The following is a 112,402-nucleotide window of genomic DNA, read 5'->3' on the forward strand; positions in this document are numbered from 1 at the left end:
GACGGGTGATCCGGGTGGCCTCGCCGACCAGCTCGCGCAGGGACCACTCGGCCAGCGCGAAGCGCACGAACATCTCGGCGCAGTTGACGGCACTGGGCAGCGCCACGAGCCGCAGGTCGTCGACCTGGGTGGTCTGGCCGATCACGGGTCTCCTCCGTTTCGCCTGGCGCGAGCCTGGTCAGTGTCCGTATCGCGCGATGGTGGCGTACCACGCGTGCACTGGCTGTTAAGGGAGTGTGCGGGACAGCGTAAGGGCAGTGGTCCGAACCGCGGGAGCCACCCGCTCCGCACGCACCCGGTTGCTCCAGCCGGAGATCGAAACCGCTGCTCGCGCGCGTCCCGACCCGTCGAGCACCGGGCTGGCGACGCAGATGACGCCGGCACCCGACTCCTCTCGCTCGTACGCCATGCCCTCCTCACACACCTTGGTCAGCTGCCTGCGCAGCAGGCCCGGCGCGGTGAGTGTCCGCGGCCCGACCCGCGGCAGGCCCGCCGAGATTACCGTCTCCAGCACCGGACCGGGAGAGTGCGCGAGTATCGCTTTTCCGACCGCCGTGGCGTGGGCGGGGAATCTCCCACCGATCCGCGAGGGCAGTGCCGGCGCGTCGGGCCCGCGCACGATGTCGAGGTAGACCACCTCGGTGCCCTCCAGAACGGCCAGGTGCACGGTGTTGCGCGTGGCTTCCCGCAGGTCGGCGAGGTAGGGGCGGGCGGCGTCGACGAGGCCGCGGCGCGCGGCGGCGAGCTGCCCGATCTCGAACAGCCGGATGCCGAGCCGCACTCCGGTGCGGTCGCGCTCCAGCAGGCCCTCGTGCACCAGGTGGCCGGTCAACCGGTGCGCGGAGGACTTGGGCATGCCGGTGCGCCGGGCCAGCTCCGACACACCGAGGAACTCTTCGCCGGGGCCGAAGGCGCCCAGCAGCGCGGCCACCCGCGCGGCCGTCATCCCCGCGGCGTCCCGCTCAGCGGCACACATAGGTTGAGTGTGCCCCATCCGGCGGCGGACGGTAAGGGGCATGAGGAAAGCCATCGCGGCGATCGTCGGGCCGGGCAACATCGGCACCGACCTGCTCGCCAAACTGCGCCGCAGCCAGTTCGTGGACGTGCGCTACATGGTCGGGGTCGACCCGGCCTCCGACGGGCTGGCGCGCGCGGCGCAGCTGGGCCTGGAGACCTCCGCCGAGGGGGTGGACTGGCTGCTGGCCAGGGCGGAGCCGCCCGAGCTGGTCTTCGAGGCGACCTCGGCGAAGGCACACCTGGCGAACGCACCGCGCTACGCCGAGGCCGGCATCCAGGCGATCGACCTGACACCGGCCGCGATCGGCCCGCTCACCTGCCCCGCGGTCACCCTGCCTGAGCAGCTCGACGCCGCGAACCTGAACATGATCACCTGCGGCGGCCAGGCGACCATCCCGATCGTGCATGCCGTCTCGCGGGTGACGCCGGTGCCCTACGCCGAGATCGTCGCGTCGGTGTCCTCCCGCTCCGCCGGGCCGGGCACCAGGGCGAACATCGACGAGTTCACCGAGACCACCGCGCACGCGATCGAGGTGGTCGGCGGTGCCGCCCGGGGCAAGGCGATCATCATCATCAACCCGGTCGAGCCGCCGATGATCATGCGGGACACCGTGTTCTGCGCGATCGACCCCGGCGCCGACCGGGACGCGATCACCGCGTCCATCGAGCGGATGGTCGCGACGGTGCAGGAGTACGTGCCCGGCTACACGCTCAAAGCGCCGCCGCAGTACGACGAGCCGCGCCCCGGCTGGAACGGGCAGGCGCGCGTCGCGGTGTTCCTCGAGGTCGCCGGCAACGGCGACTACCTGCCCGCCTACGCCGGGAACCTCGACATCATGACCGCCGCCGCGGCCCGCGTCGGCGAGCTGCTGGCACAGCGGAAGGTGGTGGCGGCATGAGCTGGGACGACGTGACGCGCGAGGTCCGGATCGTCGACACGAGCCTGCGCGACGGCAGCCATGCGATGGCCCACCAGTTCACCGAGGAGAACGTGCGCGACACGGTGCGGGCGCTGGACACGGCCGGGGTGTCGCTGATCGAGGTCACGCACGGCGACGGCCTCGGCGGGTCGACGTTCAACTACGGGTTCTCGCTGGTGGACGAGCGCAAGCTGATCGCGGCGGCGGTCGACGAGGCGAAGCGCGCGAAGATCGCCGTGCTGCTGCTGCCCGGCCTCGGCACGGTCACCGACCTCAAGGCGGCGGCCGGGCTGGGCGCGGGGGCGGTCCGCATCGCGACGCACTGCACAGAGGCCGACGTGTCGGTCCAGCACTTCACCGAGGCGCGCGAACTGGGGCTGGAGACCGTCGGGTTCCTGATGCTCTCGCACATGTCCACTCCGGACGCGCTGGCGAAGCAGGGCCGGATCATGGTCGACGCCGGCTGCCAGTGCGTGTACATTGTGGACTCCGCGGGCGCGCTGATCCTCGAGGACGCCGCCGAGCGGGTCGAGGCGCTGGCCGCCGAGTTCGGCGGCGAGGCCCAGGTCGGCTACCACGGGCACCAGAACCTCAGCTTCGGCGTCGCCAACTCGGTGCTCGCCTACCGGGCCGGCGCGCGGCAGATCGACGGTTCGCTGGTCGCGCTCGGTGCGGGCGCGGGGAACTCGCCGACCGAGGTGCTGGCGGCGGTGTTCGAGCGGCTCGGCGTGCGGACCGGGGTCGACAAGGACTTGCTGATGGACGCCGCCGAGAACGTGGTGAAGCCCTACATCACCCGGCTGCCGGTGATGGACCGCTCGTCGATCGTGCAGGGCTTCGCCGGGGTGTACTCGAGCTTCCTGCTGCACGCCGAGCGCGCCGCGGAGCGCTACGGCGTGCCGGCGCACGAAATCCTGTACCGGGTCGGGGCGAACCGCTACGTCGGCGGCCAGGAGGACATGATCATCGACATCGCCCTGCAGCTGGTGGCCGAGCGGGACGCCCGCTAGGAAGCGGCGTGGGCGAGCAGGTGCACGCAGTGGGCGATCAGGCGGTCGCGGGTGACCCGCAGGGTGCCGCCGAGGTAGCCGGTGAACAGGTTCGCCAGCGCGCCGACGAGGCCGAGCGCGGTCATCTCGCGCTCGTCGGCCGCCATCCGCTCCGGCAGCTGTTCGCGCACGAGGGCGGCGAAGGCGGGCAGCAGTGCCACGCCACGCGCGGACAGCGCCGGGTCGGTCACCGGGGCCAGCAGCAGCACCCGGCCCTTGCGCGGGTCGTCGACCATCAGCTCGACGAACGCCGTCACCGCGGCTTCGGCGCGGGCCGCGGGCTGCGCGCGCGTGTCGGGCACCGCGGCGATCAGCGCCCGGCGCAGCTGCTCGGCGACGTCCTCGTACACCGCGACGACAAGCTGCTCGCGGTCGGCGAAGTTCTCGTAGAAGTACCGTTCGGTGAGCTTCGCGTGCCGGCACACCGCCCGGACGCTGACCGCGGAGCTGCCCCCGGTGCCCAGTAGGCCGAGCCCGGCGGCGAGCAGCTGCGCACGCCGGGCGGCCTTGCGGTCGTCGAGCGTGGTGCCGGCCCAGGTGCGGGTCATCGCGTCCCCTCAATTGACTACGGGTGTTGTCAATCGTAGCGTGCTCGGCATGGCACCGCAGCCGCTCGGACCCTGTTCGCTCACCTGGAAGTACTTCGGCGACTGGCGCACTCTGCTGATGGCCCTGTGGGCCGGGTCGATGCAGAACATGCACCCGGCGCTCGGCGCGGGCGTCGAGCAGCATTCGCGGTTCTTCGAGGAGCGGTGGCAGCGGCTGTTCCGCTCGCTGTACCCGATCGGCGGCGTGGTCTACGACGGGCCGCGCGCCGAGCGGACCGCGCGCGAGGTGCGCGGCTACCACGACCTGATCAAGGGCGTCGACGCGCGCGGCAGGCGCTACCACGCGCTCGACCCGGACACGTTCTACTGGGCGCACTCGACGTTCTTCATGCTCACCCTGATCACCGCGGAGCGGATGTGCGGCGGGCTCTCGGCGGCGCAGCGGCGGCAGTTGTTCGACGAGCACGTGCAGTGGTACCGGCTCTACGGCGTGAGCACCCGCCCGGTGCCCGCGTCCTGGGAGGCGTTCCAGGAGTACTGGGACCACATGTGCGCCGAGGTCCTGGAGGACAACAAGGCCACGCGCGACGTGCTGGACCTGCGTGCGCTCGCGAAGCCGCCGAGCCTCGGGTGGTTGCCGGAGCTCCTATGGCCGCCGTTGCGGTTCGTCGTCGCGCGGAGCTTCGTCTGGTGGACCGTCGGGTTGTACCCGGCGGTGGTCCGCGAGCGCCTCGGCTACCGCTGGTCGCCCGGCAACGAGCGGCTGCACCGGCTGGTGGGACGGGCGCTCGGCCTCGCCTTCCGGTTCCTGCCGCACGACCGCCGCTACCACCCGCGGGCCAGGGCCGGCTGGCGCCGCGCCCGCGGCGAGCACGTTCCGCCGGTGGAGACCCCGGCCCGCAACCTCCCGCCGCGGCACGAGCGGGACAATCCGATGCACTACTCACCCCGGGAGGCGACGTGAAGCTGGGCTACCACATCGGATACTGGCAGTCCGGTCCGCCGGCGGGCGCGCTCGAGGCGATCACCACCGCCGAGGAGCTGGGCTTCGACTCGGTGTGGACCGCCGAGGCCTACGGCTCCGACGCGCTCACCCCGCTGGCCTGGTGGGGCGCCTCGACGAGCCGGATCAGGCTCGGAACCAACATCGTGCAGATGTCCGCCCGCACGCCCGCAGCCGTCGGGATGAGCGCGCTGACGCTGGACCACCTCTCCGGCGGGCGGTTCGTGCTGGGGCTGGGAGTGTCGGGCCCGCAGGTGGTCGAGGGCTGGTACGGGCAGCCGTACCCGAAGCCGCTGGCGCGCACCCGGGAGTACGTCGACATCGTGCGGCAGGTGATCGCGCGCGAGAAGCCCGTCACCTCGGGCGGTCCGTTCTACCCGCTGCCGCTCGACGGCGGGACCGGGCTGGGCAAGCCGCTGAAGTCCACGGTGCACCCGCTGCGCGCGGAGATCCCGATCTACCTGGCCGCGGAGGGGCCGAAGAACGTCTCGCTGGCCGCCGAGATCTGCGACGGCTGGCTGCCGTTGTTCTTCTCGCCCAAGAGCGACGCGTTCTACCGCGCCGCGCTGGAGGAGGGCTTCGCCCGGCCCGGCGCCCGGCGCACCATGGCGGACTTCGAGGTCGCGGCGTCGGTCCCGGTGATCGTGCACGACGACGTCGAGACGGCGGCCGGCTTCATGAAGCCGTCGCTGGCGCTCTACATCGGCGGGATGGGCGCCAAGGAGGTGAACTTCCACCACGACGTGTTCGCGCGGATGGGCTACGAGGACGTCGCGGACAAGGTGCAGGAGCTCTACCTCGCGGGCCGCAAGGAGGAGGCGGCGGCGGCGGTCCCGACCGCGCTCGTCGAGGACACCGCGCTGATCGGGCCACCCGCGAAGATCCGGGAGGAGCTGGCGAAGTGGGAGGACACCGTCGTCACGAGCCTGCTGCTCCGCGGTGACGCCGCGACCTTGCGGGCCGTCGCGCCGATCCTGTCCTGACGTGCGCCGCGAAGGTGGCCCCGGTCACGGCGCGGCCGGGCCGCGATGACAACATTCGCCCAGATGATCGCGGGCGAAGGAGGGTCATGGCCGCGCTTCCGGCTTCGACGAGGTTCGGTTACTCCCTCGGGTCCTTCACCACGGGCGCGTTCGGCACGGTGCCCGGGCTGCTCCTGCTGCCCTACCTGACCGACACGATGGCGGTGCCCGGCGCGGTGGCCGGGGTGATCGTGCTGGTGCCCAAGGCGTGGGACGTCGTGTTCAACCCCTTCGCCGGGCGGCTGTCCGACGCGAGCCTCGCCGCACACGGCAGCAGGCGCCGCTTCCTGCTGTTCGGCGGCATCGGGGTCGCCATCCTGTTCGCGGCGATCTTCGCCCATCCCGGGTTCGGCGCCACCGCGGCCGACGCGACTTACGTCGTCGTCGCGTTCCTGTTGTGTGCCACCGCGTTCGGCATCTTCCAGGTGCCCTACAACGCGCTGCCGGCCGAGATCACCGACAACTACCACGAGCGCACGAAGCTCACCAGCTGGCGCATCGGCATCCTCGCGGTCGCGATCCTCATCTCCGGCGGCGGCGCGCCCGCGATCACCGACGGCATCGGCGGCGTCGCCGGCTACCGGGTGATGGGCGTGGTGATCGGGCTGGTCATCCTCGTCGGCACGATCGGCGTGTTCCTCGGCACCCGGGGCGCGCCCGTCGGCTCGCGGCGGCCCACCACGGCGGGCTGGCGCGACCTGCTGGCCACGATGCGCGAATGGCGTTCCTTCCGGTGGTTGCTGGGCGTCTACTTCGTCCAGTCGCTGGGCCTGGGCACCCTGCTCGCCGGCGTGAACTACGCCGCCCGGCAGGTGTTCGGCGACGCGGGCCTGCAGACGCTGCTGTTCGTCGGCTTCGTCGGCCCGGCGCTGCTGATGATGCCGGTGTGGCCGCGGATCGGCACCCGCTGGGGGAAGCTCTGGGGCTTCCGGTTCGCCTGCATCGCGTTCGGCGTCGGCACGCTCGGGCTGTGTGCCGCGCTCGTGCTGCCGCTGGACGTGTCGTTCGTGTTCGTGGCGCTCGCGGGCGTCGGCTACGCGGGCATCCAGGTGTTCCCGCTGGCGATCCTGCCCGACCTGATCAGCATGGAGGAGGAGCGCACCGGCGCCACCCGCGCCGGCGTCGCCGCCGGGGTGTGGACGGCCTCGGAGACGCTCGGTCTCGCGCTGGGGCCGGGCCTGTTCGGGCTCCTGCTGTCCCTCGGCGGCTATGTGTCCACTGTGGACTCCTCGGCCGCGCAGCCGTCCAGCGCGGTGACCGCGATCCTGCTCGGCTTCTCGCTCCTGCCAGGAGTGCTGGTGGCGCTGGGCATCCCGCTGCTGCGCCGCTCGGTGCTGGAGGGCGTGTCGTGAGCGACGTCCTTGCGCAGCTGCGGGCGCTGCGCGCAGACGACCTGCCCACCCACGGCGGCCGCACGCTCGCCTACGTCTATGACAGCGGGCTCGAGGGCATCGACGAGCTCGCCGCCGCGGCGCACGCGCTGGCCTCCTCGGCGAACGGCCTCGACCCCACGGCCTTCCCCAGCCTGCTGCGCATGGAGAACGACCTGGTCGCGGCCGCCGGCCGGCTCCTCGGCGGCGGAGTCGGCTCGGTCACCTCCGGTGGCACCGAGTCCTGCCTGCTCGCGGTGCTCGCCGCGCGGGAGGGGCGGCCGGACATCGCGCAGCCGAACATCGTGCTGCCCTCCACGGCGCACGCGGCGTTCCACAAGGCCGCGCACCTGTTCCGGGTGCGCGCCGTCTCCGTGCCGGTGGACCCGGAGACCTTCCGCGCGGACCCGGGCGCGATGGCCGCCGCGATCGACGAGGAGACCGTGCTGGTCGTCGCGAGCGCCCCGTCCTACGGGCACGGCGTGCTCGACCCGGTCGAGCCCATCGCCGCCGCGGCCGCCGCGCACGGGGTGCGGATGCACGTCGACGCCTGCATCGGCGGCTGGGTGCTGCCCTACTTCCGGCGCCTCGGCCGCGACGTGCCCGCGTTCGGGTTCGACGTCGAAGGCGTCACGAGCATCTCGGTCGACCTGCACAAGTACGCCTACTGTCCCAAGGGCGTGTCCGTGCTCCTGCACCGGGACGCGGAGCTGCGGCGCGGGCACTACTTCGCGAGCGCCCGCTGGCCCGGCTACACGATGCTCAACACCACGATCCAGTCCACCCGCTCCGGCGGCCCGCTCGCCGCGGCCTGGGCGGTGCTGCGGACCATCGGTGACGAGGGCTACCTGGGGCTCGCCGAGCGCACCCTCGCCGCCGTCACGGAGATCCGCGAAGGCGTCGAGGCGATCGACGGGGTGCGGGTGCTCGGCGAACCGGACTCGACGCTGATCGCGCTCACCGCCACCACCGGCGAGTTCGACCTGTTCACCGTCGCCGACGAGATGCGCGAACGCGGCTGGTACGTGCAGCCGCAGTTCGCACACGAGTCCTCGCCGGTGAACCTGCACCTGACCGTCACGGCGGCGAACCGGGGGAGCGAGGCCGCGTTCCTGGGCGATCTCTCGGCATCCGTCGCCGCCGCGCGGGCCGCCGGGCCGGTGATCGTCGAGGGGAACGTGGCGGCGTTCGTCGCGGCGCTGGACCCGCAGACCCTGACCGGCGAGCAGTTCGCCGGGCTGCTCGCCGCCGCGGGACTGACCGGTGGCGGGGCGCTGCCCACCCGGATGGCCGGGATCAACGCCCTGCTCGCCGAAGCCCCGCCCGCGCTGCGCGAGCGGCTGCTGCTGGAGTTCCTCGGCGGGCTCTACCTGCCCTCCTGACGTGGAAGTGCCGAGCAGCTCGCGTGACGGTGGTGGAACTTCTCGGGAAGGTCCGCACGGTCCTGTGCGTTGAACGAAAACGAAAGCCAATACCGACCAGGACGCGGCCCGTCGCCGCGGGGCTGAAGACCGAGGAAGTGCAGCTGTAATGGCGAAGAACGACGTCCGTCCGGTGGTCAAGCTGCGGTCGACCGCGGGCACCGGCTACACCTACGTCACCCGCAAGAACCGCCGGAACGACCCGGACCGCCTGGTGATGCGCAAGTACGACCCCATGGCGCGCGTGCACGTCGAGTTCCGGGAGGAGCGCTGATCGCTCTGTCCGAAGTGGACCGGAAGGACGTGGACCCACTGCCCGGCCGCACGCGATAACGTGGTGGGCATGAGCGCGGAGGAGCCGAGCCCGGAGATGCTGGACCTGGGGGCCCGGGTGTTCGGGATGGCCAGGTCGGGGCAGGCCGAGACGCTGGGCGCGTACGTGGACGCCGGCATCCCGGTCGACCTGACCAACGACAAGGGCGACACCTTGCTGATGCTCGCCGCCTACCACGGCCACCCGGCCACGGTCCGCGCCTTGCTCGAGCGCGGGGCCGACCCGAACCGGCTCAACGACCGCGGCCAGAGCCCGCTGGCCGGCGCGGTGTTCAAGAACGAGCCCGAGGTGGTGAAGGCCCTGGTCGCGGGTGGTGCCGACCCGGCAGGGGGCACGCCGTCGGCCGTGGACACGGCGAAGATGTTCGGCAATACGGAGTTGCTCACACTCCTGCGGCCCTGACGAGGTGAACACCGGGCCCAGCCGTCATGATGGGGCCATGTCCGAAGACCACTACCTCGTCGGCCTCGACCTCACCGGCCGTCGTGTCGTCCTGGTCGGCGGGGGCAGCGTGGCGCAGCGCCGCCTGCCCCGGCTGCTCGGGGCGGGAGCCGCCGTCGAGCTGATCTCGCCGCACACGACGCCCGCCGTGAGCGCGATGGCCGACGCCGGCGAGCTGGTCTGGCATCGCCGCCGGTACGCCGGGGGCGACCTCGATGGCGCCTGGTACGCCCTGGCCTGCACGGACGATCCGCAGGTCAACGCCGAGATCTGCGCGGAGGCCGAGCGTCGCCGCGTGTTCTGCGTCCGCGCCGACGCCGGGTCGGCGGGCACCGCGGTCACCGCCGCGTCCGGGCGGCACGAGGGCCTGGTCGTCGGCGTCCTGTCCGGTGGCGAGCCGCTGCGTTCGGCGGCCGTGCGCGACAACATCGTCGAGGCCCTGCACACCGGGGTCGTCCCCGACGCCGCCAAGGCCGGGATCGGCGAGCTGCCCGGGGTGGCGCTGGTCGGCGGCGGGCCGGGCGACCCGGAGCTGATCACGGTCAAGGGCCGCCGCCTGCTGGCCCGCGCCGACGTCGTGGTGGCCGACCGGCTCGGCCCGCGGGAGCTGCTCGGCGAGCTGCGCCCCGACGTCGAGATCGTCGACGCGGCGAAGATCCCCTACGGGCGCGCCGCGAGCCAGGAGTTCATCAACGCCACCCTGATCGAGCACGCCAAGGCGGGCAGGTTCGTGGTGCGCCTCAAGGGCGGCGACCCGTACCTGTTCGGCCGCGGCTTCGAAGAGCTGATCGCGTGCGCGGAGGCGGGCGTGCCCGTGACGGTGGTGCCCGGCATCACCAGCGCGTTCGCGGTCCCCGCCGTGGCCGGCGTGCCGGTCACCCACCGCGGCGTCGCGCACGAGGTCGTCGTCGTGTCCGGGCACGTGCCGCCGGGCCACGAGACCTCGCTCGTGGACTGGGACGCGCTCGGCAGGCTGCGCGGCACCATCGTGCTCATGATGGGCGTCGAGCGGCTCGACCGGTTCGCCGCCGCCCTGCTCGCGGCCGGGCGTCCCGGCGACACTCCCGTCGCGATCGTGCAGGACGGCACCATGCCCGCCCAGCGGATCACCCGGTCCACTTTGGACTCCGTCGCCGCGGACGCGAAGGCCGCCGGGGTGCGCCCGCCCGCGGTGACGGTCATCGGCCCCGTCGCGGGGCTCGCGCCCGGTCAGTCCTCGTAGCGGCGCCGCACGAAGTCGGCGATCGCGTCGGTCAGCCGCTGCGGGTCCAGCCGCAGCTCCACCGGGCTGCGCGCCTGCACGAACTCCGCGTCCGGCAGGTCCGCGGCGAGGGTGTCCGCGTCGCCGAACGGGTGGATCGGGTCGCGCTGGTGCCCGATCACCAGTGTCGGCACGCCGATCTGCCTGCGCACGGCCTTCGGCGGCGCGATCCGTCCGAACAGGACCCCGTGCAGCAGCGCGGCCATCGACGCCGGCCGCTGCTCGAGGGTGTCGGTGATCACATCTACCCACTGGCTCCCGTGCGGCACCAGGTTGGCCGCCGTCGCCACCCCGGCAACGCTGAAGGGCAGGAACCGCGCGGCGAACAGCAGCGGCGCGAACGTCAGCAGCCCGGCGACGATGGCGTTGTCCAGCACCGGCATCTCGACGATCATCCCGCGCATCCGGTCGGGCGCGGTCACGGCCACCTCCAGCGACACGTTCGCCCCCAGCGAGGTGCCGCCGATCACCGCCCGGTCGATGTCGAGGTGGTCCAGCAGCGCCACGACCTGCATGCCGAAGGCGGGCATCGAGTACCGCCACGACTCGGTGGGCCGGTCGGACTCGCCGTGCCCGAGCAGGTCGAGGGTGACGACGCGACAGCCGTCGGCGGCCAGCCGCCGGGCCAGCGGGGCGTGCATCCGCCGGGTGAACATGATCCCGTGCGTCAACACGACCACCTGGTCGCCGGCGCCGTACTCGGTGTAGGCCAGCCGGTGCCCCTCGAAGGTGAACGAACCGGCGAGCTCGAGAAGGTGCGGGGTCATGTAGCCAGGAAACCATGCCCATGCGTCAAGATGGCAGTCATGACTGACATCGCCGACCTCGTCTCGCTCAAAGTCGACCGGTCCGGACCCGTGGCCGAGGTGACGTTGCTGGGACCGTCCAAAGGTAACGCCATGGGCCCGGACTTCTGGCGTGAGCTGCCACTGGTCTTCACCGCCCTCGACGCCGACCCGGCGGTCCGCGCGATCGTGCTGACCGGCAGCGGGGCGAACTTCTCCTACGGGCTCGACCTGCCGGCGATGATGGGCGGCTGGGCGCCGATGCTCGCCGGGGACGCGCTGGCCGGCCCGCGCACGGCGTTCCTCAAGGAGGTCCGCAAGTTGCAGGACAGCGTCACCGCGGTGGCCGACTGCCGCACCCCGGTGGTCGCCGCCGTCTCGGGCTGGTGCATCGGCGGCGGGGTCGACGTCATCGCCGCCGCCGACGTGCGGCTCGCGAGCGCGGACGCCAAGTTCAGCGTCCGGGAGGCCAAGGTCGCCATCGTCGCGGACCTGGGCAGCCTGCAGCGGCTCGCCGGCGTCATCGGCGAGGGGCATCTGCGGGAGCTGGCGCTGACCGGCAAGGACATCGACGCGGCGCGCGCGGAGAAGATCGGCCTGATCAACGACGTGTACCCCGACCAGGACGCGGTGCTGGCCGCCGCGCGGGAGCTGGCCGGGGAGATCGCCGCCAACCCGCCGCTGGTCGTGCAGGGGGTCAAGGACGTCCTGGCACTCAACAGCGAGCGGCGGGTCGCCGACGGGTTACGGTACGTCTCGACGTGGAACGCCGCGTTCCTGCCGAGCAAGGACCTCGGCGAGGCGGTGCAGGCGTTCATCGAGCGGCGGCAGCCGGAGTTCAAGGGAGAATAGGGTGAGCAGCGACGCTTTCCGCCAGGCCAGGGACTACCTGCTGGCACATCGCGAGGACTACGACACCGCGTACCGCGACTTCACCTGGCCCGAGCTCGGCGAGTTCAACTGGGCGCTCGACTGGTTCGACGTCATCGCCCGCGACCCCGCCAACGCGCAGCGGTACGCACTGTGGATCGTCGAGGAGGACGGCTCGGAGGGCCGCTGGACGTTCCCGGAGCTGAGCGAGCGCTCGGACCGGGTGGCGAACTGGTTGCGGGGTCACGGGGTCCGCCGCGGCGACCGGCTGATCCTCATGCTGGGCAACCAGGTCGAGCTGTGGGAGACGATCCTGGCCGCCATCAAGCTGGGCGCGGTGATCATCCCCGCGTCGACGCTGCTGGGGCCCGAGGACCTGCGCGACCGCGTCGACCGCGGCGCCGCGAAGCACGTCGTGGTGCGCTCGGCCGACGTGCCGAAGTTCGCGGGCGTCGAAGGGGACTACACGCGCATCGCGGTGGGGGAGCGGGCCGAGGGCTGGCTTTCCTTCACCGACGCCTACGCCGCGGACGCGGGCTTCGAGCCCGACGGCGTGACCGCGGCGACCGACCCGCTGCTGCTGTACTTCACCTCGGGCACCACGGCGAAGCCGAAACTGGTGCAGCACACGCAGGTCTCCTACCCGGTCGGGCATCTGTCCACAATGTACTGGGTCGGCCTCGAGCCGGGTGACGTGCACCTCAACATCTCCTCGCCCGGCTGGGCGAAACACGCGTGGAGCAACGTCTTCGCGCCGTGGAACGCCGAGGCGACCGTCTTCTTGTACAACTACAACAGGTTCGACGCGGTCGCGCTGATGTCGCAGATGGACCGCTGCGGCGTCACGAGCTTCTGCGCGCCGCCGACGGTGTGGCGGATGCTGATCCAGGCCGACCTGAGCGCGCTGAAGACCCCGCCGCGCAAGGTGGTCGGCGCGGGTGAGCCGCTCAACCCCGAGGTGATCGAGCGGGTGTCGAAGGCCTGGGGTGTCACGATCCGCGACGGGTTCGGGCAGACCGAGAGCAGCGTGCAGATCGCGAACACGCCGGGCCAGCCGGTCAAGTCCGGGTCGATGGGCCGACCGCTGCCCGGGTTCACCGTCGCGCTGGTCGACCCGGTGACCGGTGAGCGCGCGAGCGAGGGCGAGATCTGCCTGGACCTCGCCCACCGGCCGGTCGGGCTGATGGTCGGCTACACCGACGACGACGAGCGCACGGCGAAGGCGTTCGAGAACGGCTTCTACCACACCGGTGACGTCGGCTCGGTCGACGAGGACGGCTACATCACCTACGTCGGGCGCACCGACGACGTGTTCAAGGCGTCGGACTACCGGATCTCGCCCTTCGAGCTGGAGAGCGTGCTCCTGGAGCACGACGCGGTCGCCGAGGCGGCGGTCGTGCCGGCGCCCGACCCGATCCGCCTGGCGGTGCCGAAGGCCTACGTCGTGCTCGCCGCCGGGCACGAGCCGGTCGCGGCGACGGCGGAGAGCATCCTCGCGTTCTGCCGTGAGCACCTGGCGCCGTACAAGCGCATCCGGCGGCTGGAGTTCACCGAGCTGCCGAAGACCATTTCGGGCAAGATCCGCCGCGTCGAGCTGCGCGGCAAGGAGCAGGCCGCGGACGGCCGCCCGGCGGGCGAGTTTCGCGAGGAGGACTTCCCCGGCCTGAAGTCCTGAGCGCCCCGCGGTGGGCTCCGCCGGGAGCCCACCGCCGGGTCAGCGGGCCGGCTCGGAGCCGACCTGGCGGCCGTCTTCGGTGGAGCAGGTCGCGGTCAGCACCGAGCCAGGGTCGCTGCCGCAGGTCCACGGGTCGAGCGCGACCGGCCCGGCGCCGTCCGGGCTCGCGGCCGCCGCGGGAGTGACGCGTGCGAAGTACTGGGTCAGCAGCGTGACCGCCTCGGCGCACTCGACCGCGCCCTGCCGGATGATCACCTTCGCCTGCTGCCCGTCGTTCGCGGGAACCGTGCCGCACTGGATGTTCTGGGCCGGCGGGTCGGCCAGTACGGCCTGCGCCTGACCCGCGTCCACGGGTGCCGGCGGCGGGACGCCCTGGCCGCCACAGGCACTGAGCGTGAGCACGCACGCGGCGACGGGACCGATCGAGCGAAGCGGAATCTGTCGGGACACTTCGGTTTTTCCTTGCGGGGAGAGGGGTCACTCGGCCGCCACACCGGCGAACACGGTCTTGTCCTGGAGGCTGCAGGTGGTGCCGCCCTGCGACGACGGCGGCCCGGAGACGCACAGCCAGCCGTCCACGGTGGCGCTCGCGGGCTTGCCCGACCCGGCGGGCTGCCTGCCCGCCAGCTGTGCCTGGAACCGGCTGACCAGGTCCTTCGCGTCGGCGCACGGCACGCCCGGGCTCTCCAGGACCTGCAACGTCAGCCCGCTCGCGGCGGTCACCGTGCCGCAGCTGCCCTCGGCGGGCGCGCTCGTCGGTGCCGGGGAGCCGGCAGGGGCGCTGCCGGTCGTCGCAGGCGGGGAGGTCGCGGTCGTGGCGGGCGGCGGGGCCGGCGGGGTGGCGACCTGCACGACGGGATCGTCGGTGCCCGCGCACCCGGCGCTCAGCAGGACGAACGCGCCCGCGACGCCCCAGCGCGCGCGGCGTGCGACTGCGCCCATCCCCGCTCCCCTCCACGTTCGGCAGCGGAAGGTTACCCGGCCCCGGGCGGTTCCGCCCACCGGACCGATGCAGGTCCATAGTGGACGGTCACGTATCGTGTGTCCTCCCCACCGGAGCGAGTGAATCCGCGGTGGGCGGTTAACACCGCGGCCGCCGCGAGCGACGTTCCAGGTGTGCCCGTCCGCGGGCGCACCCGCCCGACCCGTCCCCGAGCGCTGAGAGCGATGAGCACCGAAACCGAGCACGCAACCCCGCCCACCACCCCTTGCACCGTCGTGTGGAGCGAGGGCCGTCCCTACGTCCTCGAGTCCGGCCGGTGGATCGGCACCGACCGGCGCGGCCGGCCGCAGTCCCTCACCGGTGCGGACCTGCGCCGGCGTGGCTGGAGCTACCGCCGGGCCAGCTAGCGCTGACCTGCGCCGGGCTAGGGTGAGCGGGTGAGCGAGCCCAGCCCGGAGACAGTGTCCACCGACAGCGCCGCACCGCCGGTCGCGTCGCAGCCGGGCCTGCTGCGCCAGGCGCTGAACGTCCCGAACATCCTGTCCCTGCTGCGGCTCGCGGGCGTCCCGGTCTTCCTGTGGCTGCTGCTGGGCCCGCGCGAGGACGGCTGGGCCCTGGCCCTGCTGGTGTTCAGCGCGCTCACCGACTGGCTCGACGGCAAGCTCGCCCGCTGGCTCGACCAGATGAGCAGGCTCGGCCAGCTGCTCGACCCGGCCGCCGACCGGCTCTACATCGCCGCGACGCTGGTGGCGTTCCTGGTCCGCGGCATCATCCCGTGGTGGGTGGTGGCGCCGCTGGTGCTGCGCGAGCTGATCGTCGGCGTGTGCATCCTCCTGCTGCGCCGCAACGGGTTCGCGCCACCGGAGGTCACCTACGCCGGCAAGGCCGCGACGTTCGTGCTGATGTACGCCTTCCCCTTCCTGCTGCTCACCCAGGGGGGCTCGGCCGTGGCCGGGGTGGCCCGCCCGATCGCGTACGCGTTCACGGCCTGGGGGTGCGTGCTCTACCTGTGGTCGGGGGCGCTGTACGTGATCCAGACGGTCTCGGCCATCCGGGGTGCCGAGCGGTCCGGTGGGATGTAAGACTTCCCGCGAGCATTCGCGCAGACCCGCGAGCCAGGCACGAAAGGGGACAGCCGTTGTCCGCTCCAGAAGAGTTGCGCTACACCGAGGAGCACGAGTGGGTCGCCACCCGCTCCGGTGACTCGGTCCGGGTGGGGATCACCGAGTACGCGCAGGACCAGCTCGGCGACGTGGTGTTCGTCGAGCTGCCCGAGGTGGGCAGGCAGCTCGGCGCGGGCGACACGTTGGGCGAGGTCGAGTCCACCAAGAGCGTCTCGGAGCTGTTCGCGCCGGTGGACGGCGAGGTCACGGCGGTCAACGGCGCGGTCGTCGACTCGCCGGAGCTGATCAACAGCGACCCCTACGGCGAGGGCTGGCTCGTCGAGATCAAGGTGAGCGACCCGGCCGCGGTCGAGGGCCTGCTCGATTCCGACGCCTACCAGGCGCTCACCGCCGGATAGCGGGCCCGCTGTCAAGGGGAGCCCCAGCGGCTGCGACCGATCAGGCACGGTACGTTGACAGCACACAATCTCGGGTAGGCGAACACTTCAGTGGTGAGGAGAGCTCAGGTGAGCACGAACGACGGACCCGGTGTTCCCCCGGAGCAGTCTCCGGAGCGGACTTCGGTCTTCCGGGCCGACTTCCTGGCGGACGCGGAGGGCCACGAGCCGCCGGCGCCCGAGCCCTCGGTCGCCGGTGTCGACGCGCTGCCGTCCGGCTCGGCACTGTTGGTCGTCAAGCGGGGCCCCAACGCGGGCTCGCGGTTCCTGCTGGACCGCGACACCACCAGCGCGGGGCGGCACCCGGACAGTGACATCTTCCTTGACGACGTCACGGTCTCCCGTCGGCACGCGGAGTTCCGGCGTGAGGGCGGCGAGTTCGTGGTGATCGACGTGGGCAGCCTGAACGGCACCTATGTCAACCGCGAGCCGGTGGACCAGGCCGTCCTCGCCGGCGGCGACGAGGTGCAGATCGGCAAGTTCCGCCTGGTCTTCCTGACCGGCCCGGGGCACGGGGGCCAGGGGGCACAGTGACGGCTGCCGGGCGGCCACAGCGCGATGGGTTGAGCATCGGGGCCGTTCTGGCGCAGCTGCGCGCAGACTTCCCCGACGTCACCATCTCCAAGATCAGGTTCCTCGAGTCGGAGGGGCTGGTACAGCCAGGGCGCACGCCGTCGGGCTACCGCCAGTTCGCCCCGGCGGACGTCGAGCGCCTGCGGTTCGTGCTGTCCGCCCAGCGGGACCACTACCTGCCGCTGAAGGTGATCAAGGAGCAGCTCGACGCCGCGGACGGCGGCGCGGGCGGGCCCGAGGTGACCGGCACCCGGCTTCCCCGCAAGCTCGTCTCGCTCTCCTCGCGCACCGGTGACGGGCTGCCCGCGGCCGAGGACTTCGCGCCCGGTCGCGAGGTCCGGCTCACCCAGGAGGAGCTGCTGGCCGAAACCGGCATCGACGCCCCGACGCTGGCCGAGCTCGAGCAGTACGGGCTCCTCCGGCCGGGCGCGGCGGGGTTCTACGACCCGGATGCGGTGCTGGTCGCGCGCACGGTCAAGGCGATGACGGAGTTCGGCATCGAACCGCGGCACCTGCGCGCGTTCCGCGCCTCCGCCGACCGCGAGGTCGGGCTGCTGGAGCAGATCGTGACGCCGGTGTACCGGCACCGGGACGCCGACGCGAAGGCCCGCGCGGACGAGATGGTGCGGGAGCTGGCGGCGTTGTCGGTCACCCTGCACACGCTGCTGGTCAAGGCCGGCATCCGGGGTGTGACCGGCGGTTGAGGCGGCCCCCTCCCAGGCTCCGGTCGGTAATGACACAGTTTCATGACTCTGCCTATCGCCCGGGATGCCGTACGGTTGGTTATGGGTTGCCCGACATCGAACGTGCGCCAGTCAACATGGGAAACAAGCGAGCACAGCGTCCAGCGGACGGGTAGCGTCGGAAACGTCGACGCGGGATCGTCGGATCGGCGCTGCAGCCCGCGCACAGGAGAGGGAGGCGAAGTCCGATGAGCGAGATGCGCGTCGTCGGCGTGCGGGTCGAGCTGCCCGCGAATCAGCCGATCTTGCTGCTGCGGGAGACGGAGGGCGAGCGGTACCTCCCGATCTGGATCGGATCCGTGGAGGCCACCGCCATCGCGCTGGAGCAACAGGGTGTCCGGCCCGCCCGGCCGCTGACTCACGACCTGCTCAAAGAGGTCATCGCGGCGCTCGGGCGCGAGCTGGAGCAGGTCGTGATCACCGACCTGCGCGAGGGCACGTTCTTCGCGGAACTGGTCTTCGACGGCAATGTGCGGGTCTCCGCCCGGCCGAGCGACTCGGTGGCGCTGGCGCTGCGTGTCGGGGTGCCGATCCACGCGGTCGACTCCGTGCTCGAGGAAGCCGGGCTGATCATCCCCGACGAGCAGGAGGACGAGGTCGAGAAGTTCCGCGAGTTCCTCGACTCCGTCTCGCCCGAAGACTTCCGCGGCGCCGACACGTAAGCGAGCTTTCCCGGTCAGGCCGCCCGGCGCCGGGAAGATCCCGGCGGCCCGGGTACGGGCCGTCCTGGGCGCACTGCCGCAGCCCGACCCGATCCTCTCCGTTATCCGGATGAGTAATAACTCCCATGTTTAGGTAAACCTGGTCGGTCCGGAAGAAGGCCGAAGAACTGCTCCCGGCCGCCGCGCGTCGCGTTGACCAGCGGGGCCACCACGCTTACCGTCGAAGGCGGTAAATCGCCAAGGTGTGATTCTCCCCGTCCGGGGCACACGCGCGGTTCCACCGGCAGGGGTTCCGTTCCCGGAGCCCCGGTGCTTGTTTCGACCGGCCGCCCCGGCCGGGCGAGGGGAGGCTTGCGTGGTCGACGAGAGGCCGATCAAGGCGGTCGACGGAGAGCAGGGCGAACTGTTCCCTGACTCGTCACTGCCTGATGAGCTGGTCGGTTACCGGGGGCCCGCGGCCTGCCAGATCGCCGGCATCACCTACCGGCAGCTCGACTACTGGGCTCGCACGAAGCTCGTCGCCCCGAGCATCCGCACCGCGCACGGCTCGGGTTCCCAGCGCCTGTACTCCTTCAAGGACATCCTCGCGCTGAAGATCGTGAAGCGTTTACTGGACACGGGCGTCTCGCTGCAGAACATCAGAGTGGCCGTCGACCACCTGCGCGCCCGCGGCGTCGCGGACCTGGCGAAGGTGACCCTGGTGTCGGACGGCACGACGGTCTACGAATGCACCTCGCCCGAGGAGATCGTGGATCTGCTGCAGGGCGGCCAGGGCGTGTTCGGCATCGCCGTGAAGGTCCCGATGCAGGAGATCAGCGGCACCATCCACGAGTTCCCGGCCGAGCGCGCCGACGGCGGCGAGGTCGAGGCGGTCGTGCCGGACGAGCTGAGCCAGCGACGCAACGCCCGCCGCACGGGCTGAGGTGACGCGAGTGGGCCGGCCGTGTTCGCCGAACGCGCGAACGCGACTCGCTCCGCGTACCTTCTGGGGTCGAACCCCAGACCCCGCCGGGCGCAAGCCCCCGGACCCCCGGCCGTGGTTACCGTCGCGTAGGATGATCACCGCAGTCGCCGAAGCCGCGCGGGAGAGTCCGAACCCCAACCCGGGTCCGGCGCCGAAGGAGCAAGTCCTCCCCGGAACCTCTCAGGCCCCCGGACCGCGCGGACGAGACGCCTCTGGAAAGTGGGTCCAGGCCACAACCCGGTGACCCCGCCGACGGTGCAAGCCCGATTCAACGTCCGGGTGAACCTCTCAGGCGCCCGCACGGGCATGGACAGAGTGGGGAGGACCCGGACACCGCGGCGTGTCCGGGTCCCGTTCGGGCTCAGCCGGGCATCTTGTCCAGAAAACCCAGTACCTGCTTGATTTTCCCGTCCTCGACGCGGACCACGTCGAACCCGATCGCGAGCGGTTCGGGCGCGCCCTCGGGTCCGAGGTACCAGCTGAACCGCGCGATGTCGTGGTGGCCGTCGACGCTGCCGCCCAGGTCGAACCGCAGGCCCGCGAACTGCTGCTGGGCTCCGCCGATGAACCCGTCGAGCCCCTCGTGCCCGGCGACCGCGCCGAGCGGGTCGGTGTAGGTGGCGTCCCCGGCGAACACCTCCTCGATCAGGCCGCGGCGCTTCGCCGGGTCGGTCTCGTTCCACGTGTCGAGGTAGCGGTGCGCGACGGCGGTGAACTCGGTCATCGTGTTTCTCCTTGTGCTCGAACGGAAGCTGACGAGGGCAACTCTGGCCCGGCGAGCTGCGGCGTGTCGATTACGCCGGAGGTAATGGCGTGGCCGCGGTGGTGCTCGTAGCGTCGTGCCCGTGACGACCATCCAGCGCCCTGTGGGCGAGCTGATCCGGCAGTGGCGCGAGCGCCGCCGGATCAGCCAGCTCGACCTGTCGATCTCGGCGGAGATCTCCACCCGGCACCTGAGCTTCGTGGAGACCGGACGCGCCAACCCCAGCAGGGACATGGTATTGCGCCTCGGCGAGCACCTCGACGTGCCGCTGCGGGAACGCAACCAGCTGTTGCTCGCGGCCGGTTTTGCCCCGGCGTACCGGGAAAGCAGGCTCGACGACCCCGGCCTCGCCGTCGCCCGTGCGGCGGTGCGGCGGGTGCTGGCGGGGCACGAGCCGTACCCCGCGGTCGTCGTCGACCGGTACTGGAACCTGGTGGACAGCAACGAAAGCATCGCGGTGCTGACCGAGGGCGTGGCCCCGGAGCTGCTGGCCGCCCCGGCGAACGTGCTGCGGATCGCGCTGCATCCCGAGGGCATGGCGCCACGCGTCCTGAACCTGGGGGAGTGGCGCGCGGACCTGCTGGGCCGGTTGCGGCGCCAGGTCGAGACGACGGCCGACCCCGGGCTCGCGGAGCTGCTGGCGGAGATCCGCGCGTATCCGTGCGACCAGCCGGAGACCGGGAATCCCGAGCGTGGGGAGATCTTCGTGCCGCTGCGCGTGCGGCACGGCGAGGCGGAGCTGTCGTTCTTCTCCACCATCGCGACGTTCGGCCATCCGGTGGAGATCACCTTGTCGGAGCTGGCGATCGAGTCGTTCTACCCGGCGGACGACACGACGGGGGAGTACCTGCGGCAGCTGGCCGCGTCGCGCGGGGCGGCCGAGGGCTAGCCCCCGGTCAGCCCCGCCGCAGTGAAGTCGGCCTGCTGGGCGGGTTCCCGGAGGTAGTCGCGGAAGACCTGGGCCGCGCGGGCCTGCACGTCGTCGACGGTGTTGCCGGCGAGGCCGAGGAACGGGTAGTCCGCGGAGCGCGCCGAGGCGACGGACTCCGCGGGAGAGCCGACCATGCCCGGCTTCGTCGTCGTCAGCTGGTCGACCCAGTAGGAGTTCTCGGGGAGCCACGCCACGGGGAGGCCGCCGATCGTGCTCAAATCGGCCTTGCCGGTGAGCGCGTCGAGCACCTGCTGCGACGGGATGGCACGGACGTCGATGTGCACGCAGTGGGCGTGCACGACGGTGTTGGCCTGGTTCCAGCGCGCCGCGGCGGCACTGACCGGCTGCTGCGCGGTCGGGGTGACGACGACGGTCATCGTCGAGTTGCCGTCGGTGCAGGCGTTGGCCTGGGCCTCGGCGCGGCTGTTGAGCACGTTGTTGGCCCAGCCCCAGGCGAGCAGCCCGACCACCAGCAGCACGACGAACGCCCCGGCCACGATGGGCCACTTGGCGATCCGCCGGCGGCCGGCGATCTTGCCCATGGCGCGGTGGGTGCCGGTGGCGGTCGACCGGCCGTCGGTGACGGCGTGGTGACTGCCGGTCGAGGTGGCACGGCCCTCGTCCGCCGCGCGGAAGCCGCCGGTGGACGTGGACTTGCCGACCGGGCGGTGGCTGCCGGTGGAAGTCGCGCGGCTCTCGCTGGTGCGGAAGCCGCCGCTCGAGGTCGAGCGGCCTTCGCCGACGGGCTGGTGACTGCCGGTGGCCGTCGCGCGGCTCTCCTTGATCCGGAAGCCGCCGGTGGAGGTGGCGCGGCTTTCGCCGACGGGGGTGTGGGTGCCGGTGGAGGTGGCGCGGAAGCTGCCGGTGGAGGTGGCGCGGCGGTCGTCGACCGGGGGGTGGGTGCCGGTGGAGGTGGCGCGGAAGCTGCCGCTCGACGTGGCGCGGTTTTCGCCGAGGGAGGCGTGGGTGCCGGTGGCCGTGGCGCGGAAGCCGCCGCTGGAGGTGGCGCGGCCTTCGCCGACCGGGCGGTGGCCGCCGGTGCCGGTGAAGTCGTCGCAGACGGGGCGGAAGCCGCCGGTGGAGGTGGCGCGGCCCGCGCCGATGGTGCCATGTCCACCCGGGGGTGTGCTGGGGTCCTCGTCGTCCTCGACGCCGTCGGTGAAGGTGCTGAAGCCACCGCTCGCGGTGATTCCTTCGTCGCCGACCACGGGGTAGGCGCCGGCGGCCGTGGAGCGGCCTTCAACGGCCGGGCGCTCGTCGCTCACCGCGCGGTAGCCGCCGGTGCCCGTCACCGGGTCGGGGCGGCGCAGCCCGGCGGTGATGCGGTGCGCGTTCGCCGGGTCGTCCTCGGGCTGGAAGCCGTTGGGCGGGCGGCGCAGGCCCGTCGTGGTGCGGTTGTCGGGGGAGCCGGCCGCCGGCAGGACCCTGGTGTGATCGTCCGCGCCGGCGGGCATCGACGTGGCGAAAGGCTGTGCGGGCAGCACCGCCGCCTGGGACCGGGGACCGTAGCGCAGCGGGGTCGGAGGCCCCAGCCGGTTCTGCGGGCGCCGGGGGTCCTGCGGTCGCTCAGGGAGGCGAGGAGCGGGATCGTCGTCCCTGCTGTGACGCCCCATCGGGTAGTCCCTTCAACTCTACGTGCATAGCCGGCAAACGCGTTCACCCTAACAGGGGTACAGCGTTAGGAAAACGTGATGGTGACACGAAACTGAAAAACGCACTGTCACCGTCAAACGATCAAGAACTATTTGTGAAGCGAAAGCAAATAGTCGCACTGCGAAAGCAGGCGGTCGCGCAGGGGCGCCGCCCGGCGCGCGAACTCCCCCTGCTTCCGGGCGTATTCCGCGCGCCCGGCGGGCGACTCGATACGCACCGGCCGGTATCCCAGCGCCGACAGATCGTACGGGCTGGCACACATATCCAGTTCGCGGATATCCGCCGCGAGCTCGAAGCAGTCGGCGAGCAGTTCCGACGGGACGAACGGGTCGAGTTTGTAACAAGCCTTGTAGAGGTCCATGTTCGCGTGCAGGCAGCCCGGTTGTTCCAGCTCCGCCTGGCTCGCCCGGCTCGGCTGCAGTGTATTGCGCGGGCGTGCGGGGGCGGTGAAGAAGCGGAACGCGTCGTAGTGCCCGCACCGGATCTCGAGCGACTCGACGACCGCGTCGGTCCCCGCGGTGCCCAGCCGCAACGGCAACTGGTTGTGCCGGACCCGGGCGGCGTCCTGCCGGTACACCATCGCCCACTCGTGCAGCCCGAAGCAGCCCAGCCGCGGCGCACGACTCGCCGTCTTCGCCAGCAGTGTCCGGAAATACCGGGCCGTCTCGGCCTTCTTCTCCGTGAACGCCGCCGGATTCAGCGTGACGCCGTCCTCGGTCTCGAGGTAGCCAGGGCGGTCGAGGAACCGGCGTGCCTCGTCGCCGCCCAGCACCACGCCGAGACCGGGTTGCCAGCGCTCGAGGTGCGCCGGGCGGAACGAGTAGTACTGGAACAGGAAGTCCAGCACCGGATGCTTCTCGCCACGGGAGCGCCGCTCCTGGTACGGCCGCGTCCAGCGCCGCACGCGTTGCGCGTGCGCGCTCTCCCGCGCGATCCACTCCTGCGGCCCCAGCACGACGTCCATGACGGCTCAGGCTGCCACGTGCGTGCCGTCGCGGACCGTGCCCACGTACTCCTCGACCAGGTCCTCCAGCGCCACGACGCCGACCGGCCGCCCGTCGGTGTCGAGCGCGCGGGCCAGGTGGGTGCCCTCGTTGCGCATGGCGGACAGCGCCTCGTCGAGCCGGGCGCCCACCGCGAGGTCGGTGAGCGCGCGGAACTTGCTCGCCGGGATGATCGTCTCCGGCTCGTCGCCGATCTGGTCCAGCACGTCCTTCACGTGCAGGTAGCCGATCAGCTCGCCGGCGGCCGAGCACAGCGGGTACCGCGAGAACCCGGTCGCCGAAACGGCTTCCTCGATCTCGCCGACCGTGGGCGCGGGGGACAGCGTGGTGAGCTGGTCCAGCGGCACCAGCACGTCCGCCACGGTCTTCGCGACCGACGACAACGTCTGGCTGAGCCGTTCGTGCTCGGACTGCTCCAGCAGCCCTTCGCGGCGGGACTCGCTGAGCAGCTCGGCCAGCTCCGCCGAGGTGTAGGCCGTCTCCAGCTCGTCCTTCGGCTCGACCTTCACCAGGCGCAGCAACGAGTTCGAGGAGAAGTTCAGCAGCCAGATGAACGGCCGGGCGAGCTTGACCCAGCCGACGTGCACCGGCACCAGCCACAGCGCGAGCCGTTCCGGGTCGGCGATCGCGAGGTTCTTCGGCACCATCTCGCCGATCAGCACGTGCAGGATCGTGATGAACGCCAGCGCGATCGCGAACGAGATGGGGTGCACCAGCACGTCCGGGATGTGCAGCAGGTCGAAGAACGCGCCGAGCCGGTGCGCCACCGCCGGCTCGCCGAGGCGGCCCAGCAGCAGCGAGCAGATGGTGATGCCCAGCTGCGCGCCGGCGAGCATGAGCGACACGTGCTTGCTGGCGTTGATGACGATGCGCGCCCGGGTCTTGCCCTGTTCGAGCAGGGCCTCCAGCCGGTCGCGGCGGGAGGAGATCAGGGTGAACTCCGCGCCCACGAAGAACGCGTTGGTCAGCAGCAGGACCACGACGAGGAAAATGGCGAGCCAGTCGTTCACCGGGCCGCCTCCTCTCCGGCCGGGGCGGGCTCTTCGAGCCGGTGCACGCTCAGCTCGGCGATGCGGTGGCGGTCCATGGTGACCACGGTCAGCCGCCAGCCCTCGACGTCGATGCCGTCGCCGGGCACCGGGATCTTGCCCAGCCGCTCCAGCACGAGCCCGGCGATCGTCTCGTAGTCGCCCTCGGGCATGCGGAACCCGGTGAGGTCGCGGACCTCGTCGGCGCGCAGCTGCCCGGACACCAGCCAGGTGTCGGTGTCCAGCCGCTGCGACGCGGGCGCCTCGCCCTGGTCGTGCTCGTCGCGGACGTCGCCGATGATCTCCTCGACCACGTCCTCCAGTGTCACCAGGCCCGCGGTGCCGCCGTACTCGTCGACGACCATCGCGACCTGGAACCGGGAGTCGCGCAGCCGGGACAGCAACGCGTCGCCGGGCAGCGACTCCGGGACCGTGGGCACCGGCCGCATCACCGAGCCGATCTTGACCGTCTCCCGTTCGCCGGCGGCGACCACGAAGGCCTGCTTGACGTGCACGGCGCCCTGGACGTCGTCGAGGTCCTCGCGGTAGACGGGGAAGCGGGAGAACCCGGTGCGGCGGGCGAGCGCGATGAGGTCGTTGATGGTCTCGTCGACGGTGAGCGACTCGATCTGCACGCGCGGGGTCATCAGCTCGTCGGCGGTGCGGCCGCCGAAGCGCAGTGACTTGTCGAGCAGTTCCGCGGTCGAGGTGTCGAGCGTGCCGCTTTCGGCGCTGGTGCGCACGATCGAGCCGAGCTCCTGGGGCGAACGCGCCGAACGCAGCTCCTCCTGCGGCTCGACGCCGAACTTGCGCACGACCCAGTTCGCGCTGTTGTTCATGAGGGTGATGAGCCAGCGGAAGAGGGCGGAGAAGCGCGAGTGGTAGCCCATCACGGCGCGGGCGGTCCGCAGCGGGCGCGCGACGGCGAGGTTCTTGGGCACCATCTCGCCGAGGATCATCGACAGCGAGGTCGCCAGCAGCAGCGCGATGATCAGGGAGGCGCCGTCGGCGACGGAGTCCGAGAGCCCGATGGCGGTGAGCACCGGGCGGACCAGCCGGCCGATCAGGGGTTCGGCGAGGTAACCGGTGACCAGGGTGGTCAGGGTGATCGCGACCTGGGCGCCGGAGAGCTGGTAGGACAGGTGCGCGTGCGCGTTGCGGACGGTCTTGGAGCGGCGGTCACCGACCTTGCGGACGTCGGCCTCGACGGTGCTGCGCTCGAGTGCGGTGAGCGAGAACTCCGCGGCGACGGCGAGGCCGGTGCCGATCGTCAGCAGGAGGAAGAACAGGACGCCGAGCACGGCGAACAGGACGTCCATCACCGCGCCCCCGCCGGTCGGTCGGCGGGATGATGGTCGGGGGAGCCGGGTGCGCCACCCGGCTCAGTACTGTCACCAGGTGACTGCGCGTCGCGCACGGGAAAGGGTCACTCCTTGCAAGGGTGGCTGCGGTGGCGTCCATGATAGCGGCCGGAGCGCCGGGTCGCGGACGTCGTTCCCGCTCACGGCGGTTAGGTGGCGGGTTGTGGTGCGTTGTTGTGGTGAGGCGTGGGGGTGCGGGGAGGCGTGGGCGGGGGAGCCGTGGGCGGGGTGGTGTGGGGAGGCGGTTGGCGCATTGGGGTGTGGCGGACGGGCGGTGTGGCGGGACGGGCGGCCGCGTGACGTGGCGGTTGGGGCCTGGGCGTGGGTAGCTTCGCGGCGACGATGGCGCTTCGGGACGTCTGCCAGGGGCAGCTGCGGAGGTGAGCGCTTTGTCGCCAGCGAGTTCCCGCTCCTTGCTACCGCTGCTAGCGCAGTTTCTGCTCGGTTGGCTAGCGCCGTTAGCGGACCGTCTGCCTCGCTGGTAACCCTAAGGCACGTTCTGCCTGCTTCGCTTGCGCCGCCAATGCGCCTTGTCGCTGCTTGGCCTAGCGTCGTTAGCCCGCTCTCTGTCTGCCTAGGTTAGCGTCGCTAGCATGCCTGATGCCTGCGTGACTAGCGTCGCTAAGGCGCCTTCTGTCAGCTTGGGCTGCCGCCGCGGGAACGCCTCTCGCTCGCTCTGTCGTCAGATGTGCATCCGCTGCCTCGTCTACCCGCCCGTGGCGTCTGTGGTGTGGTGTTGCCGACGAGGGGTGCGATCCGTTGGCTAGCGTCGCTAGAACGCGGTCCGCTGCTCCACTAGCGGTGCTAACCCGATTGTCTTGACACCTCGCGCCCCGGCCGTCGCCGTATGGCTCGGTGGCTCGCGCCCGCCCGTCGCCGTATGGCTTGCCGTCTCGCGCCCCGCCGTCGTCCTGCGCTCGGCGGCCCACTTGGCGAACTCGCGCTCGGTTACCTAGCGCTGCTAGTCTCGGTTCGTGTCGGTACAGGAGCGCCGGGAGCGGGAACGCGCCGAGCGGCAGGAGTTGATCATTCGCGTCGCGCGTGAGCTCGCGGAAAGTGAAGGCTGGGAAGCGGTCACCACCCGGCGTCTCGCCGAGCGGATCGAGTACAGCCAGCCTGTCCTCTACAGCCACTTCAAGGGCAAGGACGAAATCGTCGAAGCCGTGGCGCTGCAAGGGTTCGTCGAGCTGGCGACTGCCATGCACGACGCGCGCGCCGGCGCGACGAACGAGCGAGATGCCCTTTCGGTCGTGCTGCACGCGTACGTGCGCTTCGCCGAAGAGAACCCCGTGCTCTACGACGCGATGTTCGCGCGGGCCACGAACCTGCCCTTCGGCCGTGCCCAGGCGCCTGCCCCGCTGCGGGTCGCGTTCCGCGAACTCGTCGCCGTGTTCGAGCCGCTCGCTGGCGAGCGGGATGTCGAGACCTTCACCGAGGTCGGCTGGAGCGCCGTGCATGGCCTGATCGCCCTCGACCGCGACCGCCGCCTGCGGCCGCGCCGTCAGGGTGAGCGGCTGGAGCTGCTTGTCGGGCAGCTGCTGGGCTGACCGTGCGGCAGGGCGAGTGGGCTGGGGCTGCTTGTCGGGCAGCTGCTGGGCTGACCTCGCAGGTCTCGGCCACCAGCGCGGGCTGCTGAAGCTTGTCGGTCGGCTGCTGGGCTGACCGTTCCGATCGCGGGCCGCCAGCCCAGGCTGCTGGCCCTGCTCGTCGATCAGCTGCTGACCTGACCACACCAGCCCCAGCCCACCAGCCCGGGCTGCTCGCTCAGCCCCAGCCCACCAGCCCCGGGCTCGTCGCTCAGCTCCGGGCGCGGCCGCCCGGATCCCGGCCCACCAGGGCGAGCAGCCGGTCGGGCGCGGAAGCGCTTTCCGGCACCGGCACCGGCGGTGCGAACAGCCCGATGCCCTGCCACGCCTGGACCTGCGGGCCCATCGTCGTCAACAGCGCCTCGGCCACGTCGTCGGCCATCGGCTGCTCCGCGCCGATCCCGGTCGCCAGGTCCCAGGCGTGCACCGCGAAGTCGAGCGTCATCTGCCAGCCGTAGTCGGCGGCGTCCGCCTCGCCGTAGGACAGGTGCACCTGCCTGTCCGTCGCGCCCGGCGCCGTCCACGACTCCCTGGCCGCGGCGGACGCCTTCTCCCACACGCCGACCGGGTCGTCGCCCAGCACGTCGCCGTCGTAGCGGTCGCCGACCTCCTCGATCGTCTCGCCCGCGAGCAGGTGCGGCACCCACAGCTGCTCGGACACGAGGTGGTTGACCAGATCTCGCACGGACCACTCCGTGCACGGCGTCGGCGCGTCCCACTGCTCGCCGCCGACCCGGTGCACCGTCCGGTCGAACTCGCGCAGCGCTTCGCCATGTGCGTCGAGCAGGTTCATGACTCCAATGAAGCACGAACGCGATGCCGCCGCACGCTTTCTTCGACGAGATCGAGCACCGGCCCCAGATCATCGGCCGGCAGCCCCATCGCCAGGTGCGACACGAGCCCCTCGAGCACCAGCTCCAGATACGACGTGAGCACGTCCACGTCCACGTCGTCACGCAGGTTGCCGACCTCCCGCTGACGCAGCAGCCGCTGCCGGGTCGCCAGCGTCAGCTGCTGCGAGCGTTCCGCCCACCGGCCACGGAACTCCGGGTCGGTGCGGAGCCTGCGCGAGACCTCGAGCCGCGTGCCGAGCCAGTCCGCCGGATGCTCGCCGCCGCCCGCGAGCAGGTCGCGCATCACCTGCACGAGACCCTGGGCGGCGACGACGTCCGCCATCCGCGCGGCGTCCTCCTCCGCGAGGGCGAGGAACAAGGACTCCTTGTCCCGGAAATGATGGAAGATCGCGCCACGCGACAGCCCGGTCGCTTCCTCCAGCCGCCGGACCGTGGCACCCTCGTACCCGTACCGGGCGAAGCAGACGCGTGAGCCGTCGAGGATCTGGCGCCGTCGCGCGTCGAGGTGATCCTGACTGACCCGTGGCATCCCCTGATCCTGTCACCCGGGGTAGTTCTTACGCAATCCGTACGTACGTACTGTGGCTGGGTTCCGGGACCTGAAATTGTCGTACCTCCCGTGTAGCGTCCAAAAACAGGTGCTCCTCCTGATGGGAGAGGTGTGACATGACAGCGGTTCGCCACGTCGCCGGGCAAGCCGGAAACGCGCGGGGAGTGGCCAGGAAGGTCATTTCCGACCGCGCGGCCGGCGAAGCCTACGTAGCGTCGGTGTGCTTCAAGCACGGGCCACCCCGCCTCCTTGGCGTGGAGGTGGAGTACACCGTGCACTACGCCGACGACCCCCGAAGACCTCTGAAAGCCGAAGATCTGGCCCGTGCGCTCGGCCCGCACGCCCCGCGCACCCTCGTTCCCGCAAGCCCCGCAACACCACTGCCCGCCGGCTCCCCGCTGACCCTCGAGCCGGGCGGCCAGGTGGAGATCTCCGCGCTGCCGCAGGAATCCCTGCGTGAGCTCGAGCGCGTGGTCTCCGCCGATCTGGCCTATCTGACCGATCTCCTCGCCCGCGCCGGGTTCGCCCTCGGCGAAACGGGCATCGATCCCCACCGCCCGCCCGCCCGGCTGCTGACCACGCAGCGTTACGCCACCATGGAACGCCGGTTCGCGCCGATGGGGCCCGGCGGGATCACGATGATGTGCAGTACGGCGGGGCTGCAGGTCTGCGTGGACAGCGGGGAACGGGAGGGGCTTGCGCAGCGGTGGGCGGCCGTGCACGCCCTCGGCCCGCCGTTGCTCGCCACGTTCGCCAACTCGCGGCGGCATGCCGGCCGGGACACCGGGCTCGCCTCGGCCCGCTGGCGCGCGGTGCTCGACACCGAGCACGCGCGCACCTTCGCCGGCACGGCGTGCGCCGACCCGCCCGCGGAGTGGGCGAGCCGGATCATGGACACGCCGTTGATGCTGCTCCGCCGGGAGGACGGCCCGTGGGACGCGCCGGCCGGGCTGACCTTCGCGGACTGGGTGGCCCGCCGCGGCGAGGCCGGGCTGCTCGGCCCGCCGACCGAGGCGGACCTGGCCTACCACCTCACCACGATGTTCACGCCGGTGCGGCCGCACGGCTACCTCGAGGTGCGCTACCTCGATGCCCAGCCGGTGAGCCGCTGGCTGCACCCCGTGGCGCTGCTCAATGCGCTGCTGGCAAGTCCGTCCACAGTGGACGAAGTACTGGCCGTGTGCGAGCCCCTCCTCGGCGCGTGGGAGCGTGCCGCGGACGCCGGGCTCGAGGACCAGGACATCGCCGCGGTGGCCGGAAAAGTGGCGGACCTGGGCTGTGCCGCACTGCCGGCCACGGGCCTGCCGGGCAACAAGATCGACGAGATCAGCGAAGGCGTGCAGCGTCTGGTGCACGCCGGGAGGGGATGATCGACGTGACGGATTTCCTGACCGAGGCGCCGAGCGCCTTCCGCGAGAAGACCGGCGAGCAGCTGCGCGAGCACGCGGCGCAGGCGCTGACGAGGGCGCGGCGGCGCAGCACCACGCTCACGGATGCGGTGGCCGACGAGGACCTGGTGCGCCAGCACTCCAAGCTCATGTCGCCGCTGGTGTGGGACCTCGCCCACATCGGCAGCCAGGAGGAGCTGTGGCTGGTGCGGGACGTGGGCGGCCGCGAGCCGCTGCGCCCGGACATCGACGACCTGTACGACGCGTTCCGGCACCCGCGCGCCGACCGGCCGTCGCTGCCGTTGCTCGGCCCGGCCGAGGCCCGCAGGTACGTGGGCGAGGTGCGGGCCAAGGCGTTCGAGGTACTGGAGCGGGCGCCGCTGGAGGGCAGCCGGCTCACCGAGGCCGCCTTCGCGTTCGGCATGATCACCCAGCACGAGCAGCAGCACGACGAGACGATGCTGGCCACTCACCAGCTGCGCAAGGGCGAGCCCGCGCTGCACGCCCCCGCACCGCCGGGCGCCCGCAGCGGCCCGCTGCCCGCGGAGGTCCTGGTGCCGGCCGGGTCGTTCCTGATGGGCACGAGCGTCGAGCCGTGGGCGCTGGACAACGAGCGCCCGGCGCACGAGGTCGGCGTCGGCGCGTTCTTCATCGACACCACGCCGGTCACCAACGGCGCGTACACCGAGTTCCTGGAGTCCGGCGGCTACGACCAGCGGCGGTGGTGGAGCGACGCGGGCTGGGAGTACCGCACGGCGCACGACATCGGCGCGCCCCGGTTCTGGCGCCGCGAGGCGGACGGCTGGTGGCGCACGCGGTTCGGCGTCGACGAGCGGGTGCCCGCGGAGCAGCCCGTCGTGCACGTGTCGTTCCACGAGGCCGAGGCGTACGCGGCGTGGGCGGGCAAGCGGCTGCCCACCGAGCGGGAATGGGAGAAGGCCGCCCGGTTCGACCCGGCCACCGGCCGGTCCCGCCGGTACCCGTGGGGCGACGAGGAGCCGACCGCCGAGCACGCGAACCTCGGGCAGGCGCACCTGAGTCCGGCCGCGGCCGGGGCGTACCCGGCGGGCGCGTCGGCGCTGGGCGTGCACCAGCTGATCGGCGACGTGTGGGAGTGGACCAGCAGCGACTTCCACGGCTACCCGGGCTTCGTCGCGTTCCCGTACAGGGAGTACTCCGAGGTGTTCTTCGGCCCCGAGTACAAGGTCCTGCGCGGCGGTTCGTTCGGCACCGACGCGGCGGCGGTCCGCGGCACGTTCCGCAACTGGGACTACCCGATCCGGCGGCAGATCTTCGCCGGCTTCCGCTGCGCCAGGGACGCCTCCGGTGTGTAGGCACCTGGCCTACCTGGGCCCGCCGGCCGCCCCGGCCGAGCTGGTGTTCGGCGCGCCGCATTCGCTGCTGCACCAGTCCTACGCGCCGGCGGACATGCGGGGCGGCGGCACCGTGAACGCCGACGGCTTCGGGCTCGCCTGGTACACCGACGGCGCCCCGGTCCGCTACCGCCGCGCGAGTCCGGTGTGGACGGACCACGACGCGCCCGTGCTGGCCGGGTCCGTGCGGTCCGGGGCGTTCGTCGCGGCGGTGCGCAACGGCACCGTCGGCATGCCGGTGACCGAGACCGCGGTCGCGCCGTTCGTCGACGGGCCGTGGTCGTTCAGCCACAACGGGATGGTGACCGGCTGGCCCGGCTCGCTGGCCACGCTCGCCGGGAAGCTGCCGGTCACCGACCTGCTCACGCTCGAGGCGCCCACCGACTCGGCCGTGCTGTGGGCGTTGCTGCTGGAGCGGCTGCGGGCGGGGGAGGACCCACTCGGCGCGGTGGCCGGGCTGATCGCGGAGGTCGAGTCCGCCGCCCCCGGCTCGCGGCTGAACTTCCTGCTCACCGACGGCCAAACCCTGGTGGCCACCGCCTGGACGCACGCGCTGTCGGTCCGCCAGGGCGAGGGGGCCGTCGTGGTCGCCTCCGAGCCCACCGACCCGGCACCGGGCTGGGTCCCGGTGCCGGAAGGACACGCCGTCCTCGCGCGGCACGGCGGTGCCGAACTCGTTCCCCTCGATGCTGATCGGAGTGCCCTCTCATGACCGAGCCCGAGCTCGACGTGCACAGCGAACCGGGAGCCCTGGCCGAAGCGCTGCGCACGGACGTCCGGTCCGGCTTCTCGGCAACGCAGAAGTGGTTGCCCGCGAAGTGGTTCTACGACGCCCGCGGCAGCGAGTTGTTCGAGGAGATCACGGCGCTGCCCGAGTACTACCCGACCCGCGCCGAACGGGAGACCCTCGCCCGCGAGGCGGCCGAGATCGCCCGCGTGACCGGGGCGCGGACCCTGGTCGAGCTGGGCTCGGGGTCGAGCGAGAAGACGCGCCTGTTGCTCGACGGGCTGCGCGCGCACGGCACGCTGCAGACCTTCGTGCCGCTGGACGTGTCCGCCTCCGCGCTCGCGGACGCGGTCGCGGCGATCCGCGCGGACTACCCGGGGCTGGAGGTGCGCGGGGTCGTCGGCGACTTCACCGAGCACCTCGGCCTGCTGCCCGGCGAGCCGCCGCGGATCGTGGCCTTCCTCGGCGGCACGATCGGCAACCTCCTGCCCGCCGACCGGCTCAAGTTCCTGCGCTCGGTGCGCGACGTGCTCACCGAGGGGGAGTGGCTGCTGCTGGGCACCGACCTGGTGAAGGACCCCGAGACGCTGGTGCGCGCCTACGACGATGCGGCCGGGGTCACCGCGCAGTTCGACCTGAACATGCTGCGCGTGGTCAACGAGCTGCTCGGTGCCGACTTCGACCTGGACCGGTTCACACACGAGTCGTACTGGGACGCCGCGAACGAGTGGATCGAGATGCGGCTGCGGGCCCGCGAGGACGTGACCGTGCGGATCCCCGGCGCCGGCATGACGGTGCACTTCGCCGAGGGCGAGTACATCCGCACGGAGATCTCGGCGAAGTTCCGGGCGGCCGGGGTGGCGGCCGAGCTCGCCGAGAGCGGGTTCGCGGTGCAGCGGTGGTGGACCGACGCCCAGAACCGCTTCGGGGTGTCCCTCGCCGAGGCAGTGCGGGACGAAATGATCGAATAGGACTGTGCAACCGCTGACTCGCCTCGGCCGCTGGCTGGCCTCCCAACGATGGTTCATGCGCACGGCGAAGGCCGTGCCCTGGATCGACAAGCGGCTCCACCGGGTCTCGGGCGGGCGGTTGTCGCTGCTGGGCATGGCCGGGCTGCCCTCGATGCGGCTGACGACCGTCGGGCGCAAGAGCGGGCAGCCGCGCACGGTGAACCTGCTGTACTTCCCCCACGGCGACGAGTTCGTGCTGATCGGCTCGAACTGGGGCCGCCCGCGCGACCCGGACTGGGCGCGCAACCTGCGTGCCCAGCCCAAGGCGGTGGTCGACGTGCGACGGCAGGAGGTGCCGGTGCTGGCGGCCGAGGTGACGGGGGAGCGGTACCCGGCGCTGTGGCAGGAGGTGCTGGACTTCTGGCCCGGCTACGGAATGGAACAGGCCGCGGCCGGGCGGGAGCTCCCGCTGTTCGTCCTCACCCGGCGCTGACCGTGGCGGGCGGCCGGGGCCCGCTGGAAGGCCCCGGCAGCCGCGGCGCGTCCCCTAAATCCGATTTGAGCCGTATGCGAGTAACTGTGCGTGAACACTCGCTGAACCTCTCCGTCAGGCCCTTCGGCGCGGCCTGAAGTTCACCTCCGCCGCTTACGCTCCGCTCGCAATCTTCATCCGTTCGAGCGATAGGAGCACGGTGTCGCGCTGGATTCCGGGCCTGGTGCTCGCCGTGGTACTAGTCGGCGCCGGCGCGGGCATCGTGGTCTGGCGCAGCACCTCCGCGGCCGCCGGCGGGGAGCCGGTCATCACGGTGTCCCGGTCGTCCTGCGGCGAGGGCTGGACCGACCCGCGACCGGGTGCGCAGACCTTCCAGCTGCACAACACCGACGCGATCACGGCCGAGGTCGACCTGATCGACCCGGCCACCGGCACGGTCTTCGGCGAGGTCGAGGGCATCGGGTCCGGCACGACCCGGACCATGCAGGTCGAGCTCGGCAACGGCAGCTACGCCTTCCGGTGCGCCCTCGAGGAGACCGACCCGATCACCGGCCCCAGCGCGACCGTCACCGGCGGCACCGAGCGGTCCGGCCCGGCCGTCGTGCCGGTGACCCGCAACGACCTCCTCGGCCCGCTGCGCGACTACAAGACCTACGTCGGCACGGGCCTCGACAGCCTCATCGCCGACACCGACGCCCTCCAGAACACCGTGCACGCGCAGGACCGCGCCGGCGCCGAACGGGCCTGGCTCACCGCGCACCTGGCCTACGAACGCCTAGGCGCCGCCTATGACGCCTTCGGTGACTCGGACGGCGCGATCAACGGCACGGCGGACGGTCTGCCCGGCGGCACCACCGACCCCGGCTTCACCGGCTTCCACCGGCTCGAGAACGGCTTGTGGCACAACGAGGACATGCCCGCGCTCGCCGCGGTCGCCGACCGGCTCGACGCCGACGTGCACACGCTGCGCGACGGGTTCGACGACCTGCAGGTCGACCCGAACGACCTGGGCCTGCGCGCCCACGAGATCATGGAGAACACCCTGCAGTTCGAACTCACCGGGCGGGCCGACTACGGCAGCGGCACCGGCCTCGCCACCGCGCTGGCCAACCTCGACGGCACCAGGGCCGTGCTGAACGTGCTGCGCCCGTTGCTCACCCCGCGGCTACCGCAGCTGTCCGATGTGGACAACTGGATCGACCGCACCGACAGGGCGCTGCGCGCGGCACAGCGGCCGGACGGCAGCTGGACGCCGGTCATGCTGCTGACCCGCGAGCAGCACGAGAAGATCGACGGCGACGTCAGCGGGCTGGTCGAGCGCCTGGCCCCGGTCGCCGCGATCACGGAGCCGAGGCGGGTCTCGTGACGCCGAACGTGGGCCGTCGCTCGTTCCTGCGCGGGGCGGTGCTCGGCGCGGGTGTCACCGCGGCCGCCGCCGGAACGGGCCTGGCCGTGGGAGCCGGATCTAAGGACGCGTCCGCCGCGGAGAACCTGCCGTTCCACGGCACGCACCAGGCCGGCATCCTGCGCAAGCCGCCTGCGCAGTCCATTGTGGCCTCTTTCGACGTCATCGCCGAGAACCGGGCCGAGCTGACGGATCTGTTGCGCGGCATCACCGACCGGTCCCGCATCCTCACCGCCGGCGGCACCCCGGGCGCGGTCGGGATCACCGCACCGCCCCCCGACTCCGGCGTGCTCGGGCCCACCGTGCCCGCCGACGCGCTCACCGTCACCCTCGGGGTCGGTGCGTCGCTGTTCGACGACCGGTACGCACTCGCCGACCGCAAACCCGCGAGGCTCACCGAGATGCGCACATTTCCCAACGACGCGCTCGACCCCACCCAGTGCCACGGCGACCTGAGCCTGACGCTGGCCGCCGCGAACACCGACACCGTCGTGCACGCCCTGCGCGACATCGCCCGCGCCACCCGCGGCGGCATGCAACTTCGCTGGCGCATCAACGGGTTCAGCTCTCCGCCGCGGCCCGAGGGCACCCCGCGCAACCTGATGGGGTTCAAGGACGGCATCGCCAACCCGGCCGACGACGAGCTCGACCGGCTCGTCTGGGTCTCCGGCGGCGGCGAGCCCGGCTGGACCGCCGGCGGCAGCTACCAGGTGATCCGGCTGATCCGGATGCTCGTCGAGTTCTGGGACCGGGTGTCGCTCTCGGAGCAGGAGAACATGTTCGGCCGCCGCCGCGACAGCGGGGCACCGCTGGACGGGGCGCACGAGACCGACATCCCGCAGTACGCGCAGGACCCGGTCGGCACCGTCATCCCGCTCACCAGCCACATCCGCCGCGCCAACCCGCGCACCGCGGAGACCGACGCCAGCCGGATCCTGCGCCGGGCCTGCAACTACGACCGCGGCGTGGACAGCAACGGCAACCTCGACATGGGCCTGGTCTTCACCTGCTACCAGCAGGACATCGCGCGGCAGTTCGAAGCCGTGCAGACCCGGCTGGCCGACGAGCCGCTCGTGGACTACATCTCGCCGTTCGGCGGCGGGTACTTCTTCGCACTGCCCGGCGTCGCCGGGCCGACCGACTTCTTCGGCCGGGCCTTGCTGGCCTGACCGGAGGGAACCGTTCCCCACCACAAGCAGGAGGACACTGTGGACAGAGCTTCCGGCAGATGGCGCCGTAAGCGAACGCTCTTCGGCGGCGGCGCGCTGGTCGTCGCGGCCGGGGTGGCCGTCGCGGTCACCACGGCCGTCGGCGGCGCCGACGCGCAGCCGCTGCAGCCGTTGCACGCCGAGGGGTTGCACACCTCGACGCCCATCAAGCACGTCGTGGTGATCTTCGGCGAGAACGTCTCCTACGACCACTACTTCGGCACCTATCCCAACGCGGCCAACACCGACGGGACCAAGTTCGTCGCCGCCAACGGCACCCCGAAGGCGGACGGGCTCACCCCGCAGCTGCTCAAGGACAACCCCAACGCCTACGACCCCAAGCGGCTGTCCCCGAGCCAGGCGCTGACCTGCGACCAGAACCACTCCTACGGTGCTGAGCAGAAGGCGTTCGACGGCGGCAGGATGGACAAGTTCGTCGAGAACACCGAGACGGACAAGTGCACCGGCCAGCCGATCCTGTTCGGCGAGCCCGGCCTGGTGATGGACTACTACGACGGCAACACCGTCACCGGCCTGTGGAACTACGCGCAGAACTACGCGATGAGCGACAACTCCTACAACACGGTGTTCGGCCCGTCCACCCCCGGTGCCATCAACCTGATCTCGGGCCAGACCGGCGGCGGCGTCCCGGTCGACCCGGTCACCCACGACGAGGTCAAGGACAGCTCGGTCGTGGTGTCGCCGGACGCCCGCGGCGTGGGCACGGTGATCGGCGACCCGGACCCGGCGTTCGACGACTGCTCGGACAAGAACCACACGGCCAGCACGAACCTGCTGGCCATGCACGGCCAGAACGTCGGTGACCTGCTCAACCAGCAGGGCGTCACCTGGGGCTGGTTCCAGGGCGGCTTCCGGCCGACCGGCTCCGCCAACGGTTACGCGGTGTGCGGCCAGACGCACAACAACGTCGGCGGCATCCCGGTCACCGACTACAGCCCGCACCACCAGCCGTTCCAGTACTACCAGTCGACGGCGAACGAGAAGCACCTGCCGCCGACCTCGGTGGCCGCGATCGGGCAGACCGACCAGGCCAACCACCAGTACGACATCACCGACTTCGACGCGGCGCTGCAGGCCGGGAACATGCCCGCGGTGAGCTTCCTCAAGGCCCCGGCCTACCAGGACGCGCACGCGGCGAACTCCGACCCGCTGGACGAGCAGCAGTTCGTGGTGAGCGAGATCGACAAGATCCAGCACTCCAAGGACTGGGACTCCACGGCGATCGTACTGGCCTACGACGACTCCGACGGCTGGTACGACCACGCCGACTCGAAGATCGTCAACGGCTCGCAGGACGCCACGCAGGACTCGGCGGTCTGCACGGGCGAGAAGACCCAGCTGGGCGCCACGGCCGACCGCTGTGGCTACGGCCCGCGCCTGCCGCTGCTGGTGATCTCGCCCTTCAGCAAGACGAACTTCGTCGACCACACCCGCACCGACCAGACCTCGGTCCTGCAGTTCATCGAGGACAACTGGTCGGCAGGGCGGATCGGCGGCTCGTCGTTCGACAGCCGCGCGGGTGGGCTGTGGAACATGCTGGACTTCCACGGGCGTCCCGCGCCCGCGGTACAGCTGGACCCGAAGACCGGCGCCGTCGTGAACGACGGGCACGGCCACCACTGACCGGGCTCGCGCACGGAAGCGCCCTCTCACCGTTCCCGGTGGGAGGGCGCTTTTCCTTGTGCCGCAAGAAGAAAGGCGCCGCGGGTTGCCCCGCGGCGCCTTCGGCGGTACCTGAATGATCAGGCGCGGGTCATCTTGCGCAGCACGTACTGCAGGATGCCGCCGTTGCGGTAGTAGTCCGCCTCACCGGGGGTGTCGATGCGCACGACCGCGTCGAACTCGGCCTTCGAGCCGTCCTCCTTCGTCGCGGTGACGTGCACCGTCCGCGGGGTCTCACCGTTGTTCAGCTTGGTGATGCCCGCGATGTCGAAGGTCTCCGTGCCGTCCAGGCCCAGCGACGAGGCCGACTCGCCCTCGGGGAACTGCAGCGGGATGACGCCCATGCCGATCAGGTTCGACCGGTGGATGCGCTCGAACGATTCGGCGATGACCGCGCGCACGCCCAGCAGGCTCGTGCCCTTGGCGGCCCAGTCGCGGGACGAGCCCGAGCCGTACTCCTTGCCGCCCAGCACGATCAGCGGGATGCGGGCCTGCGCGTAGTTCTGCGCCGCGTCGTAGATGAACGCCTGCGGGGCGCCGTCCTGGGTGAAGTCGCGGGTGTAGCCGCCCTGCACGTCGTCCAGCAGCTGGTTGCGCAGCCGGATGTTGGCGAAGGTGCCCCGGATCATCACCTCGTGGTTGCCGCGGCGGGAACCGTAGGAGTTGAAGTCCTTCCGCTCGATACCGTGTTCCTTCAGGTACCGGCCGGCGGGGGAGTCCTCCTTGATGGCGCCCGCGGGGGAGATGTGGTCGGTGGTGACCGAGTCGCCCAGCTTCGCCAGCACCCGCGCGTCGGCGATGTCCTCGACCGGCGCCGGCTCGGCCTCCATGCCCTCGAAGTACGGGGGCTTGCGCACGTAGGTGGACTCCGCGTCCCACGCGAAGGTCTTGCCCTCCGGCGTCGGCAGCGACTTCCACCGCTCGCCGCCGTCGAACACGTCCGCGTAGTCCTTCGCGAACATCTCCTGCGTGATGGCCGAGTCGATGGTCTGCTGGATCTCCTGCGGCGAGGGCCAGATGTCGCGCAGGAAGACGTCGTTGCCGTCCGAGTCCTGCCCGAGCGGCTGCTCCTCGAAGTCGAAGTCCATCGTGCCGGCCAGCGCGTAGGCGATCACCAGCGGCGGCGAGGCCAGGTAGTTCATCTTGACGTCGGGGTTGATCCGGCCCTCGAAGTTCCGGTTGCCCGACAGGACCGACACGACGGTCAGGTCGTTCTCCTGCACCGCCGCGGAGATCTCCTCCGGCAGCGGGCCGGAGTTGCCGATGCAGGTGGTGCAGCCGTAGCCGACCAGGTGGTAGCCCAGCTTCTCCAGGTAGGGCCAGAGGCCGGCCTTCTCGTAGTAGTCGGTGACGACCTGCGAGCCCGGCGCCATGGAGGTCTTGACCCACGGCTTGACGGCCAGGCCCTTCTCCACCGCGTTGCGGGCCAGCAGCGCCGCGCCCAGCATGACCGACGGGTTCGAGGTGTTGGTGCACGAGGTGATCGACGCGATCACGACGGCGCCGTGGTCGAGCACGAACTCACCGCGTTCCTCGGACTTCACCGTGACCGGCTTCGACGGGCGGCCGGACGCGCCGTTCGCGGCGGACTGCACCGGGACGGCGTCCTCGTCGGCGAACGAGAGGGTGGCGGGGTCACTCGCCGGGAAGGTCTCCTCGACGGCCTCGTCCACGTTGGTGTGCGGGGTGCGCTGGTCGTTCTCGGCGTAGTCGTGCACCGACTTGCGGAACGAGGACTTCGCGTCGGTCAGCTCGATGCGGTCCTGCGGGCGCTTCGGGCCGGCGATCGACGGGACGACCGTCGACAGGTCCAGCTCGAGGTACTCGGAGTAGGTCGCCTCGCGCGACGGGTCGTGCCAGAGGCCCTGCTCCTTGGCGTAGGCCTCGACCAGCGCCAGCTGCTCGGCCGAGCGGCCGGTCAGCTTCAGGTAGCGCAGGGTCTCCTCGTCGATCGGGAAGATCGCGGCGGTGGAGCCGAACTCGGGGCTCATGTTGCCGATGGTGGCCCGGTTGGCCAGCGGCACGGCCGCGACGCTCTCGCCGTAGAACTCGACGAACTTGCCGACCACGCCGTGCTGACGCAGCATCTGCGTGATCGTGAGCACCACGTCGGTCGCGGTCACGCCGGCCGGGATCTCGCCGGTGAGCCTGAAGCCCACCACCCGCGGGATGAGCATCGACACCGGCTGGCCCAGCATCGCGGCCTCGGCCTCGATGCCGCCGACGCCCCAGCCCAGCACGCCGAGGCCGTTGACCATGGTGGTGTGCGAGTCGGTGCCGACGACGGTGTCCGGGTACGCCTGGCCGTTGCGGGCCATGACCGTGCGGGCCAGGTACTCGAGGTTCACCTGGTGCACGATGCCGGTGCCGGGCGGGACGACCTTGAACTCGTCGAAGGCGCCCTGGCCCCAGCGCAGGAACTGGTAGCGCTCGCGGTTGCGCTCGTACTCGATCTCGACGTTGCGCTCGAACGCGTCCGCCCGGCCGAACACGTCGATGATCACCGAGTGGTCGATGACCAGCTCGGCCGGGGCGAGCGGGTTGACCTTGTCCGGGTCGCCGCCGAGGTCGGTGACGGCTTCGCGCATGGTCGCGAGGTCCACCACGCACGGCACGCCCGTGAAGTCCTGCATCACGACGCGGGCCGGGGTGAACTGGATCTCGATCGACGGGTCGGCGGTGGCGTCCCACCCGGCCAGCGCGCGGACGTGCTCGGCGGTGATGTTCGCGCCGTCCTCGGTGCGCAGCAGGTTCTCGAGCAGGATCTTCAGGCTGTAGGGCAGCCGCTCGGCGCCCTCGACCTTGTTCAGCCGGAACACCTCGTACGAGGCGTCACCGACCTTCAGGGTGTCGCGGGCGCCGAAGCTGTCCTTGCTGGCAGGTGCGGTCACGTCTGTCTCCAGGGCTCGGACGCCGCCGCGCGGTGTGGTGCCTGTGGCGACGTCCCGGTCGTCAGTCGGGTCTTTGAAGCGAGTCTGGCGCACGCGCGCGGCGTCCGCAGACGCGGGGACGGCGCAGGCTCCCAACACGTCAAACAGTACGCTTGTCCTTTTTTGCAGGCAAGCAGGACACGCCCGCGACGCGGGATGAGCTACCTGGCGAACTTGAGCAGCGCGGTGATGTCGCCGGGCTGCAGGCTGCGCAGCACCGTCATGCCCTGCTCGGTGAGGGTGCGGATGGGGCTGACGTAGTACTTCCCGTTCACCTGCGTGGTGACCACTCCGACGCCCTGCTTCAGGATCCCGCCGGTCAGGTGCTGCAGCACCGAGCGCACCTGCGACGGCACGGACCCTGTCTCGTCCTCGATCCGGTTGGCCACGTCGTCGGCGCACATCCGCTCGCTGTGGCCTTCGCCGCTGAGCTGGTAGCAGTCGCCGTCCTTGGCGAACGTGTAGACCTCGCCCGAGGGATCCTGCAGCCGCAGCGAGGTCAGCGTCGCGCGGGTGCCGCCGGTGACCGGGGAGGTCTGCGTCCGCAGGTCGAGGACCTTCGCCCCGGTGGGTTCGGTCTGGCCTTCGGCCGCCTTGAGGATCGCGGGGCCCGCGTCGTGCAGCGCGCCCATCTCGTCCGGTGGCAGCAGCTCGATCACGCGCCGGATGTCGGCGTCCAGGCCCGCCTGCAGGATGTCCTTCACCGCGTCGTTCGCCGAGGCGGCACCGGCGGCGGGGACGGAGGTCGAGGGCCACGGCTCGCCGGCGTCCTTCAGCGCGTAGTCGGCGACGGTGTAGAGCAGGCTCGGGTACCACTCGCCGTCGACCTTCACCGTCGCGATCCGCACCGGCTCGCCGGACTTGCGGACCTCCTCGGCGATGTCGATCGTCTTGGTCTCCTGGCCCTGCGCCGAGCGCGCACCGCCGGGCACCGCTTCGTCGAGGAACTGCTTGGCCAGCGGCAGCTTGCCGAAGTCGCTGGTGACGGTGAGCGTGCCGCCGGTGAGCTTGGTGATCGTGACGTGGTCGTTGACCTGCTGGGCACCGGCCTCGTCGAACGTCAGGTTCTGCGTCTTGACCCCGACGCCGCTCAGCGCTTTCGGGTCCGCACTGCCGTCGAGCACCTGCAGCCGCTTGAGCTCGCCCGTCGCGTCCTGCACCGGATCGGTGAACAGCGCGGCCTCGGCGGGGGCGAGGCTGTTCAGCACGCCGACGAGGTCGCCGTTGCCGAGCGAGCTGGTCAGCTTCAGCGCGGCTTCGGTGGGCGTCGCCGCCCCCGAGCCGCCCTGCGCCAGCAGGTACCAGGTGGTGCCGCCGCCGACCACGGCGACCAGCGCGATCACCAGGCCGATGATCAGCCCGCGGCGGCGCCGGCGTGGCGGCTGCGGCTGGGCGGGCCCGTAGCCGGGCTGCTGCGGCGGCGGGTACCCGTAGCCGTACCCGGGCTGCTGCTGCGGGTAGCCCTGCTGGGCGTAGTAGGGCTGCGTGGGCGGCTGCCAGCCGGGCTGCTGCTGTTCCCAGCCTGGCTGCTCGGGTGTGGTCACGGGTGGTCCCCAGTTCTCGCGGTCGTAGGTGGATGGTTGCGCCCGGCCCGGACGGCGAACGTGCCGAGCGCACCGGCCAGCGCGACGCCCGCTCCGGCCAGGGTCGTGACAGGACCGGCCGGGGAGATCCCGAGCAGCCCGCCTTCGTCACCACTTCGGACGGTGGCGAGCAGCGCGACGGTTCCGACGGATATCGCCAGCAGGGCCGTGATCGTTGCGCCCGCCCGCGCGAAGCCGAGCGCGAGCAGCCCCAGGCACACCGTGCTCACGAGCGGCACCGCGACCCAGATGTGCAAAGCCGCGCGGACGAACGCGTTGTCGAAAAACGCGAGGCGGCCCGCGGAATCGGCGGCCTGATAGCTGTGCCGTTCAATGCTGCCGGAGCGGAACCACGGCAGAAACGTGCCGAGGACGAGGATGACCAGGCCCGATGCGGCGACCCACGGCGGCACGCGGCGGAAGCCGGTCATCGGCAGCTCCTTTTTTCCGGGATCCCGGTCGTGGGACGCCGAATCGGCTGAAAAGGGTCCCCCGGACGGGGAATTGTTGCAGACGAGAGTGAAGTTTCTGGTGGTGCGTCTGATACATCTGTGACGCGAGTGTGGGGAGTTGTGTCTTGAGCCGGAGGTGGCGTGCGTTGCGAAGGACGAGACGTGAGCGCGTGTCCCGCTGGGCGACCGTCGGCGCCCTGACGCTGGCCGCCGTGTTCGGCGTCGCCGGCACCGCCGCCGCCGTGCCGCCCCCGCCGCCCAACCCCAGCGACTCCGAGATCAGCTCGGGCCAGGCGCAGGCCAACGCCAAGGCGGGCGAGGTCGGCCAGCTGACCAACCAGCTCGCCGAGGCCGAGACCCGGCTCGCGGACCTGCAGGACCAGGTCGAGCTGAAGATGGAGGAGGCCAACAAGGCACTCGTCGACCAGCAGACCGCCGAGGACGCGGCGAGCCAGGCCCAGGCCGACGCGGACGCCGCGCGCCGGGAGTCCGACGCCGCGGCCGAGCAGATCGAGGCCGCCCGGCAACAGCTCGACGGGTTCATCGCGGGCAGCTACCAGCAGGGCAGCACGATGGGCTCGATCTCGGCCTACCTCGGCTCGACCAGCCCGCAGGACCTGCTCGCCCGCGCGCAGCTGCTGTCCTCGGTCAGCGGCAGCCAGCTCAACGGGCTGCAGCTGATGGAGCAGGCGCAGACCGAGAAGTCCAACAAGGACGCGGCCGCGCGCGCCGCACTTGAGGTCGCGCAGCAGAAGCAGGCCGCCGCCGAGCGGGCGAGGCGCACCGCCGACGCGGCGCAGTCCGCCGCGGTGCAGGCGCAGCAGGGGCAGGCGGCGCAGACCGCGACCCTGGAGGCGAGCAAGAACAGCGTCGAGCAGCAGCTCTACACCGCGCAGCAACGGGTCGCGGGCCTGCAGGGCCAGCGCCAGCGCTACCAGGACTGGCTGGCGCAGAAGCAGCGTGAGGACGACGAGCGGGCCCGGCAGGCGGCGCTCGCCGCGGGCAAGGGTGGTTCCGGCGGCGGTGGCGGTGGGGCGGTCCGGCCCGTCACGGGCTCGGCGTCGGCGGTCGTCGAGCGGGCCGTGGCACGCGCGATGTCCCAGCTCGGCATGCCCTACGCGTGGGGCGGCGGCAACGCCGGCGGGCCCACCCGCGGCATCCACGACGGTGGGGTGGCGGACGCCTACGGCGACTACCGCAAGATCGGGTTCGACTGCTCGGGCCTGATGATCTACGCCTACGGCGGCGCCGTGTCGCTGCCGCACTACAGCGGCTACCAGTACGACGCCGGGCGCAAGGTGCCGCTGTCGCAGATGCGCCGCGGGGACCTGCTGTTCTGGGGCCGCAGCGGCATCCACCACGTGGCGATGTACCTCGGCGCCGGGATGATGATCGAAGCGCCGGAGTCCGGCATGGTGGTGCGGGTGACGCCTGTGCGCTACGGCGACATCCTGCCCTACGCGACCCGGCTGGTGGGTTAGCACTCGGGCCGTAGGTCGGTCAGGCCGGGCGCCGCGCAGCGAGCAGCACCTGCGGGCGCAGCGACGGCGGCTGCGCGGGCAGCCGCAGCTCGGCGACCACCTCGAGACCGGCGTCGACCAGCATCCCGGTCAGCTCCGAGGGCCGGTACAGGTGGGTCGTCCAGGACACCGGCAGGCCGCCGTACCCCTCGGTCCGCAGCACGTCGCCGTCGCCGACGTGCGCGCCGACCAGCGCCTGACCGCCGGGGACGAGCGCCTCGGCGAAGGTCCGCAGCACGCCGGGCAGCGCCTCCCGCGGGAGGTTGAACAGCGACCACCAGCCGAGCACGCCGCCGAGCGAGGCCGGCGCGAGGTCGAGCTCGGTCGCCGAGGCGACGGAGAACCGCAGGCCGGGGTATTGCCGGTGGGCGTGCTCGACCATGCGCGGCGACAGGTCGACGCCCGAGGCGTCCAGACCGAGCTCGGTGAGGTGGGCGGTGACGGTGCCGGGGCCGCAGCCGACGTCCAGGACCGGGCCGAGCCCGCGGACGGACTCGGCGAACGCGGCGAGCACGGCCCGTAGCCACGGCTCCGCCTCCAACCGGCCCATGGCGAGCTCCACGTAGGCATCGGCGACCCGGTCGTAGGACTCGCGGACCGTCTCGAGGTCGGAGGGCTGTTGCACGCGGGCATCCTACGCACGGTGCGGGAGGCACGGCCGAGCCCGCCGCCGCCCTCGACGGACGCGCCAGCGCGGCACCCCTAGTCTCGGGGGCGTGTGTGACTTCGCCGGGATCGTGCTCGCCGGCGGCGCCGCGCGCCGGCTGTCCGGGGTGGACAAGCCGATGCTCGAGGTCGGCGGGAAGCCCCTGTTGCGACGTGCCGTCGACGCGCTCGCTGGGGCCGGCCCGGTGGTCGTGGTCGGGCCCGAACGGGCCGGGATCCCCGGCGTCCGCTGGACCCGCGAGGAGCCGCCCGGCGGGGGACCGGTGGCCGCGCTCGCGGCCGGGCTCGCGGTGCTCGGGGAACCGGAGCTGGTGGCTGTGCTCGCCGGTGACCTCGCCGCCGTGCGAGCGTCCACAGTGGACCGACTGCGCGCGGCTCTCGGGGACGCCGACGGCGCCGTCCTGGTCGACGCCCAGGGCCGGCGGCAATGGCTCGTCGGTGTGTGGCGCACCGCGAAGCTGCGCGCCGTGCTGCCCGCCGAACCCGCGAACTTCCCGCTGCGCAAGGTGTTCGGCGCCCTCGGCCCGGTGCCGGTGCCGGAACTGGACGGCGAGGCCGCGGACATCGACACGCCGGAAGATCGACTACGGCATTCGTGAAGCTCACAGCCCTCACACCGCAGCTGGGATTGACTAACGATACGGTCGCACGGGAGAGGCGAACGTGATCGAGGAGGGAATCGTGACCGAGCCCGGCTATGCCGACGGCACGAACGGGCAGCAGGGCACGACCCCGGCCCGCGACGGCCAGTTGCTCGAACGCACCGTGTTCGAGGTCAAGCGGGTGATCGTCGGGCAGGACAGGCTGGTCGAGCGGCTGTTGGTGGGCCTGCTGGCGAAGGGGCACCTGCTGCTGGAAGGCGTCCCCGGCGTCGCCAAGACCCTCGCGGTGGAGACGATCGCGCGCGTGGTCGGCGGCACCTTCTCGCGCGTGCAGTTCACCCCCGACCTGGTCCCGGCCGACATCCTCGGCACCCGCATCTACCGGCAGGGCAGCGAGCGGTTCGACGTCGAGCTCGGCCCGGTCGTGGCCAACTTCGTCCTCGCCGACGAGATCAACCGCGCCCCGGCCAAGGTGCAGTCGGCGATGCTCGAGGTGATGGCCGAGCGGCACGTGTCGATCGGCGGCAAGACCTTCCCGATGCCCGACCCGTTCCTGGTGCTCGCCACCCAGAACCCGATCGAGAACGAGGGCGTGTACCCGCTGCCGGAAGCGCAGCGCGACCGGTTCCTGTTCAAGATCGTCGTCGACTACCCCTCCGCGGAGGAGGAGCGCGAGATCGTCTACCGGATGGGCGTCGCCCCGCCCGAGCCGCAGGAGGTGCTCAGCCCCGCCGAGCTGGTGCGGCTGCAGGGCGTGGCGTCGAAGGTGTTCGTGCACCACGCGCTCGTCGACTACGTCGTGCGGCTGGTGCTGACCACCCGCACCCCGGCCGAGCACGGCCTGACCGACGTCGCGGGCTGGGTGTCCTACGGCGCCTCGCCACGCGCGAGCCTCGGCATCATCGCCGGCGCGCGGGCGCTCGCGCTGGTGCGCGGCCGGGACTACGTGCTGCCGCAGGACGTCGTGGACGTGGTGCCGGATGTGCTGCGCCACCGGCTCGTGCTGTCCTACGACGCGCTGGCCGACGCCGTGCCGCTGGACCACATCATCAACCGCGTCCTGCAGACCGTGCCGCTGCCGCAGGTCTCCGCCCGCCCGCAGGCCGGTCCCGGCCAGCCGGCGCACATGGGGGCCGCGGGTTACTAGTGGCTGGCGAGGACAAGGACAACCGGCCCGCGTGGGCGCCGCCGGTGCTGCGCGGCGACCGGCTGGACGCGGGACTGCGCACGCTGGAGCTGGACGTGCGGCGCCGGCTGGACGGGCTGTTGCAGGGCAACCACCTCGGCCTGGTGCCGGGCCCCGGCTCCGAGCCGGGGGAGGCGCGACCGTACCAGCCCGGTGACGACGTCCGCCGGATGGACTGGGCGGTCACCGCGCGCACCACGGTGCCGCACATCCGCGAGACGGTCGCCGACCGCGAGCTGGAGACGTGGGTGGCCGCGGACCTGTCGGCGAGCCTCGACTTCGGCACCGCGCTGTGCGAGAAGCGGGACCTGGCGTTGTGCGCCGTCGCGGCGATCGCCCACCTGACCGGTGGCGGCGGGAACCGCCTCGGCGCGGTGCTGTCGAACGGCGCCGAGACCGTGCGGGTGCCCGCCCGCGGCGGCCGCGCGCACGTCCGCGGTGTGCTGCGCAAGTTCGCCGAGCTGCCCCGTGCCACCGAGGGCACCCGCGGTGACCTCGCGGCCCTCATCGAACAGCTCCGCCGGCCGCCGCGGCGGCGCGGGCTGGCCGTCGTGGTGTCGGACTTCCTCGGCGGGCTGGACTGGCAGCGGCCGCTGCGCGGGCTGTCGGCACGGCACGAGCTGATCGCCGTCGAGGTGATCGACCCGCGCGACGTCGACCTGCCCGAGGTGGGCACGATCATGCTCGCCGACCCGGAGACCGGCAGGCAGCGCGAGGTGCACGCGTCGGCGTTGCTGCGCCGGGAGTTCGCCGCCGCGGCGCAGGCGCACCGGGACCAGGTTGCCCGCGCGCTGCGCCAGGCCGGGGCCGCGCACCTGGTGCTGCGCACCGACTCCGACTGGATCGCCGACACCGTGCGGTTCGTCGTCGCCCGCAAGCGCCGCTGGTCGGGGGGCGCCGCGTGAGTCTCGGCGGATTCAGCGCCCCGTGGTGGTTCCTGCTGCTGATCGTGGTCGCCGCGGTGGCGGTCGGCTACGTGCTCGCGCAGCGGGCCCGCCGCAGGCGCACGATGCGGTTCTCGAACCTGGCGCTGCTGGAGAAGGTGGCCCCGCGCTCGCAGGGCTGGCCCCGGCACGTGCCCGCGGTGCTGCTCATCGTGTCGCTCCTCCTGCTCACGGTCGCGCTCGCCGGCCCGACCGCCGAGCAGAAGGTGCCGCGCAACCGGGCCACGGTGATCCTGGTGATCGACGTGTCGCTGTCGATGGAGGCCACCGACGTCAAGCCGACGCGGATCAAGGCGGCGCAGGACGCGGCCACCTCGTTCGCGCAGCAGCTGACCCCGGGCATCAATCTGGGGCTGGTGTCCTTCGCCGGCACCGCGACGGTCCTCGTCGCGCCGACCACCGAGCGCCAGAGCGTCGTCAGCGCGATCGACAACCTCAAGCTCGCGCAGTCCACGGCGACCGGTGAGGGCATCTACGCGGCGCTGCAGGCGGTCCAGGGTTTCTCGGCGGTCGTCGGCGGCGCGGACGGCCCGCCCCCGGCGCGCATCGTGCTGATGAGCGACGGCAAGCAGACCGTGCCCGAAGACCTCTACGCCCCGCGCGGTGCGTTCACCGCGGCGGAGGAGGCGAAGAAGGAACAGGTCCCGATCTCGACGATCTCCTTCGGTACCAACCACGGCACGGTCACGATCGACGGCCGCGAGGTACCTGTGGACGTCGACGACGGCTCGCTGCAGGAGGTCGCGCGCCTCTCGGGCGGCGACTTCTACTCGGCGGGCTCGGCCGAACAGCTCAAGCAGGTCTACGACGACCTGGGCGAGCAGATCGGCTACGAGATCAAGGAGGCCGACGCGAGCCGGCCGTGGGTGGTGCTGGGCACGCTCGCGCTCATCGCCGCGGCCGGGAGCGCCCTGTTCCTCGGGCAGCGCCTGCCCTAGGACCTGTCCTCACTCCCCGAACCGGAAGTCGTGCTGGCGCCAGGCCTCGTAGATGGCGATGGACGCGGTGTTGGCGAGGTTGAGCGAACGCGAGCCCGGCCGCATCGGCAGCCGCACCCGCTTGGTGATCTGCGGCGCCTCCTGCACCTCGTCGGGCAGGCCGGCCGACTCCGGGCCGAACATCAGCACGTCGCCGGGCTGGTAGGCGATGTCGGTGTAGCGGTGCTCGGCGCGGGCGCTGAACGCGTAGACGTTCGCCGGCAGCAGCGCGGCCCACGCGGCGTCGAGGTCCGGGTGCACGCGGACGTGCGCGAGGTCGTGGTAGTCCAGCCCGGCGCGGCGCAGGTGCTTGTCCTCGAAGGCGAACCCGAGCGGCTCCACCAGGTGCAGCTGGACGCCGGTGTTCGCCGACAGCCGGATCGCGTTGCCGGTGTTCGGTGGGATCTCCGGGCGGTAGAAGAGAACGCGGAACATCCTGAAGATCGGCTTCCCTTCACCCGTTGGCCCCGGCCGGAAACGGCGGTCCCGCTATTCTGGCATCCGCGCCGCCAGCTTCTCCCGCACGTCGTCCGGTGGCGCTGTCTTCGCGAGCGTCTCGGCGTCCACGAACACGTACCGGTTCATGCCCGTGGTCAGGACCTCCTCGCCGCGCAGGACCGTGAACCCGAGGACCAGCGACGTCGTGCCGAGGTGGTCCAGCGTCACCGCCACGACCAGCTCCTCGTCGTAGTGGCTCGGGGCGCGGTAGCGCAGGTTCGACTCCGCCACCACGGTGTCCACCCCGCGTGCCCGCAGGTTGTCGTAGGACCCGAAGACCTCGCGGAAGAACTCGAACGACGCCATGTCGAAGTAGGCCAGGTAGTGCGCGTTGAACACGATGCCCTGCGGGTCGCATTCGTGGAACCGCACCCGCAGGGGCATCCGCACGACCGGCTCGCTCACCGGCCCAGCTCCGCGAACAGCTCGCCGGAGGTCAGCACCCGGCCGAAGAACATCCCGATATTGCGCAGCGTCGCCTCCTGGGCCGCCGCCGACAGCGCGCCCGTCGCGTCGGCGACGAACGCGACCTGGTAGTCCCGCATGAAGGCGCTGCGGGCGGTCGACTCGCAGCAGACCTCGGTGAGCGTGCCGGTGATGATCAGCGTATCGACCTTGTGCGGCCCGCGCAGAGTGCTCAGCACGGTCTGCAGCTGCGTGTTGTGGAAGGCGTCGTAGCGGTGCTTGCGGATGACGATTTCCTCGGGCCCCGGCTTCAGGTCGGCGACGATCTCCGCGCCGTGGCTGCCTTCGCGCATGCCGACCTCGCGCAGCTTCGGCTGGTACGCGGTCTCCAGCGGCGACACGTCGAACGAGTCGAACAGGATGTGCTGGGTGTAGACCACGGGCACGCCCGCGTCGCGGCAGCGCGTCACCACGTCCCGCATCGCGGGGAGGCGCTCGCGGGCCATCGGGACCTCCATCGGGAAGCCTTCGAGCACGAAGTCGTTCTGCATGTCGATCACCAGGAGCGCGCAGGTCTCCGGGTCGATCTCCCACGGCGGCGGTGTCATGGGGCTCCTTCCTGTGACCTCGGTCATCCCGGTGGCCGGGCCTACCGAGGGGTAGCGGTGGCGGGTGCGGACGGGGCTCCCGGCGGCGGATAACCTCAGGCCGGCACACGCAAGGACAACGTACGAGGAGTACCACGTGGGACGGTCCGTACTGGTCACGGGCGGCAACCGCGGCATCGGCCTGGCGATCGCCAGGGACCTGGCCGCGCAGGGGCACCGGGTGGCCGTGACGCACCGGGGTTCCGGCGCCCCCGAGGGGCTGTTCGGCGTGCGGGCCGACGTCACCGACTCGGCCCAGGTCGACGAGGCGTTCAAGCAGGTCGAGGAGCACCAGGGCCCGGTGGAGGTGCTCGTGTCCAACGCGGGCGTCACGCAGGACACGCTGCTGATGCGGATGAGCGAGGAGCAGTTCACCAGCGTCATCGACGCGAACCTCACCGGCGCCTACCGGGTGGCCAAGCGGGCCTCGCGCGGCATGCTGCGCGCCAAGTGGGGCCGGTTCATCTTCATCTCCTCGGTCATCGGCCTCTCCGGCGGCGCCGGGCAGGTCAACTACGCCGCCAGCAAGGCCGGCCTGGTCGGCCTCGCCCGCTCGCTGGCCCGTGAGCTGGGCTCGCGCCACATCACCGCGAACGTCGTCGCGCCCGGGTTCGTCCTCACCGACATGACCAATGCGCTCAGCGACGACCAGCGCGCCGCCGCGCTCGCCCAGATCCCCGCCGGCCGCTACGCCGAGCCCGCCGACATCGCCGGCGCCGTGCGCTTCCTGGCCTCGGACGAGGCCGCCTACGTCAACGGCGCCGTGCTGCCCGTGGACGGCGGCCTCGGCATGGGCCACTGAGTTTTCCCACTGTAGAAAGGACTGGCCTTGCCCGGACTGCTCGAAGGTAAGCGGCTGCTGATCACCGGTGTCATCACCGACGCCTCGATCGCCTTCCACGCCGCCAAGGTGGCGCAGGAACAGGGCGCGAAGGTGGTGCTGACCGGCTTCGGCCGGATGTCGCTCGTGGAGCGCATCGCCAAGCGGCTGCCCGAGCCCGCCCCGGTGATCGAGCTGGACGTGCAGAACCCCGAGCACCTGGACACCCTCGCCGACCGGGTGCGCGAGCACGTCGACGGCCTCGACGGGGTGCTGCACGCGATCGCGTTCGCGCCGCAGACCTGCCTCGGCGCGCCGTTCCTGGACGCGCCGAAGGAGGACGTGTCGGTCGCGGTGCAGGTGTCCGCGTACTCGCTCAAGTCGCTGGCCGTGGCGTGCCTGCCGCTGCTCTCGCGCGGCTCGTCGATCGTGGGCCTGGACTTCGACGCGCGCGTCGCGTGGCCCGCCTACAACTGGATGGGCGTGGCGAAGGCCGCGCTGGAGTCGGTCAACCGGTACCTGGCGCGCGACCTCGGCCCGCACGGCGTCCGGGTGAACCTCGTCTCGGCAGGCCCGCTCAAGACGATGGCCGCCAAGTCCATCCCGGGCTTCGGCGAGCTCGAGGGCGGCTGGGGCGACCGCGCGCCGCTCGGCTGGGCCGCCGAGGACCCCACGGCCGTCGCGAAGAGCATCTGCGCCGTGCTGTCGGACTGGCTGCCCGCCACCACCGGCTCAATGATCTGGGTCGACGGCGGGGTGCACGCGCTGGGCATGTAAGCCCGGGCGCGCGTGGGCGCCGTCATAGCGGCAGGATGGCAGCCGTGGGTTACGACGCGCTGCTGTGGCTGTCCTTCGGCGGTCCCGAGGGGCCGGACGAGGTCATGCCGTTCCTGGAGAACGTGACGCGCGGGCGCGGCGTGCCGCCGGAGCGGCTCGCCGAGGTCGCGCAGCACTACCAGCACTTCGGCGGGGTCTCGCCGATCAACCGGCTCAACCGCGAGGCGATCGCGGCGGTGGAGAAGGAGCTCGCGGCGCAGGGCATCGACCTGCCCGTGTACTTCGGCAACCGCAACTGGCAGCCGATGGTGGAGGACACCGTCGCACGGATGGCCGCGGACGGGGTTCGCCGGGCGCTGGTGTTCCCGACGAGCGCGTACGGCGGGTACTCCGCCTGCCGGCAGTACGACGAGGACATCGAGCGCGCCCGCGCCGCGGTCGGCGAGAACGCCCCGGAGCTGACGAAGCTGCGGCAGTTCTTCGACCACCCGCTGTTCGTCTCCGCCTTCGCGGATGCGCTGCGCAGCGCCCACGAAGGCCTCGAGAACGCCCGGACGGTGTTCACGGCGCATTCGGTGCCCGACAGCGCGGACAAGGCCTCAGGGCCGCCGGAGGAGGGCGGGCGGCGCTACTCGCGGCAGATCGCGGAGGCGGCGCGGCTGGTCGCGGCCGAGGCGGGGGTCGCCGAGTACGACGTGGTGTGGCAGTCGCGGTCAGGGCCGCCGCGGATCCCGTGGCTGGAGCCGGACGTCGTGGACCACATCGAGGCGCTGCACGCCCAGGGCGTGCCCGCGGTGGTGGTCTGCCCGGTCGGGTTCGTGTCGGACCACCTCGAGGTGATCTGGGACCTGGACAACGAGGCCGCCGAGCGCGCCGGGGAGCTGGGCATGGGCTTCGCCCGCGCGGCGACGCCGAACGCGGACCCGCGCTTCGCGGAGCTGGTGGTGGAACTGGTGCGCGAGCACATCGCCGACGCGCCCGCCCGGAAGCTGTCGGACTTCCCGATGGCGGGATGCACGGTCGACGGGGCGCCGTGCGCGATCGGCTGCTGCGAGCCCGCTCGCCGGCCCGCTACTGCGACCGGTCGGCCTGCTCGCTGAACTGGCGCACCGCCTCGTTCACCGCGGCGTAGCGGGCCAGCCGGACCGCGTTGCCGAGCGGGCGCAGGGCGTCCGCGCGCAGGACCGCCGCCGAGGCGGACAGGGCGCCGCCCGGCTCGTCGATCTGCGCCACCGCCAGGATCGCGCCGACCTCCTCCGCGCGTTGCAGCACCCGCAACGCGCGGCCGGGGGTGCCGGCGGGCCACTGCGGGCGCGGCCGGGCCCGCAGCCACGCCGACAGCTCCGCGCGCACGCCCGGCCGGTCCTTCGCCACGTCGAGCGCCTGCAGCGCACCGGCCGAGTCGCGGATCGCGTCGGTCAGGCCGTGCTCGGCATCGGCGAGCCCGACGTGCTCCGGCGCGAGCGAGGTGTCCACCCTGTACGCCGACCACCGGACCAGTCCCTCGGCGATCGCGTGCGGCACCAGGCCGAACCCCAGCGACGGCAGCAGCATCGCCTCGCCCTCCCGCAGCGCCGCCTCGGTGAACGGCCCGCCCCCGCCGAGCCCGCGCACGTCGCCCGGCACCGGCAGGACCAGCCGCGCGTCGGCGGCGCCACGCGAGCGCAGCGCGGCCAGCAGCTGTACCGGGGTGGCGGGGAAGTCGCCCGTGAGCGGGAGGTCCAGGCCCACCGCGGCTTCGGCGTCCGCGGCGACGACCTCGTGGGCCTCGCCCCAGGCCAGCAGGGCGTCGAGGACGTCGTCCGGCGCCGCGGCACCGGAAAGCCAGGCCGAGGTCCACACGGTCAGGGTCGCACTGGGACAGCACACGGCGATCCAGAATACCTGCGCCGCCTGCTGGAGCTGCTCCACGTCGACGATCCCGCCATCCGGGGTTAGCTTCGTAGGGGTGAACCCCGTACCCGAACACCTCCCGCGCACCGCGGGAGAGCTGCGCGCGGCCGGTCACCAGCCGCGCGGGATCAAGACCGAGATCCACGACAACCTGCTCGCCGCGCTGCGCTCCGGCAGGGACCCGTGGCCGGGCATCGTCGGGTTCTCGCGGACCGTGCTGCCGCAGTTCGAGCGTGCGCTGCTGGCCGGACACGACGTCGTGCTGCTCGGCGAGCGCGGCCAGGGCAAGACCCGGCTGCTGCGCACGCTGGCCGGGCTGCTCGACGAGTGGACCCCGGTCATCGACGGCGCCGAGCTGGCCGAGCACCCGCTGGACCCGATCACCCCGGCCTCGATCCGCCGTGCCGCCGAGCTCGGCGACGAGCTGCCCGTGAGCTGGCTGCACCGCAGCCAGCGCTACACCGAGAAGCTGGCCACCCCGGACACCTCGGTCGGCGACCTGATCGGCGACGTGGACCCGGTGAAGGTGGCCGAGGGCCGCAGCCTGGGCGACCCCGAGACCATCCACTTCGGACTCGTGCCGCGCGCGCACCGCGGCATCGTGGCCATCAACGAGCTGCCCGACCTCGCCGAGCGCATCCAGGTCGCGCTGCTCAACGTGATGGAGGAGCGCGACATCCAGGTCCGCGGCTACACGCTGCGGCTGCCGCTGGACGTGCTCATGGTGGCCACGGCCAACCCCGAGGACTACACCAACCGCGGCCGGATCATCACCCCGCTCAAGGACCGCTTCGGCGCGGAGATCCGCACGCACTACCCGCTCGACGTGGCCGCGGAGGTCGACGTGGTGCGCCAGGAGGCCCACCTGGTGGCCGAGGTCGGTGAGCCGCTGCTGGAGGTGCTGGCCCGGTTCGTCCGGAACCTGCGCGAGTCCAGCGTGATCGACCAGCGCTCGGGCGTGTCCGCCCGGTTCGCCGTGGCGGCGGCGGAGACCGTCGCGGCGGCGGCCCTGCGGCGCTCGGCGCTGACCGGCGAGCACCCCGCGGTGGCGCGCCCGGTGGACCTGGACGCGGTGCCGGCGGTGCTGCGCGGCAAGGTCGAGTTCGAGCCCGGCGAGGAGGGCCGCGAGCACGAGCAGCTCGTGCACCTGCTGCGCCGCGCGATCGCCGAGACCGCACGCGACCGCTTCGGCGGGCTGAACCTGCGCCCGCTGGTCGAAGCGGTCGCCGACGGGCACCTGGTCGCCACCGGTGAGAAGGTGCCAGGCGCCGACGTGCTCGCCGCATTGCCGGAACTCCCGGTCCTGCACGAGGTCGCCGCCCGGGCGGGCGTGTCCGCGGACGACTCTCCGGGCCGGATCGCGGCCGCGGTCGAGCTGGCCCTGGAGTCGCTGTACCTGGCGCGGCAGCTGGCGAAGGACTCCGACGACGCGACGACGGTGTACGGGCCGTGACACCGCCGACGTACTTCCCCCCGCGGAGGCGGCGATGACCCAGCCCGAGGGGTACTCCTACGGGCCCTGGCACGACGGGCCCGATCCGCTCGCGCCGCCGATCGACCTGCGCGACGCGCTCGACGAGATCGGGCAGGACGTGATGGGCGGCAGCTCACCCCGCTCGGCCCTGGAGGAGCTGCTGCGCCGGGGCACCCGCAACACCTCGGGCCTCGACGAGCTGACCCGCCGCGTCTGGCAGCGCCGGTCGGAGATCCAGCGCCGCAACAACCTCGACGGGACGCTGCAGGAGGTGCAGCGCCTGCTGAACGAGGCGCTGGACGCCGAGCGGCGCGCGCTGTTCCCCGACCCGGCGGACGAGGCGCGCCTGGCCGAGGCCGAGCTGGACGCGCTCCCGCCCGGCACGGCCGCCGCGGTGCGCGAGCTGGCGGACTACCAGTGGCGTTCGGAGCAGGGCCGGGAGAACTACGAGAAGATCCAGGACCTGCTGGGCCGCGAGATGCTCGAGTCGCGGTTCGAGGGCATGAAGGAGGCCCTGCAGAACACCAGTCCCGAGGACGTCGAGCGGGTCAACCAGATGCTGGCCGACCTCAACGCCCTGCTCGACGCGCACGCCCAGGACGCAGACGACATCGACGAGCGGTTCGCGGAGTTCATGCGGCGGCACGGCGAGTTCTTCCCGGAGAACCCGCAAAACGTCGAGGAGCTGATCGACGCGCTGGCATCGCGGGCGGCCGCGGCGCAGCGGATGCTGAACTCCATGAGCGAGCAGCAGCGGGCCGAGCTGGCCGGATTGGCGCAGCAGGCGTTCGGCGACCCGCGCATCGCCCAGCAACTGTCCACTTTGGATGCCCAGCTGCGGGCGCTGCGGCCGGGGGAGGACTGGACCTCCTCGGGCCGGTTCCGCGGCCGCAACCCGCTGGGCATGGGCGAGGGCGCGCAGGCGATGCAGGACCTCGGCGAGCTCGACGCGCTGGCCGAGCAGCTGGCGCAGTCCTATCCGGGCGCCCGGCTGGAGGACATCGACGTCGAGGCGCTGGAACGACAGCTGGGCCCCGACGCCGGGGTGGACGCGCGACGGCTGTCCGAGCTGGAGCGGGAGCTGCGCCGCCAGGGTCTGTTCGAACGGGCGCCTGACGGGTCGCTTCGCTTGTCGCCCAAGGCTTTGCGGCGCCTCGGCGAGACGGCGCTGGCGGACGTGGTGAACGCGCTGCGCGGCAAGACCGGGCAGCGGGAGCAGGAGTCGGCGGGCGCCGCGGGCGAGCCCACCGGGGCGAGCAGGGCGTGGCAGTTCGGCGACATGCAGCCGTGGGACACCTCGCGGACGGTGCGCAACGCGGTGCTGCGCACGGCTTCCGTGGGCGGCGGCCGGGTGCGGCTCGACGTGTCCGATGTGGAGGTCGTGGAGACCGAGCACCGGTCGCGGGCCGCGGTCGCCCTGCTGGTGGACACGTCGTGGTCGATGGTGTCCGAGGGCCGGTGGCTGCCGATGAAGCGCACCGCCCTGGCGTTGCACCAGCTGATCTCCACCCGGTTCCGCAACGACGCGCTGCAGCTGATCACGTTCGGGCGCTACGCGGCTTCGGTGGAGCTGGAGGAACTGGTCGGGCTCGAAGGCGCCTGGGAGCAGGGCACCAACGCGCACCACGCGCTACTGCTCGCGGGGCGGCACCTGCGGCGGCATCCAGACGCGCAGCCGGTGGTGCTGATGGTGACCGACGGCGAGCCGACCGCGCACCTGGAGCCGGACGGCGAGGCCGTGTTCGACTACCCGCCGCTGCCGCAGACGCTGTACAAGACGGTGTCCGAAGTGGACAGACTGGCGAAGCTGGGCGCGTCGGTGACGGTGTTCCGGCTCGGCGACGACCCCCGGCTGGAGGCGTTCGTGGACCTGCTGGCCCGCCGCTCCGGCGGCCGGGTGGTGGCGCCGGACCTCGACGGCCTCGGCGCCGCCGTGGTCGGTGACTACCTGCGCACCCGGCGGCGGTAGCTCCCTAGGGAGCGTCCTCAAAGGCTCAATCGCGCTCCCCGCGCCCAGGCGGCCCCTGGACGGCACCGGGAATTCACCCGAGTACAACCCGGTACGAGGGCGAATCCCCGGCACCACCAGGAACCACCTGGATCACGAAGCCCATCGACCAGCCTTTGAGGACACCCCCTAGCGCGGCGTCACGGAGATCCGGGCGCCGCGCGCGGGGACCATCGTGATGTGCCGCGGGCGCGAGCCCTCGGGGCGGGCGCGGTCGGGGGACAGGCGGTACCGCGAGAGCACCGCCTGCAGCACGATCGTGGCTTCCAGCAAGGAGAAACCCGCCCCGAGGCAGCGGCGCACGCCGCCGCCGAAGGGAAACCAGGTGCCGCTCGCCGGGCCGCCGTTCTCGAGGAACCGCTCCGGCCGGAACCTGCCGGGCTCGGGGTGGTGCGCGGAGTCCGCGTGCACCATGGCGATCGAGGGCATCACCGTGACCCCGGCGGGCAGCCGGTAGCCGCCGATCTCCACGTCCTCGGTCAGCCTTCGGGCGACCTCCGAGATCACCGGGTGCAGCCGCATCGCCTCCTTCGCCACCGCCTCGAGGTACTTCTCGTCGCCCTCGTCGGCGGCCTTCATCGCGGCCGCCAGCCGGACCGGGTCGCGGGAGAGCTCGTGGAAGGACCAGGCCAGCGAGGTCGCGGTGGTCTCGTGCCCGGCCAGCAGCAGGGTGACCAGCTGGTCGCGCAGCTCGGCGTCGGACAGGCCGTCGTCGTCGGCGGGCACGGTCAGCAGCCGGGACAGCACGTCGCCGCGCTCGGCGAGGTCCGTTGCCGCACGGCGTTCGGCGATCTCGGCGTACAGCAGCTCGTCCACCCGGTCCTGCAGCAGCTTCGACCGCTTCCACGGCCCGAAGTTCCGCAGCTTCTCGTTGTGGAAGCCGAACAGGTCGAGCACCCCGATGTCCACGGCCTTGGTCAGCAGCCGGCGCAGCTCGTCCAGCCGCGCGCCCTCGGCGACGCCGAACACGACCCGCAGGATGATCTCCAGCGTCAGCGCCTGCATCCGGTCGTGCGCGCGGAACACCTGCCCGGCGGGCCAGCGGGCGACCTCCCGCTCGGCCAGCTCGGTGACCATGTCGCGGTAGCCGCGCAGCGCCGCGCCGTGGAAGGCGGGCATCAGCAGCTTCCGGGCGCGCAGGTGGACGTCCTCGTCGGTGAGCAGCACCGAGTGCTCGCCCATGATCGGCTTGAGGATGATGTTGCCCTCGCCCGCGTGGAAGGTCGTGGCCGGGCCGCTGAACACCGTCTTGATGTGCTCGAGGTCGGCCAGCTGCACGACCCGGCGCTCGGGGTAGAGCCGCAGCGTGAACACGTCGCCGTAGCGGCGGCGCAGCACCGGCAGCAGGCGGTGCCGGAAGTTCGCGAACAGCAGCGTCTGCACCAGCGGTGGCAGCTTCGGGCCCGGGGGCAGCTCGGTGGTGCGGGACAGCGTGCTGGTCATGCCGGGCCCTCCCTCGTGCGGCGACCCCTCGTTTATACGCGCGTATAAGCCGTACTGTCCAGGCATGGGTCACCGGGACGAGCTGCTCGCCGCCGCCAGGCGTCTGCTCGAGGAGAAGGGCTACGCGCGGATCACCACCCGCGACCTCGTCGCCGCCTCGGGCACCAACCTGCACTCGATCGGCTACCACTTCGGGTCCAAGGCCGGGCTGCTCAACGCGGCCATCGGCGAGGTGTTCGAGGAGTGGACCGACAAGCTGGCGCGGATCGCGATGGCCGACCCCGCCGCGACGCCCGTCGAACGCGGCCGCCGCGCCTGGGCGGCGATGCTCGACAGCCTGCCCGCCACGCGCGACCTGCTGCTGTCCTATGTGGAGGCGCTGGCGCAGGCCGAGCGCACGGTGTCGCTGCGCGAGCAGTTCGCCGAGCAGTACCGTCGCTGCCGGGGGAAGGTCGCGGTGCTGGTGGCCGAGTCCCTCGGCGACGGCACCGATCCCGCCGACCGCCGCTGCCAGGCCGTGGCGAGCTTCGTGATCGCGATCTGCGACGGCCTCTCCGTGCAGTGGCTGCTCGATCCCGACGGCGCGCCGACCTCGGAGGAGCTGACCGAAGGGCTCACCGCGATGTGGTCCGCCTCGTTCCCGAGATGATCACCCGATCGGTCGGTGATCACGCTGTGAAGCGGCTGTCCGGGTGTAGTTGATCTAGCGTTCCGAGCGTGATTCGGATTTTGCAGCGGGTCGCGGCGCTCGCCGCGGTCGTCGTCGGCGCGACGCTGGTGGTGCCGTGCGCGGCGCAGGCGCAGCCGGCCACGCTCGCGGGCTTCGACTTCAGCGAGTCCCAGGGTGTGCCGGACCTCGCCGGGGCGAAGGCCCAGGGCGCGGTGTTCGCGTTCGTCAAGGACACCGCGGGCGTCGGCTACGTCAACCCCGCCTACCTGACCCAGTTCCGCGCGGTGAAGGCCGCCGGGCTCATCCGCGGCTCCTACCACTACGCCCGGCCGGACAAGTCCAGCGGCGCGGACCAGGCGGTGTACCTGCACAGCCACGACGGGAAGTGGTTCTCCGATGGCATGACCCTGCCGCCCGCGCTGGACATGGAGGACACCCCGGGCGCCGCCCCCTGCTACAACCTCTCGCCGGCCGCGATGGTCGCCTGGATCGAGGACTTCAGCACCACGCTCAAGCAGCGCACGGGCCACACCCCGATCATCTACACCTCCACCAGCTGGTGGAAGGCGTGCACCGGCAACAGCACCGCGTTCTCGGCCGACCACGTGCTCTGGCTCGCCCGCTACAACACCGACATGGGCGAGCTGCCCGGCGGCTGGGCGCCGGGGTTCTGGCAGTCCGCGGTCGCCGGCCCGCTGCCGGGCAACCAGGACTCGTTCTTCGGCACCCTCGACCAGCTGCGCGCGCTGACCACCGGCTGAGGCGCTTCCCACCAGGCGGGAGCAGGTGCCCAAACGCCGCTTAGGGTGGAGGGTATGCGCACTTGGTCATCGGTTCCCCTGCCCCGTGTCCCGGGCACGCCGCGTCCCCTGCGGCTGTTCGACACCTCGACCGCGCAGGTCCGCCCGACCGCCCCGGGTGAGACCGCGCGGATGTACGTCTGCGGCATCACGCCGTACGACGCCACCCACCTCGGGCACGCGGCGACCTACCTGGCCTTCGACCTGGTGAACCGGGTGTGGCGGGACAACGGGCACGACGTGTTCTACGTGCAGAACGTGACCGACATCGACGAGCCGCTGCTGGAGCGCGCGGAACGCGACCAGGACGACTGGATCGTGCTGGGCCTGCGCGAGACGGCGCTGTTCCGCGAGGACATGGAGGCGCTGCGGGTGCTGCCGCCGCGCGAGTACGTGGGCGCGGTGGAAAGCGTGCCCGAGATCGTCGAGGTGATCGCGAAGCTGCTGGCCGACGGCGCCGCGTACCGCGCGGACGACCCGGAGTACCCGGACGTCTACTTCGGCCACGAGGCCACCGGCCGGTTCGGCTACGAGTCGAACTACGACGAGGCGACGATGGCGAAGTTCTTCGCCGAGCGCGGCGGCGACCCGGACCGCCCCGGCAAGCGGCATCCGCTGGACGCGCTGCTGTGGCGCTGTGCGCGGCCGGGTGAGCCGTCGTGGGACTCGGAGCTGGGCGCCGGGCGCCCCGGCTGGCACATCGAGTGCAGCGCCATCGCGGTGAACCGGCTCGGCATGGCGTTCGACGTGCAGGGCGGCGGCTCGGACCTGATCTTCCCGCACCACGAGTACAGCGCGGCGCATGCCGAGGCGCTGGCGGGCTCGCATCCCTTCGCACGGCACTACGTGCACGCCGGGATGATCGGCCTGGACGGCGAGAAGATGTCGAAGTCGCGCGGGAACCTGGTGTTCGTCTCCCGGCTGCGCGCCGACGGCGTCGACTCCGCCGCGATCCGGCTCGCGCTGTTCGCCGGGCACTATCGGGCCGACCGGGCGTGGACGGCGTCCCTGTTGACCGAGGCGCAGGCGCGGCTGGCCCGGTGGCGGGAGGCCGTCGCCCTGCCGGCGGGACCGGCCGCGGCGGACACCGTCGCGCGGCTGCGGGACCACCTCTCGGACGATCTCGACACCCCCGGCGCCCTCGCGGCGGTGGACGCCTGGGCCGCGGAAGCGTTGCGGCGCAGCGGAACGGACACCGAGGCCCCGGGTCTCGTCCGGATCGCGGTAGACGCGCTGCTCGGCATCGAGCTGTGAACAGGACCTAGCCGACCCGGCCCTCGTCCAGCCGCAGGCGGCTGCCCTGCCACTCGCGGCGGAGCCAGCGGTCGTGCGAGGCGATGACGACTGCGCCGGGGGCGGTGCCGAGGGCGTCGAACAGCTCCTCGGCCAGGGGCAGCGAGATGTGGTTCGTCGGCTCGTCGAGCAGCAGGACGTCCGGCGGGCGGGCGACGAGCACGGCCAGCGCGAGCCGCCGCCGCTGCCCGACGGACAGCACGCCTGCCGGGCGGTCGAGGTCGCGCGGCCGCAGCAGGCCCAGCTGTGCCAGGGGCAGCGCGCCGGGGCCTGCCTCGGCGTAGAGCTGCCGGGGCGTCTTCGCCGGGTCGCTCACGGCGACGTCCTGTTCGAGCAGGCCGACCCGGACCCCGCGCCGCCGGTGGACCACGCCCCGGGCTGGTGCCAGCGTGCCCGCGAGCAGGGTGAGCAGAGTGGACTTTCCCGCGCCGTTGCCCCCGGTCACCAGTAGCCGTGCGGAATCCGGCACGTCGAGCTGTCCGATGTGGAGCCTGCCGGGCACGTGCGCGTCCCGGACGGACAGCACCGGCTCGCCGGTGCCGCCCCGCCCCGTCAGCGGTGCGGCGAACCGCAGTGGCGCGGGCGGCTTCCGCACCTGTGCGCGGGTCAGCTCGTCGAGTCGCTGCTGGGCGTTGCGCACCCGCCGCGAGATCTGCTTCTGCACGCGGCCGGTCTTGAAGTCGTACAGCGTCTTGGCGTTGTCCCGCTGCGGCCGGTCGTGGGCGACTCCGCGCGCGGTCACGGCGACGGACTCGCGCAGCTGCTTGAGCTCGTCCTGCTCCTCGACGTGCCGTTGCTCCCAGCGTGCCCGCTCTGCGCGCTTGTGCACGAGGTACTGCGAGTAGGCCCCGCCGTAGCGGGCCGGGCCGCCGAGCGCGGGGTCGAGGTCGACGATGTCCGTGCACACCGCGTCGAGGAACACGCGATCGTGCGAGGACAGCACGACGATCCCGGTCAGCGCCGACAGATGCCGCTCCAGGAACTCCATGCCCGCGTCGTCGAGGTGGTTGGTGGGCTCGTCGAGCAGCAGGGTCTCCGGCTGCCGGATGAGCAGCGCGGCGAGCCCGAGCCGGGACCGCTGGCCGCCGGAAAGCGTTTCCAGGCGACGGGTCGGCGCGATCGCGCCCAGGCCGAGGCCCGCCAGCACGAGCTCGGCCCGCCGGTCGGCGTCCCAGAGGTCGTGCGCCTGCGCCCACTCCAGCGTCCGCCCGTACTCGGCCAGCGCGCCCGCGTCGCCGGCCAGCCGGACGGCGAGCGTGTCGAGGCGGGCGGTGGCCGCCCGGATCTCGGCGAGGGCGTGGTCGACGACCCCGGAGACCGTGGCGTCACCGGGGAAAGGCAGCTCCTGCATCAGGAAACCGACGTCCGGGCCGCGTTCGACGCGGCCGGCGAGCGGTTCCTCCAGTCCCGCGAGGAGCCGGAGCAGGGTGGACTTGCCCGCGCCGTTCTCGCCCACGAGGCCGATGCGCCTGCCGGGGCTCGCGATGAGCGAGAACCCGTCGAAGACGACGTGGTCGCCGTAGGAGAAGACGAGGTCGAGTGCGCGCATGAGGACATCACCAGCCCGGAACAGGGGGAGACCCCGCCGGGCAGTGCCTCGGACGCGGGGAGGGTGGGGAGGTCAGCTGTTCATCGCCTCCGCAGGCTAGCCGCCGCACCCCCGGCGGCCGCAAGTGGATTTTCCGCGCTTGACCCGGCCCGGCCGCTTCTGCAACTCTGAAAGAAGTCTTTCGAAAGAGTTCTTTCAGAGTTGGGGGAGCCATGACCGAGCTGCCGCCGCGCCGGCGAATCCGGGACGCGGAGCTGATGCGGGCGCTCGCCCATCCGCTGCGCGCGGCCCTGCTGAACTACCTGCTGTCCGTGGGGCCGCGCACGGCGAGCGAATGCGCGACGGCGGTGGACTCCTCGGCGTCGAACTGCAGCTGGCACCTGCGCCAGCTCGCCCAGTGGGGGCTGGTCGAACGGGTCGAGGCGACCGACGGCCGGGAGCGGCCGTGGCGCGCCGTGCCGGTGGGGCTGGACCTGGGCGAGCTGGGCGAGGGAGGGCCGGAGCAGCGCGCGCTGGAGGCGACCTGGCTGCGGGAGGACGAGACGCTCGCGCAGCGCTACCTCGACACCGTCGACGACCTGGAACCGCAGTGGCAGCGCTCCGCCAGCCTGAACGGCTACTCCCTGCGCCTCACCGCGGACGAGCTCGAAGCGCTCACCACCGCGATCGACGCGCTCGTCCGGCCCTACGTGGCGCCGATCCGCACCGACGCCCCGGCCGAGGCCAAGGTGGTGCACGCGAGCTGGCGGGCCTTCCTGCGCATCGACGCCGACGGGAGACCGAGCTCATGAGCAGCCCGTTGCGGGAGCCCGCCTTCGCCCGGCTGTGGGTCGCCGGCCTGTTCGCCGAGACCGCGGAGTGGATGCTGCAGGTCGCGCTGCCGGTGTTCATCTACCAGGCCACCGGCTCGGCCGGTTCCACCGCGCTGACGATGATCGCCGGGATCCTGCCGATGGTGCTGCTCAGCCCCGTCGCCGGGCTGCTGGCCGACCGGTACGACCGGCGCCTGCTGCTGTGCGTGGTGTGCTTCGCCCAGGCCGCGGTCGCGTTGCCGCTGCTGGTCAGCGGCGGCGGGCTGGTCTACCTGGTGATGATGGCGCAGTCGGCGCTCGCGTCGCTGTTCGAACCGGCCCGCAACGCGCTCGTGCCCGCCCTCGTCGGCGAGGCCGGGGTGACCGCCGCCAACGGGCTGATGGGCATGAACAGCAGCGTCGCGCGGCTGGCGGGCAGCTCGCTGGGCGGCGTGGTGCTCGGCTTCGCCGGGCTCGGCTGGGTCGTCACGGCCTACCTGGTCCTGCTCGTGCTCGCGGGCGCCATGCTGGTGCCCAGGTTCGCCGTCGGCGCGCGGGGCGTCGTCGGCTGGAGCGGGTGGCTGGACGGGCTCACCGACGTCGCGCGCAGCCCCGTGCTCCGGCTGACCGCGGCAGTCACGGTCCTGATGTCGGTGGCGCAGGGCATGTTCCTGGTGCTGTTCGTGGTGTTCGTGACTGGCCCGCTGGGCGGCGGCGAGGCCGAGGTCGGCCTGCTGCGCGGGGTGCAGGCGGTCGGCGGGTTCGCCGCCGGGGTGGCGGTGGCGACGGTGGCGCGCCGGGTGCTGCCCGCGCGCCTGCTGGGCTGGGGCACGATCGCGCTCGGGCTGCTGTCGCTGGCGACCTGGAACGGCCCGGCGGTCAGCACCGCCCTGGCCGTCTACATCGGACTGTTCGCCGCTGCCGGCGCGCCCGGCGTCGCCACCGGTTCCGGGCTCTTCTCGCTGCTACAGCAGGAGACCGGGCCGGACCGGCTGGGCCGGGTGTCGAGTACCTTCTTCGCGGGCATGGCCGCCTTCCAGGCGCTCGGGATGCTGGCGGCCGGTGTGCTCGTGGGGCGGCTCGGGCTGTCCGGGCTGCTCGACCTGCAGGCGACCCTGTACGTGGCCGCCGGGGTGCTCACGCTGATCGGGCTGCGGCGGCGGATGGCTACGGTTGAGGTGTGCCCAGCCTCTACGCCACCAGCGACCTCCACGTGACCCACCGCGGCAACGAGCCGCTGCTCGACCGGGTCCGCTCCGGTTCCGGCGAGGACTGGCTGCTGGTGGCGGGCGACGTCGCGGACAAGGTGGACCCGGTCGTCGAGACGCTGGCGACCCTGCGGGAACGGTTCGCGCAGGTCGTCTGGGTGCCGGGCAACCACGAGCTGTGGACCACCGGCCGCGACGACGTGCCGTTGCGTGGCGAGGAGCGCTACCGGCACCTGGTCGGGCGGTGCCGCGAGATCGGCGTCCTGACGCCGGAGGACGAGTACCCGGTGTGGGAGCACGGCCCGCGCCCGCTGACGATCGCGCCGCTGTTCCTGCTCTACGACTACAGCTGGCGCACGCCGGAGGCCGAGGACCTGTCCCTGGAGGGCGCGCTCGCACAGGCGCGCGAGGCCGGGGTCGTGTGCACCGACGAGTTCTTCCTGCACCCCGACCCGTACCCGACCCGGCAGGACTGGTGCGCGCAGCGGCTCAAGGCCACCGAGGAGCGCCTCGCCGCGATCCCCGAGGAGCACGGGACCGTGCTGCTGTCGCACTGGCCGCTGCACCGCCATCCCACGGCGCCGTTGTACTGGCCGGAGTTCGCGCTGTGGTGCGGCACCACCCGGACCGCGGACTGGCACCTGCGCTACCGGGCGGAGGTCGCGGTGTTCGGGCACCTGCACATCCCGCGCACCACCCAGGCCGACGGGGTGCGGTTCGAGGAGGTGTCGCTGGGCTACCCGCGGGAGTGGCGCAAGCGGGCCCGCGGCCCGGTGCCGCTGCGGAAGATCCTGTGAGCCAGCAGCGGAGTGCTCGCCACCAGTAACGCGCCCGGGACCAGGAAGCCCAGCGCCGGATCCGTGCGGTAGAGCGGGGTGAAGGCGGCGGGCGAGGCGGACATGCCGAGGAACCGCAGCGCGGTCACCACCGAGATCGCGCCGCCCCGGCCCGTGCCGTCGCCGCCGCCGAGCACGAGGGCGTTGATGCCGACCAGGACCAGCTGACCGCACACCCCGCCGACCGCCCAGGCGAGCGCCACCAGCGGCAGCGACCCCGCGACCCCGATCGCGCCGACCGTGACCGCGCCGAGCAACAGCCCCAGGCACACCGCGACGCGGGGCCCGAACCGGTCCGCCGCCGCCCCCACCAGCCGCGCCGAGACGAACCCGGCGAGGCCGAACGCGGTCAGCACCAGCCCGCGCGCGCCGGGCCCGAGCGCGAACGCGTCGTCGACCCGGAACGCGACCAGGAACGGCAGGCCGGCCAGGCACGCCCAGGCCACGAAGATCACCACCCCGGACCAGAGGACCACCGGCTGCCAGGCGTCGCGCAGCCGCGGCGGCTGCTCCGGCGCCACTTCGTCGGGCGGCAGCGCGCTCGCGGTGAGCACACCGGCGACGACCGCGATCCCGACGAACGCCCAGCGCCACGAGCTTTCGGCCGCCAGCCCGCCGACGAGCGGCGCCGAGGTCTGCCCGATCGACTGGACCGCGCCGTAGAGCCCGAGGGTGCGCCCGAGCCGCTCCTTGGGCGTGATGGCGGCGAGCTTCGTCAGCAGCAGCGGGGTGGTGAAGGCGTTCGCCACCCCCTGCAGGCCCCGGCTGACCTGGAACAGCCAGAACCAGGGCGCGATCGCGGCGAGCAACGCCACCACGACGAACCCGGCGTAGGCGACGCGGATGGTGCGCATCGGGCCCCAGCGCTCGCCGAGGGTGCCGGACACGAGCATGGCCAGCGCGAACGGCAGCAGGTACGCGGTCAGCGAGTTCGCGGCGGTGTTCTGTGAGACGTCGAACGTGCTGCCGAGCTCGGGCAGCATCGACGCCACCACCCCGGAGGCGAACGGGCCGAGCAGACCGCCGACGTAGAGTGCGGCCGACCTCACCGAGGACCCGGTCCCGGCCCTTCCTGGTCCGGCCGCCGGCGGCGCAGATAGCGCTCGAACTCGGCGGCGATCTTGTCGCCGCTGGACTCGTCGACGGAGATCTCCACCTCCGCGTCCCCGCGCTCCTCGAGCGTGCGGACGTAGTCGGAGATCTCCTCGTCCTCCTCGGCCATCTCCGACACCGTGCGCTGCCACTCCTCGGCCTGCTCGGGCAGGGCGCCGAGCGGCACCTCGACGTCGAGCACGTCCTCGAGCTTGTGCAGCAGCGCCAGGCTCGCCTTGGGCGAGGGCGGGTGCGACACGTAGTGCGGCACCGCGGCCCAGATGGAGATCGCCGGGATGCCCGCCTGCACGCAGAAGTCCTGCAGGATGCCGGTGATCCCGGTCGGCCCCTGGTAGCGGCTGCGCTCCAGGCCGAACCGCTCCGCGGCCTCCGCGTCGTACGCCGTGCCGGTCACCGGCACCGGCCGGGTGTGCGGGGTGTCGGCCAGCAGCGCGCCGAGGGTGACGACCGTGGAGATGTCGAGCTGCATGATGTGCTCGAGCAGCTCCTCGCAGAACGCGCGCCAGCGCATGTTCGGCTCCGGGCCCTGCACCAGCACGACGTCGCGGTCGTAGCCGGGCGGGCGGCAGATCGACAGCCGGGTGGTGGGCCACTCGACCCGGCGGGTCACCCCGTCCACCATCCGGACCGTCGGCCGGCTCACCTGGAAGTCGTAGTAGTCGTCGGGGCTGACCTCCGCCAGCGGCTTGGCGTCCCAGCTCAGCTGCAGGTGCTCCAGGGCCGTGCTGGCCGCGTCACCTGCGTCGTTCCATCCCTCGAACGCCACTACCATCACCGGGCGGGTGGCGTCGGCGGGGTCTTCGGCTCCTCGTGCGGGCTCTTGCTGGGCGTCGGCTGGGTCACTCACTCGACCAGCCTACGACCCACGCGGCCTCCCCGAGACCGTAGCCTGGACGACATGCCGGATCGTCAGTCGTCGCCACTGCTGGATGCCCTCGCCGACCGCGTCGTCGTGGCGGACGGGGCGATGGGCACCGCCCTGCAGGCCCATGACCTCTCACTCGACGACTTCGCCGGGCTGGAGGGCTGCAACGAGATCCTCAACGTGACCCGTCCGGACGTGGTCCGCGGGATCCACCGCGGCTACCTCGAGGCCGGGGCGGACGCGATCGAGACGAACACCTTCGGCGCGAACTGGGCGAACCTCGCCGAGTACGGGATCGCCGAGCGGATCTTCGAGCTGGCCGAGGCCGGGGCCCGGCTGGCGCGCGAGACCGCGGACGAGTTCGGCGAGCGGTTCGTGCTGGGCTCGGTGGGCCCGGGCACGAAGCTGCCGACGCTGGGGCACGCGCCGTACGAGACCCTGCGCGACGCCTACTTCGACCAGGTCCGCGGGCTGCTCGAGGGCGGGGTGGACGCGGTCATCGTCGAGACCACGCAGGACATCCTGCAGACCAAGGCCTCGATCGTGGCGGCGCACCGGGCGATGGCGCAGGCGGGCCGGTGGGTGCCGGTGATCGCCTCGATCACCGTGGAGACCACCGGCACGATGCTGCTGGGCACCGAGGTGAACGCCGCGCTGGCTGCCCTGGAGCCCCTGGGCATCGACCTGATCGGGCTGAACTGCGCGACCGGTCCGGCGGAGATGAGCGAGCACCTGCGGACGCTGTCGAAGTCCGCGCGCGTGCCGCTGTCGGTGATGCCGAACGCCGGGCTGCCCGAGCTGGGGCCCGACGGCGCGGTGTACCCGTTGTCGCCGGAGGGCCTCGCCGAAGCCCTCACCGGGTTCGTGCGGGAGTTCGGCGTCGGCCTGGTCGGGGGCTGCTGCGGCACCACCGGCGAGCACATCCGGCAGCTGTCTGCGGCGGTCCGGGAGGTGGCGCGGCGCGAGCGCTCGCCCCGGCCGGAGCCGGGCGTGTCGTCGCTGTACCAGGCGGTGCCGTTCGAGCAGGACGCGTCGGTGCTGATGATCGGCGAGCGGACGAACGCGAACGGGTCGAAGAAGTTCCGCGACGCGATGCTCGAAGGCCGCTACGAGGACTGCGTGGAGATCGCCCGCGAGCAGACCCGCGACGGCGCGCACATGCTCGACCTGTGCGTGGACTACGTGGGCCGCGACGGCGCCGCGGACATGGCCGAGCTGGCCGGCAGGCTGGCGACGGCGTCCACCCTCCCGATCATGCTGGACTCGACCGAGCCCGCGGTGATCCAGGCCGGGCTGGAGCGCCTCGGCGGCCGGTGCGCGATCAACTCGGTCAACTACGAGGACGGCGACGGGCCGGACTCGCGGTTCCAGAAGGTCATGCGGCTGGCGCGCGAGCACGGCGCTTCGGTGGTCGCGCTGTGCATCGACGAGGAGGGCCAGGCCCGCACCGCCGAGTGGAAGGTCCGGGTCGCCACCCGGCTGATCGAGGACCTGACCACGAACTGGGGCATGCGCGTCGAGGACATCATCGTCGACTGCCTGACCTTCCCGGTCTCCACCGGCCAGGAGGAGGTCCGCAAGGACGCACTCGAGACGATCGAGGCGATCCGCGAGCTCAAGCGCCGCTACCCCGGGGCGCAGACGACGCTGGGCGTGTCGAACGTGTCGTTCGGGCTGAACGCCGCGGCGCGGCAGGTGCTGAACTCGGTGTTCCTGCACGAATGCGTCCAGGCCGGGCTGTCCACCGCGATCGTGCACGCGTCGAAGATCCTGCCGATGGCACGGATCCCCGAGGAGCACCGGCAGGTGGCGCTGGACCTGGTCTACGACCGCCGTCGCGAGGGCTACGACCCGTTGCAGCGGCTGATGGAGCTGTTCGAGGGCGTGTCGGCGGCCTCGTCCAAGGAGTCGCGGGCGGAGGAGCTGGCCGCGCTCCCGCTGTTCGAGCGGCTGGAGCGGCGCATCGTCGACGGCGAGCGCAGCGGCCTGGAGGCCGACCTCGACGAGGCGATGACCGAGAAGCCCCCGCTGGAGATCATCAACGAGACCCTGCTGTCGGGCATGAAGACCGTGGGCGAGCTGTTCGGCTCCGGGCAGATGCAGCTGCCGTTCGTGCTGCAGTCGGCCGAGGTGATGAAGGCCGCGGTCGCGCACCTGGAACCGCACATGGAGAAGGACGACTCCGGCGGCAAGGGCCGGATCGTGCTCGCCACGGTCAAGGGCGACGTGCACGACATCGGCAAGAACCTGGTCGACATCATCCTGTCCAACAACGGCTACGAGGTGGTCAACCTCGGCATCAAGCAGCCGATCACCACGATCCTCGACGCGGCCGAGGAGAAGCGCGCCGACGCGATCGGCATGTCCGGCCTGCTGGTCAAGTCCACGGTGATCATGAGGGACAACCTCGAGGAGATGAACTCCCGCGGGGTCGCCGAGAAGTGGCCCGTGCTGCTCGGCGGCGCGGCGCTCACCCGGTCCTATGTGGAGAACGACCTCACCGACATCTACGCGGGGGACGTGCACTACGCCCGCGACGCCTTCGAGGGCCTGCGGCTGATGGACACGATCATGGCCGTGCGCCGCGGCGAAGCGCCCGCGGCCGACCCGGAGGCCGAAGCCAAGCGGGCCGAGCGCAAGGCCCGCCGCGAACGCTCGCTGCGCATCGCCGAAGCCCGCAAGGCCGCCGCCGAACCCGTCGAGGTGCCCGCCCGCTCGGACGTCGCCACCGACGTCCCGCTGCCCACGCCGCCGTTCTGGGGCACCAGGGTGGTCAAGGGCGTGCCGGTCGCGGACTACACCGGCTACCTCGACGAGCGCGCCACGTTCCTGGGCCAGTGGGGGCTGCGCGGCGCCAAGGGGCAGGGGCCCAGCTACGAGGAGCTGGTCGAGACCGAGGGCAGGCCACGGCTGCGGTACTGGCTGGAGCGCCTGGCCACCGACGGGATCCTGGCGCACGCGGCGCTGGTCTACGGCTACTTCCCGGCCGTGGCCGAGGGCGACGACCTCGTCGTGCTCACCGAGCCCCGCATCGACGCCCCGGAGCGCTGCCGGTTCACCTTCCCGCGCCAGAAGCGCGACCGGCACCTGTGCCTCGCCGACTTCTACCGCCCGCGCGAGTCCGGTGAGGTGGACGTGCTGCCGCTGACCCTGGTCACCATGGGCCAGCCCATCGCCGACTACGCCAACGACCTGTTCGGCGCGAACGCCTACCGCGACTACCTCGAGGTGCACGGGCTCGGCGTGCAGCTGACCGAGGCGCTGGCCGAGTACTGGCACCGGCGCATCCGCCAGGAGCTGCACTTCTCCAGCGGCAACGCCGTCGCCGACGAGGACCCCGAGGCGATCGAGGAGTACTTCAAGCTCGCCTACCGCGGCGCCCGGTTCTCCCTCGGCTACGGCGCCTGCCCGGACCTCGAGGACCGCGCCAAGATCATCGACCTGCTCGAGCCCGAGCGCATCGGCGTCAAGCTCTCGGAGGAGTTCCAGCTGCACCCCGAGCAGTCCACCGACGCCATCGTCTGCCACCACCCCGAGGCGAAGTACTTCAACACGTGAGGAGAAACATGACTGGACCGTCCACTGTGGACGGCATTGCCGGTGTGCTGTGGGACATGGACGGCACGCTGGTGGACTCGGAGAAGCTCTGGGACGTCGCGCTCTACGAGGCGGCGGAATGGCTCGGCGGCACCCTCACCGAAGAGCAGCGGCTCACCCTCGTCGGCTCGAACATGGACGCCACCGCGGCGTACCTGCTCGAGGTCACCGGCCACGAGCCCACCGCGACGCGGATCGCGGCCACCGGTGGGTGGATCCGCGAGCGCACCGCGCGGCTGTTCGACGACGTCCTGCCCTGGCGCCCGGGCGCCCGTGAAGCGCTCACCGCGGTCCGTGCCGCGGGGCTGCCCTCGGCGCTGGTGACCTCCACCGAGCGCGCCCTGACCGAGCTGGCCCTCAACACCATCGGCCGCGAGTTCTTCGACGCCACCGTCTGCGGCGACGAGGTGGACGGGCGCAACAAACCGGATCCCGAGCCCTACCTGCGCGCGGCCCGGCTGCTCGGGGTCGACCCGGCACGCTGCGTGGCGGTCGAGGACTCGCAGCCCGGCGCCGCGTCCGCGGCCGGCGCGGGCTGCGTGGTGCTCGTCGTGCCCAACGACGTGCCGGTCGACGAGGGGGAGCGGCGCGTCTTCCGGGAGTCCCTGGTCGGCGTGGACGCACCGGTGCTGGGCGAGATGTTCCGATCCGTTCACCGGGCCGTGTGACGCGGCTCCTGCCCGCGCGGGCCGGATCGCCCGCGCGGCGGGGCGGATGGAAGGATCTACAGATCGTGAAGACCTTCGATGAGCTGTTCGCCGAGCTGACCGAGCGCGCGCGGACGCGGCCCGCCGGGTCGGGCACCGTCACCGCACTCGACGACGGCGTGCACGCACAGGGCAAGAAGGTGCTCGAAGAGGCCGGTGAGGTCTGGATCGCGGCGGAGCACGAGTCGGACGAGCGGCTGGCGGAGGAGATCTCCCAGCTGCTGTACCGGGTGCAGGTCCTGATGCTCGGCCGCGGGCTGAGCACCGAGGACGTCTACCGCTACCTGTGAGGACGGGAGAGATGGGCATGCTGCGGGTTGCGGTGCCGAACAAGGGCGCGCTGGCGGAGCCGGCGTCGGAGATGCTCGGCGAGGCGGGCTACCGCCGCCGGCACGACCGCGACCTGACCGTGTTCGACCACGTCAACGAGGTGGAGTTCTTCTTCCTGCGCCCCAAGGACATCCCGATCTACGTCGGCAGCGGCGAGCTGGACCTGGGCATCACGGGCCGGGACCTGGCGATCGACTCCGGTGCGCAGGTCGAGGAGACCCTCGCGCTCGGCTTCGGCGCCTCGACGTTCCGCTACGCCGCCCCGGTCGGCCAGGACTGGAAGCCCGCCGACCTGGCGGGCAAGCGGGTCGCCACGTCGTTCCCGAACCTGGTGCGCGCCGACCTGGCCGGGCACGGGGTCGAGGCCGAGGTGATCCGCCTCGACGGCGCCGTGGAGATCTCGGTGCAGCTCGGGGTGGCCGACGCGATCGCCGACGTCGTGGAGACCGGCCGGTCGCTGCGCCAGCACAACCTGGTGGCCTTCGGCGACCCGATCTGCTCGTCCGAGGCCGTGCTCGTGCAGCGCGCGGGCGCGCCCGCGTCGAAGCCGAAGTCGCAGCTGGCCGCCCGGTTGCAGGGGGTGGTGTTCGCGCAGCAGTACATGATGCTCGACTACGACTGCCCACGCCCGCTGCTGAGCCGCGCGATCGCGATCACGCCGGGCCTGGAGTCGCCGACGGTCGCACCGCTGGCCGACGAGGACTGGGTCGCGGTCCGGGCGATGGTGCCGCGCAAGGAGGTCAACCGGATCATGGACGAGCTGGCCGAGACCGGTGCGAAGGCGGTGCTCGCCTCCGACATCCGCTCGTGCCGCCTGTGAGCCGGTGCCGACGGCCGGTGGGACCGCCGGGCTAGGGCTTTCCGTGCGCCTTGACCGACAGCTCCTGCCAGGCCTGCCACTCGGCGAGGCGCGACTCGTAGTCGGCGGTCGCGATGCGCAGCGGGCCGTCGCCGAAGAACACCCGTAGCGGCGGCTTCTCCGCGTCGACGAGTGCGAGCACGGCGGCGCGGGTGGCCACCGGGTCGCCCGGAGTGGCCACGCGAGAACGGCGCTGCTCGGCCGCACGCTCGCGCACCGGCTCGTAGTCCGGGAGCGGGGTCGCCGACTTCGCCGAGGGGCCGCCCCAGTCGGTGGAGTAGCCGCCCGGCTCGATGATCGTGACCTTCACCCCGGAGTGGCCGACCTCCTGCGCGAGCGCCTGGCTGAAGCCTTCGAGCGCCCATTTCGACGCGTTGTAGATGCCGATGTTCGCGAAGGCCGAGATGCCGCCGATGGACGAGACCTGCAGGATGTGCCCCGAACCCTGCGCGCGCAGGATCGGCAGCGCCGCCTGCGTGACCCACAGCGCGCCGAACACGTTGGTCTCGAACTGGGCGCGTGCCTCGGCCTCGCTGAGCTCCTCGATCATGCCGAACTGGCCGTAGCCCGCGTTGTTGACGACGACGTCGAGCCGCCCGAAGTGCTTCGCGGCCTGCTCGACCGCGGCGAAGTCCGCGTCGCGGTCGTCGACGTCGAGTCGCAGTGGCAGCAGGGCGTCGCCGAAGCGGTCGCGCAGATCGTCCAGCGTCGAGACGTTCCGGGCGGTCGCTGCGACCCGGTCACCCCGCTCGAGCGCCGCGATCGCCCACTCGCGGCCGAAGCCCTTGGACGCGCCGGTGATGAACCAGATCTTCATGGGATTTCCCTTGCCGTCGGCGTTGTCCACGACATCCAACGTACTGGCGGTCGCGGGCCGCCGCCCGGGTGTGCTTCGCCACCCATGGGGTGTCAGCCGCGGGGCTTCTTCGGCAGCAGGTCGTAGAGCTTCTTGCGGGCGGCGCCGTTGTCGTTCTCGTTGCGGGTCTGCGCCACCGAGGTGATGAAGTCCTCGAACACGAACTCGTCGGCGATCGGGACCGGGGCGGGGGCGGGCCGGCGCGCCAGGTGCTCGTCGAGCACCTCGGCGATCTGCCGGAAGGCCACCGCCTGCGTGGTCTCCGGGGCGAACGTCGTGACCGGCATGCCGTGCGCGGCGGCCTCGTTCATCACCACCCCCAGCGGCACGTGCGGCAGCAGGGGATAGCCGAAGTTCGTGAGCTCTTGGAGCGCGGCGGTCGCGTACGTCGACATCGGGCGCCGGTAGAGCCCCGGCACCACGCCGAAGTACGGGATCGGGTCCCGGTCGACCGCCTGCTGGACGTAGGCGAGCTGGTCGTTGAGCAGCCGCAGCGCGCGGATGCTCGTCCGGTCGGGCTGGACCGGCACCAGGATCCCGTGCGTGGCGGCGAGCGCGTTGTTGGTCAGCACGTCCAGCGCGGGCGGGCAGTCGATCAGCACGTGGTCGTAGTTGGCGAACTGGATCACCCGGGCGAGCTGCCAGCCCGGCACCCGGAACGAGTCGAGCCTGCGGATCAGGTCGAACATCCCCGGCGAGGTCGGGATGACGTCCAGCGCGCCGCCCGGGCCGATGTTGCTGCGCGGGTGGGAGACGATCAGCTCCTCGACCGGGCCCTTCCAGGTCTTCGTCAGTGCCTTGGCCAGGCTCGGCGCCTGCGGTGGCGCCTCGGGCAGGCCCAGCATCTCCGTGGTGGCGTGCCCCTGCGGGTCGAGGTCGATGAGCAGCACCCGGCGGCCACGCTCGGCGAGCGCCGCCGCGGCGCCGACGGTCAGCGCGGTCTTGCCGACGCCGCCTTTCTGGTTGACCACCGAGGTGATCTGCACTCGAGCGCTCCCAGGATCGCTGGAGGCCCACACGACGTGGATGCGACGCAGGAGCCTTCATTGAGGAGGACCGACGGGGCGCGGGAACTCCCGCACCACGCCGTTGCGGCCAGGTTAGTGGATCTCGTCCGCCCGGCGGGGGACGTGGGTGCCTCCCGTGTGTTCACCGGGGACGGACCATCAGCGCCTGCGCGCCGAACCCGACCGGCCCTTCGAGGTCGCGAAGCGTACTCGTCGCCGTGCCGATGCCGGCGGGGCCGAGGGTGGTCACCGCGTCCAGCCCGACCCACTCGCCCTGCGGCGGCCGCTGCAGGTGCACGGTCAGCTCGCTGTTGATGAACCACCAGTGCCGCGCGTCGAGGAAGTTCGAGGCGCCGTTGCCCGAGTCCGCCACCGCGAACAGCCGCTGCAACGGGGTGGGCTCCTCGCCGTCCACCAGCGCGACCCGCTGGCGCCCCCACACCGCCGCCGGGCCCGGTTCGGTGATCTCGCCGGACACCGACCGCCACTCCACCGCCGTGAGGTAGCCGGTCAGCCAGCTCTCGGGCCAGCCCGCCGGCGGGCAGTCCTCGGGCTTGGGCCAGCCGCCGCTGGGCAGGGTCGCGATCTCCGCGGTGTCGGAGGCGACGACCCGCCAGGCCGACGCGCGGGCGACCACCCGCGTGCCGGAGCGGAGCTCGGCGACCAGCAGCTCGACCGAGCGTCCCGGCCGCTCCACCCGCGCCGCCACCGACAGCTCGGTCAGCGGGGCCGGGCCGAGTATCTCGACGGTGACCCGCGCCAGCTCGCTCTCCCGCTCGCGCGGGACGCCCTCCAGTGCGCGCACGAGCAGCGCCGACGGCGGCCCGAAATGCTGGGCACCGGGCACCCACGGCCCGGCGGTGTGCTGCGTCGGCTGGTACAGGTCTTCGCCCAGCGGCAGGTAGAAAGCGCTTTCGGCAAGTCGCGGAGTTGTCATCCTCAGTCCGCCCGGTCCAACGGGGTCTCCTCGCCCGGGTCCGGCTCCGGCCAGCCGGGGTACTCCGGCGGGGTGCCGCCGAAGGACGGGCACAGCGACTGGTGCGCGCACCAGTCGCACAGCCTGCCGGGACTGGGCCGGAAGTCACCCGTCCTGCCGGCCTTGAGGATCGCCTGCCAGATGGCCTCCAGGGTGCGCTCGAAGCGGCGCAGCTCGGGCTCGTCGGGCGTGTAGGCCAGTGACTGCCCGTCGGTGAGGTACATCAGCTTCAGCTGCCGCGGCACGATGCCGCGCAGGCGCCACAGCACCACCGCGTAGAACTTCATCTGGAACATCGCCTTGGCCTCGCCGATCTCGCGCGGCGCGGTGCCGGTCTTGTAGTCCACGACGCGGATCTCGCCGGTGGGGGCCACGTCCAGCCGGTCGACGTAGCCGCGCAGCCGTACCCCGGAGTCCAGCTCGATCTCCACGTGCAGCTCGCAGGCCTCGGGCTCCAGGCGCCGCGGGTCCTCCAGCGCGAAGTAGCTGTCGAGCAGCTTCTCGGCGCCGCCGAGCCAGTCGGCGACCTGACCCTCGTCGTCCGCCGCGAACAGCTCCGCCCACTCCGGGCGCTCGCCCGACAGCTGCGTCCACGCCGGCTCCAGCAGCTGTTTCGCCCGTTCGGGCAGCCGGTCGGGCTGGGGCAGCGCGAACAGCCGCTCGAGCACCGAGTGCACGAGCGTGCCCCGCAGCTGCGCCCTGGTCGGCTTCTCGGGCAGCCGGTCCACCGCACGGAAGCGGTAGAGCAGCGGGCACTGCTTGAAGTCGCTGGCGCGCGACGGCGACAGCGCGGGGCGCCGCTGGGCGGGCGCCGGTGCTGCCTGCTGGTCCTCAGTTGCCATCTGTGCCACGACCCGCACTCTAAGGCAGGGCTACGACAGTCCGGCCCGTGCCACGCTGCGGTGCCGGTCACCCGTTGTCACGGCCGTGGTCACAGTGCCCCCACACCCGTGCCTCTACGCTGGGCTCATGTCCGCCACCAGCGAGCAGCCGCACAGCCGGCCGAGGCGATTCTTCACCGTCGCCGACGGCGGGCTGCTGCTGTTCCGCGTGCAGGACGTGCCGGTGCTGCTGGCGCCGTCCTGGTGGATCGGCTCGCTCGTGGTCGTCGTGCTCTACGCGCCGATGGTGGGGCGGCTGCTGCCGGGTGCGAGCCCGGCGACGTCGTGGGTGCTCTCGGCCGCGTTCGCGGTGCTGCTCGGGCTCTCGGTGCTGGCACACGAGCTCGGGCACTGCGTCGTCGCGCTGCGCCTGGGCATCCCGGTCCGGCGGCTGCGGCTGTTCCTCCTCGGTGGACTGTCCGAAGTGGCCAGGACGCCGCGAGCGCCCCGGCAGGAGGGCCTGGTCGCCGCGGCGGGCCCCGTCGTGTCGGTGCTGTTGGCGATGTTCTGCGGCCTGCTGCTGCTCGCGGTGCCCTCGGACACCGCGGCGTGGCTGCTGGTGGCCGAGTGCGCGGTCGCGAACCTCGCGGTCGGCGTGTTCAACCTGCTGCCCGGCCTGCCGCTGGACGGCGGGCGGATGCTGCGCGCCGGGGTGTGGGCGCTGACCGGGACGCGCGCCCGCGGCACCAAGGCGGCGGTCGTCGGCGGTGGCCTGGTCGCCGCGGCGCTGCTGCTGTGGGCGGTCTTCGGGATGGCCGCGGGCAGCGAGGACCGCTGGCTGCGCCTGGGCGTGTGCGTTGTCACGGCGTGGTTCGTGGCGATGGGCGCGGGCGCGGAGCTGGCCTCGGAGAACAACCGCAGCTGGCCCGAGGGGCTCGTGCTGAGCGAGCTCGTGCGGCCGGTGCTGCAGCTGCCGGCCGAGAGCCCGGTCTCCGACGCGCTGGCGGCGTCAGCGGGCCGCGGGGTCGTGCTGGTGCGGGCCGACGGCGTCGCCGCGGGCCTGCTCGACGAGAACGCCGCCCAGCGGCTGGCCGAGACCTCGCCGCAGGCGCCCGCCGAGCTGGCCGCGGAACCGATCCGCGCCGAGACGGTGCTCCTGGCCTCCGAGCCGGGGGAGGAGATCGCGGAGCGGGTCCGGGAGACCGCGGCCTGGCAGTTCCTCGTCGTCGACGACGAGGGCAAGCCTGCCGGGGTGCTGCGGCGGGAGGACCTCCGGGTCGCGCTCGCCCGCCGTCCCCGCTGAACCACGCCACGCGTGATCTGCGAGGATCGGTCGCTGCGTTGGCGACGATCGTGGAGGTTCAGTGTCGGTGAGCGGGCCGTTCGGCCCTGGGGACAGGGTGCGGTTGACCGATCCGAAGGGGCGGCACTACACGCTGGTGCTGGCCGAGGGGGAGGAGTACCACACCCACCGCGGCGCGCTCCGGCACGACGACCTCATCGGCAGGCCGGAGGGCTCGGTGATCACCTCCGCCGGGGGCACCTCGTACCTGGCCATGCGGCCGCTGCTGGCGGACTACGTGCTGTCGATGCCGCGCGGGGCGCAGGTGATCTACCCCAAGGACGCGGCGCAGATCCTGATGTGGGGCGACATCTTCCCCGGCGCGCGGGTGCTCGAGGCCGGGGCCGGGTCGGGCGCGCTGACGTGCTCGCTGCTGCGGGCGGTCGGGCCGCAGGGCAGCGTGACCTCGTACGAGGTGCGCGACGACCACGCCGAGCACGCGGTGAAGAACGTCGAGCGGTTCTTCCACGGGCGCCCGGAGAACTGGGACCTGCGGCTCGCCGACCTGGCGACGCACACCGGCGAGGTCGACCGGGTGGTGCTGGACATGCTCGCGCCGTGGGAGGTCCTGCCGACGGTGCACGCGAACCTGGTGCCCGGTGGGGTGCTGGTGGTCTACGTCGCGACCGTGACCCAGCTGTCGAAGGTGACCGAGACGCTGCGGGAGCAGCAGGGCTGGACCGAGCCCGAGTCGTGGGAGACGCTGCTGCGGCCGTGGCACGTGGTGGGCCTGGCCGTGCGGCCGGAGCACCGGATGGTGGCGCACACGGCGTTCCTGCTCACCACCCGCCGCCTCGCCGACGGCGTGACCCCGCCGCGGCTCCAGCGCCGCCCCAGCCGCGGCTGACGCCGCCCGGCCGAAACACGACGAAAGCCCCGGCCGCGGCCGGGGCTTTCGCACGCGTGCTCAGCTGGTCTTGTCCCCCGCGTAGCACCAGACGCCGCCTTCGAGCTTCAGGCCGATCTGGAAGTCCTTCGTGCCACCCGGACCCTTCGCCGTGGCCGGGACGAGTGCGGTGTCGCCGTCCTTCTCGGCCGCGCCGTTGATCGTCACCGAGATGCCCGAGGGGATCGCCGGCGCCGTCTGGCCCGTGCTCAGGCACACCGTGTCCTGCAGCGCCTGGCGGTCGGCGTTGTCGTAGGCCTGGGCCACCGCGTTCGCCGTGTCCTCCGGGGTCGACTTGCCACCCGCCGCGGGGGTGCCGCTCGAGGCCGACGAGCTCGGCGGCCGGCTGGAGCTGGACCTGCCGCTCGACGCCGGGGGCGCCGCGTGGCTGCTCGGGGCGACGGGCGCCGCGGTACCGCCCTTGTCGTCACCCTTGCCGGTGAGCAGGATCAGTGCCGTCACACCGCCGCCGACGAGCACGACCACGGCCGCGACGATGCCGATGATCAGCCCGGTCTTCTTCTTCGGCGGCTCGCCGCCGGGACCGCCGGGGAACTGCCCGTACCCGCCGAACTGCTGGCCGGGCTGGCCGAACTGCTGCGTCGGGCCACCCGGGTAGCCCTGCTGCGGCCCGCCGGGATACCCGGGCTGGGGCTGCGGGCCGCTCTGCGGGTTGCCCTGCTGCGCGCCGCCCGGGTAGCCGGGCTGGGGCTGCGGCCCGCTCGGCGGGTAGCCGCCTCCCGGCTGCTGGCCCCACTGGCCCGGCTGGCCCGGCTGGCCCGGCTGGCCCTGGCCCGGCCTGCCGTAGGGATCCTGCGGCCCCCACTGCCCGGGCTGCTGCGGCGGATAGGTCATCGGGCGGTTCCCCCTCGGTTCGGGCGGTGCGGGACAGGACGGGCACGCACGTCAGGACTCATCGATGCACCACTTCTGTCCCTGCTGCTTCATCGGGATCTTCGAGTTCTGCGTCTTCCCGTTGTAGGTCACGCTGACCTGCACCGTCGCGGTGGCGCCGGTGACCTCGGGCGCGCCGCTGACGCTGCCGTGCAGGTCGGTCGCCGTCGTCCACTGCTGCTGCAGGCTGGTGATGTCGGCCTGGCTCGGTGCGGCGCACACCAGGGTGGCGTACTGGCTCGCGCTGCGGCTGTTGAGCGAGTCGACCGCGAGCTGGGCGAGGCTCGCCGGGGTGGTGGGCGCGGCGGGCTTGCCCGCCGCGGGCGCGCCCGCGGGGGCGGCGGTGCCACCGCCGGTGTCGTCCGAGCCGGTGAGCAGCACCAGCGCGGTCACCCCGCCGGCGACGAGCACGACCACGGCCGCGATGACCCCGGCGACCAGGCCGGTGCGCTTCTTCTTCGGCGGCCCGCCGACCGGGCCCTCCATGCTGCCGCCGCCGTAGGAGTCGAAGGCGCCGGGCGCGCGGCCCCACGGGTCGAACGGCTGCTGCGGCGGCCGGGCCTGCGGCAGCTGCTGTTGCTGTCCCGGGGGCGGGAACCCGCCCTGCCCGGCGCCGTAGGGCCCTGGCGGGGGATAGGGCCCGCTGGGCGGGCCGTAGGTCCCGGGCCGGCCGTAAGGCCCGCTCGGCGGGTGGGTCATGAGCTCCTCGCCCCCTGTCGATGTCGCCGTCAACGCTGCCTTCGACGCGCCGGAGCCCCGTTCGGTTCGCCCGGCGGCGGAACTCGCCGTCCGCCGGAATCCCGCGTGCCGGGGTGATCGTAGCGCCGTGTCCGGGTCCGTCCCCGCCAGTGGCGCCCCACCCGGGCGCCGTTCACCTGGTGGGAAGCCCGCCGGGTAGCCCGATCGGGAAGTGCTCACCCTGGGCGGTCCCGGCCGCCCCGGCGGCGGGCCCTCCGCGCGGGGGAAGAAGCAGGAGTTTTTCCTTGGTTTGAACGACTTTCCGTGGGGAATCCGTTATGTGAACGTCCTGTAAAGCCTGGATTGGGTGGTGGTGACATGGGTGAGGCGCACACAGCCCAGTCGGCCGCTGTCCGTCGTCCTGGCTATACGGAGAGTAGCCGCGAGAGTCGTTCGCCCGGTACCGTGACGGGCGCTTGCGCGACGCGTTGGTTCGTGTATCCGGTGCGACGCGCCGATCCTGTGATGCGGATAGGCCTTTTCATGTCGGTGATCGCCGGTACCGTGGATGAAAAGCACTCCGAGGAGGTGCCGACATGCAACACGACCTTCCCGGAGGTCGGCATGAAGAAGCCGACCCTTCAGAGACGACTGGAGCTGGAACGACGCCGGACGAGTACGCACGGCAGATGCGTTTCCTCGAGGAGGAAGTCGCGCTGCTGCGGAGGAAACTGACCGATTCACCCCGCCAGAACCGCGTGCTGGAGCAGCGCCTCGCCGAAGCGTCGGAGCGTGTGGCCCAGCTCACGGAGCGGAACAGCAAACTGGTAGAGACCTTGCGCGAGGCGCGCGGGCAGCTGCTCGCCCTGCGTGAGGAGGTCGACCGGCTCGCCCAGCCGCCCAGCGGTTACGGCGTGTTCGTCGAGGCCTATGAGGACGGTACGGTCGATGTCTTCACCGCGGGGCGGAAGATGCGGGTGTCCGTGTCTCCCGCCGTGGAGGTCGACTCGCTGCAGCGTGGCCAGGCGCTGCGGCTGAACGAGGCGCTGACCGTGGTCGAGGGCGGCGACTTCGAGCGGACCGGTGAGGTGTGCGCGCTGCGCGAGGTGCTCGCCCCCGAGGTCGAGAAGGGCGCCTCCCGCGCGCTCGTGGTCGGCCACGCCGACGAGGAGCGCGTGGTGTGGCTGTCGGACCCGCTGGCCGCGCAGCCGCTCAAGCCGGGCGACTCGCTGCTGGTGGACTCGAAGGCGGGCTACGCCTACGAGCGGGTGCCCAAGGCCGAGGTCGAGGACCTCGTGCTGGAGGAGGTCCCCGACGTCCGGTACGAGGACATCGGCGGCCTCGGCAGGCAGATCGAGCAGATCCGCGACGCGGTCGAGCTGCCGTTCCTGCACGCCGACCTCTACCGCGAGTACGAGCTCCGGCCGCCGAAGGGCGTCCTGCTCTACGGGCCGCCCGGCTGCGGCAAGACCCTGATCGCCAAAGCGGTGGCGAACTCGCTGGCCAAGAAGGTCGCCGAGGCGCGAGGTGACGGCAAGGCCGCGGAGGCCAAGTCGTACTTCCTCAACATCAAGGGCCCGGAGCTGCTGAACAAGTTCGTCGGCGAGACCGAGCGGAGCATCCGCCTGATCTTCCAGCGGGCGCGGGAGAAGGCCTCCAACGGCACCCCGGTCATCGTCTTCTTCGACGAGATGGAGTCGATCTTCCGGACCCGTGGCAGCGGCGTGTCCTCCGACGTGGAGACCACGATCGTGCCGCAGCTGCTGGCCGAGATCGACGGTGTGGAGGGGCTCGAGAACGTCATCGTGATCGGCGCCTCCAACCGCGAGGACATGATCGACCCGGCGATCCTGCGGCCGGGCAGGCTGGACGTGAAGATCAAGATCGAGCGGCCCGACGCCGAGGGTGCGAAGGACATCTTCTCCAAGTACCTGACCGCCGGCCTGCCGATCCACGCGGACGACCTCACCGAGTTCGGCGGGGACGTGCCGGCCACGATCGACGCGATGATCCAGAACACGGTCGAGCGGATGTACGAGGAGACCGACGAGAACCGGTTCCTCGAGGTCACCTACGCCAACGGTGACAAGGAGATCCTCTACTTCCGCGACTTCAACTCGGGCGCGATGATCCAGAACATCGTGGACCGGGCGAAGAAGTCGGCGATCAAGTCGGTGCTCGAGACCAAGCAGCCCGGGCTGCGGGTCCAGCACCTGCTCGACGCGATCGTGGACGAGTTCGCGGAGAACGAGGACCTGCCCAACACCACCAACCCGGACGACTGGGCCCGGATCTCCGGCAAGAAGGGCGAGCGGATCGTCTACATCCGCACGCTCGTCACCGGCAAGAACCAGGACTCCGGACGCGTCATCGACACGGCGACCAACACCGGCCAGTACCTCTGAGCGGCCCGGGAACGGGGCCCCGGTCACTTCGGTGGCCGGGGCCCCGTCTCGCGTGTCGGGCCCGCCGGTCGGTGTATAACGGCCTATACTTCGGCGCTGTGAGCGAGCCCGAGTCCTTCCGTCCCCATGCCCCGGTCACTGCCGCCGACCTGCTGACCTGGCTGGAGGAGACCGCCACCGCCGTCCGGGCCGGGCAGGTGGGCGCGGACGACCTGATCACCGTCCTCGGCGAGCTCCGGCGCGCCTCGGCGGCCTGCGCCGACGCCGCCGACTGGGCCCTGCTGGCCGCCAGGGAGGAGGGGGCGAGCCTGCGCCAGATCGCCCCCGTGTTCGGCAAGGGGTACGTGCGCGCGCCCGCCGCCCGGCTGGAGAAGCTGCACCGCCAGGCGCTGAACTCGCAGCAGTGGCTCGAAATTCTCCGCCAGCGTGCCGACGGTGTATAACCACTTGAACGGCGAGGCATAGAAAACTGTTATGCCCAGCCGCGGGTGACGGACCGTGAGGAAGGGGCGGGGCCCTGCGTATCGGACTCGGCTTGGCCGCCTTGGGCCGGCCCGCGTACATCAACCTGGGCAGGACCGAGGAGCTTCCCGCGGAACGGGACGTCGAAGCCATGCGGCGCGCGACCTACGCCGTGCTCGACGCGGCCTACAAGGCCGGGATCCGCTGGATCGACGTCGCCCGCTCCTACGGCCGCGCCGAGGAGTTCCTGGCGGGCTGGCTGGGCCGGCGCACCCCCGGCGACCTGACGGTGTCGAGCAAGTGGGGCTACACCTACGTGGGCGCGTGGCGGATGGACGCCGCGATGCACGAGGTCAAGGAGCACTCCGCGAGCAGCTTCTCCCGCCAGTGGTCGGAAAGCCGCGCGCTGCTGGGCTCGGCGATCAACCTCTACCAGGTGCACTCGCTGACCACGGACAGCCCGCTGTTCACCGACGAGCCGTTGCTGCGCGCGCTGTCCGCGCTGAGCGACGACGGGGTCCGGGTGGGGTTCTCCACCTCCGGCCCGCGCCAGGGCGAGGTCATCCGCCGGGCCTTCGAGCTGGAAGTCGCCGGGAGGCCGATCTTCACCGCGGTCCAGTCAACCTGGAACCTGCTCGAACCCTCGGCGGGGCGCGCGCTCGCCGAGGCGCACGCCGCCGGAAACCTGGTGCTGGTCAAGGAAACCCTCGCCAACGGCAGGCTCGTGGTGAGCCCGCCGCCGGTGCTGGCGCGCATCGCCGCGCGGCACGGGGTCGGGCCGGACGCGGTCGCCGTGGCGGCGGTCCTCGCGCGGCCGTGGGCCGACACGGTGCTCGTCGGCCCGGCCAGCCCGGCGCAGCTGACCGCGAACCTGGCTGCCACCAGGATGAACCTCGCCGACGGCGAGCTGCGCGCGCTCGCGACGCTCGCCGAGCCGCCGGGGGAGTACTGGGGTCGGCGATCCTCTTTGCATTGGCGGTAAAGGCTTCGGCTAGTCTCGGCGCCCCAGCGACGGATCAGAAGGGGGACGACACGGTGCGTCACGGACGGATAGTGGTCCTGAGCGCGGTCCTGCTGACCGGGCTCGCCGGTTGCGCCGACCGCCCCAACAACCTCGAAACGTATTACAACCGGCCGGGGAACGCGGTCGCGACGACGACCCCGCCGCCCGCGGCCACCTCACCCGGTGTGCCGGACCAGGCGGCGGCCGCGTCGAGCAGCGCCCAGCAGGCGATCGCCGAGGAGGTGGCCGCGGCGGTGCTCACCAGGAGCGACCTCTCGAGCGAGGGGGTGCACGCCGCGGCCGAGCGCGCGGAGAACGGCGCCTGCTTCGACGCGGTGCCCTCGGGCGACCCGCGCGGCGCGAGCTGGACCTATTCGAGCGGGTCCACCCTGACGCAGCAGGTCACGGGCTATCTCGACGAGGCGGCCACCGACGTGCTCTCCCGGGTGCGGTGCGACGGCCAGAAGCTCAGCGTCCCGCTGCCCTCGGGTGCCGAGGCGGTGCGCGGCTGGTGCTCGAGCGGCACCTGCACGGTGCTGCTGGCGGCTGGGCACGTCCTGTCGGGCCTGCAGGTCACCGCGAACACGACCACGCGGGCCTCGGACGCGGTGAAGAGCCTGACGCCGCTGGCGGCGGAGAAGCTGCCGGTCTCTCAGTAGTAGCGGCGGAACCACGCCAGTATCCCCGCGCGCCCGTCCGGGATCAGCGGGCTCGCGGCGTCCTCGGCCCATGCCCGCAGGTCCGCGAGCGGCAGCCAGTGGCCCTCGACGATCTCCTCGGGCTGGTGCGCGATCGGGCCGTCCCAGTGAGCCTCGAAGGTGAAGTTGTGACACCGCAACGGCGGCTGCTCGAAGACGTGGGTGAACAACGGGGTCAGCGCGGCGCCGTGCACGCCCAGTTCCTCGCCCAGCTCCCGGAAAGCGCATTCAGCCGGTGTCTCCCCGGCCGCGACCACCCCACCGGCCCAGCAGTCCCACAGGCCGCCGAACACGTCCTTGTCCGGCGACCGGCGATGCACGTAAACGCTTTCCCCGTCCCCGGAGCGCAGCAGCACCTCGCCGGTCGCGTGCCACAGCCCGCGCGCCCGCATGTCCGCCCTGGTGGTGCTGCCCGTGACCGCCCCGTGCTCGTCGTAGACCGCGACCAGCTCCTCCCGCATGACCCGACCCTACGACGCGCGGGTGGTTACCGGCTCGCAACGTGGAGGCCGCGCGCCCGCCGCCGCGGCGACCCGTAGGCTTGGGACATGCGGCGGATCATGGGAACCGAGGTCGAGTACGGCATCGCGGTGCCGGGCGACGCGACCGCGAACCCGGTGCTGACCTCGACACAGGTGGTGCTGGCCTACGCGGCGGCGGCCGACATCCCCCGGGCGCGCCGGGCGAGATGGGACTACGAGGTCGAGTCCCCGCTCAGGGACGCGCGCGGGTTCGACCTGGCCGGCCCCGGCGGGCCCGGCCACGACCCCGACGTGGAGGACCTCGGCGCGGCCAACGTCATCCTCACCAACGGCGCCCGGCTCTACGTCGACCACGCCCACCCCGAGTACTCCGCGCCCGAGGTCACCAACGCGCGCGACGCGGTCATCTGGGACAAAGCGGGCGAGCGGGTGATGGAGGAGGCGGCGATCAAGGCCGCCACCGTGCCCGGCCAGCCGCCGCTGCAGCTGTACAAGAACAACGTCGACGGCAAGGGTGCCAGCTACGGCACCCACGAGAACTACCTGATGTCCCGCTCGACGCCGTTCACCTCGGTCATCGGCGGGCTCACCCCGTTCTTCGCCTCGCGCCAGGTCGTCACCGGCTCGGGCCGGGTGGGGCTCGGCCCGCAGGGCGAGGAGGCCGGCTTCCAGCTGTCCCAGCGCTCGGACTACATCGAGGTCGAGGTCGGGCTGGAGACCACCCTCAAGCGCGGCATCATCAACACCCGCGACGAGCCGCACGCCGACGCCGACAAGTACCGCAGGCTGCACGTCATCATCGGGGACGCGAACCTCGCCGAGTACTCGACGTTCCTCAAGGTCGGTACCACCGCGCTGGTGCTGGACATGATCGAGGCCGGGCAGCGCTTCGACGAGCTCAAGCTCGACGAGCCGGTCCGCGCGGTGCACCAGATCAGCCACGACCCCACGCTGAAGACGAAGGTCGCGCTCGCGGGCGGCAAGAAGTACACCGGCCTGGAGCTCCAGTTCGCCTACCACGAGCTGGCGGCGGCACACCTGGAGCGCGAGGGCGGCGACGAGCAGTCCAAGGAGGTCCTGCGGGTCTGGGGCGAGATCCTCGACGCGCTCGCGCGCGACCCGCAGGAGTGCGCCGACCGGCTGGACTGGCCCGCGAAGCTGCGCCTGCTGGAGGGCTACCGCCAGCGCGACCAGCTCAACTGGGGCGCGCCGCGGCTGCACCTGGTGGACCTGCAGTACTCCGACGTTCGCCTGGGCAAGGGTCTGTACAACCGCCTGGTCACCCGGGGCTCGATGAAGCGCCTGGTGAGCGAGGAGGAGGTGCAGCACGCGATCACGCATCCGCCCGAGGACACCCGTGCCTACTTCCGCGGCCGGACGCTGGAGAAGTACGCGAGCTCGATCGCGGCCGCGTCGTGGGATTCGGTCATCTTCGACGTGGGCAAGGAGTCGCTGGTGCGGATCCCCACCCTGGAGCCGTTGCGGGGCACGAAAGCGCACGTCGGCAAGCTGCTGGACGCCTCGGCCACGGCCGAGGAACTGGTCGAGGCGCTCACGGGCAGCGACTGAGACGCGTCAAGCCGTGTCCTCGCGGATGCCCCGATTGTCGTTCCCACTGGGTAGTCTGGAACCAACAGCTCACCGGGAGGCGAGATGGCTCAGGAAAAGATCGAAAAGCACGGCGGCGGCGACTCGGACGACGAGCTCGAAGGCGGTGCCCCGGCGGGGCAGGAACGCCGCGAGAAGCTCGGCGAGGACGTCGACACGATCCTGGACGAGATCGACGATGTCCTGGAGGAGAACGCCGAGGACTTCGTGCGCGCCTACGTGCAAAAGGGCGGCCAGTAACACCCGCTCGCCCGGCCACTAGGCTCACTCCACCGTTTGCCCCACTGACCTGACGTTGATGGGAATCACGAGCACGCATGGACAACACCTCGGGCTCCTCGGGTTCTTCGCTGCCCGCAGCCTATTTTTCGACCACGACCTCGTCGTTCGCCGAGTTCCTCAGGATGCAGGCGCCTGACCTGCTGCCTGGGCACCGGCAGGCGCCGGGGGCGTCCGCGAAGGAGCTGAACGCGCCCCACGGCACCACGATCGTCGCGGTGACCTTCTCCGGCGGCGTGCTGATCGCCGGCGACCGGCGGGCGACCTCGGGCAACCTGATCGCCTCGCGGGACATGGACAAGGTCTCCGTGACCGACGAGTACTCGGCGGTCGGCATCGCGGGCACCGCGGGGCTGGCACTGGAGCTGGTCCGGCTCTACGCCGTCGAGCTCGCCCACTACGAGAAGATCGAGGGCGTCCCGCTGTCCCTGGACGGCAAGACGAACAAGCTCGCGACGATGGTCAAGGGCAATCTCGAGGTCGCCATGGCCGGGCTGGCGGTGCTGCCGCTGTTCGTCGGCTACGACATCGAGGCCGACGACCCGAAGCGGGCCGGCCGGATCGTGTCCTACGACGTGACCGGCGGCCGGTACGAGGAGAGTGCCGGCTACCACGCGATCGGCTCCGGATCGCTGTTCGCGAAGTCCTCGCTGAAGAAGCTCTACGACCCCGACGCCGCGGAGGAGGCCGCCGTGCGCACCGCGGTCGAGTCGCTCTACGACGCGGCGGACGACGACACCGCGACCGGCGGGCCGGACCTGGTGCGCCGGATCTTCCCGACGGTCGTGACGGTCACCGCCGAACGCGGGGCCGAGATGCTGCCCGCGGACCAGGCCGCCGCGGTGGCCGAGGCGGTCGTCGAGGGCCGCCGCGAGCAGGCCGCCTCGGGCCGCAGCTGAGCGGCCCGAGTCCCTCCTGCCTTTAGCTGGACCCTTTACCTGGACAGAGCCCCGTTCCACCGAGCACTTTTGGAGCCGACACCGTGACGATGCCGCTGTACGCCTCTCCCGAGCAGTTGATGCGCGAGCGCTCGGAGCTCGCTCGCAAGGGCATCGCGCGCGGGCGCAGTGTCGTCGTGCTGAAGTACGCGGGCGGTGTGCTGTTCGTCGCCGAGAACCCGTCGACGACGTTGCACAAGTTCTCCGAGATCTACGACCGCATCGGCTTCGCCGCGGTCGGCCGCTACAGCGAGTTCGAGAACCTGCGCGTCGCCGGCATCCGGCACGCGGACCTCAAGGGCTACCAGTACGACCGCCGCGACGTCAGCGCGCGGGCGCTGGCCAACGCCTACGCGGCCACCCTGGGCAGCATCTTCACCGAGCAGCTCAAGCCGTACGAGGTGGAGATCTGCGTGGCGGAGGTCGGCGCGACCTCCGCCGAGGACCAGCTGTTCCGGCTGACCTACGACGGGTCGATCTTCGACGAGCCGCAGTTCGTGGTGATGGGCGGGCAGACCGAGCCCATCGTCACCAAGCTGAAGGAGGGGTTCGAGGAGGACGCCGAGCTGGAGCAGGTGCTGCCGATGGCGGTGCGCACGCTGCGCTCGACCTCGCCCAACAACGGCGACAGCGAGCCGGTGAAGCTCGAGGTCGCGGTGCTCGACCGCAACCGCCCGCGGCGGGCGTTCCGGCGGATCACCGGCGCGGCGCTCGACGCGCTGCTCCCGGCGCCCGAGCCCGCCCCCGAGGGCGAGGAAAAGGCGGACGGCGACGGCGAGTCCTCGCCGAACGGCGACTCCGCGAGCTGAGCGGACTTCCGAAGGAGCCCCGGCCCGCCGGGGCTCCTTTGTGGTGCGTGCGAACGCCCAGGTGAACGGATCGGAACCGGGCTCCCGGCGTGTCGCCGCCCGAACGGCGCACCGCTGAACGGCCGAAAGCGCCTAGCATTGAGAGATGCAGCGGCGGATTTTTGGCATCGAGACCGAGTTCGGGGTCACGTGCACCTTCCACGGACAGCGGCGGCTCTCACCCGACGAGGTCGCCCGGTACCTGTTCCGGCGGGTCGTGTCGTGGGGGCGCTCGTCCAACGTCTTCCTGTCCAACGGCTCACGGCTCTACCTCGACGTGGGCTCGCACCCGGAGTACGCGACGGCCGAGTGTGACGACCTGGTGCAGCTCGTCACGCACGACAAGGCCGGTGAGCGGATCCTCGAGGACCTGCTCGTGGACGCCGAGCGGCGGCTGGCCGACGAGGGCATCGGCGGCGACATCTTCCTGTTCAAGAACAACACCGACTCCGCGGGCAACTCCTACGGCTGCCACGAGAACTACCTCGTCACCCGTGCGGGGGAGTTCTCGCGGATCGCGGACGTGCTGCTGCCCTTTCTGGTGACCCGGCAGCTGATCTGTGGCGCGGGCAAGGTCCTGCAGACCCCGCGGGGCGCGGTGTACTGCCTGTCCCAGCGCGCGGAGCACATCTGGGAAGGTGTGTCCAGCGCCACAACGCGGTCGCGGCCGATCATCAACACCCGGGACGAGCCGCACGCCGACGCCGAGCGCTACCGCCGGCTGCACGTGATCGTGGGCGACTCCAACATGGCCGAGCCCACGACCCTGCTCAAGGTCGGCACCGCGCACCTGGTGCTGGAGATGATCGAGCAGGGCGTGCAGTTCCGTGACTTCACCCTGGACAACCCGATCCGCGCGATCCGCGAGATCAGCCACGACCTGACCGGGCGGCGTCCGGTGCGCCTCGCCGGCGGCCGGGAGGCCTCGGCGCTGGACATCCAGCGCGAGTACTACGGCCGGGCCGTGCAGCACGTGAAGGCCAACGACTCCGGCCCGACCGCACAGCGCGTGATCGAGCTGTGGGGCCGCGCGCTGGACGCGGTCGAGCAGCAGGACTTCGTCAAGATCGACACCGAGATCGACTGGGCGATCAAGCACCGGCTGGTCGAGCGCTACCGCGCGAAGCACAACCTGGACCTGTCCAGCCCCCGGGTGGCGCAGCTCGACCTGGCCTACCACGACATCCGCCGGGGCCGGGGCATCTTCGACCTGTTGCAGCGCAAGGGCCTGGTGCGGCGCATCACCGACGACGGCGAGATCGAGCTGGCCAAGGACACCCCGCCGCAGACGACGCGAGCGAAGCTGCGGGGCGACTTCATCGCCGCCGCGCAGGCCGCCGGCCGCGACTTCACCGTCGACTGGGTGCACCTGAAGCTCAACGACCAGGCGCAGCGCACCGTCCTGTGCAAGGACCCGTTCCGCGCGGTCGACGAGCGCGTCGACCGGCTGATCAGCTCGCTGTGACCACCGTCGAGCAGGACCGGTTCACCCGCGACTGGCAGCAGTGGCACCAGCAGCGGGAGCGGGTGCTCGCCGAGCCGCACGGCTGGCTGTCCATCACCGGGCTGCAGTGGCTGACCGGCACGCCGCAACGGTTCGACGGCATCCCGGGCAGCTGGCACGAGCAGGACGGCGCCGCGGTCGTGACGGTGTCCCCGGGCGAGGAGCTGGCGGTCGACGGCACGGCGCGGTTCGAGCTGGTCAACAGCGGGCCCGGGCACCTCGTCGACGCGGGGGAGCGCAAGGTCGAGGTGGCGCGGCGCAGCGGGTACCTGCTGCGGGTGCACGACCCGCAGGCGCCGGTCCGCGGCCGGTTCCGCGGCGTGCCCGCCTACGAGCCCGATCCGGCCTGGGTGTTCGAGGGGCGCTTCGAGCCGTTCGACGAGCCGCACGCGGTGACGGTCGGCGCCGTGGTCGAGGGCCTGTCGCACGTCTACACCTCACCCGGCGTGCTGCGCTTCGACCACGACGGCTCCTCGTACGGGCTGACGGCCTTCAACGGCAAGGGCGGCAGCGGGTTCTCGGTGCTGTTCACGGACGAGACCAGCGGCGTGACGACCTACGCGGCCAACCGCAGCCTCGCGGTCGGCGAGCCGGACGCCGGGGGCCGCGTGTTGCTGGACTTCAACCGCGCGGTCAACCTGCCGTGCGCGTTCATCGAGTTCGCCACGTGCCCGCTGCCACCGGCCGGGAACCACCTTCCGTTCGCGGTGACAGCGGGCGAGCGGATCCCCTACGAGGCCTGACCGGCAGGCACCGGCGGCGCCTCGGCCAGGCCGATGCGGTCGTGCACGCGGCGCAGGGGAGCCGGTGCCCACCAGGCGTGCCGCCCGAGCAGCCGCATCCCGGCGGGCAGCAGCACCCCGCGCACGAGTGTCGCGTCGAGCAGGACGGCGAGACCGGTGCCGATGCCGAACATCTGGATGAAGCTCACCCCGCTGGTGCCGAAGGCGAACAGGCTGCCGGCACTTCGCCGGGCACGAGGAGTTGTTGCACGCGACCAAGGGACAGGCCATGGAGCGGCTCGGCGCCTCGATGAACGCGGAGCTGGCGCGGGTGCCCGAGACCGGTGACCGGGTGCGCCGGGCGGTCTGCGCGGTGGCGGCCATCGGCCGCGGCTACCTGAACTTCGCGTGGGCCGAGCCGGGTCTGTTCCGCACCGCGTTCGCCGGGGACACCGAGACCATCGCCTTCCACACCACGCGTCCGTTCCAGCGGCTCGTCGAGACGATGGACGAGCTGGCCGACACCGGGTTCCTGCCCGCGGAGCGGCGGCCGATGGCCGAGGTCGCGGCGTGGGCGTCCGTGCACGGGCTCGCGATGCTCTACCTCGAGGGCCCGTTGCGGCACGCGGGTGAGCAGGACCGGCAGCGGGCCGTGGAGCGCACGGTCGAGGTCGTCCTCGAGGGCCTCGGCGGCCGCGCGCTGTCCGGCGAGCTGCGCGGCGACGTCGTCGGGTTCGCCCGCTGACTACAGTTTCTGGCCGGTCGGGCGCAGCACGATCTCGTTCACGTCCACCGTCGGCGGCTGGTCGAGCGCGTAGCAGACCGCGCGGGCGATGTCGTCCGGGTCGAGCAGCGGCAGCTCGCGCATCTCGTCGTAGATCAGGTCGGTGTCGACCACGCCGGGCTGCAGCAGCGTGACCCGGACCCCGGTGCCGACCGCCTCCTCGCGGATCGAGCCGGCGAGCCCGGTGACCGCCCACTTGGTCGCCGAGTAGAGGTTCGCGCGGCGGATGTGCCGCCCGGCGACCGACCCGGTCAGCACCAGGTGGCCGCGCGTGCGCGCGAGCGCGGGCAGCACGGCGCGGGCGGTGATCGCGGCGCCGTAGACGTTCGTGAGCACCATGTCCCGCCATTTCTCCGGGTCGGTGCCGCCGTTGCCGAAGAACGACACCGGCAGCATCTGCCCGGCGTTGGCGAACGCGGCGTCGAGCCTGCCGAAGCGTTCTTCGGCCGTCTGCGCGGCGGCCGAGATCTGGCTCCATTCGGTCACATCCGCTGCCAGGGCCAGAGTCCGGCCGGCGCCGAGTTCCGCGACGAGCGGTTCGAGGCTCTCCGCCGACCGGGCGACGAGGGCCAGCCGGTACCCGGCGGCAGCCGCGCGACGGGCCGTCGCGGCACCAAGGCCCCGCGACGCTCCGGTAATCAGAAGGGCGCGTTCGGTCATGGGTTCGAATTTACGGCGTGTAATGGCGGACCTCCGATCGGGGCCCGGCGATCCGGGCTACTGTGTTCGCGTGTCCACCGCCCGCGCCGAGCGCCTGGTCAACCTCGTGCTCGCCCTGCTGTCCACCCGGCAGTACCTCACGGCTGACCGGATCCGCGGGATCGTGCCCGGATACGCCGACGCGGCGAGCGACGACGCGTTCTCCCGGATGTTCGAGCGGGACAAGACGGAGCTGCGGGAGCTGGGGATCCCGCTGGAGATCGGGCGCAACTCCGTGTTCGACGCCGGCGACGGCTACCGCATCGCGCGCCGCGACTACGAGCTCGGCGAGATCGAGCTGGCACCGGACGAGGCGGCCGCGGTCGGGCTCGCCGTGCGGCTGTGGGACTCCCCGGAGCTGACCGGGCAGGCGCAGGGCGCGCTGGTGAAGCTGCGCGCGGCCGGGGTGGAGGTCGATCACACCGCGCCGCCGGTCGTGGAGTCGCGCGTGCGCACCGAGCCGGCGTTCTCCCCGCTGCTCGCGGCGGTGCAGAACCGCCAGGCCGTGCGGTTCGACTACCGTCGTTCGGGCTCGCCGGAGCGGCTGACCCGCACCCTCGAACCGTGGGGCGTGGTGTCGTGGCGGGCCCGCTGGTACGTGGTCGGGCACGACCGCGACCGCGGCGCGCCCCGGTGCTTCCGGCTGTCGCGGATCGTGGGGGAGGTGCACACGGCGGGCCCGGCGGGCGAGGTGGACCGGCCGGGGGACGTGAACCTGCTGGAGTTCGTCGCGGGCAGCAGCGGCGGTAAGGAGCAGTCGCCGGTCGCGACGGCCAGGCTGTGGATCGCCGACCGGCGCGCGGCCGGGGTCCGGCGGCGGGCGAAGCCGGTTGGGCGGCTGACCGTCGACGGCGTCGAGGGCGACCTGGCCGAGCTGGAGCTGTACTACCCCGAGAGCGCGGCCGACTGGATCGCCGGGCACGGCCCGGACGTGCTCGTGCTGGAGCCGGACGTGCTGGCCAAGGCGGTGCAGGAGCGGCTGCGCGCGGTCGCCGGCGAGGTGGTCCGGTGACCGCCTCGACCGACCGGATGCCCCGCCTGCTCGCGCTGGTCCCGTACCTGCTGGCCCGGCCGGGCATCAGGATCGACGACGCCGCCCGCGACTTCGGCGTCACGCCCAAGCAGCTGCGCCGCGACCTGGAGCTGCTGTGGATGTGCGGGCTGCCGGGCTACGGCCCCGGCGACCTGATCGACCTGTCCTTCGCCGGGGACACCGTCACCGTCACCTTCGACGCCGGGATGAACCGGCCGCTGCGGCTGACCGGCGGGGAGGCGACGGCGTTGCTCGTCGCGCTGCGGGCGCTGGCCGAGACCCCGGGGCTGCTCGACACCGACGCCGTCCGCAGGGCGATCGCCAAGATCGAGGCCGCCGCCGGGCAGGCGCAGCCCTCGGGTGTGGTCGTCGGGCTCGGCGTCCGCGAGGGCGAGGCCACCGCGCACACCCGTGGCGTCGTGCAGCGGGCGCTGCAGGCACGGCGGGCGCTGCGGATCCGCTACTACACCGCGTCGCGCGACGAGATCACCGAGCGGACCGTCGACCCGATGCGGCTGCTGATCGTGCAGGCCGTCGGCTACCTGGAGGCCTGGTGCCGCCGCGCCGAGGGCGTCCGGCTGTTCCGCCTCGACCGCATCGACGACGTGCGGGTGCTCGACGAGGCCGCCGCGCCGCCGTCGACAGCGCGGCCCACCGACCTGACCGACGGCGTGTTCGCCAGCCGGCCGGGGCAGCCGGTCGCCGAGCTGGTGCTCGACCCGGACGCGCGCTGGGTCGCCGAGTACTACCCGTGCGAGGAGCTGGCCGAGCTGCCGGGCGGGCGGCTGCGGGTGCGGATGCGCTACGGCGACGAGTCGTGGATGGCCCGGCTGGTGCTCAGCCTCGGCGGCGACGCGTCCGTCGAAAGCCCGCCCGAGCTGGCGGCGGCCGTTCGCCGCCGCGCGGCCGACGCGCTGGCGCGGGCTCGTCACCTACCGTCAACCTTGGGCCAGTAAGGTTACCGCGTGTCGTACCTGCCGAGCATCCTGCTCGCCGTCGCCGGCCTGGTGCTGCTGGGCGTTCTGCTGATTCCTGTGGTCAGGGGCTTGCGCCGGTTCCGCTCGGCGTTGAGCATGGTCGTGACGAGCACGAACCAGCGCGCCGGCCTGCTCAGGGCGCGCTCGGCCGGGGTGCGGGTCGCGCTCGAGCAGCGTAGGCGCACTCCGGAAAACCAGTAGCATTGGGCGAGAAACGAAAAGGAGGCCACTCATGCTGAACGGGTTGCAGCCGTGGCACTTGATCATCTTGGTGCTGATCGTGGTTCTGCTGTTCGGTGCCAAGCGGCTTCCGGACGCCGCCCGCTCGATCGGCAAGTCGATGAAGATCTTCAAGGCCGAGACCAAGGACATGCGCGAGGAAGAGCCCGCGAGCGAGCCGGAGAAGAAGGAGCTCCCGGCCGCCACCGCGCAGCCGGCGGGCACCGACCCGCAGGTCGCGGAGCTGCAGCGCCAGCTCGACGAGCTGAAGAAGCAGCAAGACCAGTCGCAGAAGCACGCCAGCTGACCGGACGGGATTCCTCCAGTGGCGGACGCCGCCCCCGAAGGCCGCCGGTCCCGGCGGCGCAAGCGCAGCCGTCGGTACAACCCCGACGGCACCATGACGCTGATCGAGCACATCTACGAGTTCCGCAGGCGGCTCGGCTGGGCACTGCTGGCGGTCGTGGCGGGCGGGGTGTTCGGCTTCATCTGGTTCCAGACGAGGCTGGGTCCCGTCGAGTCGCTCGGCCAGCTGATGAACGGCCCGTACTGCGGCATCTCGCCGGACCGGCTGCTCCCGGGCACCATCGCGCCTGACGGCACCTGCCGGCTGCTGCAGACCACGCCGTTCGAAGGCATCATGATCCAGCTGAAGGTCGGCGTGGCCGCGGGCGCGGTGCTCACCTCGCCGCTGTGGCTCTACCAGCTGTGGGCCTTCATCGCGCCGGGCCTGTACTCGAAGGAGCGCAGGTACGCGCTGACCTTCGTCGGCTTCGCCAGCGTGTTGTTCGCGGCGGGCGCCGTGCTGGCCTACCTGCTGGTGCCGCACGCGTTCGCGGTGCTGATGAGCTTCGGCGGCGACTTCTTCACCACCGCGCTGACGGCCGACAAGTACATCTCGTTCGTGCTGTCGCTGCTGGTGATCTTCGGGGTGAGCTTCGAGCTGCCGCTGCTGGTGGTGATGCTCAACTTCGTGGGCGTGGTCAAGTACGCGCAGCTGAAGAAGTGGCGCCGCGGCATCGTCTTCGCGTTGTTCGTGTTCGCCGCGTTCGCCACGCCCGGTTCGGACCCGTTCTCCATGCTGGGGCTGGCCGGGGCGCTGACCGTGCTGTTCGAGATCGCCATCCAGATCGCCCGCCTGCACGACAGGCGCAAGGCACGCCGGGACAGGGCAGCGGAGTGGGCCGGGCTGCCCGACGACCAGGCGGCGCCGTTCGACTACACACCCAGCACCATCGACGACGAACCGGCCGAGAAGGCGGGCCAGGCCCGCACCGACGACGTCACCTGATGGCGAGCGCGTACCCACCCCCTGCGAGGTCAGGCGGGGGTGTGACACCCTGACAAGGTGGCCGCTAGCCCTTCTCCGTCTCCGGCCGAGGCCTATCAGGCCTCGCAGCGCCGTGGCAGACACCCCCAGCTGACCCGGTTCGCCGCGGAGGCCGCGTTCGAGTTCGACGACTTCCAGGTCCGCGGCTGCGAGGCGCTGGAGGACGGGCACGGCGTGCTGGTCTGCGCGCCGACCGGGGCGGGCAAGACCGTCGTCGGAGAGTTCGCCGTGCACCTCGCGCTGGCCGAAGGCCGCAAGTGCTTCTACACGACGCCCATCAAGGCGCTGTCGAACCAGAAGTACAACGACCTCGTCGACCGCTACGGCACCGGCGTCGTCGGCCTGCTCACCGGGGACACCGCGATCAACGGCAGCGCCCAGATCGTGGTGATGACCACCGAGGTGCTGCGCAACATGCTCTACGCGGGCTCCTCGGCGCTGACCGACCTGGGCTACGTGGTGATGGACGAGGTCCACTACCTCGCCGACCGGTTCCGCGGCGCCGTGTGGGAGGAGGTCATCCTGCACCTGCCCGAGTACGTCCGGGTCGTGGGCCTGTCCGCGACCGTCAGCAACGCCGAGGAGTTCGGCGAGTGGCTGGTCGAGGTGCGCGGCGACACCACGGTGGTGGTCGACGAGCACCGGCCCGTGCCGCTGTGGCAGCACATGATGGTCGGCAACCGCCTGCTCGACCTGTTCGCCGTGGACAACGGGGCCGGCGAGTCCATCAACCCGGGCCTGCTGCGGCGGGTCGAGGAGGTCGGGCGGCTGCACGCGCCCGCCGGCCTGCGCGGGCAGCGCAACCGCGGCCGCCAGCAGTTCCGCGGCCCGCGGTTCCGGCCGCCGTCCCGGGTGGACGTCACCACCCGGCTCGACGCGGCGGGGCTGCTGCCGGCGATCGTGTTCATCTTCTCCCGCGCGGGCTGCGACGCGGCCGTCTCGCAGTGCACGCGCGCGGGCCTGCGGCTCAACACGCCCGAGGAGGGCGCCGAGGTCCGGCGGATCATCGCCGAGCACACCGGTGACCTGCCGGAGGGCGACCTGGGCGTGCTGGGCTACTGGGAGTGGCGCGAGGCGCTCGAGAGCGGCATCGCGAGTCACCACGCCGGCCTGCTGCCGGCGTTCAAGGAGACCGTCGAGGAGCTGTTCGTCCGCGGGCTGGTGAAGGTCGTCTTCGCGACCGAGACCCTCGCACTGGGCATCAACATGCCGGCCCGCACGGTCGTGCTGGAACGGCTGGTCAAGTACAACGGCGAGGCACACGTCGACCTGTCGCCGGGGGAGTACACGCAGCTGACCGGCCGGGCCGGGCGCCGGGGCATCGACGTCGAGGGGCACGCGGTCGTCATCTGGCAGCCGGGGGTGGACCCCAAGCAGGTCGCCGGGCTCGCCTCGACCCGGACCTACCCGCTGCGCTCGTCGTTCCGGCCCGGCTACAACATGGCGGTCAACCTCGTCGCGCAGCTCGGCCCGGAGAACGCGCGCGAGCTGCTGGAGCAGTCCTTCGCCCAGTTCCAGGCCGACCGCTCGGTGGTGGGCCTGGCCCGGCGCATCGAGAAGAACAAGGAGGCGCTGAGAGGCTACGCCGAGGCCATCACCGGCGACTTCGCGGAGATGCTCGAATACGTCGAGCTGCGCCGGAAGATCTCCGAGCGCGAGAAGGCGCTCGTGAAGCAGAACAGCTTCGCCCGCCGCGCGGAAACCGCCGACTCGCTGCAGAAGCTGCGCAAGGGCGACGTGATCGCGGTGCCCGCCGGGCGCCGCGCCGGGCTCGCCGTGGTGGTCGACCCCGGGCTGGACCCGATCCGCGAGCCGCGCCCGGTCGTGGTCACCGAGGACCGCTGGTCCGGCCCGCTGTCGCTGTCGGACTTCCCGGCGCCCGTGGAGCCGCTCGGGCACATCAAGCTGCCCAAGCACGTCGAGCTGCGCTCGCCGAAGACCCGCCGGGACATCGCCTCCACCCTGCGCAACGCGGGCATCTCGCTGCCCGCTCGGCAGAAGCGCCGCTCGGGCGCCAACGAGGACGCCGAGCTGGCGATGCTGCGCCGCGAGCTGCGCGCGCACCCGTGCCACGGACTGGCCGAGCGGGAGGCGAACCTGCGCTGGGTCGAGCGCTACCAGCGGCTGAAGGCGGAGACCGAGCAGCTCGAGCGCAAGGTCGCGGCCACGACGCACTCCCTGGCGCGGGCCTTCGACCGCATCCGCGACCTGCTCGACGAGCGCGGCTACCTCGGCAAGGGCGCGAACCGCGTCACCGAGCACGGCGAGCGGCTCGCGCGCCTGTACAGCGAGTCCGACCTGCTCGCCGCGGAGTGCATCCGCCACGAGGTGTGGAAGGGTCTCAACCCCGCGGAGCTGGCCGCGATCGTCTCGGCGCTGGTCTTCGAGGCGCGCCGCGACTCCGCGGGCGAGCCGCGGCTGCCCTCGGGCGCGGTGCCGCGCGCCTGGCAGGACACCGTGCGGCTGTGGACCGAGCTGGCCGAGGACGAGCGCCGCCACCGGCTCGAGCGCACCCGGGAGCCGGACGCCGGGTTCGCCTGGCCCATCTACCGGTGGGCGCGCGGCGAGTCGCTGGAGCAGGTGCTCACCACCGCCGAGGCCAACGGCCAGGAGCTCTCCGCCGGGGACTTCGTGCGCTGGTCGCGCCAGGTCATCGACCTGCTCGACCAGATCAGGACGGTGCTGGGCCGCGAGGACCAGGTGGGCGCGGCGGCGGCCAAGGCGGTCAAGGCGCTGCGCCGGGGCGTGGTCGCGGCCGGAGCCGAGTAGCGGTTTCCGGCGCCGTCGGGGTGTGGTTGGATCGCGCAGAGCGAGACGGGCCGGATTGGAGTTTCGATGACCACGCCGTACGGCGGCAACGACCCCCAGCAGTGGGGCCAGGCACCTCAGCAGCCGCAGTCCGGTGGGTTCCCGGCGCAGGGCTATCCGCAGCAGCCCCCGCAGTACGGCCAGTACCCGCAGCAGCCGCAGTACGGCCAGCAGCCCGGCTACCCGCAGCAGCCGCAGTACGGGCAGTACCCGCAGCAGCAACAGCAGCCCTACTACGGGCAGCAGCAGCCGGGCCAGTACGACTACGGCCGGCCCGGCGGGTTCGGCACCCCGGTGCCGAAGGGCAAGGGCGGCGGCAAGCTGCTCTGGATCCTCACCGGCGTGGTGATCGTCGTGGTCGCGGCGCTCGGCATCACCGGCTTCTGGCTGCCCGGGTTCTTCGTCACCAAGGTGCTCGACCAGACCGCCGTGCAGGACGGCGTCAAGAAGGAGCTCGCGGTCTACGGCGTCACCGCGGACAGCGTCTCCTGCCCCGCGAAGCAGGAGGTCAAGGCGGGCAACACGTTCACCTGCACCGTGACCGTCGGCGGCAAGCAGCAGCAGGTCATCGTCACCGTGCAGGACGCCGACGCCAACTACCAGGTGGGGCACCCGCAGTAATCCGGTGGTCGCGCGCCCCGATCTCCGCCACGATCGACGGCGTGAGCGACTACACCGTGCGCGTGCTGCGGCCCGACGAGACCCGGGCGGCCGCCGACCTGTTCCGGACCACCCTGCACGTCCCGCCCGTCAAGGACGAGCAGTGGTCCTACGCCGAGCGGATGTACCAGCCCGGGCGTGCGCTGGGCGCCTTCGACACCGAGCTGATCGGCACCGCGCGCTCGTTCGACGCGGAGCTGACCGTGCCGGGCGGGCGGCGGCTTCCGCTCGCCGCCGTGACAGGGGTGGGCGTGCGCGCCGACCGCACCCGCCGCGGGGTGCTGAGCCAGCTCATGCGCACCCAGCTGGCCGACTTCGCCGAGCGCGGCGTCCCCGTCGCCACCCTGTACGCCAGTGAGGGTCCCATCTACGGCCGCTTCGGTTACGGCGTCTCGACCGTGGTCCACGACTACCGGATCGACCCGCGCCGCGCGGTCCTGCGGCCGGAAGTGCCTGCGGGCGGCGAGATCGAGCTGCTGAGCCTCGACGCGGCGCTGGAACGGCTGCCGGTGCTGTACGCCGCGCTGCCGGACAGCCGGGCAGGCCGGATGACGCGCCCCGCCTACTGGTGGCCCGGTTCGAGCGGCACGCCCGCGGGGCCGAGACGCCGCCGGTGACGATCGTCCACCATGGACCGGACGGTCCCGACGGCTACGCGGTCTACGGCGTGCACCGCAAGAGCTGGCGCGATCCGTCCATAATGGACCTGATGAGCCTGGACGCGGCGACCGACGAGGCCTTCGCCGGGCTGTGGTGCTACCTGCTGGGCGTCGACCTGGTGGACGGCATCGAGGCCGGGGGGCGCCCGCTCGACGAGCCGACCGCGCTGCTGTTCACCGATCCGCGGGCGGTCAAGATCACCGGAGGCGGCGACGACTGTGGCTGCGCCTCGTCGACGTCCCGGCCGCGCTGGCCGCGCGCGAGTACGACGGCGAGGCGGTGGTGCTCGAGGTCGCCGATCCGGTCCTGGAGGCCAACACCGGGCGCTACCGGGTGAGCCCCGAGGGGTGACCCGCACCGACCTGCCCGCGCAGCTGCGGCTCGGGGTGGCCGCGCTGGCGATGCTGTACCTCGGCACCTGGCGGGCGTCCGCGCTGGTGACGGCCGGACGGGTCCAGGTGGGCGACCCGGCGGCGCCCGAGCGGGCCGACCGGCTGTTCGCCACCCGCCGGTCATCCTGGTGTGGTACACACTTCTGACCACACTGGACCGAACTCATCACGGGGGGAACCGCGGTGTCTCGGCGTGCCCGAACCTGGGCCGGCCTCGCCGGCGCCGGCGTGCTGCTGCTCGCCGGCTGCGACGGCTCCGGCGGCGGCCCCCCGTCGCCGGGCTCGCTGGGCCGCACGTCCGGTGGCGGGGCGTCCTCGGCCAGCAGCACCCGCGCCCCGGCCTCCCGGGTGTTCGACGCCGCGGCGCTGGAGAACGGGGTGCGCCAGGTGCTCACCGAGTCCTACGGCATCGCCGACGTGACCGGCGTGCGCTGCCCGTCCGGGCAAACCGTGCAGGTGGGCATCTCGTTCGACTGCGAGGTGACGGTGGCCGGGCAGCCCAGGACCGTCACGCTCATGGTGCAGACCCCCGACGGCACGTACCAGGTGTCCGCCCCGAAGTGAAATTCGCTGGGCGCGCGGCGGCCCGGCGGGCAGGATCGACGGGTGACCGCCTTTTCGATCCGCCCGCTCGCCGAAGGTGAGCAACGCGCCGCCTACGACCTGCTCAGCCGTGCGCTGCACTCGTGCCGTTCCACCGAGGAGGTGTGGGCCCGGCGCGGCCCGGCGTTCCCCGCGTCCCGCAAGTTCGGCGCGTTCTCCGGCGGCGCCCTGATCGGGGTGGCGAGCTCGTTCGGGACGGAACTGGCCGTGCCGGGCGGAAAGTCGCTGCCGGCGGCCGCCGTGGACGGGTCGCCGTGCGCGCGGACCACACCCGGCGCGGGGTGCTGACCGCGTTGATGAAGGCGCAGCTGTGCGACTGCGCCGACCGGGGTGAGCCGCTGGCGGCCCTGCACGCGAGCGAGAGCACGATCTACGGCCGGTTCGGGTACGGCGTCGCGGTCAGGGCGAAGTCGCTGCGCGTCCACAAGGGCCGGGCCCGGTTCCGCGCCGACGCGCCGGCGGGCGGGCACGTCCGGCTGCTGGAGCCGGACGAGGCGCACGAGCTGCTGCCTGGTCTGTACCAGCGGATCGCGCCCTACCGCCCGGGCATGATCGACCGCGTCGGGCAGTGGTGGCACTGGGGCCACCCGCGGCTGGTCGAGGAGAACGTCGTCGCCGTGCACACGGGAGCGAACGGGGACGACGGTTTCGTGCTCTACAAGCCACAGGACCGCCGCACCTTCGAGCAGCCCGAAGCCGGAGTGGCGCTGGAGGTGGCCGACCTGCACGCGGCGAACGTCGAAGCGCTCGCGGGCCTGTGGCGGTTCCTGCTGGGCGTGGACCTGGTCGCCGAGGTGCGGGCCCCGAACCGGCCCCTGGACGAGCCGCTCGCCCTGATGCTCACCGACCCCCGTGCCTGCGAAGTCGTCCGGCTGGAGGACAGCACCTGGCTGCGTGTCCTCGACGTGGCGGGCGCACTCGCCGCGCGGACGTACGGGCGGGCCGAGCCGGTGGTCCTGGAGGTCGTGGACCCGCTGCTGGCGGACAACAACGGCCGCTACCGCATCTCGCCCGACGGGGCCGAGCGGACCGGTGCGGCCGCGGGCCTGCGGCTCGGCCCCGAAGCCCTCGCGATGCTGTACCTGGGCGACCGTGGCCCGGGCCCGCTCGCCGCGCTCAACCGGATCGAAGTGCTCGACCCGGCCGCACTGCCGGCGGCGGAAGCCCTGTTCGGGACCACGGTCGCGCCGTTCGGCGGCACGCCCTTCTAGGGCCGGCCGCTTCCCCACCACCACCTTCGACGGACGCGCTCCGCGCGGCGGCTACGCCCGGGTGAGCGCCTCGCGCAGCTTCATCTTGGCGCCCGTGCGGAGCACGGCGTTGCGGTAGATGCGGCCCGCGAGCCACACCAGCGCCGGGATCAGCGCGACGACCAGCAGCACCGAAACGCCCGCCTCCCACGCGGGCACCCCGCCCATCGCCAGCCGCATCGGCATCAGCGTCGGCGCGAACACCGGGATGACCGAGAGGATCTCCACCAGTCCGCTGCCCGGGTCCGAGGGCAGCACCGAGATGCCGACGACGTAGCCCGCGACGACGAACATCAGTGCCGGGGTCACCGCGCCGCCGACGTCCTCCTGCCGCGAGACGAGCGCGCCCAGGCCGGCGAAGACGATCGAGTACATCAGGAACCCGAGCAGGTACCACACGATGAGCCACACCACCGTGCCCGCGGCGGCGGACACCGAGATCGTCAGCACTCCGGTCGCCAGACCCGAGATCAGGCCGACGACCGAGATCGCGAGGATCTGCAGCAGGCCCACCGTCCCGATGCCGAGCACCTTGCCCGACATCAGCTGCCACGGGCGCAGCGTCGCCAGCAGCAGCTCGACCACGCGGCTGGTCTTCTCCTCGACCACGCCCTGCGCGACCGACTGGCCGTTGATCATCAGCGACAGGTAGATCAGCACGCCCGCGATGATGCCGAGCACGAGCTGCTGGCCGTTGTACTCCTTCGGCTTCTCCAGCGGCTGCACGCCGACGGAGGCGGTCGCCACCGCCGCGTCCACCCGCGCGGGATCGCCGCCGAGGGCGGTAATCTGCTGGTTGAGCGCCAGCCGGCTCGCCAGCACGTTGAGCGCGTTGTGCAGGTTCGAGTCCAGGTCCTTCTTCACCACGACCTGTACCTGGGTGCCGTCGCCGACGAGCAGCGCGTCGAGCGAGCCGTCGGACACGGCTTGGCGGCCCTGCGCCTCGTCGGGGACCTGCCGCGTCTCGACGTTCTGCCCGACCGTCTTCGCGCTGACCTGCAGCGGTGCGGCGAGCGAGGCGTTCGGCGCGGTGAACCCGACCGTGGCGTCGGAGCTGCCGCCGCCGATCAGCCGCATGATCACCGTGAACGCGATGAGCACGAGGATCAGCGCCGCGGTGCTGATCAGGTACGCCTTGGAGCGCAGTCGCGTGCTGATCTCGCGGCCCGCGACCAGGCCGATGGCCCCCCAGGTGTTGCCGTTCATCGCTGCTCTCCTTCGGACACGACGCTGCGGAACAGTTCGGTCAGCGACGGGCGCCGCCGGGCGAACTCGTGGACCGGGCCGGTGGCCAGCGCCGCCTTGAGCACCGCCTGGTCGTCGGCGCCGGCACCGAGCTCCAGCTCGGTCCGGCTGCCTTCGTGGCCGAGCACGCGTACCCCGGGTAGCGCACCCGTCCAGTCCGGCGGCGCCTGCGGGACGTCCACGACGAGCCGGACCGCGCCGCCCGCGCGCAGCTCGTCGACCGTGCCGCAGGCGACCATCTGTCCACTCCGGACGATGCCGACCCGGTCGCACAGCCGCTGCACCAGATCGAGCTGGTGGCTGGAGAACACGACGGGCACCCCCTCCCCGGCCTTCTCCCGCAGCACCTCGCTCATCACGTCGACCGCGACCGGGTCGAGCCCGGAGAACGGCTCGTCGAGCACCAGGATCCGCGGGTCGTGCACCAGCGCGGCCGCGAGCTGGACGCGCTGCTGGTTGCCGAGGCTGAGCTTCTGCACCTCGTCGTCGCGGCGGCCGGCGACGCCGAGCCGCTCGGTCCATCGTTCGGCGGCCCGGCGGGCCGCGGGGGCGGCCATGCCGTGCAGCCGGGCGAGGTAGGTCAGCTGCTCGCCGACCTTCATCCTCGGGTACAGCCCCCGCTCCTCGGGCATGTAGCCGATGAGGCGGCGGGTCTCGAGCGTGATCGGCTCGCCGTCCCAGCGGACGGCACCCGCGTCCCCGGCCAGCACCCCCAGCACGATCCGCATGGTCGTGGTCTTGCCCGCCCCGTTGCTGCCGACGAAACCGAACAGCTCGCCCGCGCGGACGTCGAACGTCATCTCGCGCAAGGCGACGGTCTCGCCGTATCTCTTGGAGACTCCGTCGATCTCCAGCCTGCGGTCACTCATCTGGCTGCTCCCCTCAGTGACGGAAAATGTGATATCAATATGCTAGTCCTCGGACGGGGACGCAAGTAGGTTTTCGAGGGGATGAAAATGACCGAGGACGACACGCAGCGAGCGCGAGCCGCCCAGCGCGGCGAGGAGGACCGGCCGGGTGCGGTTGCCCCGCATGACACCGAGGCCATTGTGGACATGCCGGCGCCCCGTACCCGGGAGCGCCGGGCGAAGGCAGTGCCGGGGGTCCTGATGCTCGCCGCCGGCGTGGTGCTGGTGCTCGCCGGCGCCGCGTTGTTCGTGACGGCGGCCGCGGGTGGCAGCGGCTGGCTGGTCGGGCTCGGCGTGCTGGTCGCGATCGCCGGGTTCGTGGTGCTGCGCGGGCTGACCGCGGTGGCGCCCGGCGAGGCACGGGTCGTGCAGGTGCTGGGGCGCTACACCGGGACTGTGCGGGCGGACGGGCTGCAGTGGGTCAACCCGATCGCCGCGCGGCGCCGGGTGTCCACCCGGATCCGCAACCACGAGACCGGCGTGGCGAAGGTGAACGACGCCGACGGCAACCCGATCGAGATGGCGGCGGTCGTCGTGTGGCAGGTGCGCGACACCGCGCAGGCACTGTTCGAAGTGGACGACTTCGTGGAGTTCGTCGCCATCCAGACCGAGACCGCCGTGCGGCACATCGCCAACGCGTACCCGTACGACACCCACGACCAGCACGTGCTCTCCCTGCGGGACAACGCCGACGAGATCACCGAGAAGCTGAGCGAGGAGATCGGCGCGCGGGTCGCGTCCGCGGGGGTGAAGGTGATCGAGTCGCGGATCACGCACCTGGCGTACGCCCCGGAGATCGCGCAGGCGATGCTGCGCCGCCAGCAGGCGGGCGCGATCGTCGCGGCGCGGGAGCGGATCGTCGAGGGCGCGGTCGGCATGGTCGAGATGGCGCTGGACCGCCTCGCCGCGCACGACGTGGTGGACCTGGACGAGGAGCGGAAGGCGGCGATGGTGAGCAATCTGATGGTGGTGCTGGTCGGCGACCGCGACACGCAGCCGGTGGTGAACGCCGGGACGCTCTACTCGTAGCTGTGGCCGAGCGGAAGAAGATCCTGCTGCGGCTCGATCCGGCGGTGCACGACGCGCTCGCGAAGTGGGCGGCCGACGAGCTGCGCAGCACCAACGCGCAGATCGAGTTCCTGCTGCGCAAGGCCCTGTCCGACGCGGGGCGGCTACCGCGTGACGTCGGACGGATCCGGCCGCGGGGGCGGCCGCCGAAGACCGATACGGATGGAGAACCCGATGAACCCGCTTGAGACGTTGCCCGCCAAGATGTTCCTGCTGGCCTTCGACCCGCGGCGCGGGCGCCTCACCGCCCGCAACGAGCTCGGCTACCTGCTGCGCGCGGCCGCGCTCGCCGAGCTGGTCCTCAATGGACAGTTGCGCGACGAGGACGGCAAGGCGGTGGCCGTGGGCCGGGCGCCGGGCGGGGACCCGGTGCTCGACGCGCTCTGGTACGACCTCGAGGGCGGCGGGCCGCGGTCCTGGCGGCGGCTGGTCGAGCGCGAGCGCAAGCAGGCCTTCCACGCGGTGCGGGACCAGCTGGCGGACGCGCGGGTGATCAAGCTCGCGGACGCGCGATTCCTCGGCCTGTTCCCGCACACGCGCGTCGTCCTGCGTGACACCCGGTCCGCGCGGCAGGTCGCGGACCAGGTCGGCCGCGCGATCCGCGGTGGCCAGGCGCAGGGCCAGGTCGAGCGGGACACGGCGGCGCTCGCGGCGCTGGCTGCGGCGGGGCAGCTGAAGACCGTGCTGGGCGCCCGCGACCGGCGGCACTTCAAGGCGCGCCTGGACCGCTTCGCGGAGCCGGTGGCGCCGGTGACGAAGGCCCTGCGCCGGGCCGTGACGGCGCGGCGCGCGGCGATCGCCTCAGGTGGCTGAGGGCGCGAGGCCGCCGTCGGAAGGCCGGTGAGGTCAGCGCTCCAGCGCCGTCAGCAGGCGCTTCACCGAGCCGCCCAGGTTCCAGCGTTCCGCGAGCTCCGCGACGCGGTCCGGGTCCTTCGGCGCGGACGGCACCCGGTCGTCGCCGGAGATCGAGACCGGGGCGTCCACCGCGACCTGGACGACCGTGGGCGCCACCGCCAGGTAGTCCTCGGCGGCGCTGAGCTTCAGCCGCATCTTCAGCGGCAGCTCCCTGCTGCCCGACTTCGCCGCCGCCAGCAGCGCTTCGACGGAGCCGAACTGCGTGATCAGCTTCGCCGCGGTCTTCTCGCCGATGCCGGCCACCCCGGGCAGCCCGTCGGACGGGTCGCCGCGCAGGGCAGCCATCGCCGCGTAGGCCGGGCCCGCGTCCGCCTTCGGCACGCCGTAGCGCTCGGCGATGTCGGAGGGCCCGAGGATCTCCGCCTTCGCCCAGCCCTTGCCCACGTAGATCACCGCCGCGGGCGTGGGGGAGGTGCGCACCAGCTGGAACAGGTCGCGGTCGCCGGTGATGACCTCCACCGGGTCCGCCTTCTCCCGCGCGGTGAGCGCGCCGATGACGTCGTCGGCCTCGTAGCCCTTCGCCTCCGCCGTCGCCAGCCCCACCGCGTCGAGCAGGTCGAGGATGATCGGCACCTGCGGGGTGAGCGTGTCCGGCACCTCCTCGGCGTTCGCCTCCGCGTCGGCGACCCGGTGCGCCTTGTAGCTCGGCAGCAGCTCGACCCGGAACTGCGGCCGCCAGTCCGCGTCCAGGCAGGCGACCAGCCGCGTCGGGCGCCGGTCGGTGAGGATGCGCGCGACCGTGTCGGCGAACCCGCGCACGGCGTTGACCGGCGTGCCGTCCGGCGCCGTCATCGAATCCGGCAGCGCGTAGAACGAGCGGAAGTACAGGCTCGCGGAGTCCAGCAGGGCTAACGTCACGGGCACAGCCTGCCAGAACAGGAGAGGGGATGGCATGGCGCTGGTCGAGAACCCGCTGTTCGCGTGGTGGTTCGCCCGCTGCGGGGGCCGCAACGAGGCCCGCGGCAACGCCCGGCTGCGCGCCGAGCTGCTCACCGGCGCCGCCGGCCGGGTGCTGGAGGTCGGCGTGGCCGACGCGCTGCCCGTGGCCGACGGCTCCCAGGACGTCGTCGTGGTGACGGGCCTGCTGTGCTCGGTCGCCGACCCCGTGTCCGCGCTGGGCGAGTTCCGCCGCGTCCTCAAGCCCGGCGGCGAGCTGCGCTTCTACGAGCACGAGCACGAGCACGAGCACGAGCACGAGCACGTGCGCGCGCCCGGCCCGGTGCGGGCGCGGTTTCAGGACCTCGCCGACCACGTGTGGCCGCGGCTGATGGGCGGCTGCCTCGTCAACCGCGAGACGCTGGGCGCCGTGCACGCGGCCGGGTTCGGGGTCGAGCGGGTCCGCGAGCTGGTCTTCCCGCCCCGCGCCCGGTTCTCGGTGGTGGGCACCCGGATCCTCGGCATCGCCCGAACACCTAGTGCAATGTGACATACTACTGGCATGGATGTGGTGGTCGTCGGCGCCGGGATGGTCGGCGCGGCCTGCGCGTACTTCTGCGCCGAAGCCGGACTGGCCGTGACGGTCGTGGACCGGGGTGCCGTCGCGAGCGGCACCACCAGCGGCGGTGAGGGCAACATCCTCGTCTCGGACAAGGAGCCCGGCGCGGAGCTGGACCTGGCGCTGCTGTCGGTGCGGTTGTGGACCGAGCTCGGCGAGCGGTTCGGCGCGGAAAGCCTGGAGCTGCAGCACAAGGGCGGCGTCGTGGTCGCGCAGACCCCGGCGGCCGCGGCGGGGCTGGCGAAGCTCGCCGCCGAACAGCGGGAGAGCGGCATCGACGCGCTCGACGTCTCCGCCGCCGAGCTGGCCGAGCTGGAGCCCAACCTGACCCGCGAGGTCTGCGCGGGGGCGTACTACGCGCAGGACATGCAGGTGCAGCCGATGCTCGCCGCCGCGGAACTGCTGCGCCAGGCCCGCCGCCGGGGCGCCACCGTCCACACCGGAACGGAGGTCCTCGGCTTCCGCCGCGACCGCGACGGCAGGATCGCCGGGGTCAGCACCAGCGCGGGCGACCTCCCGGCGCGCTGGGTGGTCAACGCCGCCGGCACCTGGGGTGGCGAGCTCTCCGCGCTCGCGGGCGGACCGGTGCCGGTCCTGCCGCGGCGCGGGTTCGTGCTGGTCACCGAGCCGCTGCCGGTCGTGGTGCGGCACAAGGTCTACACCGCGGACTACGTGGCGAACGTGGCCAGCGGCGACGAGGGGCTCGAGACGTCCGTGGTCGTCGAGGGCACGCGGGCGGGCACGGTGCTGATCGGCGCGAGCCGGGAGCGCGTCGGCTTCGACCGCACGTTCTCGCTGCCCGTGGTGCGGAAGCTGGCCGCGCAGGCGATCGGCGTCTTCCCGTTCCTGGCCGACGTCGCGCTGTTGCGCGGCTACCTCGGGTTCCGGCCGTACTGCCCCGATCACCTTCCGGTGCTCGGCGAGGACCCGCGGGTGCCCGGCCTGGTGCACGCCTGCGGGCACGAGGGCGCCGGGATCGGGCTGGCCGCCGGCACCGGGCACCTCGTCGCGCAGGCCGTCTCCGGCACGCCGCCGGATCTCGACCTGGCCCCGTTCCGGCCGGACCGTTTTTCGGAGGCGCCATGAAGGCCGGCAGCGAAGCATCTCCGCATGCGAGCCGACCGGGTGCGGGTGTCCCGCAAGTCACAGGAGGTCGCGTGAGGTTTTCCTTCGACGGCAAGGAGATCGAGGCCGAACCCGGGCAGAGCGTCGGGGCGGCGCTGATCGCGGCCGGGTACCGCTCCTGGCGCACGACACGCCACGGCGGCGCCCCGCGCGGGGTGTTCTGCGGGATCGGGGTGTGCTTCGACTGCCTCGTCACCGTCAACGGGCGGCCCAGCCAGCGGGCGTGTCTCACCGAAGCCCGTCCTGGCGACCGGATCGAGCCGCAGGAAGGAGCCGGGCGTGACGACCTCGCGTGCTGACCACGACATCGCGGTGATCGGCGCGGGTCCCGCCGGGCTGGCCGCGGCGGCCGCCGCCTCCGGCGCCGGGGCGCGCGTCGTCCTGATCGACGGGAGCGCGCGTGTCGGTGGCCAGTACTGGCGCCACCGTGACGGCGACAGCGGCCGGGGACACCACCACTGGCCGGTGCTCGAACGCCTGCGGGCGGCGGCGCCGGAGTTCCTGGGCGGGCGGCAGGTGTGGCACGCCGAGCGCGACGGCGACGGGTTCACCGTGCACACCGACCGCGGCGAGGTCCGCTCCCGGGCGCTGATCGTCGCGACCGGCGCGTACGACCGGCAGTTGCCGTTCCCCGGCTGGACCCTGCCGGGCGTGTTCACCGCCGGCGGCGCCCAGGCGCTGCTCAAGGGCCACGGCGTGACCGCCGGGCGGCGCGTCGTCGTCGCCGGGACCGGGCCGTTCCTGCTGCCGGTCGCCGCCGGGCTCGCCGAGGCGGGGGCGCGGGTCGTGGGCGTGTTCGAGGCGGGCTCGCCCATCGGCTTCGCCCGCCGTCCCGGCGCCCTGCTGGGCAATCCCGGCAAGCTCGCCGAGGGCGCGGGCTACCTGCGAACCCTGGCCCGGCACCGGATTCCGTATCGCACGCGGACCACCGTCACCGCCGCGCACGGCACCGACGGCGTCCGGTCCGCCACGGTCTCCTCGCTCGACGCGGACTGGCGCATCGTGCGCCGTCACGAGGTCGGCTGCGACGCGATCGCGGTCGGCTACGGGTTCACGCCGCAGCTGGAGATCCCGCTGCAGCTGGGCTGTGCCACCAGGCTCGACCTCGACGGCAGCCTCGTCGCGCGGGTGGACGACCAGCAGCGCGCCACCGTGCCCGGGGTCTACCTCGCGGGCGAGGTGTGCGGGGTCGGCGGCGCACCACTGGCCCTTGTGGAGGGTGAGCTGGCCGGGCTGCACGCGGCCTTGACGACGAGAGGGGCGGAGCCGGACAACGCGCGGGTCGCCACCCTGCTGCGCCGTCGGCGGGCGAACCGGGCGTTCGCGGCGGCGTTGCACGAAGCCCATCCGGTGCGCCCGGGCTGGCTGAGCTGGCTCGACGGGCAGACCCAGCTGTGCCGGTGCGAGGAGGTGACCGTCGACCGGGTCCGCGAGTCCATTGTGGATCTCGGTGCGACGGACGCGCGCGCGGTGAAGCTGCTCGCCCGGCCCGGGATGGGACTGTGCCAGGGCCGCGTCTGCGGTTACGCCACGTCCTGCTTCGTCGCCGACGCCTGTGGACGGCCGGTCAGCGAGACGGACCTGCGCGGCCTGGCCGCCCGGCCGGTCGCGCAGCCCGTCACGCTGGGGCGGCTCGCCGGTGGGTGACGTCCTCGAACTGTCCGAAGAGGACAAGTCGATGCTCGCGGGCGAGGCCGGTCCCGCGGCGCAGCTGTGCCTGCGGATGATCGTCGCGCTGGCCAGGGTGCGCGGCGCGCGGCGGCTGCTGGACGTCGAGTCCGCACACGTCGACGGTTGCCTGTACCACGGCAGGGCCGGGCTGGACTTCGCCGAACGGCTCGTCGGGCTGGGCGGGCGGGTCGCGGTGCCGACGACGTCGAACGTGGGCTCGCTCGACCTGCGGCATCCCGGCGTCGTGCGCGCCGACCCCGAGACGACCGCCGGTGCCCGCCGGCTGATGAGCGCCTACACCGCGCTGGGCTGCTCGCCCACCTGGACCTGCGCGCCGTACCAGCTGACGCATCGTCCGGCGTTCGGCACGCACGTCGCATGGGCGGAGTCGAACGCGATCGTCTTCGTGAACTCGGTGCTGGGCGCGCGCACGGACCGCTACGGTGACTTCCTCGACATCGGCGCGGCCATCACCGGCCGCGTCCCCGACGGCGGCCTGCACCAGGACGCCAACCGCCGGGCGACGATCCGGCTCGACTGCGCACGCCTGCCGCCCGCACTCCTGGCCGAAGACGCGGCGTGGGGCGTC

The 112,402-nt window shown here is 72.3% G+C and carries 114 protein-coding genes, 2 pseudogenes and 1 riboswitch (2 of these 117 running past the window's edge); of the genes and pseudogenes, 79 read left to right on the plus strand and 37 right to left on the minus strand.

Going from position 1 to position 112,402, the window contains the following annotated elements; all coding sequences use genetic code 11:
* Positions 1-145, minus strand: the beginning of a protein-coding gene (locus tag LWP59_RS14820) for a hypothetical protein (RefSeq protein ID WP_144634530.1). It extends 359 nt beyond the left edge of the window; only the first 145 of its 504 coding nucleotides appear in the window; its start codon is at positions 143-145; the stop codon falls past the left edge of the window.
* Positions 146-226: 81 nt separating this feature from the next.
* Positions 227-976: an IclR family transcriptional regulator gene (locus tag LWP59_RS14825; protein WP_229857422.1), complete on the minus strand. Its 750-nt coding sequence runs from the start codon at positions 974-976 to the stop codon at positions 227-229.
* Positions 977-1,016: 40 nt separating this feature from the next.
* Between LWP59_RS14825 and LWP59_RS14830 the strand changes: the two genes are divergently transcribed.
* Both LWP59_RS14830 and dmpG read left to right on the plus strand, forming a co-directional pair.
* Positions 1,017-1,916, plus strand: a complete 900-nt coding sequence (locus tag LWP59_RS14830; protein WP_144634533.1) for an acetaldehyde dehydrogenase (acetylating) — start codon at positions 1,017-1,019, stop codon at positions 1,914-1,916.
* A complete protein-coding gene (dmpG, locus tag LWP59_RS14835; protein ID WP_144634536.1) occupies positions 1,913-2,947 on the plus strand; it encodes a 4-hydroxy-2-oxovalerate aldolase in 1,035 nt (344 codons plus the stop codon). The genes LWP59_RS14830 and dmpG overlap by 4 nt, the downstream gene beginning before the upstream one ends.
* Here the strand turns inward: dmpG and LWP59_RS14840 are convergent.
* On the minus strand, positions 2,944-3,534 hold the full coding sequence (locus tag LWP59_RS14840) for a TetR/AcrR family transcriptional regulator (protein WP_144634539.1): 591 nt from the start codon (positions 3,532-3,534) through the stop codon (positions 2,944-2,946). The two genes, dmpG and LWP59_RS14840, sit on opposite strands and share 4 nt — an antisense overlap.
* Before the next feature lie 49 nt (positions 3,535-3,583).
* On the opposite strand from LWP59_RS14840, the gene LWP59_RS14845 reads away from it, so the two are divergent.
* The 7 genes from LWP59_RS14845 to cobA all read left to right on the plus strand — a co-directional run bounded on the left by LWP59_RS14845 (position 3,584) and on the right by cobA (position 10,347).
* Positions 3,584-4,498 (plus strand): oxygenase MpaB family protein, encoded by a 915-nt coding sequence (locus LWP59_RS14845; protein ID WP_144634541.1) that lies wholly within the window; start codon positions 3,584-3,586, stop codon positions 4,496-4,498.
* The gene (locus LWP59_RS14850) at positions 4,495-5,520 is read left to right on the plus strand and encodes an LLM class F420-dependent oxidoreductase (RefSeq protein ID WP_144634544.1); all 1,026 of its coding nucleotides are present in this window, start codon (positions 4,495-4,497) and stop codon (positions 5,518-5,520) included. The genes LWP59_RS14845 and LWP59_RS14850 overlap by 4 nt, the downstream gene beginning before the upstream one ends.
* A gap of 86 nt (positions 5,521-5,606) precedes the next feature.
* On the plus strand, positions 5,607-6,911 hold the full coding sequence (locus tag LWP59_RS14855; protein WP_144634547.1) for an MFS transporter: 1,305 nt from the start codon (positions 5,607-5,609) through the stop codon (positions 6,909-6,911).
* Positions 6,908-8,311 carry a pyridoxal phosphate-dependent decarboxylase family protein gene (locus LWP59_RS14860; protein ID WP_144634550.1) on the plus strand — a complete coding sequence of 468 codons (1,404 nt, stop codon included), beginning with the start codon at positions 6,908-6,910 and terminating at the stop codon, positions 8,309-8,311. Before LWP59_RS14855 ends, LWP59_RS14860 begins: the two co-directional genes overlap by 4 nt.
* 148 nt (positions 8,312-8,459) lie before the next feature.
* A complete protein-coding gene (rpmG, locus tag LWP59_RS14865; RefSeq protein ID WP_144634553.1) occupies positions 8,460-8,624 on the plus strand; it encodes a 50S ribosomal protein L33 in 165 nt (54 codons plus the stop codon).
* A gap of 69 nt (positions 8,625-8,693) precedes the next feature.
* Positions 8,694-9,086 carry an ankyrin repeat domain-containing protein gene (locus tag LWP59_RS14870; protein WP_144634556.1) on the plus strand — a complete coding sequence of 131 codons (393 nt, stop codon included), beginning with the start codon at positions 8,694-8,696 and terminating at the stop codon, positions 9,084-9,086.
* 37 nt (positions 9,087-9,123) lie between these two features.
* Positions 9,124-10,347 (plus strand): uroporphyrinogen-III C-methyltransferase, encoded by a 1,224-nt coding sequence (gene cobA, locus LWP59_RS14875; RefSeq protein WP_144634559.1) that lies wholly within the window; start codon positions 9,124-9,126, stop codon positions 10,345-10,347.
* Here cobA and LWP59_RS14880 read toward each other — a convergent pair.
* Positions 10,335-11,153 carry an alpha/beta fold hydrolase gene (locus LWP59_RS14880; protein WP_144634562.1) on the minus strand — a complete coding sequence of 273 codons (819 nt, stop codon included), beginning with the start codon at positions 11,151-11,153 and terminating at the stop codon, positions 10,335-10,337. The genes cobA and LWP59_RS14880 overlap by 13 nt on opposite strands.
* Positions 11,154-11,183: 30 nt before the next feature.
* Between LWP59_RS14880 and LWP59_RS14885 the strand changes: the two genes are divergently transcribed.
* Positions 11,184-12,023, plus strand: a complete 840-nt coding sequence (locus LWP59_RS14885; protein ID WP_373299422.1) for a crotonase/enoyl-CoA hydratase family protein — start codon at positions 11,184-11,186, stop codon at positions 12,021-12,023.
* Between the two features lies 1 nt (position 12,024).
* Entirely contained in the window at positions 12,025-13,716 is a 1,692-nt protein-coding gene (locus LWP59_RS14890; RefSeq protein WP_144634568.1) for an AMP-binding protein, read from the plus strand.
* 39 nt (positions 13,717-13,755) lie between these two features.
* Here LWP59_RS14890 and LWP59_RS14895 read toward each other — a convergent pair whose 3' ends face one another.
* Positions 13,756-14,166, minus strand: coding sequence for a hypothetical protein (locus LWP59_RS14895; RefSeq protein WP_144634571.1), 411 nt, complete (start codon positions 14,164-14,166; stop codon positions 13,756-13,758).
* Between the two features lie 27 nt (positions 14,167-14,193).
* On the minus strand, positions 14,194-14,658 hold the full coding sequence (locus tag LWP59_RS14900) for a hypothetical protein (protein WP_229857424.1): 465 nt from the start codon (positions 14,656-14,658) through the stop codon (positions 14,194-14,196).
* Positions 14,659-14,883: 225 nt separating this feature from the next.
* Between LWP59_RS14900 and LWP59_RS14905 the strand changes: the two genes are divergently transcribed.
* The 7 genes from LWP59_RS14905 (at position 14,884) to LWP59_RS14935 (ending at position 19,120) form a co-directional block, all read left to right on the plus strand.
* Complete coding sequence (locus tag LWP59_RS14905; RefSeq protein WP_144645938.1) at positions 14,884-15,066, plus strand: hypothetical protein; 183 nt, start codon at positions 14,884-14,886, stop codon at positions 15,064-15,066.
* Positions 15,067-15,120: 54 nt separating this feature from the next.
* Entirely contained in the window at positions 15,121-15,741 is a 621-nt protein-coding gene (locus tag LWP59_RS14910) for a CDP-alcohol phosphatidyltransferase family protein (protein WP_144645960.1), read from the plus strand.
* A 56-nt stretch (positions 15,742-15,797) separates the two neighbouring features.
* Positions 15,798-16,181 carry a glycine cleavage system protein GcvH gene (gene gcvH / locus LWP59_RS14915; RefSeq protein ID WP_144645940.1) on the plus strand — a complete coding sequence of 128 codons (384 nt, stop codon included), beginning with the start codon at positions 15,798-15,800 and terminating at the stop codon, positions 16,179-16,181.
* Between the two features lie 108 nt (positions 16,182-16,289).
* On the plus strand, positions 16,290-16,754 hold the full coding sequence (gene garA / locus LWP59_RS14920; protein WP_144645942.1) for a glycogen accumulation regulator GarA: 465 nt from the start codon (positions 16,290-16,292) through the stop codon (positions 16,752-16,754).
* Positions 16,751-17,497, plus strand: a complete 747-nt coding sequence (gene ftsR / locus LWP59_RS14925) for a transcriptional regulator FtsR (RefSeq protein WP_186383640.1) — start codon at positions 16,751-16,753, stop codon at positions 17,495-17,497. The genes garA and ftsR overlap by 4 nt, the downstream gene beginning before the upstream one ends.
* Positions 17,498-17,724: 227 nt before the next feature.
* The gene (locus tag LWP59_RS14930) at positions 17,725-18,198 is read left to right on the plus strand and encodes a bifunctional nuclease family protein (protein ID WP_144645946.1); all 474 of its coding nucleotides are present in this window, start codon (positions 17,725-17,727) and stop codon (positions 18,196-18,198) included.
* A gap of 355 nt (positions 18,199-18,553) precedes the next feature.
* Entirely contained in the window at positions 18,554-19,120 is a 567-nt protein-coding gene (locus LWP59_RS14935; protein WP_144645948.1) for a MerR family transcriptional regulator, read from the plus strand.
* 150 nt (positions 19,121-19,270) lie between these two features.
* A riboswitch (glycine riboswitch) is annotated at positions 19,271-19,368 on the plus strand.
* 155 nt (positions 19,369-19,523) lie between these two features.
* Here the strand turns inward: LWP59_RS14935 and LWP59_RS14940 are convergent.
* Positions 19,524-19,886 carry a nuclear transport factor 2 family protein gene (locus tag LWP59_RS14940; protein WP_144645950.1) on the minus strand — a complete coding sequence of 121 codons (363 nt, stop codon included), beginning with the start codon at positions 19,884-19,886 and terminating at the stop codon, positions 19,524-19,526.
* Between the two features lie 115 nt (positions 19,887-20,001).
* On the opposite strand from LWP59_RS14940, the gene LWP59_RS14945 reads away from it, so the two are divergent.
* Positions 20,002-20,814 carry a helix-turn-helix domain-containing protein gene (locus LWP59_RS14945; RefSeq protein ID WP_373299423.1) on the plus strand — a complete coding sequence of 271 codons (813 nt, stop codon included), beginning with the start codon at positions 20,002-20,004 and terminating at the stop codon, positions 20,812-20,814.
* Here LWP59_RS14945 and LWP59_RS14950 read toward each other — a convergent pair.
* From LWP59_RS14950 to LWP59_RS14965, 4 genes are all read right to left on the minus strand, one after another.
* On the minus strand, positions 20,811-22,469 hold the full coding sequence (locus LWP59_RS14950; protein ID WP_229857427.1) for a hypothetical protein: 1,659 nt from the start codon (positions 22,467-22,469) through the stop codon (positions 20,811-20,813). The genes LWP59_RS14945 and LWP59_RS14950 overlap by 4 nt on opposite strands.
* A gap of 128 nt (positions 22,470-22,597) precedes the next feature.
* Entirely contained in the window at positions 22,598-23,473 is an 876-nt protein-coding gene (locus tag LWP59_RS14955; RefSeq protein WP_144645954.1) for a 3-methyladenine DNA glycosylase, read from the minus strand.
* A gap of 6 nt (positions 23,474-23,479) precedes the next feature.
* The gene (locus LWP59_RS14960) at positions 23,480-24,523 is read right to left on the minus strand and encodes a hemolysin family protein (RefSeq protein ID WP_144645956.1); all 1,044 of its coding nucleotides are present in this window, start codon (positions 24,521-24,523) and stop codon (positions 23,480-23,482) included.
* Complete coding sequence (locus tag LWP59_RS14965) at positions 24,520-25,860, minus strand: hemolysin family protein (RefSeq protein WP_186383641.1); 1,341 nt, start codon at positions 25,858-25,860, stop codon at positions 24,520-24,522. Before LWP59_RS14965 ends, LWP59_RS14960 begins: the two co-directional genes overlap by 4 nt.
* A 1,016-nt stretch (positions 25,861-26,876) precedes the next feature.
* Between LWP59_RS14965 and LWP59_RS14970 the strand changes: the two genes are divergently transcribed.
* The gene (locus LWP59_RS14970) at positions 26,877-27,449 is read left to right on the plus strand and encodes a TetR/AcrR family transcriptional regulator (RefSeq protein WP_144646341.1); all 573 of its coding nucleotides are present in this window, start codon (positions 26,877-26,879) and stop codon (positions 27,447-27,449) included.
* A gap of 250 nt (positions 27,450-27,699) precedes the next feature.
* On the opposite strand, the gene LWP59_RS14975 is transcribed toward LWP59_RS14970, so the two are convergent.
* Together LWP59_RS14975 and LWP59_RS14980 are read right to left on the minus strand one after the other, a co-directional pair.
* Positions 27,700-28,281: a TIGR03086 family metal-binding protein gene (locus LWP59_RS14975; RefSeq protein ID WP_144646339.1), complete on the minus strand. Its 582-nt coding sequence runs from the start codon at positions 28,279-28,281 to the stop codon at positions 27,700-27,702.
* Positions 28,278-28,871 (minus strand): TetR/AcrR family transcriptional regulator, encoded by a 594-nt coding sequence (locus tag LWP59_RS14980; protein ID WP_144646337.1) that lies wholly within the window; start codon positions 28,869-28,871, stop codon positions 28,278-28,280. Before LWP59_RS14980 ends, LWP59_RS14975 begins: the two co-directional genes overlap by 4 nt.
* Positions 28,872-29,008: 137 nt before the next feature.
* Here LWP59_RS14980 and LWP59_RS14985 point away from each other — a divergent pair, with 137 nt between their 5' ends.
* The 8 genes from LWP59_RS14985 to LWP59_RS15020 all read left to right on the plus strand — a co-directional run bounded on the left by LWP59_RS14985 (position 29,009) and on the right by LWP59_RS15020 (position 38,080).
* Positions 29,009-30,262, plus strand: coding sequence for a glutamate-cysteine ligase family protein (locus tag LWP59_RS14985; protein ID WP_191334795.1), 1,254 nt, complete (start codon positions 29,009-29,011; stop codon positions 30,260-30,262).
* The gene (egtB, locus tag LWP59_RS14990; RefSeq protein WP_144645653.1) at positions 30,259-31,614 is read left to right on the plus strand and encodes an ergothioneine biosynthesis protein EgtB; all 1,356 of its coding nucleotides are present in this window, start codon (positions 30,259-30,261) and stop codon (positions 31,612-31,614) included. Before LWP59_RS14985 ends, egtB begins: the two co-directional genes overlap by 4 nt.
* Complete coding sequence (gene egtC / locus LWP59_RS14995; protein ID WP_144645651.1) at positions 31,607-32,365, plus strand: ergothioneine biosynthesis protein EgtC; 759 nt, start codon at positions 31,607-31,609, stop codon at positions 32,363-32,365. The genes egtB and egtC overlap by 8 nt, the downstream gene beginning before the upstream one ends.
* A complete protein-coding gene (gene egtD, locus LWP59_RS15000) occupies positions 32,362-33,351 on the plus strand; it encodes an L-histidine N(alpha)-methyltransferase (RefSeq protein WP_144645649.1) in 990 nt (329 codons plus the stop codon). Before egtC ends, egtD begins: the two co-directional genes overlap by 4 nt.
* 55 nt (positions 33,352-33,406) lie before the next feature.
* Positions 33,407-33,823: a nitroreductase family deazaflavin-dependent oxidoreductase gene (locus LWP59_RS15005; protein WP_144645655.1), complete on the plus strand. Its 417-nt coding sequence runs from the start codon at positions 33,407-33,409 to the stop codon at positions 33,821-33,823.
* Positions 33,824-34,022: 199 nt separating this feature from the next.
* Positions 34,023-35,189 carry an EfeM/EfeO family lipoprotein gene (locus LWP59_RS15010; RefSeq protein ID WP_144645647.1) on the plus strand — a complete coding sequence of 389 codons (1,167 nt, stop codon included), beginning with the start codon at positions 34,023-34,025 and terminating at the stop codon, positions 35,187-35,189.
* Positions 35,186-36,397, plus strand: coding sequence for a Dyp-type peroxidase (locus tag LWP59_RS15015; RefSeq protein ID WP_144645645.1), 1,212 nt, complete (start codon positions 35,186-35,188; stop codon positions 36,395-36,397). The genes LWP59_RS15010 and LWP59_RS15015 overlap by 4 nt, the downstream gene beginning before the upstream one ends.
* A gap of 39 nt (positions 36,398-36,436) precedes the next feature.
* Positions 36,437-38,080, plus strand: a complete 1,644-nt coding sequence (locus LWP59_RS15020; RefSeq protein WP_144645643.1) for a phospholipase C — start codon at positions 36,437-36,439, stop codon at positions 38,078-38,080.
* 119 nt (positions 38,081-38,199) lie between these two features.
* On the opposite strand, the gene acnA is transcribed toward LWP59_RS15020, so the two are convergent.
* From acnA to LWP59_RS15035, 3 genes are all read right to left on the minus strand, one after another.
* Positions 38,200-41,010 (minus strand): aconitate hydratase AcnA, encoded by a 2,811-nt coding sequence (gene acnA / locus LWP59_RS15025; RefSeq protein ID WP_144645641.1) that lies wholly within the window; start codon positions 41,008-41,010, stop codon positions 38,200-38,202.
* A 200-nt stretch (positions 41,011-41,210) separates the two neighbouring features.
* On the minus strand, positions 41,211-42,593 hold the full coding sequence (locus LWP59_RS15030) for a flagellar basal body protein FliL (RefSeq protein ID WP_144645639.1): 1,383 nt from the start codon (positions 42,591-42,593) through the stop codon (positions 41,211-41,213).
* Positions 42,590-43,063, minus strand: coding sequence for a hypothetical protein (locus LWP59_RS15035; RefSeq protein ID WP_144645637.1), 474 nt, complete (start codon positions 43,061-43,063; stop codon positions 42,590-42,592). Before LWP59_RS15035 ends, LWP59_RS15030 begins: the two co-directional genes overlap by 4 nt.
* Positions 43,064-43,230: 167 nt before the next feature.
* Between LWP59_RS15035 and LWP59_RS15040 the strand changes: the two genes are divergently transcribed.
* The gene (locus tag LWP59_RS15040; RefSeq protein ID WP_229857429.1) at positions 43,231-44,565 is read left to right on the plus strand and encodes a C40 family peptidase; all 1,335 of its coding nucleotides are present in this window, start codon (positions 43,231-43,233) and stop codon (positions 44,563-44,565) included.
* Positions 44,566-44,584: 19 nt separating this feature from the next.
* Here the strand turns inward: LWP59_RS15040 and LWP59_RS15045 are convergent, their stop codons facing one another.
* Positions 44,585-45,229 (minus strand): class I SAM-dependent methyltransferase, encoded by a 645-nt coding sequence (locus tag LWP59_RS15045; protein WP_229857430.1) that lies wholly within the window; start codon positions 45,227-45,229, stop codon positions 44,585-44,587.
* Positions 45,230-45,389: 160 nt separating this feature from the next.
* Here LWP59_RS15045 and mobA point away from each other — a divergent pair, with 160 nt between their 5' ends.
* The 4 genes from mobA (at position 45,390) to LWP59_RS15065 (ending at position 48,940) form a co-directional block, all read left to right on the plus strand.
* Positions 45,390-45,869 (plus strand): molybdenum cofactor guanylyltransferase, encoded by a 480-nt coding sequence (gene mobA / locus LWP59_RS15050; protein WP_373299440.1) that lies wholly within the window; start codon positions 45,390-45,392, stop codon positions 45,867-45,869.
* Positions 45,870-45,951: 82 nt separating this feature from the next.
* The gene (locus LWP59_RS15055) at positions 45,952-47,019 is read left to right on the plus strand and encodes an AAA family ATPase (protein ID WP_144641766.1); all 1,068 of its coding nucleotides are present in this window, start codon (positions 45,952-45,954) and stop codon (positions 47,017-47,019) included.
* Positions 47,019-47,963: a DUF58 domain-containing protein gene (locus tag LWP59_RS15060; protein ID WP_144641751.1), complete on the plus strand. Its 945-nt coding sequence runs from the start codon at positions 47,019-47,021 to the stop codon at positions 47,961-47,963. Before LWP59_RS15055 ends, LWP59_RS15060 begins: the two co-directional genes overlap by 1 nt.
* Entirely contained in the window at positions 47,960-48,940 is a 981-nt protein-coding gene (locus LWP59_RS15065; protein WP_144641750.1) for a VWA domain-containing protein, read from the plus strand. The genes LWP59_RS15060 and LWP59_RS15065 overlap by 4 nt, the downstream gene beginning before the upstream one ends.
* A 9-nt stretch (positions 48,941-48,949) precedes the next feature.
* Here the strand turns inward: LWP59_RS15065 and LWP59_RS15070 are convergent, their stop codons facing one another.
* Genes LWP59_RS15070 through LWP59_RS15080 form a run of 3 tightly spaced genes read right to left on the minus strand, consistent with a single transcriptional unit; the run spans position 48,950 to position 50,490 of the window.
* Positions 48,950-49,414, minus strand: coding sequence for a tRNA (cytidine(34)-2'-O)-methyltransferase (locus LWP59_RS15070; protein WP_144641749.1), 465 nt, complete (start codon positions 49,412-49,414; stop codon positions 48,950-48,952).
* Positions 49,415-49,468: 54 nt separating this feature from the next.
* On the minus strand, positions 49,469-49,861 hold the full coding sequence (locus LWP59_RS15075; protein ID WP_144641765.1) for an acyl-CoA thioesterase: 393 nt from the start codon (positions 49,859-49,861) through the stop codon (positions 49,469-49,471).
* A 17-nt stretch (positions 49,862-49,878) separates the two neighbouring features.
* A complete protein-coding gene (locus LWP59_RS15080; RefSeq protein ID WP_186383355.1) occupies positions 49,879-50,490 on the minus strand; it encodes an isochorismatase family protein in 612 nt (203 codons plus the stop codon).
* Positions 50,491-50,626: 136 nt separating this feature from the next.
* Here LWP59_RS15080 and fabG point away from each other — a divergent pair, with 136 nt between their 5' ends.
* From fabG to LWP59_RS15095, 3 genes are read left to right on the plus strand one after another with little or no spacing between them, the layout of a single operon-like run.
* On the plus strand, positions 50,627-51,331 hold the full coding sequence (gene fabG / locus LWP59_RS15085) for a beta-ketoacyl-ACP reductase (protein WP_144641747.1): 705 nt from the start codon (positions 50,627-50,629) through the stop codon (positions 51,329-51,331).
* 27 nt (positions 51,332-51,358) lie between these two features.
* Entirely contained in the window at positions 51,359-52,126 is a 768-nt protein-coding gene (gene fabI / locus LWP59_RS15090) for an enoyl-ACP reductase FabI (RefSeq protein WP_144641746.1), read from the plus strand.
* Between the two features lie 44 nt (positions 52,127-52,170).
* A complete protein-coding gene (locus LWP59_RS15095; RefSeq protein ID WP_144641763.1) occupies positions 52,171-53,226 on the plus strand; it encodes a ferrochelatase in 1,056 nt (351 codons plus the stop codon).
* Here LWP59_RS15095 and LWP59_RS15100 read toward each other — a convergent pair.
* A complete protein-coding gene (locus tag LWP59_RS15100; RefSeq protein ID WP_186383356.1) occupies positions 53,198-53,995 on the minus strand; it encodes a hypothetical protein in 798 nt (265 codons plus the stop codon). The two genes, LWP59_RS15095 and LWP59_RS15100, sit on opposite strands and share 29 nt — an antisense overlap.
* Before the next feature lie 79 nt (positions 53,996-54,074).
* On the opposite strand from LWP59_RS15100, the gene LWP59_RS15105 reads away from it, so the two are divergent.
* Together LWP59_RS15105 and LWP59_RS15110 are read left to right on the plus strand one after the other, a co-directional pair.
* On the plus strand, positions 54,075-55,472 hold the full coding sequence (locus LWP59_RS15105; protein ID WP_144641745.1) for a sigma 54-interacting transcriptional regulator: 1,398 nt from the start codon (positions 54,075-54,077) through the stop codon (positions 55,470-55,472).
* Between the two features lie 34 nt (positions 55,473-55,506).
* Positions 55,507-57,462 (plus strand): vWA domain-containing protein, encoded by a 1,956-nt coding sequence (locus LWP59_RS15110; protein WP_144641744.1) that lies wholly within the window; start codon positions 55,507-55,509, stop codon positions 57,460-57,462.
* A 168-nt stretch (positions 57,463-57,630) separates the two neighbouring features.
* Here the strand turns inward: LWP59_RS15110 and LWP59_RS15115 are convergent, their stop codons facing one another.
* Complete coding sequence (locus LWP59_RS15115) at positions 57,631-58,944, minus strand: cytochrome P450 (RefSeq protein WP_144641743.1); 1,314 nt, start codon at positions 58,942-58,944, stop codon at positions 57,631-57,633.
* A gap of 64 nt (positions 58,945-59,008) precedes the next feature.
* On the opposite strand from LWP59_RS15115, the gene LWP59_RS15120 reads away from it, so the two are divergent.
* The 3 genes from LWP59_RS15120 to mshC all read left to right on the plus strand — a co-directional run bounded on the left by LWP59_RS15120 (position 59,009) and on the right by mshC (position 61,668).
* Positions 59,009-59,593, plus strand: a complete 585-nt coding sequence (locus tag LWP59_RS15120; RefSeq protein WP_144641742.1) for a TetR/AcrR family transcriptional regulator — start codon at positions 59,009-59,011, stop codon at positions 59,591-59,593.
* A 68-nt stretch (positions 59,594-59,661) separates the two neighbouring features.
* Positions 59,662-60,375, plus strand: coding sequence for a GH25 family lysozyme (locus tag LWP59_RS15125; RefSeq protein WP_229857432.1), 714 nt, complete (start codon positions 59,662-59,664; stop codon positions 60,373-60,375).
* A gap of 54 nt (positions 60,376-60,429) precedes the next feature.
* Complete coding sequence (gene mshC / locus LWP59_RS15130; RefSeq protein WP_144641741.1) at positions 60,430-61,668, plus strand: cysteine--1-D-myo-inosityl 2-amino-2-deoxy-alpha-D-glucopyranoside ligase; 1,239 nt, start codon at positions 60,430-60,432, stop codon at positions 61,666-61,668.
* Between the two features lie 7 nt (positions 61,669-61,675).
* On the opposite strand, the gene LWP59_RS15135 is transcribed toward mshC, so the two are convergent.
* Positions 61,676-63,256, minus strand: coding sequence for an ABC-F family ATP-binding cassette domain-containing protein (locus LWP59_RS15135; RefSeq protein ID WP_144641740.1), 1,581 nt, complete (start codon positions 63,254-63,256; stop codon positions 61,676-61,678).
* Between the two features lie 212 nt (positions 63,257-63,468).
* On the opposite strand from LWP59_RS15135, the gene LWP59_RS15140 reads away from it, so the two are divergent.
* Genes LWP59_RS15140 through LWP59_RS15150 form a run of 3 tightly spaced genes read left to right on the plus strand, consistent with a single transcriptional unit; the run spans position 63,469 to position 66,052 of the window.
* The gene (locus LWP59_RS15140; protein WP_144641739.1) at positions 63,469-64,047 is read left to right on the plus strand and encodes an ArsR/SmtB family transcription factor; all 579 of its coding nucleotides are present in this window, start codon (positions 63,469-63,471) and stop codon (positions 64,045-64,047) included.
* Positions 64,044-65,264, plus strand: a complete 1,221-nt coding sequence (locus LWP59_RS15145) for an MFS transporter (RefSeq protein WP_144641738.1) — start codon at positions 64,044-64,046, stop codon at positions 65,262-65,264. The genes LWP59_RS15140 and LWP59_RS15145 overlap by 4 nt, the downstream gene beginning before the upstream one ends.
* On the plus strand, positions 65,228-66,052 hold the full coding sequence (locus LWP59_RS15150) for a metallophosphoesterase family protein (RefSeq protein WP_144641737.1): 825 nt from the start codon (positions 65,228-65,230) through the stop codon (positions 66,050-66,052). The genes LWP59_RS15145 and LWP59_RS15150 overlap by 37 nt, the downstream gene beginning before the upstream one ends.
* Here LWP59_RS15150 and LWP59_RS15155 read toward each other — a convergent pair.
* Both LWP59_RS15155 and LWP59_RS15160 read right to left on the minus strand, forming a co-directional pair.
* The gene (locus LWP59_RS15155) at positions 65,992-67,140 is read right to left on the minus strand and encodes an MFS transporter (protein ID WP_229857434.1); all 1,149 of its coding nucleotides are present in this window, start codon (positions 67,138-67,140) and stop codon (positions 65,992-65,994) included. The genes LWP59_RS15150 and LWP59_RS15155 overlap by 61 nt on opposite strands.
* Positions 67,137-68,051: a PAC2 family protein gene (locus LWP59_RS15160; protein WP_373299424.1), complete on the minus strand. Its 915-nt coding sequence runs from the start codon at positions 68,049-68,051 to the stop codon at positions 67,137-67,139. The genes LWP59_RS15155 and LWP59_RS15160 overlap by 4 nt, the downstream gene beginning before the upstream one ends.
* A gap of 51 nt (positions 68,052-68,102) precedes the next feature.
* On the opposite strand from LWP59_RS15160, the gene metH reads away from it, so the two are divergent.
* From metH to hisG, 4 genes are all read left to right on the plus strand, one after another.
* Positions 68,103-71,627, plus strand: coding sequence for a methionine synthase (gene metH, locus LWP59_RS15165; protein WP_144641736.1), 3,525 nt, complete (start codon positions 68,103-68,105; stop codon positions 71,625-71,627).
* Positions 71,628-71,635: 8 nt separating this feature from the next.
* Positions 71,636-72,334, plus strand: coding sequence for an HAD family hydrolase (locus LWP59_RS15170; protein ID WP_144641735.1), 699 nt, complete (start codon positions 71,636-71,638; stop codon positions 72,332-72,334).
* A 65-nt stretch (positions 72,335-72,399) separates the two neighbouring features.
* Entirely contained in the window at positions 72,400-72,663 is a 264-nt protein-coding gene (locus LWP59_RS15175) for a phosphoribosyl-ATP diphosphatase (RefSeq protein WP_144641734.1), read from the plus strand.
* A 17-nt stretch (positions 72,664-72,680) separates the two neighbouring features.
* Positions 72,681-73,523: an ATP phosphoribosyltransferase gene (gene hisG / locus LWP59_RS15180; RefSeq protein WP_144641759.1), complete on the plus strand. Its 843-nt coding sequence runs from the start codon at positions 72,681-72,683 to the stop codon at positions 73,521-73,523.
* A gap of 31 nt (positions 73,524-73,554) precedes the next feature.
* Here hisG and LWP59_RS15185 read toward each other — a convergent pair whose 3' ends face one another.
* From LWP59_RS15185 to LWP59_RS15200, 4 genes are all read right to left on the minus strand, one after another.
* Positions 73,555-74,379, minus strand: a complete 825-nt coding sequence (locus LWP59_RS15185; RefSeq protein WP_144641758.1) for an SDR family oxidoreductase — start codon at positions 74,377-74,379, stop codon at positions 73,555-73,557.
* Between the two features lie 92 nt (positions 74,380-74,471).
* Entirely contained in the window at positions 74,472-75,404 is a 933-nt protein-coding gene (locus LWP59_RS15190; protein ID WP_144641733.1) for a ParA family protein, read from the minus strand.
* Positions 75,405-75,567: 163 nt separating this feature from the next.
* Complete coding sequence (locus tag LWP59_RS15195; protein ID WP_144641732.1) at positions 75,568-76,362, minus strand: thioesterase family protein; 795 nt, start codon at positions 76,360-76,362, stop codon at positions 75,568-75,570.
* 2 nt (positions 76,363-76,364) lie between these two features.
* The gene (locus LWP59_RS15200) at positions 76,365-77,243 is read right to left on the minus strand and encodes a RecB family exonuclease (RefSeq protein WP_144641731.1); all 879 of its coding nucleotides are present in this window, start codon (positions 77,241-77,243) and stop codon (positions 76,365-76,367) included.
* Positions 77,244-77,370: 127 nt separating this feature from the next.
* Between LWP59_RS15200 and LWP59_RS15205 the strand changes: the two genes are divergently transcribed.
* Positions 77,371-78,525 carry a site-2 protease family protein gene (locus LWP59_RS15205; RefSeq protein ID WP_144641730.1) on the plus strand — a complete coding sequence of 385 codons (1,155 nt, stop codon included), beginning with the start codon at positions 77,371-77,373 and terminating at the stop codon, positions 78,523-78,525.
* Positions 78,526-78,586: 61 nt separating this feature from the next.
* Entirely contained in the window at positions 78,587-79,411 is an 825-nt protein-coding gene (locus tag LWP59_RS15210; protein ID WP_144641729.1) for a tRNA (adenine-N1)-methyltransferase, read from the plus strand.
* A gap of 60 nt (positions 79,412-79,471) precedes the next feature.
* On the opposite strand, the gene LWP59_RS15215 is transcribed toward LWP59_RS15210, so the two are convergent.
* On the minus strand, positions 79,472-80,305 hold the full coding sequence (locus LWP59_RS15215; RefSeq protein WP_144641728.1) for a hypothetical protein: 834 nt from the start codon (positions 80,303-80,305) through the stop codon (positions 79,472-79,474).
* A 51-nt stretch (positions 80,306-80,356) separates the two neighbouring features.
* Positions 80,357-81,043, minus strand: coding sequence for a hypothetical protein (locus tag LWP59_RS15220; RefSeq protein WP_144641727.1), 687 nt, complete (start codon positions 81,041-81,043; stop codon positions 80,357-80,359).
* Between the two features lie 575 nt (positions 81,044-81,618).
* Here LWP59_RS15220 and arc point away from each other — a divergent pair.
* From arc to LWP59_RS15240, 4 genes are all read left to right on the plus strand, one after another.
* Positions 81,619-83,427 (plus strand): proteasome ATPase, encoded by a 1,809-nt coding sequence (arc, locus tag LWP59_RS15225; protein ID WP_144641726.1) that lies wholly within the window; start codon positions 81,619-81,621, stop codon positions 83,425-83,427.
* A 98-nt stretch (positions 83,428-83,525) separates the two neighbouring features.
* Positions 83,526-83,870: a hypothetical protein gene (locus tag LWP59_RS15230; RefSeq protein ID WP_144641725.1), complete on the plus strand. Its 345-nt coding sequence runs from the start codon at positions 83,526-83,528 to the stop codon at positions 83,868-83,870.
* A 92-nt stretch (positions 83,871-83,962) separates the two neighbouring features.
* Positions 83,963-84,871, plus strand: a complete 909-nt coding sequence (locus LWP59_RS15235; RefSeq protein WP_325062723.1) for an aldo/keto reductase — start codon at positions 83,963-83,965, stop codon at positions 84,869-84,871.
* 71 nt (positions 84,872-84,942) lie between these two features.
* The gene (locus LWP59_RS15240; protein ID WP_229857436.1) at positions 84,943-85,551 is read left to right on the plus strand and encodes a hypothetical protein; all 609 of its coding nucleotides are present in this window, start codon (positions 84,943-84,945) and stop codon (positions 85,549-85,551) included.
* Here LWP59_RS15240 and LWP59_RS15245 read toward each other — a convergent pair.
* Positions 85,545-86,051 carry an NUDIX domain-containing protein gene (locus LWP59_RS15245; RefSeq protein WP_144641723.1) on the minus strand — a complete coding sequence of 169 codons (507 nt, stop codon included), beginning with the start codon at positions 86,049-86,051 and terminating at the stop codon, positions 85,545-85,547. The two genes, LWP59_RS15240 and LWP59_RS15245, sit on opposite strands and share 7 nt — an antisense overlap.
* A gap of 87 nt (positions 86,052-86,138) precedes the next feature.
* Here LWP59_RS15245 and dop point away from each other — a divergent pair, with 87 nt between their 5' ends.
* From dop to LWP59_RS15275, 6 genes are all read left to right on the plus strand, one after another.
* Positions 86,139-87,641, plus strand: coding sequence for a depupylase/deamidase Dop (gene dop / locus LWP59_RS15250; RefSeq protein ID WP_144641722.1), 1,503 nt, complete (start codon positions 86,139-86,141; stop codon positions 87,639-87,641).
* 84 nt (positions 87,642-87,725) lie between these two features.
* The gene (locus LWP59_RS15255) at positions 87,726-87,920 is read left to right on the plus strand and encodes a ubiquitin-like protein Pup (protein WP_144641721.1); all 195 of its coding nucleotides are present in this window, start codon (positions 87,726-87,728) and stop codon (positions 87,918-87,920) included.
* A gap of 77 nt (positions 87,921-87,997) precedes the next feature.
* Complete coding sequence (gene prcB, locus LWP59_RS15260; protein WP_144641720.1) at positions 87,998-88,858, plus strand: proteasome subunit beta; 861 nt, start codon at positions 87,998-88,000, stop codon at positions 88,856-88,858.
* An 83-nt stretch (positions 88,859-88,941) separates the two neighbouring features.
* The gene (gene prcA, locus LWP59_RS15265; RefSeq protein WP_144641719.1) at positions 88,942-89,706 is read left to right on the plus strand and encodes a proteasome subunit alpha; all 765 of its coding nucleotides are present in this window, start codon (positions 88,942-88,944) and stop codon (positions 89,704-89,706) included.
* Between the two features lie 145 nt (positions 89,707-89,851).
* Positions 89,852-91,210 (plus strand): Pup--protein ligase, encoded by a 1,359-nt coding sequence (pafA, locus tag LWP59_RS15270; protein ID WP_144641718.1) that lies wholly within the window; start codon positions 89,852-89,854, stop codon positions 91,208-91,210.
* A complete protein-coding gene (locus LWP59_RS15275; protein ID WP_144641717.1) occupies positions 91,207-91,992 on the plus strand; it encodes a DUF1684 domain-containing protein in 786 nt (261 codons plus the stop codon). Before pafA ends, LWP59_RS15275 begins: the two co-directional genes overlap by 4 nt.
* Here LWP59_RS15275 and LWP59_RS15280 read toward each other — a convergent pair.
* On the minus strand, positions 91,980-92,180 hold the full coding sequence (locus tag LWP59_RS15280) for a hypothetical protein (protein WP_229857438.1): 201 nt from the start codon (positions 92,178-92,180) through the stop codon (positions 91,980-91,982). The two genes, LWP59_RS15275 and LWP59_RS15280, sit on opposite strands and share 13 nt — an antisense overlap.
* 56 nt (positions 92,181-92,236) lie before the next feature.
* Here LWP59_RS15280 and LWP59_RS15285 point away from each other — a divergent pair, with 56 nt between their 5' ends.
* A complete protein-coding gene (locus LWP59_RS15285; RefSeq protein ID WP_229857440.1) occupies positions 92,237-92,716 on the plus strand; it encodes a TetR-like C-terminal domain-containing protein in 480 nt (159 codons plus the stop codon).
* On the opposite strand, the gene LWP59_RS15290 is transcribed toward LWP59_RS15285, so the two are convergent.
* The gene (locus LWP59_RS15290; protein ID WP_144641716.1) at positions 92,717-93,415 is read right to left on the minus strand and encodes an SDR family oxidoreductase; all 699 of its coding nucleotides are present in this window, start codon (positions 93,413-93,415) and stop codon (positions 92,717-92,719) included.
* 70 nt (positions 93,416-93,485) lie between these two features.
* Between LWP59_RS15290 and LWP59_RS15295 the strand changes: the two genes are divergently transcribed.
* The 10 genes and pseudogenes from LWP59_RS15295 to LWP59_RS15340 all read left to right on the plus strand — a co-directional run bounded on the left by LWP59_RS15295 (position 93,486) and on the right by LWP59_RS15340 (position 103,347).
* Positions 93,486-94,466, plus strand: a complete 981-nt coding sequence (locus LWP59_RS15295; protein ID WP_144641715.1) for a helix-turn-helix transcriptional regulator — start codon at positions 93,486-93,488, stop codon at positions 94,464-94,466.
* Positions 94,463-95,443: a helix-turn-helix transcriptional regulator gene (locus tag LWP59_RS15300; RefSeq protein WP_144641714.1), complete on the plus strand. Its 981-nt coding sequence runs from the start codon at positions 94,463-94,465 to the stop codon at positions 95,441-95,443. The genes LWP59_RS15295 and LWP59_RS15300 overlap by 4 nt, the downstream gene beginning before the upstream one ends.
* 9 nt (positions 95,444-95,452) lie before the next feature.
* Positions 95,453-95,665, plus strand: a complete 213-nt coding sequence (locus LWP59_RS15305) for a bacteriophage holin (RefSeq protein WP_144641713.1) — start codon at positions 95,453-95,455, stop codon at positions 95,663-95,665.
* 31 nt (positions 95,666-95,696) lie between these two features.
* Entirely contained in the window at positions 95,697-95,990 is a 294-nt protein-coding gene (gene tatA / locus LWP59_RS15310; protein WP_144641712.1) for a Sec-independent protein translocase subunit TatA, read from the plus strand.
* An 18-nt stretch (positions 95,991-96,008) separates the two neighbouring features.
* Complete coding sequence (gene tatC, locus LWP59_RS15315) at positions 96,009-96,974, plus strand: twin-arginine translocase subunit TatC (protein ID WP_144641711.1); 966 nt, start codon at positions 96,009-96,011, stop codon at positions 96,972-96,974.
* A 57-nt stretch (positions 96,975-97,031) separates the two neighbouring features.
* The gene (locus LWP59_RS15320) at positions 97,032-99,782 is read left to right on the plus strand and encodes a DEAD/DEAH box helicase (RefSeq protein ID WP_144641710.1); all 2,751 of its coding nucleotides are present in this window, start codon (positions 97,032-97,034) and stop codon (positions 99,780-99,782) included.
* A gap of 66 nt (positions 99,783-99,848) precedes the next feature.
* Entirely contained in the window at positions 99,849-100,442 is a 594-nt protein-coding gene (locus LWP59_RS15325; RefSeq protein WP_144641709.1) for a DUF4333 domain-containing protein, read from the plus strand.
* A 41-nt stretch (positions 100,443-100,483) separates the two neighbouring features.
* Positions 100,484-101,680, plus strand: a pseudogene (locus LWP59_RS15330) (GNAT family N-acetyltransferase).
* A 36-nt stretch (positions 101,681-101,716) separates the two neighbouring features.
* A complete protein-coding gene (locus tag LWP59_RS15335; protein WP_229857442.1) occupies positions 101,717-102,097 on the plus strand; it encodes a DUF4333 domain-containing protein in 381 nt (126 codons plus the stop codon).
* A 42-nt stretch (positions 102,098-102,139) separates the two neighbouring features.
* Positions 102,140-103,347, plus strand: a pseudogene (locus LWP59_RS15340) (GNAT family N-acetyltransferase).
* A 51-nt stretch (positions 103,348-103,398) separates the two neighbouring features.
* Here the strand turns inward: LWP59_RS15340 and LWP59_RS15345 are convergent.
* A complete protein-coding gene (locus LWP59_RS15345; RefSeq protein WP_144641707.1) occupies positions 103,399-104,592 on the minus strand; it encodes an ABC transporter permease in 1,194 nt (397 codons plus the stop codon).
* Positions 104,589-105,500 (minus strand): ABC transporter ATP-binding protein, encoded by a 912-nt coding sequence (locus LWP59_RS15350; RefSeq protein WP_144641706.1) that lies wholly within the window; start codon positions 105,498-105,500, stop codon positions 104,589-104,591. Before LWP59_RS15350 ends, LWP59_RS15345 begins: the two co-directional genes overlap by 4 nt.
* Before the next feature lie 186 nt (positions 105,501-105,686).
* Here LWP59_RS15350 and LWP59_RS15355 point away from each other — a divergent pair, with 186 nt between their 5' ends.
* From LWP59_RS15355 to LWP59_RS15365, 3 genes are read left to right on the plus strand one after another with little or no spacing between them, the layout of a single operon-like run.
* On the plus strand, positions 105,687-106,568 hold the full coding sequence (locus LWP59_RS15355) for an SPFH domain-containing protein (RefSeq protein WP_144641755.1): 882 nt from the start codon (positions 105,687-105,689) through the stop codon (positions 106,566-106,568).
* Positions 106,569-106,570: 2 nt separating this feature from the next.
* Entirely contained in the window at positions 106,571-106,795 is a 225-nt protein-coding gene (locus LWP59_RS15360) for a hypothetical protein (RefSeq protein WP_144641705.1), read from the plus strand.
* Positions 106,782-107,420 carry a GOLPH3/VPS74 family protein gene (locus LWP59_RS15365; RefSeq protein ID WP_186383354.1) on the plus strand — a complete coding sequence of 213 codons (639 nt, stop codon included), beginning with the start codon at positions 106,782-106,784 and terminating at the stop codon, positions 107,418-107,420. The genes LWP59_RS15360 and LWP59_RS15365 overlap by 14 nt, the downstream gene beginning before the upstream one ends.
* Positions 107,421-107,453: 33 nt before the next feature.
* On the opposite strand, the gene LWP59_RS15370 is transcribed toward LWP59_RS15365, so the two are convergent.
* Complete coding sequence (locus LWP59_RS15370) at positions 107,454-108,386, minus strand: 5'-3' exonuclease (RefSeq protein WP_144641703.1); 933 nt, start codon at positions 108,384-108,386, stop codon at positions 107,454-107,456.
* Positions 108,387-108,414: 28 nt separating this feature from the next.
* Here LWP59_RS15370 and LWP59_RS15375 point away from each other — a divergent pair, with 28 nt between their 5' ends.
* From LWP59_RS15375 to LWP59_RS15395, 5 genes are all read left to right on the plus strand, one after another.
* Positions 108,415-108,948 (plus strand): methyltransferase domain-containing protein, encoded by a 534-nt coding sequence (locus LWP59_RS15375; protein ID WP_144641702.1) that lies wholly within the window; start codon positions 108,415-108,417, stop codon positions 108,946-108,948.
* Between the two features lie 12 nt (positions 108,949-108,960).
* Positions 108,961-110,103 carry an NAD(P)/FAD-dependent oxidoreductase gene (locus LWP59_RS15380; protein WP_144641701.1) on the plus strand — a complete coding sequence of 381 codons (1,143 nt, stop codon included), beginning with the start codon at positions 108,961-108,963 and terminating at the stop codon, positions 110,101-110,103.
* A gap of 71 nt (positions 110,104-110,174) precedes the next feature.
* Positions 110,175-110,441 carry a (2Fe-2S)-binding protein gene (locus LWP59_RS15385; RefSeq protein ID WP_229857443.1) on the plus strand — a complete coding sequence of 89 codons (267 nt, stop codon included), beginning with the start codon at positions 110,175-110,177 and terminating at the stop codon, positions 110,439-110,441.
* A complete protein-coding gene (locus tag LWP59_RS15390; RefSeq protein WP_144641699.1) occupies positions 110,422-111,789 on the plus strand; it encodes an NAD(P)/FAD-dependent oxidoreductase in 1,368 nt (455 codons plus the stop codon). The genes LWP59_RS15385 and LWP59_RS15390 overlap by 20 nt, the downstream gene beginning before the upstream one ends.
* Positions 111,782-112,402, plus strand: the 5' portion of a protein-coding gene (locus tag LWP59_RS15395; protein ID WP_229857444.1) for an aconitase X. Its footprint extends 633 nt past the window's final position; 621 of the gene's 1,254 nt are visible here — the first part of the coding sequence; the start codon lies at positions 111,782-111,784; its stop codon lies beyond the right edge, outside the window. Before LWP59_RS15390 ends, LWP59_RS15395 begins: the two co-directional genes overlap by 8 nt.

It is taken from the genome of Amycolatopsis acidiphila, assembly GCF_021391495.1.
GTDB classification, from domain to species: domain Bacteria; phylum Actinomycetota; class Actinomycetes; order Mycobacteriales; family Pseudonocardiaceae; genus Amycolatopsis_E; species Amycolatopsis_E acidiphila.

Coding starts and splice junctions, on each gene's coding strand:
- LWP59_RS14965 (WP_186383641.1), bottom strand. CDS start 25,860: ATGGACGTCCTGTTCGCCGTGCTCGGCGTCCTGTTCTTCCTCCTGCTG.
- LWP59_RS15120 (WP_144641742.1), top strand. CDS start 59,009: ATGGGTCACCGGGACGAGCTGCTCGCCGCCGCCAGGCGTCTGCTCGAG.
- LWP59_RS15140 (WP_144641739.1), top strand. CDS start 63,469: ATGACCGAGCTGCCGCCGCGCCGGCGAATCCGGGACGCGGAGCTGATG.
- LWP59_RS15075 (WP_144641765.1), bottom strand. CDS start 49,861: ATGCCCCTGCGGGTGCGGTTCCACGAATGCGACCCGCAGGGCATCGTG.
- mobA (WP_373299440.1), top strand. CDS start 45,390: ATGCTCGAGGTCGGCGGGAAGCCCCTGTTGCGACGTGCCGTCGACGCG.
- LWP59_RS14885 (WP_373299422.1), top strand. CDS start 11,184: ATGGCAGTCATGACTGACATCGCCGACCTCGTCTCGCTCAAAGTCGAC.
- LWP59_RS15200 (WP_144641731.1), bottom strand. CDS start 77,243: ATGGCAACTGAGGACCAGCAGGCAGCACCGGCGCCCGCCCAGCGGCGC.
- LWP59_RS14975 (WP_144646339.1), bottom strand. CDS start 28,281: ATGAACCTGCTCGACGCACATGGCGAAGCGCTGCGCGAGTTCGACCGG.
- rpmG (WP_144634553.1), top strand. CDS start 8,460: ATGGCGAAGAACGACGTCCGTCCGGTGGTCAAGCTGCGGTCGACCGCG.
- LWP59_RS15380 (WP_144641701.1), top strand. CDS start 108,961: ATGGATGTGGTGGTCGTCGGCGCCGGGATGGTCGGCGCGGCCTGCGCG.
- LWP59_RS15115 (WP_144641743.1), bottom strand. CDS start 58,944: ATGACCAGCACGCTGTCCCGCACCACCGAGCTGCCCCCGGGCCCGAAG.
- LWP59_RS14830 (WP_144634533.1), top strand. CDS start 1,017: ATGAGGAAAGCCATCGCGGCGATCGTCGGGCCGGGCAACATCGGCACC.
- LWP59_RS15170 (WP_144641735.1), top strand. CDS start 71,636: ATGACTGGACCGTCCACTGTGGACGGCATTGCCGGTGTGCTGTGGGAC.
- tatA (WP_144641712.1), top strand. CDS start 95,697: ATGCTGAACGGGTTGCAGCCGTGGCACTTGATCATCTTGGTGCTGATC.
- LWP59_RS14950 (WP_229857427.1), bottom strand. CDS start 22,469: ATGGGGCGTCACAGCAGGGACGACGATCCCGCTCCTCGCCTCCCTGAG.
- LWP59_RS15345 (WP_144641707.1), bottom strand. CDS start 104,592: ATGAACGGCAACACCTGGGGGGCCATCGGCCTGGTCGCGGGCCGCGAG.
- LWP59_RS15185 (WP_144641758.1), bottom strand. CDS start 74,379: ATGAAGATCTGGTTCATCACCGGCGCGTCCAAGGGCTTCGGCCGCGAG.
- LWP59_RS15035 (WP_144645637.1), bottom strand. CDS start 43,063: ATGACCGGCTTCCGCCGCGTGCCGCCGTGGGTCGCCGCATCGGGCCTG.
- LWP59_RS14840 (WP_144634539.1), bottom strand. CDS start 3,534: ATGACCCGCACCTGGGCCGGCACCACGCTCGACGACCGCAAGGCCGCC.
- LWP59_RS14980 (WP_144646337.1), bottom strand. CDS start 28,871: ATGCCACGGGTCAGTCAGGATCACCTCGACGCGCGACGGCGCCAGATC.
- prcB (WP_144641720.1), top strand. CDS start 87,998: ATGGACAACACCTCGGGCTCCTCGGGTTCTTCGCTGCCCGCAGCCTAT.
- LWP59_RS15220 (WP_144641727.1), bottom strand. CDS start 81,043: ATGACCCACCCGCCGAGCGGGCCTTACGGCCGGCCCGGGACCTACGGC.
- egtD (WP_144645649.1), top strand. CDS start 32,362: ATGACCGAGCCCGAGCTCGACGTGCACAGCGAACCGGGAGCCCTGGCC.
- LWP59_RS14955 (WP_144645954.1), bottom strand. CDS start 23,473: ATGGACGTCGTGCTGGGGCCGCAGGAGTGGATCGCGCGGGAGAGCGCG.
- LWP59_RS15195 (WP_144641732.1), bottom strand. CDS start 76,362: ATGACAACTCCGCGACTTGCCGAAAGCGCTTTCTACCTGCCGCTGGGC.
- LWP59_RS14825 (WP_229857422.1), bottom strand. CDS start 976: ATGTGTGCCGCTGAGCGGGACGCCGCGGGGATGACGGCCGCGCGGGTG.
- LWP59_RS15350 (WP_144641706.1), bottom strand. CDS start 105,500: ATGAGTGACCGCAGGCTGGAGATCGACGGAGTCTCCAAGAGATACGGC.
- LWP59_RS14845 (WP_144634541.1), top strand. CDS start 3,584: ATGGCACCGCAGCCGCTCGGACCCTGTTCGCTCACCTGGAAGTACTTC.
- LWP59_RS15110 (WP_144641744.1), top strand. CDS start 55,507: ATGACCCAGCCCGAGGGGTACTCCTACGGGCCCTGGCACGACGGGCCC.
- LWP59_RS14900 (WP_229857424.1), bottom strand. CDS start 14,658: ATGGGCGCAGTCGCACGCCGCGCGCGCTGGGGCGTCGCGGGCGCGTTC.
- LWP59_RS15290 (WP_144641716.1), bottom strand. CDS start 93,415: ATGACCGAACGCGCCCTTCTGATTACCGGAGCGTCGCGGGGCCTTGGT.
- LWP59_RS15325 (WP_144641709.1), top strand. CDS start 99,849: ATGACCACGCCGTACGGCGGCAACGACCCCCAGCAGTGGGGCCAGGCA.
- LWP59_RS14985 (WP_191334795.1), top strand. CDS start 29,009: ATGACAGCGGTTCGCCACGTCGCCGGGCAAGCCGGAAACGCGCGGGGA.
- LWP59_RS15255 (WP_144641721.1), top strand. CDS start 87,726: ATGGCTCAGGAAAAGATCGAAAAGCACGGCGGCGGCGACTCGGACGAC.
- LWP59_RS15215 (WP_144641728.1), bottom strand. CDS start 80,305: ATGACCTATCCGCCGCAGCAGCCCGGGCAGTGGGGGCCGCAGGATCCC.
- LWP59_RS15080 (WP_186383355.1), bottom strand. CDS start 50,490: ATGACACCGCCGCCGTGGGAGATCGACCCGGAGACCTGCGCGCTCCTG.
- egtB (WP_144645653.1), top strand. CDS start 30,259: ATGATCGACGTGACGGATTTCCTGACCGAGGCGCCGAGCGCCTTCCGC.
- LWP59_RS15135 (WP_144641740.1), bottom strand. CDS start 63,256: ATGCGCGCACTCGACCTCGTCTTCTCCTACGGCGACCACGTCGTCTTC.
- cobA (WP_144634559.1), top strand. CDS start 9,124: ATGTCCGAAGACCACTACCTCGTCGGCCTCGACCTCACCGGCCGTCGT.
- LWP59_RS15365 (WP_186383354.1), top strand. CDS start 106,782: ATGAACCCGCTTGAGACGTTGCCCGCCAAGATGTTCCTGCTGGCCTTC.
- metH (WP_144641736.1), top strand. CDS start 68,103: ATGCCGGATCGTCAGTCGTCGCCACTGCTGGATGCCCTCGCCGACCGC.
- dmpG (WP_144634536.1), top strand. CDS start 1,913: ATGAGCTGGGACGACGTGACGCGCGAGGTCCGGATCGTCGACACGAGC.
- dop (WP_144641722.1), top strand. CDS start 86,139: ATGCGGCGGATCATGGGAACCGAGGTCGAGTACGGCATCGCGGTGCCG.
- LWP59_RS14905 (WP_144645938.1), top strand. CDS start 14,884: ATGAGCACCGAAACCGAGCACGCAACCCCGCCCACCACCCCTTGCACC.
- LWP59_RS14880 (WP_144634562.1), bottom strand. CDS start 11,153: ATGACCCCGCACCTTCTCGAGCTCGCCGGTTCGTTCACCTTCGAGGGG.
- LWP59_RS14870 (WP_144634556.1), top strand. CDS start 8,694: ATGAGCGCGGAGGAGCCGAGCCCGGAGATGCTGGACCTGGGGGCCCGG.
- LWP59_RS14930 (WP_144645946.1), top strand. CDS start 17,725: ATGAGCGAGATGCGCGTCGTCGGCGTGCGGGTCGAGCTGCCCGCGAAT.
- LWP59_RS15145 (WP_144641738.1), top strand. CDS start 64,044: ATGAGCAGCCCGTTGCGGGAGCCCGCCTTCGCCCGGCTGTGGGTCGCC.
- mshC (WP_144641741.1), top strand. CDS start 60,430: ATGCGCACTTGGTCATCGGTTCCCCTGCCCCGTGTCCCGGGCACGCCG.
- pafA (WP_144641718.1), top strand. CDS start 89,852: ATGCAGCGGCGGATTTTTGGCATCGAGACCGAGTTCGGGGTCACGTGC.
- LWP59_RS15005 (WP_144645655.1), top strand. CDS start 33,407: ATGCGCACGGCGAAGGCCGTGCCCTGGATCGACAAGCGGCTCCACCGG.
- LWP59_RS15245 (WP_144641723.1), bottom strand. CDS start 86,051: ATGCGGGAGGAGCTGGTCGCGGTCTACGACGAGCACGGGGCGGTCACG.
- arc (WP_144641726.1), top strand. CDS start 81,619: ATGCAACACGACCTTCCCGGAGGTCGGCATGAAGAAGCCGACCCTTCA.
- LWP59_RS14940 (WP_144645950.1), bottom strand. CDS start 19,886: ATGACCGAGTTCACCGCCGTCGCGCACCGCTACCTCGACACGTGGAAC.
- hisG (WP_144641759.1), top strand. CDS start 72,681: ATGCTGCGGGTTGCGGTGCCGAACAAGGGCGCGCTGGCGGAGCCGGCG.
- LWP59_RS15070 (WP_144641749.1), bottom strand. CDS start 49,414: ATGTTCCGCGTTCTCTTCTACCGCCCGGAGATCCCACCGAACACCGGC.
- LWP59_RS15355 (WP_144641755.1), top strand. CDS start 105,687: ATGCCGGCGCCCCGTACCCGGGAGCGCCGGGCGAAGGCAGTGCCGGGG.
- LWP59_RS14855 (WP_144634547.1), top strand. CDS start 5,607: ATGGCCGCGCTTCCGGCTTCGACGAGGTTCGGTTACTCCCTCGGGTCC.
- LWP59_RS15205 (WP_144641730.1), top strand. CDS start 77,371: ATGTCCGCCACCAGCGAGCAGCCGCACAGCCGGCCGAGGCGATTCTTC.
- LWP59_RS15375 (WP_144641702.1), top strand. CDS start 108,415: ATGGCGCTGGTCGAGAACCCGCTGTTCGCGTGGTGGTTCGCCCGCTGC.